The sequence below is a fragment of the Kitasatospora sp. GAS204B genome, from assembly GCF_029892155.1.
In the GTDB taxonomy this organism is placed as follows: domain Bacteria; phylum Actinomycetota; class Actinomycetes; order Streptomycetales; family Streptomycetaceae; genus Kitasatospora.
The window spans coordinates 57,672-162,047 of the sequence record NZ_JARZAG010000022.1 but is presented as its reverse complement, the minus strand read 5'-3'; the positions used below and the strand labels follow the sequence as shown (position 1 = coordinate 162,047).

Below are 104,376 nucleotides of genomic sequence, written 5' to 3'. Positions count from 1 at the left end.
GACGCGACAGCCGGGCCCTCGGCCTGCCCACCACTACCCGGACAAGTCGAAATGGCCCGTCGAACGCACCGACGGACCGTCACGAAAGATCGAGGCTAGTCGGCGCCTGAGCGTGATCCACCCGAGGCTTCGTTCGATCGTACACCGTCTTTTCGCGACGTGGAATCCGGGGATGTCGACCTTCCGGTGGACGACGTCGACGTCGACGTCGATGACGAGGCGGGCGCCGTGCTCGACGGCAGCGTTCTTGAATCCGGTGTCGACCCAGCTTTTGGTGATGGTCGAGTAGAGATTCTTGGCCTGGTCGAGGAGGCGTATTCCCAGGGCTCTCTCGGACAGACTCGCGGCGGTGACGGTCACGGCGAGGATCAGGCCGATCGTGTCGGTGAGGATGCCTCTCTTCCGGCCGACGATCTTCTTGGCGGCATCGGTTCCCTGGCTGGTCGGGGGCATGTTGGTGGAGGTCTTCACGCTCTGGGTGTCGATGACCGAGGCAGTTGGTTCGGGCTTGCGTCCTTCTTTCGCGCGGGCGAGTCCGGTGAGGTTGTAGTTGAGTTGGGCGAGGATTCCCTCGTCGCGCCAGGCGGCGTAGTAGGCGTAGACGGTTCCGTGGTTCGGGAAGTCGTGCGGAGGTACTTCCAGGGGATTCCGGTGCGGTTGACGTAGAGGATCGCGTTGAAGGTGTCGCGCAGGTCGACCTTCGCCGGCTGACCGGTTGGCCGGCGGTCGAGTCGGGCTCTTCGCCAGGCCGTCAGTTTCGGCTCGATCAGGGCCCATCGGGCGTCGGACAGGTCGCTTGGGTACGGCTTCCGCTGACTCATGACACAGCGTCAGCACCGGCGGGCCGGAAGGTCCAGTTCCGCTGCTGGTTGGGCGATTCCGTGACGTCTGCAACCCAGACGGACTTCAGAACTCAGAAGCGGACGAGACGGTCGGCTGTCCTTGCTGGCTGGTCGGTCAGAGTCCAGGCCTACCCGGCAAACATGGCGGAGTAGGGTAGGAACAAGGACCGCATATGGCACTAGGGCCACCAAAACACCCACTGAGTCACCGGACTAGCGGGCCCCGCCAGTCCTCTTGCTGGAGTGCCGGGGCCCGCTCGTGCGCGGCCGTTGCGGCGGTGTTCGCCGCCGGGTTCAGGTGAGTGCGGGCGTGCTCAGGGGCACGCTGTCCCCGTCCTCGTTGACCGCGCCGATCACCCGGTCCCGTTCGGGGGTGTTCTCCGGCTTCAGGAAGCCGATCAGGGTGTAGAGGACCAGCGAGGTGGCCACCGGGGCGGCTGTCTCGATGTCCGTACCCTGGCCGCTGATGCCGTAGTTGGTGAGCCAGAAGACGAAGAGGCCCGCTGCCCAGGAGACGAGCGCGGCGGTGGGGCCGCTGCGGCGGAAGAGCGGGATCATGCCGAGCAGCAGTGGGATGGTGATCGGGCCGATCAGGCCGGCCACCCACTTGATCACCACCGTGATGATGTCCTTGAAGGTGGCCGAGTTGACCTCGGTGGCCACTGCCATTGACAGCGCCAGGAAGGCCACCGTGCTGACCCGCGCCGCCAGCAGGCCCGCTCGACTGTCCCAGGCGCGGGCCCGCCGCGACATCACCGGGGCGATGCAGCGGGTGAAGACGGAGGCGACCGCGTTGGCGTCCGAGGAGCACATCGCCATGGTGTGCGAGAAGAAGCCGACCACGATCAGGCCAATCAGGCCGTGTGGGAGCAGGTGTTGGGTGAGCAGGGCGTAGGAGTCGCTGGCGTCCTTCTTCTTGGCGTGCACCAGCAGCGGCGCCGCCCACATCGGGAACATCAGCACCAGCGGCCAGACGAACCAGAGGATGGACGAGAGCCAGGCTGCCCGCCCGGCCTCCCGGGCGCTGGGCGCGGCCATGTAGCGCTGGGCCTGGTTCCACATGCCGCCGTTGTACTCGAAGGTCTTGATGAAGACGAAGGCGAGCAGGAAGGTCAGGGTGTAGGGGCCGGCGGTCGGGTGGGTATGGGTGGCGGGGAGCTTGTGCCAGACCGTCCAGATCGCGGAGACACCGCCCAGCTTGCCGAGCACCGCGGCGAACATCGCGATCCCGGCCAGGATCTGGATGACGAACTGGCCGAAGTCGGTGAGCGCGTCCGCCCAGAGGCCGCCCACCGTGCAGTAGATCGCGGTGATCGCGCCGGTGAGCAGGATGCCCTGGTCCAGGCTCAGGCCGGTGAAGACCGAGAGCAGGGTGGCGATCGCGGCCCACTTGGCGCCGACGTCCACGATCTTCAGCAGGCCGCCGCTCCAGGCGAGCGCCTGCTGGGTGGTGACGTTGTAGCGGTCGGCCAGGAACTCCAGCGGTGAGGAGACGCCGAGGCGGGAGCGGACCCGGTTGAGCCGGGGTGCGAACAGCCGGGCCCCGATGGCGATGCCCACCGCGATCGGGAAGGCCCAGGTGGCGTAGGAGGTGATGCCGTACTGGTAGGCGATGCCGGCGTAGCCGGTGAACATCACCGCGCTGTAGCCGGACATGTGGTGCGAGATGCCGGAGAGCCACCAGGGCATCCGGCCACCCGCGGTGAAGAAGTCGCTGACGTCGCCGACCCTCCGGTGGGACCAGAGGCCGATGGCGAGCATGACGAAGAAGTACGCGCTGAGCACGGCCCAGTCGAGCGCGGTCACGGGAGGCTCCTGCGGGTGGGCGTCAGGGGAGGAGGACGAGTGTCCGGGTGGATCTGGCGGAGCCGACGGTCAGGTCGAGCGTCACAGTTGCCTGACTGTCCGTCAGTGTCACCGAGACACCAGGCGAGTTGGTGCGGAAGGCGCGGTAGCGGCCGTCCAGCGTGACGGTCAGCCGGGTGGACGTCCCGGTCGGCTCCGACGCCGCCAAGGTGGTCCGCGCGCCGTCGCGGCGCACCAGCACCGCGGCCGGACCGTCGACCGTGATCGGCCCGGCCGAGCCGGCGGCGAAGAAGGTGCCGGCCGTCAGCTGCTCACGCTCGGCGTGGATCGCGTGCACAGTAGCGGAGTTGGCGAGCACAGCGGGCTGCTGCTCGCAGTGCGCGGCCTGCTCGGTCTGCGCGGCCGAGGCGCCGGGCAGCAGGACGTACGCGTAGTCGGCCGCGGTGGGATCGATGCCGTGGTCGAGCCAGAGGGTCAGGTAGCGGTTGGTGCAGGGCGTGGTGGTGCCGCCGGTGCTCGGGCCGTTGTCGATGTCGGCCCAGGCGCCGGTGCGGGCCTCGCGCAGCGCGCGCAGCGGGGCCCCGGCCGGGAACAGGTAGCCGCCGACGCCCTCCAGGTGGGCCCAGCGGGCACCGTCGAAGCTGGCGGTCCAGCCGAGCGTGCCGGGCTGCCGACAGCCGTCCACCGTCAGCGCGTTGGAGCCGGTCGCGTGCAGGTTGCGGTTCTCGACGATGGTCTCCACGGCGTGACCGCTGCTCCCGGTGATCCCGGCGCCGAGCGCGACCACGCCGCGATCCAGGCAGAACCAGGACTTCTTGGCGCGCATCGGCGAGCCGTACGGCACCAGGTCGAGCCCGACGGCGCCGTAGTGCGCGTCCAGCACCGCGCCGCCGGACCAAGTGGTGGGCGGCAGCGTGGAGTTGCCGGCGCTCGGCGCCAGCGGGAGCTGGTCGACGGTGGTGCCGGGCAGGCGAGTCGAGTCGACCGTGGGCCAGTAGGCGTCCGTGTAGTGGCCGTTGTCGTGGTCGTAGAGGTAGGTGGCGCCGTCGCCGGTGTGCCAGCCGCGCTGGTTCTCGCCGTTGAGCGCCTCCAGGCGGGCGATCCGGCTGCTGGACAGTGCGACGGTCCAGGCCCAGCCCGGGCGGCGGTGCACCGCCCGCTCGATCGACGGGATCTGCAGGTGGCCGACCGGGGGCGGCGCGGCCGGCAGCCGGTGGTCGTCCAGTACCGAGTTGACCAGGGCGATCCGCTCGGGGGTGGCGCCGGTGGTGATCGTGGCGTAACGCTCGCGCTGGATCCAGCCCTTGGCGAGCGCCCGCCAGCGGGCCTGCTGATCAGGCGAGCCGATCGGAGCCAGCCGCAGGATCGCCTCGGTGATGAAGTGGCCCGCGTCGTGGTCGGTTTCGCCCTGCCGGGAGAGGAAGCGGCCGCGCACCACGTCCATCACCAGGCCGTCGTGCATGAACGGCGCGTAGGTCAGGTCGACCGAGTCGAGGATCACCTTGAACCCGGGGTCGGTGATCGCCCACGCCGATCCGCCGAGCAGCGCGGCGAGTTGGCTGAGGTCGCCGAGCAACACGTACGCGTAGTGGCCGTTGTACGGGATGGTGCCGTGCTGGATGTACCCGCCGTCCGGGTAGTAGCCGTCGCTGGTGGTGACGTACGGGAAGATGTCGGAGAGCTTGTCGCGGCCGACTGAGATCTGCGTCGGGTCCTTGGCCAGGATGCCGCGCAGGATCGCTATCTGGCACTTGTCGGAGCGGTTGGCGCCGGTGGTCACCACAGTGCCCTGCTGCTGCGTGGTGGGATCGCCGCAGAAGTGCAGGGTGGTGTCGAGGTAGCCGGCCAGATCGGCGGCCGGCACGGTGGCGCCCAGCAGTGCGCAAGCGTTGAGCAGCGCCTGCGGGCTGGCGATCTCCCAGTGGTACCAGTTGCCGACCTGTGCGGCGCCGGAGTTGTAGAACTTGCCGCCGATCAGCGCCAGGGCCGCGACCAGGTCGGCGGCAGTGGCCGGGTCCTGGTGGTAGCGGGAGCCGGGGGTGGCCCAGGCCAGGGCGGTGTCGCGGATCCGGTAGTAGCTGAGGCTGGCGTGCTCCACCGGTCCGAACGGCAGATCGGTGTAGACCGAGGCGGGGTTGGGGGAGCGGTCGTAGGCGGCGATGTCGGCGGCGGCGGTGCTGTCGACCACGGCGATGGCGGCGGTGTAACGGGTGTCGCCCGGGGTGATCTTCGAGGCGGCGGTGAGCAGGTCGGACCAGGCCGCGCGCAGGGTCTCGAACTGGTCGGCGGGGGTTGTGGTGATGGTGCTCGCGGTGCCGGCGCCGGTGGCGATGGCGCCGGTGGCGGTGGCGGTCGTGGTGCCGAGCAGGCCGGTGCCGGTGATGGCCAGGCCGGCGCCGAGGAGCAGGCGCCGGGGAATCGTGCCGTCCATATGCGCTCCGGGGAAAGGAAGTTGACGGAGGAAAGGAGCTCGCAGGGTGAGGACATCTCAGGGCAGGTGGCTGTGCTAGTCAAGAGCTTGGACAAGATTCACGGTTATGAACTACGCGTTGGGTCGCTCGAGTTGGCCGTCGACCCGGCGCGGCACCCGGAGCGGGTTGGCGTCGTGCAGCTCGGGCGGCAGCAACTCCGGTGGGGCGTCCTGGTAGACCACGGGTCGCAGCCAGCGCTCGACGGCGGTGGCGCCCACCGAGGTCGAGTTGCTGGTGCTGGCCGGATACGGGCCGCCGTGGTGCATGGCGGGGAGCACCGCGACGCCGGTCGGCCAGCCGCCGACCAGGACGCGGCCGGCGATCGCCGCGAGGCTGGGCAGCCAGTGGGCCGCCTCGGGCTCGTGCGGGGCGGTGTGCAGGGTCGCCGTCAGGCTGCCCTCGACCCGCGCGAGGACGGCGGCGGCCTCGGCGGCGTCGCGGTAGCGGGCGAGGACCACGAGGGGGCCGAAGCACTCCTCCAGGAGGAGGGTGTGGTCTGCGTTGCCGGCCTCGGCCCCGGTCGCGGCCCCGGCCCCGGTCGCGGCCCCGGCCCCGGCGTCGGGTTCGGGTTCGGGTTCGATGAGGAGCGCGGCGGGCAGTTCCAGGCAGCACGGGCGCAGCCGCCGGCCGGGCGCCTCGGCGTCCGGTACGGCGGTGAGCGACGCGACTCCCGGGAGCGCGGCGCGCGCCTGGCAGCCGGCCAGGTAGGCCGCGCCGATCCGCCCGTCCAGCGGCACCCCGGCGGGCACCGCGGCCAGCGCGGCGGCCGTGGCCGCGGCCAGCCGGTCGCCGGCCGGCCCGGCCGGCACCAGGACCAGCCCGGGCTTGGTGCAGAACTGGCCCGCGCCGAGGGTCACCGACCCGGCCAGGCCGGTGCCGATCTCCGCCGCCCGCTCATCCGCCGCCCGCTCGGTCACCACCACGGGGTTGAGGCTGCCCAGTTCGCCGTGGAACGGGATCGGCCGGGGCCGGGCCGCCGCCAGATCGGACAACGCCCGCCCGCCGCGCAGCGACCCCGTGAAGCCGACGGCGCGCAGTGCCGGATGCCGGACCAGGTCGACCCCCGCCGCGAAGCCGTGCACCAGCCCGAGCACCGCCGCCGGCACCCCGACCTCGCGGGCCGCCGCGTGCAGCAGTCGGGCGGCCAGTTCGGCGGTGGCCGGATGGTCCGCGTGCGCCTTCACCACCACGGGGCAGCCGGCCGCCAGCGCGCTCGCGGTGTCGCCGCCGAGCACGCTGAAGGCCAGCGGGAAGTTGCTCGCCGCGAACACCCCGACCACGCCGATCGGCGTCAGCCAGCGCCGCAGCACCGGGCCGGCGCCCGGCGTGGCCGGGTGGTCGATCACCACGTCCAGCAGCGCGCCCTCTCGGGCCACCGTCGCGAATGCCCGCAACTGACCGGCGGTTCGCGCGAGTTCGCCGGTCAACCGGGCGCTGCCGAGCGCGGTCTCGGCGTCGGCGGTGTTCACCAGCTCATCGCCTGCCTTCGCCAGCGCGTCGGCGGCGGCCAGCAGCAGCCGGGCCCGGACCAGCCGGTCGGCCAGTGCGGGCAGCGCCTGGTGGGCCGCCGTCACCGCGCGGTCGACGGCGGCGGTGTCGGACTCGACGGCGACCTCGGCGCGGCGTTCGCCGGTTCGGGGGTCCAGGCTCCAGACCTTCGCCTGCGGTATCGGCTGTGGCATCGCTGACTCCCGGTGCACGTAGGGGACTTCGGTCGCGGATCGGTGGAACTGAAGTCGGTGGAACTGAAGTCGGTGGAACTGAAGTCGGTGGAGCTGAATCGGTGGAACTGAGAGGGGTTCTGCGGGCTGAAGGGCGGCCACTATCCTGAACAGGTCGCGCACCATCGTGAAGGGAGCAGGCCCTATGGCGCAGTCCAGCCCCGCAGAGTCCACCGGAGCTCCGGTCAAGTCGGCGGTCCGCACGGTCGAACTGCTGGAGTACTTCGCCGGCCACCCGGGGATGCACAGCCTCGCCGAGGTGCACGAGGCGCTGTGCTATCCGAAGAGCAGCCTGTACATGCTGCTGCGCACGCTGGTCGAACTCGGCTGGGTCGAGACGGACCTGACCGGCACCCGGTACGGCATCGGGGTGCGGGCGCTGCTGGTCGGCACCTCGTACATCGACGGGGACGAAGTGGTGTCCGCCGCCCGCCCGGTGCTCGACAAGCTGGCGGCGGACACCACGGAGACGATCCACCTGGCCCGGCTCGACGGTTCGGATGTCGTCTACCTGGCGACCCGTCAGTCCCAGCACTACCTGCGGCCGTTCACCCGGGTCGGGCGCCGGCTGCCGGCACACAGCACCTCGCACGGCAAGGCCCTGCTCGCCACCTACCCCGACGAGCAGGTGCGCGAGCTGCTCCCGGCCACGCTGGCCCAGCTCACCGAGCACACCATCACCGACCGCGAGCAGCTGATCGAGGAGCTCGGCCGGGTACGGGAGTCGGGGTACGCGGTGGACAACGAGGAGAACACGCTCGGCCTGCGCTGCTACGGCACCGCGATCCCGTACCGCAGGCCGGCCCGCGACGCGATCAGCGTCTCGACTCCGGTGGCCCGGCTGACCCCCGGCCGCGAAGAACTCATCCGCGAGGCGCTGCTGGCGGCGCGCGACCGGCTGATCACGGCGATGCGGCATCTTTGACCGCCGGGGGCGGCCCGCCGGTCGACCGGCGGAAGGCGGCCAACTGGTCGGCCACCGTGGCGAGATCGGTGTCGGAGGCGATCCCGGCGTGGTGCAGCCGCAGCTCGGTCGCACCCGCCGCCACCGCCTTGGCGCCCAACTCGGCCACCAGGTCCGGGCGCTGACCCAGGCCGGCGACGATCGGCAGGTTGGCTACCAGAACGCCTTGGCCGACCTGCTCGAGCTGTCCGAGCCGGCCGACCTGCTCGATGGCCGCGTGCGGCAGCACCAGCCCGTCCGCTCCGCCCGCCCCGAGCAGCCAGTCCGCCTCGACCCCCGGGTTCGGTCCGCTGCGGTGGCTGACCGGGTCGGCGTGCACCAGGATCCGGAAGCCGGCTCCGGCGGCCGCGCGGACAGCCGCGATGCACGCCGCCTGGAAGGCCCGGGTGGCCGCCGTCCGGTGCGCGAGGGTGAGCCGGGCCAGCTTCGGGCCGAGCAGGCGTTCCACCTGCTCCCATTCGGACCGCTCACGTCCACCGCGTGCCTCCCCGCTCCCGTCAAGTGCCCCGTTCGCCCGCCAGAGCGGTTCGAGCGCCGCCCGGACGGCGGCCGCGGTGCCGGGCGCGCCGGCCGCCGTGTAAGCGCTTTCACAACGCGAGCAGAAGCAGAGTGACATCAGGTACTGGCCCGCGCCGCCCAGCTCCACACCGCTGATCTTGTCGTGCGCGTGCAGATGGGCGAGCCCGTACCAGCCGCAGGACTCCAGCTCGGTACCGGCGGTGTCCGCCCGTACGGCGGCTTCCGCCGCGAGCGTGGCGCAGTACTCGACCGCCTCGGGGCGGGCGATGCAGGGCGCCCACGGGTAGCGGTCGCCGTACGCGTTGCGCACGACCGTCTGCGGATGTTCCAGCCCCATCCGCGAGTTGTGCGCCAGCACCACCCAGGAGTGCACCGCCAGCCCCGCCGCCGCCAGCTGCCGGGCGGCGACCCCGTACGGGTCGCGCTGCGGTACCCAGCTCTGCCGGTACGGGCGCAACGCCCGCCCGCGCCAACGCGCCTCGTCCGGCGGGTAGTACACCGCGGCGTGCTCGGCCGTGACGATCCGGTGCCGCGGGTGACGAGGCGTCAGAGCCCGTACGCTGTGGTAGGCGGCGGCCAGCGCGACCGACTGGATGCCGAGGTCCCGCAGCCGGTACGGCGCGTCCGGGTCCCCGGCGATGTCCCAGGGGTAGAGGAACGCGCCGACCCGGGGCGGCCGAGTCGCTCCGCTCACAGCAGGTCCCGTCCGCGCTGGATGAGTTCGGCCAGCTGCTTGAGGTGCTCCGGCGTCGGCTCGGAGAGCGGTGAGCGGACGGTGCCGACGTCGAGCCCCTGCTGCCGGACCGCGGCCTTCACCAGGGAGACCGCGTAGCCCCGTCCCTGCTGGCGCAGTTCGACCAGCGGCCGGTAGAAGCCGTCCAGCAGGCGGTGCATGGTCGCGTCGTCGCCGTTCCGGTAGGCCAGGTTGAAGGCCATCGCGATGTCCGGCGCGAAGCAGAACACGGCCGAGGAGTAGCGGGTCACGCCGAGGCCGCGGTAGGCGAGGGCGGTCAGCTCGGCGGTCGGCAGACCGTTGAAGTACAGGAACGGTCGATCCGGCTCGGCGGACCGGACGGCGCTGATGGTGCGTTGCAGCAGGTCGAGGTCGCCGAGGCCGTCCTTGAACCCGATCACCCTTGGCATGGTGGCCAGTTCGACCACGGCCTCGGGGGTGAGCACGGCGTTGTCGCGCTGGTAGACGATCAGGTCCAGCGGGGTCGCTTCGGTCAGCGCCGCGTAGTGCCGCAGCAGGCCCGCCTGGTCCGGCCGCACGAGATACGGCGGCAGCACCAGCAGCCCGTCGGCGCCCACCTGGTGGGCGCGCCGCGCGAAGTGCGCGGCCAGCGCCGTGCCGTGGCCGACCCCGGCGACGACCGGGACCCGCCCGGCGGCCTCGGCCACGGCCGCCTCGATGACGCGCTGGTACTCGTCGAGGTCCAGCGCGTGGTACTCCCCGGTCCCGCAGGCCGCGAAGACCGCCGCGGCGCCTTCGCCGATACCGCGGCCGACGTGGGTGCGGAAGGCCGCCAGGTCCAGCGAGCCGTCCGGGGCGAAGGGCGTCACGGGGAAGAACAGGAGCCCGTCGAGCCGCTCGAAGAGTGGAGTCACAGTGGTCACCCATCTGATGGCTGTCCATATATATGAATTGGTTTGACGGTAGGTCAGGCCGTCCTGATGGTCAATAGGCCGGTGGCTGGGCTACTTTCTATCCAGGCAATCGCTCACCCATCGCTCATCCATTCACATCCATGAATGCGAGTCCGTATGACTGAGGTCCTGGGCACTCCTCGTGCCGGTGCCCGTACCGTCCTGCTCACCGGCGCGGCCGGCGGGGTCGGCACCTTCCTGCGTGCGAGCCTGCCCGGCTACGGGTACGAGCTGCGGCTCTTCGACAAGGCCCCGATCCCGGACGAACCCGAGGCCGTGACGGCCGACCTCGCCGACGCCGAGGCGCTGGCCGCCGCCATGGCCGGTGTCGACGCGGTGGTCCACCTGGCCGGCATCTCGCTCGAGGCGCCGTTCCCGGACATCCTGACCGCCAACATCGAGGGCACCTACCGCCTGTACGAGGCCGCTCGGGCCGCCGGGGTCCGCCGCGTCGTCTACGCGAGCAGCAACCACGCGGTCGGCTACACCGAGCGTCCGGCGGACGGCGCCATCGTCGGGGTCGACGTCCCGCACCGGCCCGACACCTACTACGGCCTGGCCAAGTGCTTCGGCGAGGACCTGGCCGCGCTCTACGCCGACAAGCACGGCATCTCGACGGTCTCGCTGCGGATCGGCTCCTGCTTCGCCGAACCCCGCACGGTGCGGATGCTCTCCACCTGGCTCAGCCCCGCCGACTGCGGCCGCCTGGTCCACGCGTCGATCGGCGCCGAACTCTCCGGTCACCACGCGGTGTTCGGCATCTCCGCCAACACCCGTGGCTGGTGGGACCTGGAGCCGGGTCGTCGGCTGCTCGGCTACGAGCCGCTGGACGACGCCGAGGTGTATGCCGAGAAGCTGCTCGCCGAGCATGGCGAACTCGCCTCGGACGACCCGGAATCGCGCTACCTGGGCGGTGCGTTCACGACGTTCTGAGGGCTGGTGGTACACCTCGGGCTGCTTGGGCCGCCTGAGGTGCCCGGTCTGCTCGACCAGCTTTTCCCGCGCTCGACGGCTTCGAGGCGGTGATCACGTACGAGAGCGTCCCGCACGATGACACCCTCACTGGTGGACCAGGTCCAGTAGCCAGGTGACGACCGCTCGGGCAGTGCCGGAGACGAATCCACTCAGGACAGCACGGGTCAGGGCCGTGCGTTCGCGGCGGGCGAGACGCTTGCGGGGCATCGCTACTCCTGAAGTCGTGATCAGCGCGTTGTCGGCCGACCGTTCGCTGCCCAGGTTCGCCCCCGCGTGGAGGCTGACGCCCAGTTGCGACAGGACCGGGGTGCGCAGCGGCACCGGTGCGGGCCAGGACAGGGAGCGCAGCCGGGCGGAGGATAATGAAGCGATGAGTAGCGACGAGAGGGGCGGCTCGGTGAAGCGGCCGCGGTTGTTGCAGCGGGCGCAAGTACGGCCGGGGCCGTTACGGGACCTGAAGGACCTGTTGTACAAGGCGTATCTGGCAGCTGAGGCCCCGACTCTGGAGGAGATCGCCGCGGATACCGCTGACCGTCACGACTTGGCAGGGGCGCCGCGCCGCGACACCGTCCGGCGCTGTATCAGTTCACCGGAGCTACCGGCCAGCCAGCCTGACACGGTCGCCGTCGCCGTCGTGCTCGCCCGCCGTGCCGGCTGGGATGAGAGCGATCTGGCCGTGCGGATCAGGGAGTTGTGGGTCAAGGCCCTGATGACCGAGCCGATGGGCCTGCCGATCGGTACGTTCACCGATCCGTTCGCCCTGGAGGTACACCGGTCGATCGAGGTCGCGCCGATCCACGCCGGGTCCGAACTACCGGCGCTGCCGCGCTACGTCGCTCGCGCGCATGACGAGCAACTGCGAACCGTCATCAGGTGGGCTACCGAGGGCAGGAGCGCGATGGCCGTGTTGGTAGGTGGATCGTCCTCAGGCAAGACTCGGGCTTGCTGGGAACTGGTTCAGGCACTGCCCGCAGAGTGGCGGTTGTGGCACCCCTTCGATCCCGGCCGGTCCGAAGCCGCTCTGGAGGGAATGGACCAGGTCGGGCCGCGGACCGTTGTCTGGCTCAACGAAACCCAGCACTACCTGCTCACTCCTGCCACCGGACTCGGCGAACGGCTGGCCGCCAAGCTGCGCACCCTGCTACAGGACACCGACCGCGGACCGGTGTTGATCCTGGGAACCGTGTGGCCCGAGTACTGGGCGGCACTGACCTCCCCTCCCCACGACGGCGAGGCCGATCCGCACACGCAGGCCCGCGCCCTGCTCACCTCCGTCAGCACCGTCGTCGACGTACCGGACGTCTTCACCGGCCCGGACCTGGATGCCCTGAGCGCTGCGGCCGACCGTGATCCGCGCCTCGCGCAGGCGGTCGAGCGCGCGGAACAGGGGCAGATCACCCAGTACCTCGCCGGAGGCCCGGCCCTGATCGAGCGCTATCAGACCGGGGCCCCGGCCGCGAAGGCCCTGATCGAGGCAGCAATGGATGCCCTGCGCCTCGGACACGGCCCTTCTCTGCCCCACGACTTGCTCGCTTCGGCGGCCGAGGGCTACCTCACCGACACCCAGTGGGACCAGTTACCCGATAACTGGCTCGACCAAGCCATCGTCTACACCACTCAGAGCCTCCGCGGCGCCCGTGGTCCGCTTACCCGAATCCGCCCTCGCCGCAGCCAACCGCCCCGCTCCCAGCCGCACTACCGGCTCGCTGACTTCCTCGAACAACACGCCCGACAGACCCGGCGCACCACTCCTGTCCCCACCGCGTTGTGGAACGCCCTCATCGACCACGCCACCCCGACCTTCCGCACCAGCCTCGCCCAAGCAGCCGACAACCGCGGCCTCCTGCGCATCGCTGCTCGCCTCGACACCAGCGCAGCCGCCGCCGGTGACACCAGCGCCCTGGTGCGGGTGGCCAGGCGCCTGGATGAGGCAGGGCGATCTGACGAGGCGCGCAACTGGTACCTACGCGCGGTCGAGGCCGGCGACCCCGACGCCCTCCGGGAGGCCGCCGACCGGTTGGAAGGAACTGGGTGGACCGAGGAAACACTCGCCGGCCTGCGGCCCTTCGGGGACGCCGGTGATGCCAGAGCCGTGTGGAGGGCGGCTGAGCGGCTGGATCAGGCGGGTCGGAGGGAGGAGGCACTCATCTGCTACCAGCGCGCCGCCGACGCCGGCCACCCCGGCGGCGTAGTCCGGGTGGCCAGATTACTGGGGCGGTTGGGCCGGTTTGACGAAGCGGCCCTGTGGTACCAGCGCGCCGCCGAAGCCGGCGAACCCGGTGCCGTAGTCCGACTGGCCTGGGTCCTGGAGCAGGCGGGGCGTTTCGACGAAGCACTCCCCTGGTACCAACGCGCCGCGCAGGCTGGCGACCTGGGAGCCCTGGGGCAGGTGATTGGGCCAGATCAGGCCCGACATGCGCAGGAGGCACTCATCTGGATGCGGTCACGCGCCGACGCGGGCGACTCGGAGGCGCTGGCCGAGGCGGCCTGGCTACTCAAGCAGGCAGGGAGACTTGAGGAGGCGCTCGCCTGGTACCAGCGCGCCGCCGACGCCGGCCACCCTGGCGCCCTGCGCGAGGCCGCCGAGCTGCTGGAACAAGTGGGACGGGCTGACGAGGGGACGAGACTGAGGCAGTTCGGGTGGGAGCCGGACGGGCGGATCGCAGAGCGTTGGGAGGTTCTGCTGCCGCAGGCTGGATCAGTCGGTGGCAAGTACCCGTAACAGCCGCCGCAGCGGCAGTTACGTGGCCTTGCGCGATCGACCGAGGCGGTAGGTCCGCCGGGCCGTCCCGCCGAAGAGTTCGGCCTGCTCGTCCGCGCTGAGGCCGGCGGTCAGAGTGCGGGCGGTGGACAGTACCGTGCCGTAGGAGGCGGCGAGCAGGCAGACCGGCCAGTCGGAGCCGAACATCAGCCGCCGGGGTCCGAAGGCGTCGATCGCCGCCTGCGCGTACGGGCGCAGCGAGGCCATCGTCCAGTTGGCCCAGTGCGCCTCGGTGACCAGCCCGGAGAGCTTCGCCACCGTGTTCGACAGTGCGGCCAGCTCGCGGACCAGGTCGACCCAGGGCGCCAACTCGCCGGTTGAGATGGGTGGTTTGCCCAGGTGGTCGAGGACGAAGGTGAGTTGCGGCAGGAGTCGGGCGGCGGCGATCGCGGCCGGCAGTTGGTGCGGCAGCACCACCAGGTCGTAGGCCAGGTCGGCGTCCGCCAGCGCGGCCAGGCCGCGCAGTACCTCGGGGCGCAGCAGCCAGTTCGGGTCCGGCTCGCCCTGCACCTGATGCCGGATGCCCACCAGGGCTTCGCCGCCCGGCAGTTCGCGCAGCTCGGCCAGCACCTCGGCGATCGCGGGGGAGGTGAGGTCGGTCCAGCCCACCACCCCCGCCACCAGGGGGCTGCCGGCCGCGAGCGCGAGGAACTCCGGCGTCTCCGCCGCCACCGTGACGGTCTGCACCAGCACGCTGGCGCCGACCCCTGCGGCGGCGGCCTCGGGCGCCAGGTCGGACAGTGAGAAGTTCCGTCGCAGCGGGGCGAGTTCGGGGCCGACCAACCAGTCCTGGTCGCGCACCGACAGGTCCCACAGGTGGTGGTGCGCGTCGACGATCGGTGGTGTGCTCACAGCTGCCACACCACCGGCAGCCCCGCCCCGGCGCCCTCGGCCGAGTAGTCGTGCACCACGTCCAGCAGTTCGGCCATCCGGGCCTGCCAGGCGATGTTGACCGGCAGCTGCTCCAACTCCGCCAGCAGGCGCCCGTAGTCCTCGCAGTCCAGCAGGTGGAACAGCTCGGTGCCGCTGCGCCAGATCGTCCAGGAGTGCACCCCGGCCGCGCGGATGGCGGCCGTCAGCTCCTCGGGCACGGCCCGGTGGGCGTCCTCGTACTCGGCTATCCGGTCGGCCCGGACCCGGGTGTGCAGGGCTATCCGCATGGCTACTCCTCCTTGGACCGACCGGGCTCGGTGACGACGACCACGTCCAGCGTGCGCGGTCCGTGCACGCCCTCGACGCGGTCCAGTTCGATGTCGCTGGTGGCCGAGGGGCCGGAGATGAAGGTCAACGGGCGCCGCGGGTCCAGCCGTTCGAGCGCCTCGGGCAGGTCGCCGACCACCTGGTCGGCCCGCAGGACGCACAGGTGGTAGTCGGGCAGCAGCGTCAGCGCGCGGCGGCCCTGGCCCGGACCGCCGTCCAGGACCAGGGTGCCGGTCTCCGCGATGCCGAGCGCGGCGGTCGACAACACCGCGTCGGTCGCGTCGAGCTGACCGGTGGTCAGCTGCGGGTCGTCGGAGAGTACGGTGAACGGGCCGGCCGGCAGCCACTCGGCGCGGAAGCCCTCGGGCACCACCACCTGCCGTGCGCCCCGTTCGGTCAGCGCCGCGCCGAGCGCCGCCGCCAGCTCCGGCTCGGCGACCAGCCGCACGGTGGCCTGGTAGTCGGCCACCCGCTCGGCGAACCGGCCGACCACATCCGCCCCGGCGTGGCTGCGCCGGTAGTCGCGCGGCACCGGGACATCCTCGGGTCGTTCCTCGGCCGGCACGTCCGCGAGGGCGGCGCGGATCCGGCCCAACATGGTCTCGCGGCTGCTCACCGGCCGGTCTCCTCGGGGTGCGTCCGCTGCCACCAGGCGCGGAAGGACTCGGCCGGCGGCACCGGCAGGTCGCGGGTGTCGGACCAGGCGTGGAAGGGGCCGGGCAGCGGGCCGATCCGGCCGCCGCGCCCGACCAGCCGGCCGCCGAGCGCGCCGGCCTTCTGGGCCATGCTGAGGCGGCCCGGTGCGGCCAGCACCTGGGTGGCCGCCCGCATCACCAGCGACTCCATGGTGGGCACGGTCCGCCCGCGCTTGGCGTCGACCACCTTGGCCCGCAGGTGCACCAGCACCTCGGGAATGTTGATCTTCACGGGGCAGGCGTCGTAGCAGGCCCCGCAGAGCGTGGAGGCGAAGGGCAGCGAGTCCGCCCCGTCCTCGCTGCCACGACCCACCCCGGCGAGCTGCGGGGTCAGGATGGCGCCGATCGGTCCGGGGTAGACCGACCCGTACGCGTGGCCGCCGACCCGCTCGTAGACCGGGCAGACGTTCAGGCAGGCCGAACAGCGGATGCAGCCGAGCGCCTGACGGCCGACCTGGTCGGCCAGGGTGGCGGTGCGACCGTTGTCCAGCAGCACCAGATGGAAAGTTGACGGTCCGTCACCTTCGTGGACGCCCGTCCAGGCCGAGGTGTAGGGGTTCATCCGCTCGCCGGTCGCGGAGCGCGGCAGCAACTGGAGGAAGACCTCCAGGTCGGCGAAGCTCGGCACCACCTTCTCGACGCCCATCACGGTGATCAGGGTCTCCGGCAGGGTCAGGCACATCCGGCCGTTGCCCTCGGACTCCACCACCAGCACGGTGCCGGTCTCGGCCACCGCGAAGTTGGCGCCGGAGATGGCGACCTTGGCGCGCAGGAACTTCTCGCGCAGGTGCAGTCGGGCCGCCTCGGCCAGCGCGCGCGGCTCGTCGGTCAGTTCGGCGGGCACGTCGGCCATCCTGGTGCGGAAGATCTCGCGGATCTCGGCGCGGTTGCGGTGGATCGCGGGCACCAGGATGTGCGAGGGGCGGTCGTCGGCCAACTGGACGATCAGCTCGGCGAGATCGGTCTCGTAGGCGGCGATGCCCTCGGCGGCCAGCGCCTCGTTCAGCCCGATCTCCTGGGTGGCCATCGACTTGACCTTGACCACCTCACGCGTTCCCCCGTCCGGGCCACCGGTGGCCTTCACCAGCTCGACGACGATCCGGTTGGCCTCGGCCGCGTCGGCGGCCCAGTGCACGGTGCCGCCGGCGGCGGTGACCGAAGCCTCCAACTGCTCCAGGTACCGGTCGAGATGGCGCAGCGTGCGGAGCTTCAGCGCGGCGGCGCTGTCCCGCAGCTGCTCCCAGTCGTCCAGCTCGGCGGAGACCCGCAGCCGCTTGTCGCGGATCGTCCCGGTCGCCTTGCGCAGATTGCGGCGCAGTTGGGTGTCGGTGAGCGCTTTCCGGGCAGCCTGTGGGAAGGCCGGCGTGCCGAGCCAGACCAGACCGTCGCTCATCGCGCCCCTCCTTCGGTCGAAGCCGGTCCTTCGGTCGCGGCCAGGATCTCGGCCAGGTGCACGGTGCGCATGCCGGTGCGCAGGCGGCCGAGGCCGCCGCCGATGTGCATCAGGCAGGAGTTGTCGCCGGCGGTGAGCACCTCGGCCCGGGTGTCCAGCACCTGGCGCATCTTGTCGGCCAGCATGGCGGCCGAGACGTCCGGGTTCTTCACCGCGAACGTGCCGCCGAAGCCGCAGCACTCCTCGGCGCCCGGCAGTTCCACCAGCTCGATGCCCTTGACCGCGCGCAGCAGCCGCAGCGGCCGGTCGCCAACCCGCAGCATCCGCAGCGAGTGGCAGGTGGGGTGATAGGTGACCCGGTGCGGGTAGTAGGCGCCGACGTCGGTCACCCCGAGCACGTCCACCAGGAACTCGGACAGCTCGTACACCTTCGGCGCCACCTCCTCGACCGCCCGGCGCAGGCCGGGGTCGTCGGCGGCCAGCAGCGGGTGGTTCTCCCGCACCATCCCGGCGCAGGAGCCGGACGGGGTGACCACGGCGTCGTAGCCGGCGAAGGCCCCGGCGAAGCGGCGGACCAGCGGCAGCGCCTCGGGGCGGTAGCCGGTGTTGAACTGCGGCTGCCCGCAGCAGGTCTGCCCGAGGGGGAAGTCGACCTGGTGGCCCAGCCGTTCCAGCAGGCTGACCACCGCCCGGCCGGTCTCGGGAAAGAGCGTGTCGTTGAAGCAGGTGATGAACAGGGCTACCCGCATGGCCCCTCCGTTCTCATGAGCTCTCCGTCCCCGGGACCGGTACGTCTGCGGCCAGCAGACCGGTGGCGCGCAGATCCTCCCACAGTGCGTCAGGAACGGGCAGGCGTAGCATCGCCGCGGCGTCCTGCGCCTGAGCGGCGGAGCGCAGACCGACCAGCACGCCGGCCACCGCCGGGTGCCCGAACGGGAATTGCAGCGCCGCCGCCCGCAGCGGCACGCCGTGCCGCTCGGCAAGCGCTTTCAGCCGCAGCGCCCGGTCCAGCAGCGGCGCCGGCGCGGTCGCGTAGTCGAAGGTGGCCTGCGGCGTCGGGTCGGCCAGCAGGCCGGAGTTGAACACCCCGCCGATCACCACCGAGACCCCGCGCCGCCCGGCCTCGGGCAGCAGCTCGGCCAGGCCGTGCTGGTCCAGCAGCGTGTAGCGCCCGGCCAGCAGCACGGCGTCCAGGTCGGTCTCCCGGACGAACCGGGTGAGCAGCTCGGCCTGGTTCATGCCGGCGCCGATCGCGCCGACCACGCCTTCGTCGCGCAGCCGGGCCAGCGCCGGATAGGCCTCGGAAAGCGCTTGCTCGGCGTGGTCGTCCGGATCGTGCAGGTAGACCAGGTCGATCCGGTCCAGGCCGAGCCGGGTCAGGCTGGCCTCGATCGAGCGCCGCACGCCGTCCGCGCTGAAGTCCCAGCGGCGCCGGTGGGTGGCCGGCACCGCGAAACCGTTCGCCAGGTCGTCGCCGTCGGGCTCGGCGAGCGGATCGAGCAGCCGGCCCACCTTGGTGGAAAGCGCGTACTCCGCGCGCGGGTGCCCCCGCAGCACCTCGCCCAGCCGGCGCTCGGAAAGCCCGAGGCCGTAGTGCGGCGCGGTGTCGAAGTAGCGCATGCCGCTCGCCCAGGCCGCCTCGACGGCCGCCGCCGCGTCCTGCTCGCCGACCGGGCTGAACAGGTTGCCGATCGCCGCGGCACCGAAGGAGAGCGCGCTCACCGCGACGCCGCTGCGCCCGAGCCGCCGCGCGGTGCCCGGTTCCAGCACCGTCACGACTCGGCGGGCCGCAGGCGCAGCCCCTGCATCCCGCCGTCCACGGCCAGCGCCGTGCCGGTGACCGAGCCTGCCGCCGGGCTCGCCAGGTAGACGATCGCGGCGGCCACTTCCTCGGCGCTGACCAGCCGGCCCATCGGCTGCCGGGCGTTGAGCGCGGCCCGCTCCGCCGCCGGGTCCTCGGCGGCGTCCAGCAACCGCCCCACCCACGGGGTGTCGGCGGTGCCGGGGTTGACGCAGTTGACCCGGATGCCCTCGCGGACGTGGTCGGCGGCCATCGCCAGGGTCAGCGAGAGCACCGCGCCCTTGCTCGCCGAGTACAGCGCCCGCTGCGGCAGCCCGGCGGTCGCGGCGATCGAGCAGGTGTTGACGATCGCGGCGGTCCGCCCCGGGCGGGACAGGACGGAGTGCCGAAGGTGCGGCAACGCGGCGCGACTGGCCCGGACCAGGCCGAGCACGTTGACGTCCAGCACCCGGTGCCACTCGTCGTCCGGGTTGCCCTCCACCGTCCCGATCGCGCCGATCCCGGCGTTGTTGACCAGTACGTCGAGCCCGCCCAGCAGTTCGGCTGCCTGCCCCACCGCCGCCCGCACCGACGCGTCGTCGCGCAGGTCGGCGGCCAGGCCGTGCAGCGGCTTGTCCACGGTGTCGACCGCGAGGTCCAGTACCGCCACCTCGGCGCCGCGTTCGGCGAGCAGCAGCGCGGTGGCCCGGCCGATGCCGGAGGCGCCGCCGGTGACCAGGGCGCGCAGGCCGGTGAAGTCCGTCATCAATGAGTTCCTTCCGTACGGGCGAGGTCGGCGGCCCAGAAGCCGCCGTCCGGGTAGCTGAAGCGGGCGATCGACTCCGGCAGCATCTGCGCCGAGAAGCCGGGCTCGCGCGGCGCGCGGTAGTGGCCGCGCTCCATCGTCACCGGGGCCAGGAAGTGCTCGTGCAGGTGGTCGACGTACTCGATCACCCGGTCCTCGGTGCTCCCGGAGAGTGCCAGGTAGTCGAACATCGAGAGGTGCTGGACCAGTTCGCACAATCCCACACCGCCCGCGTGCGGGCAGACCGGCACGCCGAATCTGGCGGCCAGCAGCAGGATCGCGAGGTTCTCGTTGACCCCGCCGACCCGGGCCGCGTCCAGCTGCAGCACGTCGATCGATCCGGCCTGGAGCAACTGCTTGAAGACGATCCGGTTCTGCACGTGCTCACCGGTCGCGACCTTGATCGGGGCCACCCCGGTGCGGATCGCCGCGTGCCCGAGCACGTCGTCGGGGCTGGTCGGCTCCTCGATCCAGTACGGGTCGAACTCGGCCAGCGCCTTGGTCCAGGTGATCGCCTCGGCCACGTTCCAGCGCTGGTTGGCGTCGATCGCCAGCCGGATGTCCGGACCGACCGCGGTGCGGGCGGCCCGGCAGCGGCGGATGTCGTCCGCCAGGTCGGCGCCGACCTTGAGCTTGATCTGGGTGAAGCCGTCGGCCAGCGCCTGCTGGGCGAGCCGGGTGAGCTTCTCGTCGGAGTAGCCGAGCCAGCCGGGGGAGGTGGTGTAGCCGGGATAGCCCACCCGCAGCAGCCGGGCCTCGCGCTCGACCCGGCCCGACCGCCCCCGCTGGAGCAGTTCGAGTGCCTGATCAGGCGTCAGAGCATCGGTGAGATAACGGAAATCGACCTGCGAGACCAACCATTCGGGGGTGGCGTCGGCCAGCAGCCGCCAGAGCGGCTTGCCCTCGCGCTTGGCGGCCAGGTCCCAGACGGCGTTGACCACGGCGCCGATCGCCATGTGCATCACGCCCTTCTCGGGGCCGAGCCAGCGCAGTTGGCTGTCACCGACCAGCGTCCGGTTCAACGAGGCCGGGTCCGCGCAGAGTTCGGCCACCGGCAGGCCGATGACGTGCTGGCGCAGCGCGTTGATCGCCGCGACCTGGACGTCGTTGCCGCGCCCGATGGTGAAGCTGAAGCCGTGTCCCTCCAACCCGTCGCCCGCGTCGGTGCGCAGCACCAGATAGGCGGCCGAGTAGTCCGGGTCGGGGTTCATGGCGTCCGACCCGTCCAGCTCCCGCGAGGTGGGGAAGCGGATGTCGTAGGTGTCCACGGCGGTGATCCGGGCGACGGCGGCCACAGGGCGGTCCTCTCTCAGGCTTGGACGAAGGTCTGGCGCTGGCTGCCGAGGCCGTCGATCGCCAACTCGACACGCTGGCCGGGGCGGACGTACGGCTGATCGGGCAGGCCGAGCGCGACGCCGGCCGGGGTGCCGGTGTTGATGACATCACCGGGTTCCAGGACCAGGTACTGGCTCAAGTACCAGACCAGGTAGGGGACGTTGAAGATCATCTGCTTGGTGCTGCTGTGCTGGCGGGCGGTCCCGTCCACCGACAGGCGCAGTTCCAGTGCCTGCGGGTCGGGGATCTCGTCCGGCGTCACGAGGTAGGGGCCGAGCGGGTTGAACGTCTCGCAGGACTTGCCGAGGTCCCACTGTCCCGAGAACTCGAGCTGGAACTCGCGCTCCGAGACGTCGTTGCTGATCGTGTAGCCGGCGATGTGCTCGACCGAACTCGCGGGGGAGTCCAGGTAGCGGGCCCGCCGCCCGATCACCACGGCCAACTCGACCTCCCAGTCGGTCTTCCGGGAGTTCCGGGGGATCAGCACCTCGTCGTACGGGCCGACCACGGTGCCCGGGTCCTTCATGAAGACCACCGGGCGCTGCGGGATCGCCGCACCGGTCTCCTGCGCGTGGTCGCGGTAGTTGAGGCCGATGCAGACCACCTTGCCGGGGCGCGCCACCGGCGCGCCCACCCGCAGGCCGTCCAGGGCCAGCTCGGGCAGCAGGCCGGCCGCCAGGGCGGCGCGCAGCCGGGCGATGCCGTCGGCGGCCAGGAAGCGGCCGTCGAACTCGGCGGTGACGGACGAGGCGTCGTAGCCGCGGCCATCGGCGGTGAGTACCGCGGGCCGCTCGGCACCGATCGGTCCCAGACGCATCAACTTCATCGGGAGGGCTCCCATACATCGGATGATTGCTGTCGTGGAGCTGGACTCTACGAGTCGTCACCACGGAGGGCAAGGGATTCATCCGAGGTCTTTCGGCCCGTCAGTCCGAAGCCGGGCGAAAAGCTACCGTCAGGCCTCTTGCGGGGGCCGGATGCAGGGTCTAGCGTCCACGGAGCCGGGGATTCACCCGATGAATCACCGGCCCGGCCACCTCCGTGCAGGTGCGCCACGTCGCGTGCCTTCCAGGCCGTGTGACCCAGCTCCTGCCGAAGCCGACAAACCTCGGATGTTAGAAGGAGTCAGAACGTGCAGACCACCCTCTCCCGGAGTGCGGCCACCCTCGGTGCGGCAGTCCTGCTGATCGGGCTCGCCACCGGCTGCGGCCGTGGTGGCGGCAGCGGTTCCGCCTCCGCCAAGCCGGCCATCGGCATCGATCTGCCGCGCTCGGACTCCGACTTCTGGAACTCCTACGCGCAGTACCTCAAGGCCGACGTCAGCGGCGACGGCGCCCACACGCTGCCGATCAGCAGCTCGCAGAACGACGTGACCAAGCTGGTCGCCAACGTCCAGGCCTTCGAGAACACCGGGGCCAAGGCGGTCGTGATGGCGCCGCAGGACACCGGTGCGATCGCCTCCACGCTGGACCAACTGGCCGCGAAGAAGATCCCGGTGGTCAGCGTGGACACCAGACCCGACAAGGGCAACGTGTACATGGTGGTGCGCGCCGACAACCGCGCCTACGGCACCGAGGCCTGCCAGTTCCTCGGCAAGCAGCTGGGCGGCAAGGGCAAGGTCGCCGAGTTCGAAGGCGACCTCACCTCGATCAACGGACGCGACCGCTCGGAGGCGTTCGCCGACTGCATGAAGCAGAACTACCCCGGCATCCAGGTCTTCGCGCTGCCCACCAACTGGGACGGCTCGGTCGCCTCCAGCAAGCTGCAGACCACCCTCGCGCAGAATCCCGACCTGAACGGCATCTACATGCAGGCCGGCGGCGTCTTCCTGCAGCCGACCATCGCCCTGCTCCAGCAGAAGGGCCTGCTCAAGCCGGCCGGCCAGCCGGGCCACATCAGCATCATCTCCAACGACGGCATCCCGCAGGAGTTCGACGCGATCCGGCAGGGCCAGATCGACGCCACCATCTCGCAGCCCGCCGACCTCTACGCCAAGTACGCGCTGTACTACGCCGAGGCGGCCACCCAGGGCAAGACCTTCCAGCCCGGCCCGACCGACCACAACTCCACCATCATCAAGCTCCCCAACGGCCTGGAGGACCAACTGCCCGCGCCGCTGGTGACCAAGGACAACGTGGACGACAAGAGCCTGTGGGGCAACAACGTCTCGCACTGAGACACGCTGCTCCAAGGACGACGAGTTCCAGGCAGGCCGAGCTCCAAGCACGACGAGCTCCAAGCACGACGAGGAAAGGACAGGCTGCACGATGCCGGAGAGCACACCCGTCCCGGTGGTCGAGGCCAGCGGGATCTCCAAGCGGTTCGGCGCCACCGTCGCCCTGCGCGAGGCGCGAATCGCCGTGGCGCCGGGCGAGTCGCACGCACTGGTCGGCCGCAACGGCGCGGGAAAGTCCACGCTGGTCTCGATCCTGACCGGCCTGCAACGGCCGGACACCGGCACCCTGCGCTTCTCCGGCGCACCGGCGCCGGCCTTCGGTGACACCGACGGCTGGCGCGCCAAGGTCGCCTGCGTGTACCAGCGTTCCACCATCATCGGCGGCCTGAGCGTCGCCGAGAACCTCTTCCTGAACAGGCAGAGTCCGAACCGGCAGACCGCGTTCGGCCTGCGCCCGATCCGCTGGCGGCGACTGCGCGAGCAGGCCGCCGAACTGCTCACCGGCTACGGCGTCGAGGTCGACCCGGCGGCCCGGGCCGAGGACCTGACCGTGGAGCAGCGGCAGTTCGTCGAGATCGCCCGGGCGCTCTCGTTCGGCGCCCGGTTCATCATCCTGGACGAGCCGACCGCGAAGCTGGACGCCCGTGGCATCGAGCGGCTCTTCGGCAAGCTGCGGGAACTGCAGGAGCAGGGCGTCGCGTTCCTGTTCATCTCGCACCACCTTCAGGAGGTCTACGAGCTCTGCACCAGCGTCACGGTGTACCGGGACGCCCGGCACATCGTCACCGCCCCGGTGGCAGAGCTGGACCAGGCGGCGCTGGTCGAGGCGATGACGGGGGAGAGCGCTGCCAGCACCGCACCGGCGCCGGTGGCCCGCCCCGCGCTCGCCACCGAGACACTGCTGGCGGTGGACGGCCTGACCCTGGCCGGTGCCTACCGGAACGTGGATCTCACGGTGCGGGCCGGCGAGGTGGTCGGCCTGGCCGGCGCGACCGCGAGCGGCAACGTGCGGCTCGGCGAGACGCTGGCCGGCCTGCACCGTCCGAGCTCCGGGCGGATCAGTGTGGCCGGCAAGGCGGTGCGCACCGGTGACATCCCGTCGGCGCTGGCCGCCGGCGTCGGTCTGGTCCCCGAGGACCGTCACCGCCAGGGCCTGGTCGCCGGGCGCAGCGTGGCGGAGAACGCGACCCTGACGGTCAGTTCCCAGCTCGGCCCGTACGGCACCGTGCTGCCCGCCCGGATCGCCGCCTTCGCCGGCCGGATGATCGAGGACCTGGACATCAAGACCCCGGGCCCTGACGCGCCCGTCTCGGCGCTGTCCGGCGGCAACCAGCAGAAGGTGGTGATCGCCCGCGCGCTGGCCACCGACCCGCACGTGCTGGTCGCGATCCGCCCCACCAATGGCGTGGACGTCAAGTCCAAGGAGTTCCTGCTCGCCCGGATCCGCCAGGTGGCGCAGGCCGGTCGAGCCGCCCTGATCGTCTCGGACGAGCTGGACGACCTGCGCTCCTGCGACCGCGTCCTGGCGATGTTCCACGGCGAGATCGCCGGCGAGTTCGCGCCGGGTTGGAGCGACGAGCACCTGGTCGCCGCGATGGAGGGCATGGCGCACGACCGGGCCGCCGCCGTCCCCGCGTCCGACCACACCGGCCCCGCGCGCGGCCACGACACCATCGAAGAGGACCACCATGTCTCCCACGACTGAAAGCGCTGTCCCCCCGCTCGCCGTCGGCCCCCGGCGCAAGCTGAACCTCCAGCGCTACCGCGATCTGTCGCTGGTCCCGGTGCTGCTGGTGCTCGGGGTGATCGGCTTCATCGTCTCGCCCGCCTTCCTGACCTCGGCCAACCTGATCGGGGTTGCGCAGCAGTCCACCGAGCTGAGCCTGCTGGTGCTCGCCGAGGCGCTGATCCTGATCTCCGGGCGGATGGACCTGTCGCTGGAGTCGACCATCGGCGTGGCACCGGTCATCGCCATCTGGCTGGTCCTGCCCAGCCACGGCGGGCGGTTCAACGGCCTTGGCCTGTTCCCCGGTTGGACGGCGATCCCGCTCTGCCTGCTGGCCGGCGCGCTGATCGGGGCGGTCAACGGCTTCCTGATCCTCAAGCTGCGGCTGAACGGCTTCATCGTCACGCTCGGCGCCCTGACCATGCTGCGCGGTCTCCAAGTGGCCCTCTCCCAGGGCCAGTCGATCGTCGACCTGCCCAGCTCCTTCAGCTACCTCGGCAGCGCGGCCTGGTTCGGCGTGCCGGCCGCGGTGTGGATCTGCGCACTGCTCTTCGCGCTCGGCGGCTGCGCGCTGGCCTGGCTGCGGCACGGGCGGGCGCTGTACGCGATCGGCGGCAACCCCGAGGCGGCGCGCACCGCCGGCATCCGGGTCGAGCGGGTGACCTGGGTGGTGCTGATCCTCGGCGGGCTGCTCGCGGCCTTCGCGGGCATCCTCTACACCGGCCACTACGGCTCCATCTCGGCCGACCAGGGCAGCGGTTGGATCTTCCAGGTGTTCGCCGCCACGGTGATCGGCGGCGTGAGCCTGAACGGCGGCCGGGGCACCCTGTTCGGCGCGCTGACCGGTGTGCTGACGCTCCAACTCGTCGTCAACGTCATGACCCTGGCGGGCGTGCCGCCGCTGTGGAACCAGTTCCTGAACGGTCTGATCATCATCGTCGCCCTGATCATCTCCCGGTTCACCTCGGGCGAGACCCAGGAGTGAGGTCGCGTCCCCGCGCGACCATGGCCTGCCCCCTTTCGCCCGTCCCCCTCGCACTTCCCCCCTTCGAGGAGCGTCATGACCCTGCTCCGGCGCGCGGCCACCGTGGTGGGCGCGCTGCTGCTGGCCCCCGGCCTGGTTCCCACCCAGGCCGGGGCCGCCACCCCCACGGTGCTCTACGCCGCCCCCCACGGCTCGGGCACCAGCTGCACCCTGGCCGCGCCCTGCGCACTGCAGGGCGTCAAGCAGAAGGCGCGCGGCCTGGCCAGGACCCAGACCGCCGACACCCATGTCTACCTGCGCGGTGGCACCTACCGCCTGACCAGCCCGCTCAGTTACGGCCCCGCCGACTCGGGCCAGAACGGCGCCAAGGTGGTCTATGCCGCCTACCCGGGCGAGAAGCCCGTGTTCAGCGGCGCCAAGCAGATCACCGGGTTCTCGCTCTTCGACAGCGGCAAGAACGTCTACCGGGCCGCAGTCCCCGCCGGGTCCCAGAGCCGGCAGCTCTTCGTGAACGGCGAGCGCGCCCAGCGGGCCCGTGGCCCGCTCAACCCCGGCTTCACCTTGCAGGGTTCGAGCTTCATCAGCAGCGACCCCTCGTACGCCGCGTTCACCAACCAGTCCGGCGTCGAGATCGTCGACAACGCCGACTGGAAGCAGATGCGCTGCCCGCTGGCGAGCATCACGGCCACCAGCAGCGGCGGTTCGAGCCTGAACGTCGACCCGACCTGCTTCGCGAACAACTACAGCGCGGTGCCCGACCCCGGTTTCCCGTTCAACGGCGCCGGCCTGCCCGCGCTCTCCGGTGTCAGCTGGGTGGAGAACGCTTACCAACTGCTCACCCAGCCGGGCCAGTTCTACCTCGACAGCCAGGCCGGCTACCTCTACTACGCACCCCGACCCGGCGAGGACCTGAAGACCGCCGACGTCGAGCTGCCGGTGCTGGACACGCTGGTCGATCTCGCCGGCACCCCGGGACACCTGGCGCCGGTCGACGACACCGACCCCGGCGCGCAGTACAGCGGCACCAGTTGGAGCTACGACAGCGGCCGCCCGTACGGCGACCTCGGCAACGACGTGCACGCCGCCACCGCCAACGGCGACTCGGTGAGCTACACCTTCACCGGCACCGGGATCGACGTCCTCGGTGAGGTCAGCAGCGACGAGGGCAGCTTCGACGTCTACGTGGACGGCGTCAAGGTCCAGGGCGCCACCGGCTACGGCCCGACCCGGCTCGCCCAGCAACGGATCGCCTCCGTCAGCGGCCTGACCAAGCGTCAGCACACCGTGAAGCTGGTCAAGACCGGCGGCCAGTACCTGGTGATCGACGGCTTCACCGTGATCCCCGACGCGCCGGCGCCGGTGCACGACATCAGCTTCCAGGGCATCACCTTCGCCTACGCGAACTGGCAACTCCCGTCCACCGCCGGCTATGTCGACAACCAGGCGGGCGTACTGTGGGACGCCACCACGCACGCGCCGACCCGGATCCCGGCCGCCGTCCAGGTGCACCGGGGCAGCGACATCAGCTTCACCGGTGACGAGATCGCGCACACCGGCGGCACCGGCATCGACCTCGCCGACGGCACCCAGAACTCCACCGTCACCGGCGACTGGATCCACGACACCGCGGGCGGCGGCGTCTCGGTCGGCGAGGTGGACGACTACTACCTCACCGACCCGACCCGCATGACCAGCGGCGACACCGTCTCGCAGAACTGGATCGACCACGTCGGCCAGGACTTCAGCGACGCGGTCGGCGTCTGGGCCGGGTACACCCGGAATCTGACGATCAGTCACAACGACATCGGCCACACCCCGTACTCCGGCATCTCGCTCGGCTGGGGCTGGGGCTACGCCTCCGGCTGCTCGCTGCAGGCCGAGCAGGGCCTGGCCAACCCCTGCCGGCACGGCACCGTCTACGCCGGCGGCAACCAGATCCTGGACAACCACGTGCACGACGTGATGGGCGTGCTGAGCGACGGCGGCCCGATCTACACCAATGGCGGCCAGGGTGGCGACGGGGGCTCGCTGACCTCGGTCCTCGCGGGCAACCTGGTCGAGGGTGGCAACCACACCAACAACATGCTCTACCAGGACGAGGGCAGCTCGTACTGGAACAGCCACGACAACGTGGCGCGGTTCGGCGGGCAGAACTGGTTCGGCATGTGGACGCCCACCATCCACGACATCGACGTGCACGACAACTACGCCGACAACGCGACCTACAACAACAACGGCAGCAACATCACCTTCAACCAGGCCACCGTGGTCAGCGGCGGAGCCTGGCCCGCCGCGGCACAGACCATCATCGCCGCCGCCGGGCCGGGCCCGGCCTACCAGCCGCTCACCGGGCAGCTGAACGACGACAACCAGGCCGTCACCTATACCGGTTCCTGGGCGCAGTTCGGCTTCCGCGGCAACGGCGACCTGAACGACGACATCCACTACACCACCACCAACGGCGACACCGCCTCGGTCGGCTTCACCGGCACCGGGATCTCGGTGCTCGGTGAGAAGTACTCCGACCAGGGCCAGGACGAGATCTTCATCGACGGCGTCTCGCAGGGCCTGGTCGACACCAGCTCGCCGACCCGACTCGGCGAGCAGGTCATCTACAGCACGTCCGGCCTGCCGCTGGGCAGCCACACCCTGCACGTGGTCAAGCGCAGTGGAACCTACGCGACCCTGGACGGCTTCGAGGTGGCGGCGAGCTACAACGACACGGCGCCGGCGATCAGTTACGCCGGCAGCTCGTGGGGCTACGCCGGCGGCCGCGGCGACGGGGACTACGGCGACGACGTGCACTACGCCACGGCGGACGGCGACTCGGCGAGCGTCACCTTCGTCGGCACCGGCATCAGCTTCGTGACCGAGACCGCTCCCGACGAGGGCCAGATCACCGTCTCGCTGGACGGCGCCGCCCAGGGCAGCGTCAACGCGGTCACCACCACCCGGCAGGCGCAGCAGACGCTCTACAGTGTCGGCAACCTGGCGCCGGGCCGGCACACGCTGACGCTCACCAAGGCGGGCGGCAGCTACCTGGTGGTGGACCGCTTCGACGTCCACTGACCGCGCTGGTGGCGGCGGCCCGGACGCCGCCGCCACCAGCGCGCCACGGAGCTGCCACACCTGATTCACCTTGCTCTACCTTTGAACCGGCATACCACCGAACCCGAAACGAGGCACCCGCCATGGCGGTCACCGACGAGGCGATCGAGAAGATCAAAGCCATGATCGTCTCGGGCGAACTCCCGGAGGGCTCGCGGCTCCCCAGGGAGGAGACGCTGGCCGCGACGCTCGGCCTCTCCCGCAACTCGCTGCGCGAGGCCGTGCGGGCGCTGGTCGCGATGCGCATCCTGGTCACCCGGCAGGGCGACGGCACCTACGTCTCCAGCCTGGAACCGCACCTGCTGCTGGACGGCCTCACCTTCGCCTCCGACGTCTCCCAGGGCCCGGCCGCCGTCCAACTCCTCCAGGTGCGCAGGCTGTTGGAGCCGCAAGCCACCTCGCTGGCGGCGGCCAAGGTGACCGACGAGGACCTCGCCGTGCTGCGCGAGATCCTCGACCAGTGCGCCGAGGCCGAGACGGCCGAGCAGTTCATCGAGTTGGACATGGCCTTCCACCGGCACATCGTCGGCCTGGTCGGCAACCCGGTGCTGGCCACGCTGCTGGAGATCGTCTCGACTCGCACCCAGCGGGTCCGACTGATCCGGGGCATCGACACCGCCGCCGCCTTCAGCTCCGCCCACCGCGAACACGAGGCCATCCTGGCCGCCTTGACCACCCGGGACGCGCCGCTGGCCGCAGCCGCCGCGATGGCCCATGTCGCGGCCGTGGAGCAGTGGGCGGCCGGCGGCGGGGTCTCCCGCAGCACGGCGCCCGAGCGACTGGCCGGCGGGGAGGGCCCGTCGGCCTGACGGATCCGTGGCCCGGCACGACCGAGCCGGCGCTCCCGAGGCGTATTTCTGGCCCGATTCCTGCCCGATATTCGCAAGGCCAGCTGGTAGCACACCTCATGAACCGTCTTGACAGTGTCCGGATGAACCGGATAGGAAAAAGACGACGCAGGAAGCTCCAGCCTCCTGGATGCCCCGGCGCGTCGAGACTCCTTGACGGAGAACGTGAACCGCGCTGGTCTTGTCGAAAAGGGGAATGCGACATCATGACACAGGAAGTCGCTATCGGCTCGGCTCGGTCGTTCGAAGACCTCATGAAGGAGGCTGATTCCGTCAGCGTGGACGGCTGGGATTTCTCCTGGCTCGACGGGCGAGCAAGCGAGGAACGTCCTTCCTGGGGTTATCAGAAGCTGATGAGCGCGCGTTTGGCATCCGCATCGGCCGCCCTGGACATACAGACCGGGGGCGGAGAAGTGCTCGCCGGGGCGCGCCGGCTGGCGTACAGGTTACCGCCCTACGCTGCGGCAACGGAGGGCTGGCCGCCGAACCTTGCGCGGGCCGCCAAGTTACTGCAACCCCGCGGTGTGACCGTTGTGCCACACCCGGATCAGCCACCATTCCCATTCGGTGACGAGTCGTTCGACCTGGTCACCAGCCGCCTCCCTTCCCCCGTGTGGTGGGCGGAGATCGCCCGCGTGCTCCAGCCTGGTGGCGCTTACTTCGCGCAGCACCTTGGGCCGGACACCCTCGCTTCTCTGGCGGAGTTCTTCGGTGCTCCGTGCGATACGGAGCTACAGAACCGGCGGCACCCTTACGCCGAGGCCGAGGCGGCCAAATCGGCGGGCCTGGATGTCGTTGACATCAGGTTCGAGCGGCTGCGCGTCGAATTCTTCGACATCGGTGCCGTTGTGTACTTTCTGCGCAAGGTCGTGTGGGCCGTACCCGGTTTCACCGTCGAGCGCTATCGTGATCGTCTTCGATCTCTGCACCAGCAGATCGTGGCCGAAGGGCCGTTCGTGACCTACTCGACGCGGACCCTGATCGAGGCACGCAAGCCCAAGCACGCTGAGGGCATGTACGACTTCGCACGTTGACGCAGTGAGGTCTTCCCAGCGAAATGATCTCCGCGAAGTGCGATGATCCGCGCGCTCCGAGGCGGATCGGGCGCGCGTTGGCCGATGTGCTGTCGGATTGCAACGGAAGAGGTTCGGTAGGCCCGGGTGACCGGTTTATGCATTCAGCTGACCGGTCTATGCAGTGAATGGTGTGGGTGGAGCCGGCCCAACCAGCCGCGACGCTGGCCGGCGTGGGCGGTGGTGTTGTGGGGCTACTCGGGCGGGGCGTCGAGCAGGTGGGCTACGTACAGTTCACTGAGGGCGAGCCGGATGACGGCGGTGTCGACCGCCGCGTGAGTGCGGGTGACGGCCGTGGTGAGGTCGGCGAGGGCCCGGGTGCCGTCGGCGAGGTGGAAGACGGTGGCGCACAGCGGGCTGAGCAGGTGTCCCTGCTCGGCGTCTTCGTCGTAGACGGCCAGGCGGCCGTCGGTGATCTCCTTGACACGCAGCCCTTCGCGGCGGGCCCGGGGGATGTTCATCGGCCGGTGTTTCCTCTCAGTGCCCGCACAGCGGTCCGTGGTGCTGGAAATCGTTCACGGGGCGGACTGGTCGCGCAGGGCGGCCGGCATCGGGTGGACCTGCTCGGTCTGGGTGGCAACAGCCGGGACGGTGCGGTAGCGGTCGGGCCGGTCCAAGCGGATCAGGTACTGGTCGAGCGCGGTACGGCGCTGGATCCAGGCGGTCATGCCTTCGACGGTGTCGGGCAGTTCATCGAGCAGCTGGGTGAAGATGCTGCGGTGATATGCGATGGCGTGGGTGGTCGTGGCGTGGCTGGTCGTGGCGCCGGTGACGGCTTCGAGGTGGTGGCTCCCCTCGGCCTGCGGGAAGGCCGGTTCACTCTCTGCGCCGCCGAGGTAGAGCAGCGACCAGGGACGGTGGCCGAGTTCGGCCAGGGCGCCGCGCAGCACCTCGGCGGCGTCGGGGCGGAAGAGGGCGTCGTCCTCCACGACGAGCAGGGATTCCAGGGCGTCGGTGTGGGCCTGCTGAATGGCCTGGCGGTGGGAGAGCGCGCGGCCGATGCGGGGGCCGTCCGGTGTCGCGGTGGCCGGCTGGCGGTGGAGGCGTTCGGGGCGGATGCCCAGGCCGACCAGTCGCCTCTGTACGGCCTGCCAACGGTCGGGGCGCTCGTCGAGGTTGATGCAGGTGATGCCGCCGAAGGTGTTGAAGGGGTTCTGCTTCTCCGCCTGGTAGTCGGCCACGCCCTGGCGGACGGCCTTGTCGCCCAGTACGGCGGTGAAGTGGTCGATGGCCTCGTCGGGGCGCTGGCCGAGCTCGTCGAAGCCGATGAGGTAGTTGAACAGCCGCTGGTACCAGGTCGAGGCGGTCCGCCCGGCACGGGGAGTGTCGAAGCGGTGGGTCCAGCGCAGGGCCGGCAGGCACCAGGTGGCGCCGCCGGCGCGGCGGAACTTGTCGTGCAGGTGGCCCTCCTCCCCGCCGTGGCGGGCGAAGGCGGGGTTCAGGCCGGGCCACGCGCTGGTCCGGCAGGCGAACAGGCCCAGGCCCTGCATGCCGATCTCGAAGGGCGCGGCACCGGGGTCGGCGCCGCGCGGGTCGCTGCCCCAGACCCCGTACATCAGCCGTTCCCAGCGCGGTTCCCAGTGGGTGGAGACCCGCTGCCCGTCGGCGGAGACCAGCGGCCCTTGGAGCAGGTCGCCGCTGTCGGGGTGCCGGTCGATGTATTCCAGCAGGGCGGCCAAGGCCCCGGGGGCCAGTTGGACGTGGGAGTCCACGCACATGACCCAGTCCGAGACGGCTTCGCGGAAGATCCGGTCGCGGGCGGCGGTTCCCACCCGCCGGTCGTACGGGATGTAGCGCAGTTGCGGGAAGTCCTGCTCCAGTCGCTTCAGTGCCCAGGCGTGCGGGCCGGCGGGGTGGTTGTCGACCACCAGGAGGTTGACCTGGTCCATCGCCTCGGCGTGGTAGAGGAGCAGGCTCATGACGGTGAAGTACACGCCGTCGTAGTCGTCGTACGTGGCCATGCCCACCGTGAGGGTGCGCCGCTCCTGGGCCGGTCCGGGTTGCGGACGCGGGCGGAAGCGGTCGTCGGAGGCGGTCACCAGCTCCCGCAGAGCCGCCAGCCCCGCCTCGTCCGCCAGCCCCGCCTCGTCCGCCATCTCGGCTGAAGCGCCGGACACTTCCCCTGCTGTCATTTCTGCCTCATTCGATCAACACCGATTCGCTATTGAGGGGGCGTGGTGGAGCAGTCCGTGCCGATGGTGATCGCCCCGTGCGCCGAGGCCGCGGTGTGGACGCCGTCGCCGACCAGCACGGCGTCGTAGCCGTTCAGCAGCTCCTGGATCGTGCCGGGGCCGAAGTTCTCGGTGGTGGTGATGCCGGCGATGCCCCCGTAGTTGGTGTAGGCCGAGCCCAGCATCCGACCGTCGGAGGTGTAGAAGTGGACCAGCGCGCCCACCAGCGGCCGTCCGGTGCGGACGTCGGTGGCGGTGGCGGTGATGTTCTCCAGCTCCAACGACGTGATGTTCAGCGTGGCCTGGCTGGCGCTCAGGCTGGCGGGTGCCAGGTTGGAGCAGTCGGCCTCGCCGCAGATGGGCGCCTGCGCCACGGCGGGCGTGGCGGACGCGGTGATGGCGCCGAGCGACAGCGTACTCACCGCGACGGCCGCGAGTCCGGCGATCCTGTTTCCTGCGAGCCTCATAGGTACCCTTCCACGGGCGACTCGGTGACGGCATGTTCGGGGTGTCATCTCACCTGAGTGGCCTACCGCTCACATCCGACAATCAGGGCATATGCGGGCGTCGGTCGCGCATTTCGCCCCATCGGATGAACGCCACAAACGCCACCATCGTCGCGGCGTTCGACCCCCGGGCCCCTGTCCGAGCCACCTCCGCCAGGAGACGCTGAGCTGTGCCCTGTGCCCTGTGCCCTGTGCCCTGTGCCGGGGCGTGGTCCTGCGCGAAACCTTCCCCGCCACACGGCCACAGCGGCGGGGGGCAGGTACGCCCCCCGCTCACCTCTCCGGGGGCGGGCGCCTACACCCCGCCGCCGGACTCCGTGGTTCCTGGGGCATCGTCAAGCGCACGCCAACGGCCGTCCGCGAGCGCCTCTTCGAGTTCCCGAGACGACAAGCTGAGGGGTCGGAAGCCGGCAGCCTGCCTGACGTCAGCAGCCCTGGGTGGCCACCAGCGCGTGGTAGGCGTCCAGGTCGTACTGGTAGCCCTTGACGTTCGGGCCGTCTGTGGCGGGATCGCCGTGGTCGTCCACCAGGATGCTGGGCTGGTTGAGGGCGACCGAGATGTAGCCGTGGTGCAGCTTGTAGATCAGGTCGAGCGTGCCGACGTTGTAGCGCGCGGCGGCGGAGGCCGTCGAGCAGCTGAAGCTGCCGAGCGAGCTCATCGCCACCCGGTTGCCGGTCACGTTCATCCAGCCCTCGAAGGTGTAGAGGGCGGAGCTGCGCAGGCCGCTGGAGTCCGTGGAGTTGAACTCGTGGCCCATGCCGAGCTTGCCCTCCTCGGGACTCGTGGTGCCGTCCGCGATGTGGGCACCGCTGACGGTGCTCTGCGCGGTCTTGTCGAAGGTGTCGGCGGCGAGCTGGTTCCAGATGCCCATCAGGTTGGTGGCGCTCTGCCCCTCCCAGACGAAGGCCGGGTGGATCGCGGAGTTGGCGGCCGTGCCCACGGTGGCGTAGCAGCCGCCGGCGTTGGTCAAGCCCGCCGCGTTGAGCTGAGAAGCCATGGTGGCGTCGTCGAACTTCGCCAGCATGCTGTTCCAGGCGGCGCCGCCGCCGAAGAACTGGATCGCCGCTGCCTCCACATCGACGTAGCCGTCACGGTAGTTGGGGTTGTTGGTCTTGGAGAAGTTGCCGAAGCCGCAGATGCCGGAGGAGAAGCTGTTGGCGTCGTTGTAGGTGTAGTTGCCGGCGAAGCCGAGCGCCTCCTCCAGCAGCGTCACCTTGTTCTGCTCGGCGGCCGTCAGCTCGCTCCAGGCGGGGCCGTTCTTGAGCAGCAGCAGCGCCTGGGCGACCGGGGCGTGCGCCCAGCCCTCCAGACCGCCGTCGGCGTCCGGCTCGTTGCCGCCGGCGATCAGGTGGCGGACCTGGGCGAGCAGCGCGCTGTCCACCGTCGTCCCGCCACTGGCCTTGCTGCCCGGGGCCTGCCGGTCCACCAGGGCCAGGTAGTAGAGCACCTTGGCGGCACCGATGTTGAGCGGGTTGGTGCCGGGGCGGGGCACGGCGGAGGTCGGCGCGGCGAAGGCGATCAGCGGTGCCGCCACGGCCGAGTCGATCTCGGTCTGGCTGAACGCGCCGCCTCCGCCGGCCGCGCTGGTGGTCGCGGTGACCGGAGCGCTCGGGGCGGATTCGGTGCCGGCGGAGTCGACGGCGGTGACGGTGTAGGTGTGGCTGCTGGACGCGGCCAGGCCGGTGATCGTGGCGCTGATGGAGGTGCTGGTGCCCACCACGGTGTTGCCCTCGTAGACGTTGTACGAGGTGGCCGGGTCGCCGTTGCTGGTCTCGGTCCAGGAGAGCGCTATCGAGGAGCTGGTGACGCTGCCGGCGGTCAGACCCGTCGGGGTGGCCGGGCTGGTCGGGACTCCGGCGTTGGTGGTGGCCGTGACCGAGGAGCTCGGGGTGGATTCGCTGCCAGCGGAGTCGATGGCGGTGACGGTGTAGGTGTGAGTGCTGCTCGGCGCCAGGCCGGTGATCGTGGCGCTGGTCGAGGCGGTGCTTCCCACCACCGTGCCGCCCTCGTAGATCTTGTAGGAGGTGGCCGGGTCGCTGTTGTTGGTCTCGGTCCAGGAAAGCGCTATCGACGAGCTGGTGATGGCGCCGGCGGTCAGACCCGTCGGAGTGGCGGGGGCGCTGGTGCCACCGGCCGCGGTGGTGGCCGTGACCGGAGCGCTCGCGGCTGATTCGACTCCGGTGGAGTCGACGGCGGTGACGGTGTAGGTGTGAGTGCTGGACGGGGCCAGGCCGGTGATGGTGGCATTGGCCGCGCTGCTGGTGCCCACCACCGTGCCGCCCTCGTAGATCTTGTAGGAGGCGGCCGGGTCGCCGTTGTTGGTCTCGGTCCAGGAGAGCGCTATCGACGAGCTGGTCGTGGTGCCGGCAGCCAGGCCGGTCGGGACGGCGGGGCTGCTGGAGCCGTTGCCGGCGCCGGTGACCGTCACGCTGGTCGGCGCGATGTAGTGGCTGGAGTAGTCACCGCTGAACTGGAAGGTGACATGGGCGCCGGGGGCGATGGTCCCGTTGCCGCTGGTGTTGGTGAAGGTCTCGTGCTGGCCGCTGGAGCTCAGTGCGGCCGAGGCCTCGCTCTCGATGTTCATGGTCGGGTCGAGGTTCAGCTGGACGTTCCAACCCGTGGCGGTGCCAGTAGAGTTGTTGGTCACGGTCACCTCGTCGGTGTAGCCGGAACCCCAGTCCTTGATCTTGCTCACCGAGGCGGTCAGACCCACGCCGCCGCCGGGGATCTGCACGGTCACGGGTGTGCTGTGAGTGGACTCCACACCGGAGGCGTCCACCGCGGTGACGGTGTAGGTGTGCGTGCTGCCCGGTGCCAGGTTGCTGATCGTGGCGCCCGGCGCGGTGTTGCTGGTCACCACCGTGCCGCCCTCGTACACGTCGTAGGAGGTGGCCGGGTCGCTGTTGTCGGTCTCGGTCCAGGCCAGATCGGCCGAGGTGCCCGTGGTGTTGGTGACGGTCAGGCCGGTCGGGGTGGCCGGGCTGCCGGGGCCGTTGCCCGGGATGCTCGCCGTCACGGCGGCGCTGTGGCTGGACTCGACTCCTGCGGCGTCGACGGCCGTCACCGTGTAGGTGTGTGAACTGCCGGCCGTCAGGCCGGAGATGGTTGCGGTGGTCGAAGTACTGGTGCCCACCACGGTGTTGCCCTCGTAGACCTTGTACGAGGCCGCCGGGTCGCCGTTGTCGGCCTCGGACCAGGTCAGCGTCGCGCTGGAGCCGGTGGTGCCGGACACGGCGAGGGAACCCGGCGTGGCCGGCGAACTGCCGCCGCTCTGCTGGCCGGTGGCCAGGGTGAAGTCGGCGAACTCGTCGGTGGTGGTCTTGCTCGGGCTCCACGAGGTGTCGTGGCCGCCGTGGAAGGTGGAGAAGAAGACGCCGGAGGCGGGGGTGTTGCCGAGCGTCTGGGTGGTCTGGCAGACGGGGGTGGCGCCGCCGTCGGCCCAGATCGTGATCTGGCCGGTCGCGACGTTCACCTGCTGCTCGATCGCGTGCCACTTGCCGTCGGCGTTGAACTTCCAGTTGCCCAGGCAGAGATCGGCGCCGTAGCCGGAGCCCGAGGCGGTGTAGAAGTACAGCTCGCCGTCGGTCGAGTTGGCGCTGCCGCCGCGCCACATGTAGCGGGTCGACCAGCCGCCGTTGCAGTGCTGGCCGCCGCTCTCACAGCCGGGCACGCCGCCGTAGAGGCCGGGCATCTTGCCGGCCAGCTTGCGGCCGAAGTCGAAGCCCACTGGGAAGTTGTAGGAGTACTTCAGGTCGACGACGTTGCTCTGGGCGAGGGCCTGCTGCCCGTTCAGGTTGAGGTTCTGGTAGAACTGGCCGCCGTCGAGGCCGCAACCGCAGCTCGGCGGGCCGCTGTTGGCCGGGTAGGTGACCTTGAGGGCCTGGCCGCTGCCGGGCGCGGTCGGGTCGCTGATCGCCTGCATGTTCTGGTAGCCCCAGTTGCACGGCGCGGTGCTGGTCGCGCCCTGGCACTGCTGGGTGTCCGGGGTGATGCCCCAGTTCTGGTGCCAGGTGCTGTTGGGGAAGCCGTCGAAGTAGCCGGTCCAGGCCGCGCTCGCCCCTCGGGGGGAGTTGGTCGCGGCGCTGGTGGCGCCGCTGGTCGCGGTGGTGCCGAGCATGGCGGTCATGGCCACCAGGGCCACCGCCAGGAGTTGCCCGGTCAGCCGTCGCAGCCGGCCGGTTCGCTGCCGTCGAGTCCGATTCATCTGTGCCCACTCCCAGTTGACGTTGGGTCACGCTGCCTAAGACGGTCGCGATTGGACGGGTCACCGACAAGGCTTGCTACGGTAAAGCTTCAGTATTCTGATTCTCATTCACACTGATGAACGCTTCAGGCGTGCGGCCGGCCCCCGGGAGGCCCGCGCGCAGCTGCCGTCGGGAGCCACGGCTTCGTTCAGCCCGGCCTCGGTGAACGCCGGTGGTTCCGCGGCGCTGTCGATCATCACCAGCGCCGCCACGCCGGCCGGCAGTTACCCGATCACCATCACCGGCACCGGCGCCTCGGCCACCCACACGGCCACGTACACGCTGACCGTCACCGCCTCGGGCCCGAGCTGCACCCCGGCCCAACTCCTCGGCAACCCGGGCTTCGAGAACGGAACCAACACGACGCCGTGGAGCCAGAGTTCCACGACCGGCTCGGCGCCGATCAACAGTGACACGGTCGACGAGCCCGCGCACTCGGGCAGTTGGGACGCCTGGCTGGACGGCAACTCGACGTCTGGTACGGACACCGTTTCGCAGACCGTCACCATCCCGGCAGGCTGCACCGCGACCCTCTCCTACTGGCTGCACGTCGACACCACCGAGAGCACCGGCACCGCCAAGCCGGACAACCTCAACGTCCAGCTCCTGAACGGCAGCGGCGCCGTGCTCGGCACGGTGGCCACGTACTCCAACCTGGACGCCGGCACCGGCTACACCCAGCACACCGCCGACCTGTCGGCCTACGCGGGCCAGACCGTCACGCTGAGGTTCAGCGGCACCGAGACGGACGCCAACGGCGGCACCACCAGCTTCGTGATCGACGACACCGCGCTCAACGTCGCGGGCTGACGCCGAACGCACACACCAACGGAGCGGCTCCCGAAAGGGGGCCGCTCCCACCAGTGAGGCGCCCGGCCTCGGCGTGAGCGCGAGGGGGGCCAGAGAGCCCCGCCCTGCCCTCCTCCTGTCCTCCTTCCGGCGCGCCGCGCGCCGTTCCACAATGGAACCAAGACTCGGAGAGAGGTACCCCGAATGCCGCACGACCAGCAGCACCAGCAGCGCCAGCACGAGACCACTACCGTCCAGCTCAACCACACCGTCGTCCACGCCACCGACCGACAGCTGTCCGCCGGGTTCCTCGCCGAGGTCCTGGGCCTGGAGGTGAGTGCCCCGTTCGGGCCCTTCCTGCCGGTCGACCTCGGCAACGGCGTGACGCTGGACTACTACGAGACGCGTGGTGAGCCGATCCAGTCGCAGCACTACGCCTTTCTGGTGCCCGACGACCAGTTCGACGCCATGATCGCCCGGTTGGAGGCGATCCGGGTGACGTACTACGCGGACCCCAGCCACACCGACCCGGGCCGGATCAACCACCTGTTCGGTGGCCGGGGCGCGTACTTCGACGACCCGGACGGGCACAACATGGAGATCATGACCACGCCGTACGCTCGTTCCTGACGCTCAGTCCGTTCCGCCGCCGGATGCCGTGCCGACGACCGGATCAGCAGGCCACGGTCGTCAGTCGTCGGTGGCCTGGTAGAGCGTGGTCCAGAAGTCGTGGATGAGCCGTGCCGAGTCCGGGGTCGACATCCCTACCTGGGTGAGCAGGATTCCGGTGAGCTGGTTGTCCGGGTCGGCGTAGGCCGTGGTGCCGGTACCGCCGTCCCAGCCGAACTGGCCGATGGACGCGTGGTCGCCACGATGGGTGCGCACCGCCATCCCGAAGCCCCAGCCGCCCTGTTGCCCTTGGCCGACCGTGAGGTGGGCGATGTTCCTGTACATGGCGTGCCGGGCAGCTTGTTGCTCGGGCGACCGGCGTTACGGGTCGGCCGACCTGCTCCGGCTGGTCAAGATTCGGAACTTGGCCGGAGCCGGCGTGCCGCTGGCCGGGATGTCGAGCAGCCCCAGCGCCGTGGCGCTCGACCGCAAGGCAGCGCGCCGTCGATGGGGCGTCAGGGTGAGCAGGTCTGAATCTGTGCGGCGGGGACCGGCGGAGCGAGGAAGTGGCGCGGGCACCGGCCGCTCCTAGCCCGTTGGCCGGCACTCGCTGAATTGCATCAGCACGCCGGTGCTGCCGGTCGGAACGACCGGGGGCAGGAGCCGGCGGTAGCGGAGACGTTTCCCGTTCCCGTAGTCGGCGCGGCCCGGAACGTCTGGAGCGCCGCTGTGCGACCACACCAGCACCAGTCCAAGCCGTGCTCGTCGCGGGACGGCGAGGTGGCCGATCCTGGCAAGGGCACCGCCTGCCGGGACCAGGGAAACCTGCAGAGCGGGGCGGGTCGGCGTGCCTGGCCACTTCCGGTTCGAGTCCCCGGCGAAGCCGGCGTTCCAGGCGTAGCCCGCACTCTGCAGTGCGCGGGCTACCTCGGCCGTCACCTCGGTGACGTCCCCTGGCCGGAGCGCCGTTACTGTCTCCCAGCACGGGTCCCTGCCGAAGACGCCGGCGCCCGTCCTGCGTTCGACGACGTGTTCCTGGTAAGCGCCGCAGCGCTTCGCGAACCGGCGTAACTGCCGTGCCCCACGGAGGCGTTGCCGTGCCATGTCGGGCGGGGCCCCGAGTGTGAGGATGGACAGGATCGAGACGACGAGCAGCAGGGGAGCGAGCGGGGTCACCCTGGCGAGCTTGGCGAAGACACTCATGTGTACCTCCGCTCCCAGTGTCCGTTCGGATCGAGGCACCGCCAAGGTGCGGATGGCTCAGGTCGACCTGAGTCTTTCCACCCTTGACGAGGGCCCGTAGACCAGTCACGAGGTCGCGCGGAGAGCCGGAGTCAAGGAACCCCATCAGCTCTCGAATGGCCGGCCGGGGTGGGGTGAACCGCCAACGCATGAGCTCGCCAGGCCAGATCTTGCGGTGCAAGAATCAGCCATGATCGACGAACTCGACCTCGTCCTGGTCGACGCGCTCCGGCTGGACCCGCGGGCGACCTGGTCCAGGCTGGCCGCACCGCTCGGCGTCGACCCGGCCACCCTGTCGCGCCGTTGGGCCAGGCTCTCCGCCGACCGGGACGCCTGGGTGACCTGCTACCCCTCGGCCGAGCACTGGGGCATGGGGCTGATGGCCCTGGTGTCGGTCGAGTGCCGGTCGAACGAGGTCGGCGCCGTCGCCGCCACGCTGGCGGCCGATCCGCAGGCCGCGACGATCGAGGTGATCACCGGCTCGGCCGACCTGCTGGTGACGGTGGTCGGGGTCGAGCCGGCCCAGGTGACGACGTACGCGTTGGACCGGATCGGGCGCGCGCCGGGTGTGTTGCGCACGCGCACGGCCTTCGTCGAGCGCACGTTGCGTGAGGGCAGTCGGTGGCGGGAGGGCGCGCTGGACCCCGCGCAGCGTGAGGCGATCGGCGGCGCCGACCCGACGGCGGCGGAACTGCCCGCCAAGCGCGCCGCGTTGGTCGACTGGTGGTTGATCCGGGAGCTCGGCGCGGACGGCCGGATGCCGTTCGCCCAGCTCGCCGAGCGCACCGGGCTGCCATCCACCACGGTCCGGCGCCGGGTCGGCGAGCTGCGCGAGTCGGGCCGCCTGGTGCTTCGTTGCGACGCCTCCCAGCGGCTGGCCGGGCGCACGGTGCACACCGTGCTCTGGCTGGAGGTGCCCGCGCCGGACCTGGACGCGGCCACCGGGTGGCTCGCGGAGCAGACCGAGACCCGGATGTGCGGGGTGGTCGCGGGGGCGGCGGCGAACGTGGTGGCGTCGGTGGTGACGCATCAGATCGCCGACACGCGCCGGGTCGAGGCCCGGCTAGCCCGACGGTTCCCGCAGGCCCGGGTGGTGGATCGGCAGGTGACGCTGCGGATGGTGAAGCTGGTCGGCCACCTGCTCGACGGCGAGGGCCGGTCGGTGGGCTATGTCGGGATCGACCCTTGGGCGGGGGTGGACGACGACGTGACCCGCCCGCGGGGCCGGACTGGTGGGCGGGCCTGACACATCGGGTGACGGAGCGCCGGCCGGGCCGAACTGGAAAGCGCTTGCCGTGGCTGCCGTTGGTACCACTCCGGCCCGCCGTCAGAGCGCGGCGTTCAGCACGCCGAGCAGCCGCGCGACTTCGCCGGCCATCGCGGTGCGTCCGGCGCCCAGGTAGCGGCGGGTGTCGACGAGCTTCGGCTGGGCGGCGAGGGTCTCGCGGACGGCGGTGGTGAAGACCTGGTTCAGATGGGTGGCGATGTTGACCTTGGTCATCCCCGCCTCGACGGCGGTGGTCAGGTGCCTGTCCGCGACTCCGGAGGAGCCGTGCAGCACCAGCGGGACGGCAACGGTGGCCCGCAGCGCGGCTATCAGGTCGAAGTCCAGTACCGCGTCCCGGGTGAGCATGGCGTGCGAGGTGCCCACCGCGACGGCGAGCGCGTCCACCCCGGTGGCGGCGACGAAGGCGGCGGCTTCGGTGGGGTCGGTGCGGGCGCCGGGGGCGTGCACGCCGTCCTTGCCGCCGACCTCGCCGAGTTCGGCCTCGACCCAGACCCCGGCCCGGTGGCAGTGGGCGACGACCTCGGCGGTGGTCTGGACGTTCCGCGCGTAGTCCAGCGCCGAGGCGTCGAACATGACGGAGCTGAAGCCGAGTTCGACGGCCTGGTGAACCAGCTCGACGGAGGTGGCGTGGTCGAGGTGGACGGCGACCGGCACCCGGGCGGCGGCGGCGACCGCCAGTGTGGCGGCGCCGATGGGGGCGAGCGCGCCGTGGTAGCGGGCGGCGTTCTCGCTGATCTGCAGGATCACCGGGGCGCCGGCGGCCTCGGCGCCGGCCACGATGGCCTGGGCGTGTTCGAGCTGGATGACGTTGAACGCGCCGACGCCGCGAGCGGCGTTCGCGGCCTTGGCGACGATCTCGTCAGTGGCGGTCAGCGGCACGGGAGTTCTCCGGGGACGAAGGAGGCGAGCAGGCAGGCGAGCAGGGAGGCGAGAACGGAGGCGAGAACGGAGGCGACGGAGTGACGTCCAACTGGTCGAGCAGGCCGCGATAGACGGCGTGGTCGAAGTCCCCGGCCAGCGGTGCGGCGACGGCGGCGGCCGACAGGGCCACCGCCTGGGCGAGCCGGACCGGCCAGGGTGCCTGGGTGATCAGGCCGAGGGCGAGGGCGGCGACGGCCGCGTCACCGGCCCCGGTCGGGTTGCCGGCCAACCGGCGTGGCGGCCGCACCTGCCAACTACCCTGCGAGGTCACGGCGATGAGCCCGTCCGCACCCAACGAGGCGACCACCGCCCGCGCTCCGGCGGCGCGCAGCGCCCGGGCTGCCGCCCAGGGGTCCGACTCGCCGGTGGCGGCGGTGAGTTCGGCGGCATTCGGTTTGACCACGGCGGGCGCTTCGGCCAGGCCGGCCAGCAGCGGCGCGCCGTCGGCGTCGAGGACGGCGGGCACGCCGTGGGCGCGTGCCCTGCGCAGCAGGACGGCGTACGCGTCGGCGGGCACCCCGCCCGGCAGGCTGCCGGCGAGGACCAGGGCGGCGGCCCGGGGCAGTAGCCGGTCGAACCAGTCGAGGAAATGGGCCCATTCGGCGTCGGTGACCACCGGTCCCGGCTCCAGCAGGATCGTGGTGTCACCGGCCTGTTCGTCGACGACTGCGACGGTGCGGCGCGAACTGCCCGCGATCGGCACCAGCCGGTCGCGCAGCCCGGCCGTCGCCAGCTCCTCGCGCAGCGCCGCACCGGCCGCGCCGCCGGCCAACCCCGTGACGACGACCTCGTGTTCGACGGTGTCCCGTCGGACGGTGCCCGGTCGGACGCTGTCCTGTCCGGTGGTCTCGCGCGCGAGGGCATGCAGTACGCGGGCGACGTTGATGCCTTTGCCGCCGGCCCGTTCGGCCACCGACCGGACACGGTGACTGGTGTGCGGGCGCAGCCGGTCCACCCGGTACGTGACGTCGAGCGCGGCGTTGAGCGTGACCGTGAGGATCACGAGTCCCTCCCGCCTGCCGGGCCCTGCCCGGGCGGCTGTCGGAGGTCCTGGGCGAGCAGTGCGGCGCCCAGGCAGCCGGCCTGGTGGCCGAGGGCGGCGGGGCGGATCTCCGGCATCCGTTGGAAGGTCAGACGGGTGGCCAGGGCCGCTCGCAGCGGGCCGAAGTAGGGTTGCCCGGCGTCGGCGAGGCCGCCGCCGATGACGATCCGCTCCGGGTCCAGCAGGGTGATCGCGGCGGCCAGGCCGTCGGCGAGCGCCTCGATGGCCTCCCGCCAGATCCGCGCGGCGTGCTGGTCGCCGGCCGCCGCGCGGTGTTGGACGTCCTCGGCGGTGATGTCACACCGGCCGCTGATCTCCCTTTCTCCGGTGGCCTGTTGGTAGCGGCGGGCGATGGCGGCCGCGGAGGCGAGGGTCTCCAGGCAGCCCCGGCCGCCGCACGGGCAGGGCTCGCCGCCGGGCCGGACCACCAGGTGTCCCAGTTCGCCGGCGAAGCCGTGGCTGCCGGTCATTGCGCGTCCGTCCAGCATGACGGCGGCGGCGATGCCGGTGCCGACCGGGACGAAGAGGAAGGAGCGGCAGCCGTGGCCGGCGCCGAGTCTGGCCTCGGCCAGGGCGCCCGCCCGCACGTCGTGTCCGAAAGCGACCGGGATCCCCAACTCCTTTGCGAGCCACCGCTGGAGGTGGACCTGGCGCCAGCCGAGATTGGCGGCGAAGACGGCGACTCCTGACGCTTCGTCAACCAGTCCGGGGACGGCGAGGCCGGCCGCCCTCGGGGCGTACACGCGGGAGAGCTCGGCGGCGCAGCCGAGTACGGCTTCGAGGACGGCATCGGGGCCGAACTCGGCTCGGGTGGCGCGGTGTTCGGTGTGCAGCACGGTGCCGTCCGGGGCCATGACGCCGGCTTTGATCCGGGTGCCGCCGACGTCCAGGGCGATGACGGTCACTGCGGTGCCAGGATGATCGAGCGGGTGAGGTGGCGCGGCTGGTCGGGGTCCAGGTCCTTGGCCTGGGCCAGGGCCACGGCCAGGCGCTGGGCGAGGATCAGCTGGGCGAGCGGGTCCAGGCGGGAGGTGGCGACGGTGGCGCCGGTCCGGCGGACCTGCTCGACCAGGCCGGCCGGGGGTTCGCCGAGGAACCAGACCAGGCTGTTCTGGTCGGTGACGCTGATCGGGCCGTGCCGGTACTCCATCGCCGGGTAGGACTCGGTCCACGCGCCGGCGGCCTCGCGGAGTTTGAGCGCGGCTTCGTTGGCCAGGCCGATCGTCCAGCCGGTGCCGAGGAAGGTGAACTGGCTTGCCTGGCCGGCTCCCTGCGGCAGCTCGGTGGTCAGCGCGAGCTCGGCCTGCTCGGGCAGGTCGGGCGGGGTCAGGCCCAGGTGGCTGCGCAGCAGGACCAGGGCGGTGGTGGCGAACCGGGTCTGCACCACCGACTTCTCGTCGGCGAAGTGCAGGTCGATGAGGGTGTCGGCGGCGGTGCTGATCGGCGTGGCGAGGTCACCGGTGAGCGCGACGGTCGGCGCGGCGGTGCGGTTCAGCGCGGCCAGCACCTCGGTGGTGGTGCCGGATCGGCTGATCGCCACCACCCGGTCGTAGCGGCGGTCGGCGGGGAACTCCGAGGCGGCGAAGGCGTCGGTCTCGCCCTGGCCGCTGGACTCGCGCAGCGCGGCATAGGCCTGCGCGATGTAGAGCGAGGTGCCGCAGCCCACCACCGCCACCCGCTCGCCGGGCTCGGGCAGACCGGCCGGTGCCGGCTCCATGGCGCGCCGCCAGCACTGCGGCTGGCTGGCGATCTCGTCGGCGACATGGGACATGGGGATCCTCCAGAGGCGAGCACAGCGCTCGATGCGCGAATGTGATCCATGTATAGCGTTTCCGCGCATAAATGCGCAACGATGGATCGAGGTGATGCGCTTTTCCGCATGTTGCGCTCGCCGTCGGCACGACGGTCGAGGAGTGGTGATGAGCAGTGGTGATGGGGACGTACGAGCGCTGGACGCGACTGCTCGAGGTCCTGGGCGACCGGGGTCGGATCGAAGTCGGGGCAGCGGCTGAGCTGTTGGGCGTCCCCATGGCGACGGTCCGCCGCGACATGGAGGAACTCGCCCGGCAGCAACTGCTCACCCGCACCCGCGGTGGCGCGGTGCTGAGTGGCGTCGCCTACGACCTGCCGCTGCGCTACAAGGCGGTGCGCCAGGCGGACGAGAAGAACCGGCTCGCGAAGGCGGCCGCCGCCCTCGTGCCGCCCGGTGCGAGGGTGGGCTTGAACGGCGGGACGACCAGCTGATCGTGGTCGCCGACTCCACCAAGCTCGGCAAGCGTGCTTTCGCCTAGGGCCTCTCTTACGGATCTTGTCGGATCAGCGCCCGGCGTCGCGCGCCCGGCAAGATCCGTAAGAGAGGCCCTAGGTCTGCGCGGTGGGCGAGATCGCGGTGCTGGTCACTCTTCGTGCTTGATCCGGACCTGCCGGGCGGCCGGCCGCTCGGTGTCCAGCGGCACCGTCACCGTGAGCAGGCCCTTGGCGTAGCCGGCGGTGACCTCCTCCTCCTTGGCCTGGGCCGGGAGCGGGATGGTGCGGGTGAACGAGCCGTAGCGGAACTCGGAGCGGCGCTTGTCCCGCTGCTCCTCGGTGCGTTCGGCCTGGATGGTGAGCGAGCGGTCGCGGACCGTGATCTCCACGTCCTTCTCGGGGTCGATCCCGGGCAGTTCGGCCAGCACCACGAGGGCGCCGTCCCGCTCGAACTCCTCGATCCGGATCGAGTTCTGCTCGCCGGAGCGACCGAACGGGAAGTTCTCGAACCACTCGGAGAGATCCGGGTGCCAGGGGGAGAAGGGCTTCTTGGGCGCCGTGTCGCCGGGCATCGCTGCCTCCTTGCTCGATCGAATGCTGCGATTGCCTCCGCTTCCATTGTCGTCCCAGCCGTGACACCTGCCGAGCGGGCACATTGATCAGGCACCTCGCCCCACACCCTCGCCCCCACACCCTCGTCCGAGTCCGTCCGCCGCTGACGTGCCGTCAGGACCGCGCTGGACCAGCGGCCCCGCACCGACCGGTGACCGGACCGCGATATGGGGTCGACAGAACGCGTACGGATGGAGCAGGGTTTCCCGCATGCCTGATCTTTCGCCGCCGTGGTTGCCGGCCGGCTATCAGAGCCGGCCGGCGACCACGGCCGACGTCCGCGCGATCCACCGCCTCGTCACGGCCTGCGAGCTCGAACTGGACGGTCGTGCCGAGACCGATCTCGACACCATCGCCGCCGACCTCGCCCGTCCCGGTCTGGCACCGGAGCTGGACACGCTGCTGGTGTACGACCCGGTGGGGGAACTGGTCGCCAGGGCCTGGGTGAACCGGCGTTCCGAGGTCGACGTCCACCCGGGCCACCGTAGCCGGGGCCTGGGCAGCTCGCTGCTCGCCTGGGTCGAGGCACGGGCCCGACAGGTGGGCACCGAGCGGCTCGTCCAGACCGCCTCGGACGGTGATCGGAGGGCCGGCGCGCTGCTGCGCTCGCGCGGGTACCAGGCGCTCGCCGCCGCCTGGCTGTTGGAGATCGCGATGCCCGCCGAGCCGGCGGTGCCCGAGCCGCCGAGGGGCATCACCGTGCGGCGGTTCCTGCCCGGCGACGAGCGAGCGGCGCACCAGCTCACCGAGGACGCGTTCGACGAGTGGCAGCAGCGTCGAAAGTCCTACGAGGAGTGGGCCCGGCTCACCGTCGAGCGCGCCACGTTCGGACCGGCGGTCTCACCGGTGGCCTTCGCCGGTGACCAGCTGGTCGGCGCGGTGCTGTCGCTGGACGCCCCGGATTCCGACGAGGGGTACATCGAGCGGGTCGCGGTCCGACGCGACCACCGCGACCGGGGGATCGCCCGCGTGCTGCTCCGGCACGCCTTCCGTGACTTCTACCGGCAGGGGCGGCGGACCTGCACGCTGTGGACGCACTCGGAGACCGGCGCGCTGTCGCTGTACGAGCGGGTGGGCATGACGGTCCGGTGCAGCTCCACGGTCTACAGCAAGGCGCTCACTGCCCGGGAGCGGTAGCCACGTTCGGGCTGCCGCCCCCAGCCGGGCCGGACCGGCGGCTAGGGCGGGGGCGCAGCGCCCTCACTGGGCCGCCGTGTGCTCCAGCACGCGGGTGATCAGTGGCACGTCGGCCTTGGGAATGATGATCACGTGCTGCTCGCCGGCCGCGAGGAGGTCGAAGCGGGCCAGCTTGGGGTGGCCGGCCTTCTTGTCCGAGCGGGTCAGGCTGAACGGGCCGCACACCGTGGCGGTCTCCTTGGTGCGGCGGTTCTGCCAGCTGATCTGGTCGGCCGCCAGGTACAGGCTGCCGGGTGCCGTCTGCGGGATCGTGCGCCCCTTGCCGATCTTCAGCAGCCGGACCGTGCCCAGCGTGGAGCTGAGGCAGGTCACCTGGAGGGTGGTGCCCGCCGCCAGGTCGGCCAGGTCCTGCTCGGTGGTGAACCGCCGGATCCGCAGGGCTGCGAGGATGACGTCGGAGAAGGTCCTGGTGCCGCCGGCGCGGCGGATCTTGGTGGTCATGATCGCAGATCTTGACAGAGCGGCGCAGGTGCCCGGTCAGCGGGGTCCGCCTCGGTATTCTCAGCGGATCCACAGCTTCGCGACAGCCGGCTCTCAGCCGGGTGGCCGAGGGTCGGGGCCATGTCTGCGCATCGATCTCCCGCCCCCGCTGGGCGCCCCGAACTGTCCCGGGCCGACGGCTCGCCGGTCCGCGTGCTCGTGGTGGACGACGAGACGGCCATCGCCGAGCTGCTCTCCATGGCCCTGCGGTACGAGGGCTGGCAGGTGCGCACGGCGGGGGACGGGGCCGGCGCGTTGCGCGGCGCGCGGGAGTTCCGGCCGGACGCGGTGGTCCTGGACGTGATGCTGCCGGACTTCGACGGTCTGGAGGTGCTCCACCGGCTGCGGCGGGACGAGCCGGACGTCCCGGTGCTGTTCCTGACCGCCAAGGACGCGGTCGAGGACCGGATCGCCGGACTGACGGCGGGTGGCGACGACTACGTGACCAAGCCGTTCAGCCTGGAGGAGGTGGTGGCCCGGCTGCGCGGGCTGCTGCGTCGCTCGGGGGCGGCGGCCGCGCGCAGCGAGTCGGTGATCGTGGTCGGCGACCTGACGCTGGACGAGGACAGCCACGAGGTCAGCCGGGCCGGCCGGCCGATCGAACTGACCGCCACGGAGTTCGAGTTGCTGCGGTACCTGATGCGCAACCCGCGCCGGGTGCTGAGCAAGGCGCAGATCCTGGACCGGGTCTGGTCCTACGACTTCGGCGGTGCGACCAATGTGGTCGAGCTGTACATCTCCTACCTGCGCCGCAAGATCGACGCGGGCCGGCCGCCGATGATCCACACCCGCCGGGGCGCGGGCTACCAGCTCAAGCCGGCCGAGCCGCCGGACACCCCGGAGCCGCCGGACACCCTGGAGTCGCCGGACGTCCCGCAGTCGCCGTGCGCGGCCGAGCCGCGGTGAGGCGGCAGGCCGGCCCGCGCCGTCGCTGGTCGCTGCGGACCCGGCTGCTGGTCTCCTCGATGTCGCTGATCGCGGTGGTCTGCGCGGTGGTCGGCGTGGTCACGGCCGTGGTCCTGCACCAGGACCTGTACGGGCAGCTGGACCACGCGCTCGGCGGCGTGGCGACGCGCGCGGCGGGGCCCGGCGGGCCGCCGCCCGGGTTGGCGGGTGGCGGTGGCCGTGACGACGACCTGGGCTTCGTGCTTGGTCCCGGCCAGCCGCTGGCGACGCTCGGCGCGGTGCTGAGCGACGGGCAGGCGGTGGCGGGCGGCATCAGCGCGGGGGCCGCCAGCCCCGGCATGACACCGCTCAGTACCGCGCAGCTGGCGGTGCTGGACCGGCTCGCGGCCGATCCGGCCGGCCGGCCGCACTCGGTGGACCTGCCCGGACTCGGCAGCTACCGAGTGGTTCTGACGTATCGTCATCTCAGTGGTGACCAGGTGGTGGTGGGCTTGCCCACAGCCGACCTGCAAGCCACCATGGATCGCCTGGTGGTCACCGAACTCTGCCTGTCGGCAGGTGCGTTGCTGGCCGTCGCGCTGGCCGGGTTCGTCCTCACCAACTCCGCGCTGCGCCCGCTGCGCCGGGTGGCGGCGACCGCGGCCCGGGTCTCCGAACTCCAGCTGCACCGCGGCGAGGTGATCCTGCACGAGCGGGTGTCGGCGGCCGACACCGACCCGCGGACCGAGGCCGGGCAGGTCGGCGCGGCACTCAACCAGCTGCTGGGGCACGTCGGTTCGGCGCTGGAGGCGCGGCACGCCAGTGAGACCCAGGTGCGCCAGTTCGTCGCGGACGCCAGCCACGAGCTGCGCACCCCGTTGGCCTCGATCCGCGGGTACGCCGAACTGACCAGGCGCGGGCGCGAGGAGATCGGCCCGGACACCCGGCACGCGCTGGGACGGATCGAGTCGGAGGCGACCCGGATGACCGCGCTGGTCGAGGACCTGCTGCTGCTGGCCCGCCTCGACGCGGGGCGGCCGTTGTCGCTGGCCCCGCTCGACCTCTCGCCGCTGGTGGTGGACTGCGTCAGCGACGCCCGCGCGGCCGGCCCCGAGCACCGCTGGCGCCTCGAGCTGCCCGACGATCCGGTGCTCGTCCAGGGCGACCGGGCCAGGCTGCACCAGGTGCTGGTCAACCTGCTCGGCAACGCCCGCCACCACACCCCGCCGGGGACCACCGTCACCGCCCGGGCCCGCCGCCAAGGCGCCCGGGTGCTGGTGGAGGTGGTGGACGACGGCCCGGGCATCCCGCCCGAGGCGCGGCCGCACATCTTCGACCGGTTCGCCCGCGGTGACGCCTCGCGCTCCCGGCACGCGGGCAGTACGGGGCTGGGGCTGGCGATCGTGCGGGCGGTGGTCGCGGCGCACGACGGTGAGGTGGGGATGGCGAGCGAGCCGGGCCGGACAGCGGTCACCGTCCTGCTACCGGCGGCGGGCTGAGCTGGCTCAGCGGTCGGCGCGGCTCGACTCCCGTTCCCAGTCCTCACGGTCGCGCAGGTAGCGCGGGGCGGCGGCGACGATCGACCGGGTCTCGGCCGTGCCCGGTCGCAGGCGCCAGCGGACGGATCCGGTGACCCGGGCGGCGCAGGAGTCGATGAAGGACTGGCAGGCCGTGCGCAGGTCGCCGAACCAGCGGCCTTCGAGCGCCTCGCGCACCCAGAGCTGTTCCAGGTGCATCTTCTCCCGGATGGTCTCCGCGTCCAGCGTCGCCGTCTCCAGGTGGCGGTAGCCGCGCAGCAGCAGTTCGGCCGCCGGCATCTCGCGCAGTTCGAGCACCTTCTGGCCGCCGGGGAGGTGTTCGAGCCCGCTGTAGCGGCCGATGCCGTGCGCGCCGGCCCGGTGGTTGAGCGTGTCGATGAGGATCCGGAGCGGGAGCCGGGTCCCGTCGAGGGAGATCGGGACCCCGCCGGCGAAGCCGATCTCGACCTCCTCGTCCGCGACCGCCTCGTCCCGCACGCTCCAGCGGTACAGGTGCTCCGGGACGGTGTGCTGCTCGGGATCGTCCAGCACACCGGACTCGAACTCCCGGCACCACAGGTTGGCGTCGATGCTGGCCACCCGCTTGCCCATGTGGACCAGCCCGATCTCCGCCAACTCGCGGGCCTTGCGCTGCCGGTCCACCGGCTCGAGGTCGTACGGAGTGCCGTAGTGGCCCTGGTAGCCGAGCAGGTCGAGCGCGCCGTTGAGCCGGCGCAGGGTGTTCTGTGAGCGGTTGGCCGTGTGCAGCACGCCCCAGGCGTCCAGCTCGACGGCGAGGTCCATGGCCAGCTCGGCGATCAGCGGTCTGCTGAGCGAGGAGCTGATCGGATGGGTGCCGAGGTAGACGGCCTGGGCGGCGATCGCCGGGCGGACGTACTCCTCGGCGAACCGCTCGCGCCCGTCGATCACGTGCAGCCGCACCGAGAGCCGCTCGGCGACCAGCCGCAGCTCGTCCAGATCCTCGCCGGCGCCGAGGTCCACGCTGACGGCGTGGATGTGGCCGAAGCCGGCCTTCGCCAGCCGGTGCAGCAGGTAGCTGCTGTCCAGGCCGCCGCTGAACAGGGTGACCACGGGCCGTCCCGGGGCGAACCGCTCCGGTCGCAGATCGGCGAAGGAGCGGATCGGCTCGGGACGCCGGGGGCGGGAGGTGGGTCTGGCAGCGTTCACCGTGCGGACTCCTGATCCATGATGCGCCGCAGTTCGGCGACGAACTCGGCCACCGTCGGCTCGAACAGCAGGGCCGCCAGCGGGACGTCCACGCCGAGCAGCTCGCGCATCGTCTCGACGACGCGGAGCACCTTGAAGGAGTCGCCCCCGAGGTCGAAGAAGTCCTCGTCGTGGCCGACGGCGGCGACCTGGAGGACCTCGCACCACACCTCGGCGACGGTGGCGTCCAGACCCGCGGCGGCAGGGTGCCCGGCAGGCCGCGTGGTCGGCGCGTCGGTGGACCGCTTCGCCGCCCACTCCTCCAGCAGCAGGCGGTCCAGCTTGCCGTTCGGCGTCAACGGCAGCTCGTCGGCCACCTCGAGGGTGGACGGCACCATGGCGTGCGGCAGCCAGCCGCGCAGCGCCTCGCGGACCGAGGAGGCCAGCCGCGCCGGGTCCACCCCGCGCTCCGGCACCAGGTACCCGGCCAGCCGTCTCTCGACGCCCGAGCCGTGCGCGACCACCGCCGCCTGCCGCACACCCGCGCACCGGACGGCCGTGGCCTCGATCTCGCCGAGCTCGATCCGGATGCCGCGGATCTTCACCTGCCGGTCGACCCGGCCGAGGAATTCGAGCGCGCCGTCCGGCCGGGCCCGCACCAGGTCACCGGACCGGTAGAGACGGCTGCCCGGGCCCGCAGCCGGGGAGTTGACGAACCGTTCGGCGGTGAGTTCGGGCTGGTTCAGGTACCCGAGGGCGAGGCCGGCGCCGCCGATGTAGAGCTCGCCGGGTTCTCCCTCGGGGACCGCGGCGCCGTCCTCGTCGAGGATCCACAGCCCGGTCTCCCGGATGGCGGCGCCGATCAGCACGGTGTCGAGGTCGGGATCGCGCGGGCACACCCAGGCGGTGCAGTAGATGGTGCACTCGCTGGGCCCGTAGAGATTGGTCAGCGAGGCGGTGGACCGCGCGTGAAAGCGCTTCACCAGCTCGGGGCTGAGCGGTTCGCCGCCGGTGAGCACCTGCCGCAGGCCGTCGTAGCGCTCGGCCGGATCGCGGGCCAGCAGGAAGAGTTCGAGCAGCGAGACCACGCAGTAGAAGGTGGTGATCCGGTGCTCCCGGATCAGCGCCGCGAGGTGGTCCGCGTCCCGCTGGCGGCCCGGCGCGGCGATCACGACGGCGGCCCCGGCGAGCATCGGCCAGTACAGCTCGCAGAGGTACATGTCGAAGCTGCACGCCGTGTGATGGATCATCCGGTCGTGCTCGTCCATCCGGTGCGTGTCCTGCAGCGCCGACAGCCTGGACACCAGCGCCCGGTGGCTGATCAGTGCGGCCTTGGGGCGGCCGGTGGAGCCCGAGGTGTAGATCACCACGGCGGGGTCGTCGGCCGAGCCGGCGGGTGGGGTGGGTGGGGGAGCAGCCTGCTCCGCCGCGTACTGATCATCCGTCAGGACCAGGTAGCCGGCTGCGGCGGAGAAGCGGTCGCGCAGTGCGGAGCTGGTCAGCAGGACCCGGGGCGCGCAGTCCTCCAGCGTCCGCAGGGTGCGCCGCGGCGGCTCGTGCACATCGATGGCCGCGTGTGCGGCGCCCGCGAAGACCACGCCCAGCACGGCCACCACGAACTCGACGGACCGCTCGTGGTAGACCGCGACGCGGTCCCGGGGCCGGACGCCGTGCGCACGCAGCGCGGCGGCGGTCCGCAGCACCCGGTCCTTCAACTCGCCCATGGTGAGCACGGTTTCGCCGGAGATCAGCGCGGGGAGTTCGGGGTGGCGCTGCCACCGTTCGAGCAGCAGGACGTCGATCCGGTGTTCCCGGTCGACCGCGGGGGTGGTCATGGTACGAACCTCACATCGGGCGGGGCGCGAAGGCTAGGGGTGTTCCGGGGCGAACTGGTCGAGATTGCCGACGAGGGCGTCCACCACCATGGCGGGGCTCTCGGTCAGCAGCATGTGTCCGCCCGGGACCCAGACGGTGCGGGTCTGCTCGCTGAACAGGGACCAGTCATCGGTCCGCTCCTCGGGGCACAGCTCGTCCTCGTCGCCGAAGACGGTGAGCAGCGGGCAGGCCAGCCGCGGGTGCGGCGCCGACCAGTAGTCCTGCACGGCGCGCAGGTCCGCCACGATGGTCGGCAGCACCAGCGCGAGCATCTCCCGGTCGGCGGCGAGCGAGTCCGGGACACCGCCGAACTCGGCCAGGATCTCCAGGACCTGCCGGGGGTCGTCGGTATCGCGCAGCGAGCGGTGCGCGGGATCGGGCCGTTCGGTCACCGCCCACTGCGAGACGACCACCAGGCCGGCGACCACCGGACCGGCCACCTCACGTTGGAGCGTGCGCACGGCCTCCAGGCCGATCACCGCGCCGGAGCACACGCCGACCACGACCAGCGGGGCGGTGCCGGGCAGCGCCCGCACGGTGGCCACGATGTCGGCCACCAGGCCCGGCAGTTCGGGGATCTCCTCGCGGATGCGTGACTCACGCCCGGGCAGTCTGGCCGTCGCCACCAGCCAGTCGGCCGGCGTGTGCGCGGCGAAGGCGGCACCGCCGGCCGCCCCGGCGCCGGCGTGCGGGATGACCAGGACGCGCAGCGCCGCGTCCCGGGGGTCGGCACCCTTGAGGGTGAAGGTCTTTGCGGACACGTTCCGTCTTTCCGATGGCGTCAGCTGGTGGTGGCGAACTCGGTGAGGGCCTGGGCCAGGTAGCCGGGATCCTTGGCCCCGACCAGCTCGCGCGCGGAGTGCATGGACAGCCCCGGCACCCCGACGTCGACCGTCGTGACGCCCAACCGGGCGGCCGTGATCGGCCCGATCGAAGTGCCGCAGGGCATCGCGTTGTTGGAGACGAAGCGCTGCCACGGCACCTCGGCGCGCTCGCAGGCGGCCACGAAGGCGGCCAGTCCGGTGCCGTCGGTGGCGTAGCGCTGGTTGACGTTGACCTTCACCACGGGGCCGCCGTTGGGCAGCGGCTGGTTGTCCGGATCGTGCCGCTCGCTGTAGTTGGGGTGCACCGCGTGCGCCATGTCGGCCGACACGCAGAGCGCGCCCGCCAGGGCGCGCGCCCAGTCCTCGCCGTGGCCGCCCCGGGCGGCCACCGAGCGGCTCAACACCCGCTCCAGCAGCGGACTCTGGGCACCGGTCTCGGAGCCGCTGCCGACCTCCTCATGGTCGAAGGCGGCGAGCACCGGGATCAGCGGGGGGTGCACGGCGCCGGTGCCCGACGACCAGTGGTCGGCGGCCGCCGTCAGCGCGGCGACGCCCGCGTGCACGGAGACCAGGTTGTCCAGCCGCGAGGAGACCAGGAACTCGCGTTCCGCGCCGAGATGGCCGGGCGCCTGGATGTCGTGCAGCATCAGGTCCCAGCCGAGGATCTCCACGGGGTCGAGCTCGGCCTGGTGCGCGATCCGGCGCAGCAGCGCGCCCTGCTCCGGGGCGCCCAGCGACCAGATCGGCTGGGTCTGGCGCTGGCGGTCGAGCGTCATGCCGTCGTTCACCGAGCGGTCCAGGTGGATGGCCAACTGCGGTACCCGGAACAGCGGTTCGTCGATCTTGACCAGGGCCGAGGTGCCGTTGCGCAGGGTGAGCCGCCCGGAGATGCCCAGGTCCCGGTCGAGCCAGGTGTTGAGCGGCACGCCTCCGTAGACCTCGACGGCGACCTGGCGCCACCCGGCGGCGCCGGTGTCGGGCGTCGGCTTGACCCGCAGGTTGGGGGAGTCGGTGTGCGCGCCGAGGATCCGGAACGGGGTGTGGGCGGGGGCGCCCTCGGGGACGTACCAGGCGATCAGCGCGCCGCCGCGGGCGATGAAGCTGCCGCCGTGGTGGCCCGTCCACTCCTTGGTCCCGCTCAACTCGGTGAAGCCGGCCTTCTCCAGGCGGCGAGCGGCCTGCGCCACGGCGTGGTAGGGGGAGGAACTGTCCTTGAGGAAGGCGAGCAGGTCCTCGGTGTGGCTGGGGTCGGTGGCCAGGGTCATTCGGCGTCCGTCTCTCGGGCTGTGAAGTGAGGGTTGATCAACTCCGCGACCCGACGGGCGGGTTGCGCGCAGAAGTCTTCGAGCAGCGCGGCGTAGCCGGCCAGCAGGTCGTCGGCCGACTCCCGGTCCCACAGGTCCGCCGAGTACTCCAGGAAGGTCCGGTAGCCGAGTTGCGGATCGCGGCGCGGTGACAGGCCGAAGCACAGCTCCGCCCGGGCCACCGGCGGGGCCAGATCCGCCACTTGGACGTCGAGCCCGGGGATCTCGATCTCGGTGTCGGTGTAGTTCTGGAAGGCCAGCGTGTTCGGTACCCGGTCCGGGACCTCGGTGGCGCCGGCGTCGCGCATCGCCTGCAGGATCAGCGCGGTGGGCAGCACGTTCGCCAGCGCGGCCAGCGCGCCCGCGCCGGTACGGCTGACCAGATCGGCGACGCTCTCGGCCGGGTCGATCCGTACCCGGACCAGCACCGCCCTGGCGGTCACCGACACCAGCGTCTCGGTGTCCGCGCCCTCGCGGTTGACGTACGGGACGCTCAGCAGCACGTCATGCTCACCGGAGAGCCGGGCGAGGTGCACCCCGAGCGCCGCGACCGTGACCGCGAACGGGGTGACCCGCTGTGCCGTCGCGAACTCCTCGATGCGACTTCGGACTTCGCCGGAGAGCAGGCCGCGTACGGTGCCGCCGGCACCGCTCAGCCGGTCGGTCCTGGGGCGGTCGGTGGGGATGTCGAGCCGGCACGGCACGCCCGCCAGGTAGGCGGCGCAGTGCGCGGCCCGGCGTGCCTCGGCTTGCGGATCCCGGGTCGCCCGCTGCTGCCGGGCGTAGTCGGTGGCCTGGGCGGTGGGCGCGGCGAGGGCGGGCGGGAGGCCGGCCGCCGCCGCCCGGTAGAGCTCGGCCAGCTCGCCGAGCAGCACCGAATGGGCCCAGCCGTCCGCGCTGATGTGGTGCAGCACGAACATCAGCACCCATTCCTGCGGCGCGAGCCGCAGCAGCCGCAGCCGGGGCCGCGTCGACCGGGTGATGTCGATGGGGGCGGCGGCCAGCTCCTGGCACGTCCTGTCGGCACGGGCGGCCCGGCGCTCGGGTGCCAGGCGGCTGAGGTCGTCGATCCGCAGGCGCAGCGGCCCCGCGGCCAGCACCTCCTGCGACCAGATGCCGTCCTCGTCCTGGACGAAGCGGGTGCGCAACGCCTGGTGACGGTTGATCAGCTCGGTGAGCGCCGAGCGCAGCGCGTCGAGGTCCAGCGCGCCGCCGAATCGGATCGTGGTGGGCACGTTCCAGATCTGCGGCTGCGGCAGGGAGAAGTGACCGGCGAGCATCCGGTCCTGCTGGTCGCTCACCGGGGCCCGGTCGAGCACCTGCTCCTCGTCCGGGATGGCCGGCGGTGCAGACGGCGCAGACGCCGCAGACGGCGCAGGCGGCTCAACCGGCTCAGGTGGCGCAGGCGGCTCGGTGGCCTGGGTCGCTGCGGGGCCGCCCAGCTGCCGGGCCATCGCGCCCAGGGTCGGCTCGGCGAAGAAGTCCGCCAGCGGGACGTCGGCCCCCAGCTCCGCGCGCACCCGGTTGACCAGCCTGATCGCCGAGATCGAATCGCCGCCGACGTCGAAGAAGTCGGTGTCGGCGGCCAGGTCGTCGCGCCGCAGGACCGACCGCCAGACGGCGCGCAGCCCGGCCGGCACCTGGTGGCCGGTCGGCCCCGCGAGCCGCCGGGCGGGCGCGGCGGCGGTGTCCCGCACCAGCGCGGCGCCGTCGCCCGTCATCAGCCGCAGCACGCGGTCGAGGTCCCCGAGGTAGTCGCGCACCGTCGCGGAGTCGAAGAGGTCCGCGTCGTAGCGGATCCGCAGCCGCAAGCCGGTGCTGCTCCGGACGGCCATCAGGGCCATCTCGAGCGGCGCGGAGCAGGCGCCGCCCGCGACCTCCTCGGCGCGCAGTCCCGGCAGGCGCAGCCGGGTCAGCGGCGCGGTGTCGAGGTCCGCCGACACGGTGATCAGCGGTCGCGGGTTGCCGCGGTCGGGGTTGACCTCCGCCAACAGCGCGTCCAGGTCCACGTGTTGACGGCCGTCCGCGTCGATCAGCGCGTCCCGGGTGGCCCGCACCGCGGCGGTCAGCGAGGTCTGCGCGGTCAGCGACACGCGCAGTGGCAGCACGGCGGCCTGGAAGCCCACCGTGCCGGCGTCCTGCGGCGCCCGCCGTCCGAAGGTCGAGCCGACCACGAACTCGTCCTGGCCCGAGCGTTCGCGCAGCACCAGCTGCCAGGCGGTGAGCAGGGTGGCGAAGAGGGTGACGCCCTGCCGGCCGCTCCACTCCTGGAGCTCGAAGCCGCGGGCGCGGTCCAGGCGGAGCTCGACGGCGTCACCGTGCCCCGCCACCCGGCGGCCGCGCGGCCGGTCGGTGGGCAGCGCGAGGACCGGCGGCAGCGGCGTGAGAGACCGCCGCCACCAGGCCAGATCGGCCGGATCCCGGGCGGGTTCGACGGTGTCCAGGGTGCTGCCGGCGGGCGCCGCGAAGCGGGCGGGGCGGCCTTCGACGGCGGCCGTGTAGAGCTCTTCGAGATCGGCGGCCAGCAGGCGGGCCGAGTGCCCGTCGGTGACGAGGTGGTGCAGGCCCAGCAGCAGGACGTGGTCGTCCTCGGCGAGGATCAGCAGCCGGGGCGTGAAGAGCGGGCCCTCGGCCAGGTCGTAGGGTCGCGAGCTCTCCTCGCGCAGCGCGGCGGCGATGGCGGCCCCGGCGTCCTGCCCCCGGGCGTCGGTCGGCTGGAGCGCGGCGCGCGGCTGGGCCCGGACGAGCTGCTGGACCGTCTGGTCCGCGCCGCCCGCGCGGAATACGGTCCGCAGGCCGGCGTGCCGCTCCACCAGGCCCGCCACGGCGGCGGTCAGCGCCGTCCGGTCGAGGGCGCCGCGCAGCCGCACCGCCTGGATCTCGTTGTAGGCGGCGCGGTCGCCGATCAGCTGGCAGGCGAGCCAGAGCCGGCGCTGGGCGTCGGTGGCGGGTGCGCAGAGGTCGTCGAGCGGTGCGGGCGTGGGCAGTTCGTTCGGCGGCCCACCAGGTGCCGACAGCTCGGTGGTCGGGCGGGATGCGGCGCCGTGCTCGCCCCGGCGCAGCGCGTCCAGCCGCTCCAGCCCGGTGCGGATCAGCTCGGCGGGCAGGCCGAAGTCGACCAGCGCGGCGATCTCGTCGACGCCTGCCACCCGCAGTGCCTCCACCACCGGGGCGCAGGTGTCGGGCGTGCCGATCAGCGCCCGCTCGTCGCAGTACCGGTCGTAGGCCCGGCGGAAGAGGTACTCCAGGTCCTCCTCGCTCGCCTCGGCCACCGCCCGCGGGTCGCCGCCGAGCGCGCCCGCCGCGGCGCGCAGCAGCAGCGAGGAGCGCAGGTAGCGGATCATCGGCTCGCGCGCCTGCGCCCGGGCGCTCGCGTGGTCCTCGCCGAGATAGGTGTGCAGCAGCACGGTGACCCGGCCCGCGTCCGGGTCCAGGCCGTGCTGCTCGCGGGTCTTGCGGTAGTGGCTCAGGTGCTCCGCGAGTTCCGCGACCGTCTGGTTCATCAGGTTGGTGACGATGCCCAGATCGCGCCGGGCCGCCTCCTCGTACGACTCCCGCCGCCCCGAGGTGGCGAGGAACATCGGCGGCAGGTCCTGCACGGGCCGGGGGTGGACGCGGACCTCGGTCGGCCGGCCGGCGCCGGTCTGCCGCCGCAGGGTGCCGCCGCGCCAGAGCGTGCGGACGTCCTCCAGGTGGGCGAGGCCGATCTCGGTACGGCGTGCGAAGCGGTCCGGGTGCAGGGCGAAGTCCTGCGCGTGCCAGCCGGTGGCGCAGCCGAGGCCGACCCGCCCGCCGGACAGGTTGTCGACGACCGACCACTCCTCGGCGACCCGGAGCGGATCGTGCAGCGGGAGCACGACGGAACCGGCGTTGAGCCTGATCCGGCTGGTCTCCCGGGCCAGCGCGGCGGCCAGCACCGACGGGTTGGGGAAGAGGCCGCCGAAGGAGTGGAAGTGGCGCTCGGGTATCCAGAGCGAGCTGAAGCCGCGCTCGTCGGCGAACCGGGCCGTCTCGATGATCCGCTGGTAGGCGTCGGCCGGTGAGCCGGCGGGAGCTGACTCGCCGTCCCGGGCGCTGTCGGACCGGGCGCTGTCGGCCTGCGGCTGGTCGCCGAAGAAGTACACCCCGAACTCGGGGGTCGGACGCGGACGGTCGGGCTTCGGCGTCGAGCGCGTACGCACGCGGGTGGTGGGGAAGAAGCCGCCCTGGCGCAGGGCGCGCAGCGAGTCCTTCACCGCGTCCGAGACCCGTTCGAGGTCGCCGTCGGTGTGGGCGGTGGAGAGGTAGCAGCTGCGCCACTCCCACACGTAGACGCCGCGCAGCAGCAGGTGCTGGTGGAGCAACTCCAGGTCGGCCCGGTGGGTGAACCGGAACATCGACCCGAAGTGGCTGAACTCCAGCGGGAATTCCTCCTCGCGGAAGAACGCGTTCAGGTCGGCGGCCAGCGCGTCGGTACGGGAGTTGAGCCGCTCCTGCAGGACCGGGCCCTCGGCGACCAGCCGATCGAGCACCGCCTTGGCCGCCACCATCGAGAGCGGATGCTGCAGGTAGGTGCCGCCGAAGAAGGTGGTCTCGACCTCCGGACGGCTGTCGTCGCCGTACTGCCAGAAGCCGCCGTCCACGCCGTCCAGGATATCGGCGCGGCCGGCGATCGCGCCGATCGGGAACCCGCTGCCGAGCGCCTTGCCGTAGGTGGCCAGGTCGGGGACGACGCCGAAGTGGTGCTGCGCGCCGCGCGGATGGGAACGCAGGCCGGTGAGCATCTCGTCGAAGAGCAGCACGATGCCGCGGCGCCGGGTGAGTTCGCGCAGCGCCCGCAGGAACTCCACCGGGCGCAGCGCGGGATGGCGACACTGGACCGGCTCGACCAGCACCGCGGCGATGCTGTCGCCGAGCTCGTCGATCCGCTCCAGGGCTTCCTGACTGCCGTATTCGAGGACCAGCAGTTCGGCCACGGCGCTGTCCGGAATGCCGGGCGACACCGGCACGGCGGGCCCGCCGTTCGGACCCGGGCGGCCCAGCACGGAGTCCAGGTGGCCGTGGTACGAGCCGCGGAACATGACGATCCGGTCGCGTCCGGTGGCGGCCCGGGCGAGCCGGATGGCGGCGGCGTTGGCCTCGGTGCCGGAGGTGGCGAACGCGACCCGCTCCAGGCCGGTCAGCTCGGCGAGCTGCTGGGCGACCTCACCGGCTTCGACCGGCCGGGGGCCGAACCGCAGGCCCTGGGCGAGGTGGCGCTGGACGGCCTCGGTGACGAACTCCGGCTCGTGGCCGAAGAGGAGGGCGCCGAAGCCCATGGTGATGTCGGTGTAGTCGTTGCCGTCCAGGTCGGTCAGCCGCGCGCCCCGGGCCGAGCGGGCTGCCAGGGGGTACAAGGTCTCCTTGGTGGCGCGGCGGAAGCCGACCACGGCCCGGCTGTCGGCGAGCACGGCGCGCTGGCGCTGGGCCAACTCCTTGGACCCGCGAGTGCGCTCGGTCAGGCGGCGGGCGAGCTCGGCGGCGTGCGCGCGCTGGGTGGCGGTGGCGGTGTCACCGGCCATGCCGGAGCCGGGCGGCAGGGTCACTCGAGGGCCGTGCACGGCGGGGGCCGGTTCGTGGGCGGGAGCGGGGCTTGGGGGCGCGAGCTGCCGCTTGGCCGCCGCCAGTTGCGCCGTGACCTGTCGGGAGAGTGCCGCGGCCCGGTCCGCCGCGCTCGGGCTCATCGGCCGCGCTCGGCGGTGAGCAGTGCGACCGCGTCGGAGAGTTGGCTGAGCATGGCCGCCTGCGTCTCGGCGAGCAGCGTGATCTGACGGTTGAGCTCGGCGAGTTCGGCCCGGCTCGCGTACTCGGCGGCGGCCGGGGTCTCGCGCTCCTGAGCCGTCGCCGCGGCTGCGGGCGCGGCTGCGGGTATGGGTATGGGTACTGCTGCGGGTTCCGTGCTCACCTGCCCGGTCCGCTCGGCTATCAGATGGGCCGTCAGTTCCGGTGTGCCGGCCTCCTCCAGGATCTCCCGGACCGCGATCCTGGCCCCGAACTCGCCCTCCAACTGCCGTAGCATACCGATGAGTTGGAGCGAGTCGGCACCGAGGCCGACGAAGGTCCGCCCGGCGTCCAGTTCCTCGACGCGGTAACCGAGGTGGGCCGCGGTGAGCTCAAGTACCCGCTTGAGTATCGCCTGTTCGGTCATGCCGTCCTCCATGGTGCGTTGGTGTGCGGGTACGCGGTCCACTGCCGGGCCGGGGTGCGGCAGACCGGTGTGCGGCAGACCGGTGTGCGGCGGCAGACCCTGGTGCGGCGGCGGACCGATCCAGTACGACCGATGCTGGAACGGGTACCCGGGCAGCGGGATCCGCCGCCCGGCGGAGCCGTCCAGCACGGCCGCCCAGTCGATGTCCACGCCGGCGCAGTGCAGTTGGGCCACCGCCAACCAGAGACCGTCCAGGTCGCCGCCGTGGCCCTGGGTCGGCACGCAGCGGGTGCGATCGGGCAGCGCGTGGCGGGCCAGGCCGGTCAACGTCGCGCCGGGCCCCAGCTCGACCAGCGGACCGGCCGGTGCCAGCGTGCGCAGCACCGCATGGAACTCGACCGGCTGCCGAGCCTGCCGGACCAGGTGGTCGGCGTCCGGCAGCCAGCCCACCGGGTGCGCCGTACCGTCCAGTCCGCTGACGAACTCCAGCTCCACCGGCCGAAGCCGCACCTGCTCGGCGGCGGCGCGCAACTCGTCGAGGATCGGGTCGAGCAGGGCCGAGTGGAAGGCCCGATCGACCGGGAGTGGCTCGTCCGCTTCCCCGTGCTCGGCCAGCCAGGCCCGCGCCGCCGCCACCGCCACCGGGCGTCCCGCCACGACATGCTGCGCGGGCCCGTTGGAGACGGCGAGTTCGAGGCGCCGGTCCGCGCGGGCAGCCCCGGCCCCGGCCCCGGCTTCGGCGGCGCCGACGGCGGCGATGAGCTGCCCGACCCGCTCGCGCGAGGCGAACACGGCGAGCATCGCGCCGGGTTCGGTCCGCTGCATCAGCCGGCCCCGCCGGCAGGTCAACCGCATGCCGTCCGCCAACGAGAGCGCTCCCGCGACGCACAGGGCCGCGTACTCCCCGACACTGTGCCCGGCCACTGCGGCCGGTAACACGCCGAGCTGCCGCCAGAGTTCGGCCTGCGCGACCTGCAGCGCGAAGATCGCCGGCTGGGCGAAGGCGGTGTCCCACGGCGCACGGTCCGTGCCGGACACCAGCCGGTCGAGGAAGTACCGCCGGCCGGTCTCCTGTTGATGGATCCGGGCGCACTCCTCGAGGACCTCGGCCACCACCGGGAACCGGGCGGCGAGCGCGCCGGCCATCCCGGGTCGGCCGCCGCCCTGACCGCTGAAGACGAAAGCGGGCGTGACCGGGGCCGTCACCGTCCCGGTCCGGTACCCGGCGGCGGGCGGCCTGCGGTACCCGTACCCGGTGGCGGGCGGCTCGGCGCCGCGCGGATCCGCCAGGAACGCGTCGAGCGCGCCGGCCCACCCGTCGGCGGGCACGGTGAGGACCAGCCGGTGGCGCAGGTGGCGGCGCCCGAGTGCGGTCGTCGTCAGCAGATCGGCCGGGTGCGACGCCGGGTGCCGCAGCAGCTCCGCGCGGAGTGAACGGGCGCTCTGCTCCAGTGCGGTGGGGCTCTGCGCCGACAGTGGCAGCAGCGCCGGAACCGGCGCGCCCGGGGGCCGCGCGGGAACCGGCGGGGCCTGTTCCAGGATCACGTGCGCGTTGGTGCCGCCCAGGCCGATGGCGTGCACGCCCGCCCGTCGCGGGTGGGCGTCCACCGGCCATGGCATGGCGCGCCGGGGCAGCGTGAACGGGCTCCGCTCGAGGTCCAGTCGCGGGTTGGGACAGGTGAAGTTCGCCAGCGGCGGGACGATGCCGTGCCGCAGCACCAGGATGGCCTTGATCAGTCCCGCCAGGCCCGCCGCGCTGTCCAGATGCCCGATGGCGGGCTTGGTGGAGCCGAGCGCGCAGTGGCCGACGCGGTCGGTGTGCCGGCGGAACGCCTCGGTGAGCGCGGCGAATTCGATCGGATCGCCCTTGAGGGTGCCGGTGCCGTGCGCCTCCAGGTAGCTGAGCGTGTCGGCGCCGACCCCGGCGGCGGCCAGCGCGCCGAGCACCGCGTCCCGCTGGCCCGCGATGCCCGGAGCCGCGAAACCGGCCCGGCCCGCACCGTCGTTGGTGACCGCCGAGCCCAGCACGACCGCGTGTACGGTGTCGCCGTCGGCCAGCGCCTTCGCCAGCGGTTTGAGCAGCACGGCGGCCACCCCGTTGCCGCCGACCGTGCCGTCCGCCGCCGCGTCGAAGGCCCGGACCGCCCCGCTCGCGGAGAGGGTCGAGCCGGGCACCCGGCGGCCCCCGGTGACCTGCGGCAGGTGCAGCGCGGCCGAACCGACCAGCATCAGGTCCGCCTCGCCCGCGAGCAGTGCCTGGCAGGCGAGATGGACCGAGACGAGGCCGCTGGAGCAGGCGGTCGCGACGTTCACCGCCGGCCCGTCCAGCCCGAGCCGGAACGCCGCCCGGGTGGCGGTGAAGTCGGGATAGTTGCCGACCTGGATCTGCTTGGCGGCGGCCCAGTCCTCGGTGCGGCTCAACTCGCCGATGTTGTTGGCCAGGTAGCTGTGCAGCGAGTGGAGGCGGTAGCCGACGCTCGCGTACACCCCGATCCGCCCGGTCCAGCCGGCGTAACCGCCGTCCTCCAGCGCGTGGTGGCAGCACTCCAGGAAGAGCCGCTGCTGCGGATCGGTCAGTGTCGCCTCGCGCCCGCTCATCCCGAAGAACTCGGCGTCGAACCCGTCGATGCCGGGCAGCAACGCGCCGGCACCGGTGAACTCCGGGTCCCGGTACCGGTCTTCGGGCACGCCCGCCGCCGCGAACTCGGCGTCGGTGAATCGGCGGACGTGCGAGACGCCGGACCGGATGTCGTGCCAGTACTGCTCGGGTGTCTCAGCGCCCGGAAATCTCAGCGCCATCCCGATGACCGCCACGCGCCGGTCCTGCATCGTCTTCCCTCTCCTTCTGCCTGCTCGCCGCCTCCGCCACCGCCTCCGCTCCCGCACCGTGGTGCCGCACCACCTGGGCCAGGAAGACCAGAGCGAGGACGATGGCGACGCCGTGCGATACCCCCACCACCGACAGCGGGCTGAAAGCGTCGAGTGCGGCGGCGACCGCGATCATGCCGAGGCCGAAACCGAGGTTCTCCACTGTGGCGGAGAGCCCGAAGGCGTGGCCGCGCAGGGTGGTCGGCAGCGTCTGCAGGTGCGAGGTGTACGACACTTCGGTCAGCCCGTCGGCCGCGCCCGCCAGCAGCGCGATCGGGACGGTCGCGGCCCACGGGAACCCCGCGAAGGCCAGGATGAAGGTGGCCGACATCGCGATGGTGCCGAGTCCGAAGCCCAACGCGCCGACCGTGCGTTCGGTGCGCCTGGTGTACTGCCGCAGCGCCTGCTGGACCAGCACGTTGCCGAGCGCCCAGACGCACCAGAAGACGCTGACGAAAACCGCCGGGTCGTGGGCGTCGAGTCGGGTGGAGTAGACGGGCAGCGCCGCGTTGTGCGAGGAGGAGCCCAGCGCGTCGACGCCGCGTAACGCCACCATCAACCCGAGCACCGGAGCCGCCGCCAGGGCCGTGATCGCGGCGGAGAACCGCTGCTTGCCGGCCGCGGCACCGCTGTCGGCACCGCTGTCGGCAGCGCCATCGGCCGGGTCGTCCTGCGCGGCCTGTCCGGTGTCACGGCCGGTGGGCCCCAGGGTCAGCGGCAGCAGTGCCACCGTCAGGGCGCAGACCAGGAAGGTGGCCATGTCCACCAGGAACGCCGCGCTGTAGCCGAGCAGCGAGACCACCACGCCGGAGGAGGCGAACCCGGCCACCATGGCCATCGAACGCCCGCTGACCATCAGCGAGTTCGCCCAGGTGTGCCGGCCGTCGCCGACCATGTGCGGGATCGAGCTGCGCAGCGCGACCATGAACAGCGTGCCCGCCCCGCCGACCAGCGCGGAGACCGTGAACAGCGCGGCCGGGCGCAGCCCGTGCGGGGCGGCCACCAGCAGCACCAGCGCCGCCGCCTGGCCCAGGTTGGTCCAGAGCATGACCCCCTTCGCCGACCACCGGGCCAGCACCGGCCCCGCGACCAGCCCGGCGGCGAACCCGGCGGCGAACCGCACGGCCAGGAACGCCCCGACGGCCAACGCCCGGCCGGTCACCGCGTACACGTACAGGTTGAGCGCCACCAGGTTCAGGAAGGTGCCGTACGAGGAGATCGAGTAGCCGGTCACCAGGATCCGGTACCGGCGTTCCAGGAGCACCGCCGTCCCGGACGTCACGAACGGACCCTCCGCCGAGCCGGAGGCGCCTCGTACGGCGTCAGACATGGGTGGCTTCCTTACCAGCACGTGGAGCGAGCGTAAGAGTGGGCGCTGCCCGCTACCTTAGGCAGTCGTGGACTCGATGCGCATGCACACGACGAGATTTACCAGACTTCTCGAAGGATGTCCCAGCTTCGCGGCGGGGCAGGAAGGAGCAACACACTGATGACCGCCGAGGACTGGCAGACGGTTCGTCAACTCGTCACCTGGCTCGACCGCGCCAACGGCACCGGCCCGCACGAGACCGCGATGCGGCTGATGAAGCTCACCGAGGAGGCGGGGGAGGTGGTGGGGGCGTACATCGGTCTGCAGGGCCAGAACCCGCGCAAGGGCGTGACGCACACCGAGCAGCAGGTGGCGGACGAGCTGTGCGACGTGATCGTCAGCGCGATAGTCGCCCTGCACCGGTTCAGCCCGGACCCCGAGCAGCAGCTGTCCACGACGATCCGGCGCATCCACCAGCGGTCCCAGGCTCACGCCCAGACCCACGCCGAGGCCCCCGCCCCGGATCAGCCCTGAGCCGCACCTCGAGCCGTAGCGGCCGTTGCGCCGCCGTGAGCTACTCGGCGGTAGGGTCGGCGTGGTGGCGCCGGTGGGGATGTGGCAGGCTCGCGCTTCGCGACGATGCCGGGGAGAGGACAGTTGATGGGTGATCAGGATCACTCGCTGGGGCGGCGGAGGTTCCTGGGCTACGTGCTCGCGGCCTCCACGCTCACGGTGGCGGCGCAGCTCGGGGAGGTGGCGGCGCCCGAGCGGGCCGAGGCCGCGATCCCCTCGCTGCCCGAGCCGGCCGAGGTGTACGACCTGAACGACCTGCTCACGGACGCGGCGCTGCCCACCGCGAACCTGATCAGCATTCAGCTGAACACCGACGGCACGGCCTCCTTCGCGCTGCCGCGAGCCGAGGTCGGCCAGGGCGTGACCACCTCCAGCGCGATGCTGATCGCCGAGGAACTGGACCTGCCGCTGGACCGGGTGCGGGTGACGCTCGCGGACGCGCGCCCCGAACTGCTCTTCAACCAGCTGACCGGCGGCTCGAACACCACGATCTCCACCTACACCCCGATCCGGGTGGCCGCCGCGATCGCCCGGCAGCGGCTGCTGCAGGCGGCGGCGGCCCAGCTCGGCGTCGCGGTCTCGACGCTGACCACCAGTGCGGGCGTGGTGAGTTCGGCGAGCGGTGCGAGCATCGGCTACGGCGCGCTGGCGGTGGCGGCGGCCAGCCAGACCACCTTGCTGGTCTCGGTCGGACTCAAGCCGGCCGCGCAGTTCAGCGTCATCGGCACGCCGCAGAACCGGGTCGACGCCCTGGACGCGGTCACCGGGCGCAAGCAGTTCGCGATGGACCTGAGCGTGCCCGGTGCGCTGCCGACCATGGTCTGCCGCCCGCCGACGATCAACGGCACCGTCCGGTCGGTGCAGAACCTGGCGGCCGTGCAGGCGATGCCCGGCATCACCGACGTGGTGACCGTCGCCACCGGCGTCGCGGTGCGCGGGCAGACCTTCGGCCAGTGCATCGACGCCGTCCGCGCGCTGCAGGTGACCTGGGGCCCCGGCACTGCCGAGGGAGCCTCGGACGCCACCGTGCTCCAGGAGCTGCTGGCCGCCGAACTGCCGCTGGTGATACCCCCCTTGCCGCTGCTCACCCAGGAGGTCGACACCCGGTTCACCTTCCACTTCGCCAGCAACAGCGCGCTGGAGCCCAACTGCGCGATCGCCGACGTGCGGGCGGACCGGGCGGAGATCTGGGGCGCGCTGAAGTCGCCGATCGTCGCGCAGCAGACCATCGCGGCGGCGCTCGGCCTGCTGCCCACCGCCGTTACCGTGCACGTCACCCAGGGCGGTGGCTCGTTCGGCCGCAAGCTCTTCCACGACGCCGCGATCGAGGCCGCGCTGATCTCGCGGGCGATGGGCAAGCCGGTCAAGCTGATGTGGCACCGCACCGACGACTTCCGTCAGGGCCGCGCCCACCCGATGGCCACCTCCCGGGTGCGCGCCACCTATTCGCTGGGCAACGTGGTCAGCTTCGAGCAGCGGCACACCTCGGTCGGCACCGACTTCGGCCACGGCCTGGGCGAGATCATCACCTCGCTGGTCGCCAAGCTGCCGGTGGCCGACCTCGGCTTCTCCGAGACGATGTTCGAGCTCACCCAGCAGACCCCCTACGAGTTCGGTGTCACCACCCAGTTGCTGAACGAGGTCGACCACGGCTTCAACACCGGCAGCATGCGCGGCATCTACTCGCCCAACGTCCGCTGCGCACAGGAGTTGGTGGTCGACCAGCTCGCCGCGGCCATGGGCCAGGACGCCTACCGCTTCCGCCGCCAGTTCCTCAAGGACGACCGGGCCAAGGCCGTCCTCGACCAGGTCGCGCAGGCGGGTGACTGGGGCCGGACGATGCCGGCCGGCACCGCGCAGGGCATCGCCCTGCACCCCGAGTACCACGGCTTCGTGGCCGTGCTGGCCGAGATCGACTGCACCCCCGCCACGGTCGGGCGACAGGTGCCGGACGCCTGGACCGGGCCGCGCGTGACCAAGGTCGTCTGCGCCGTCGACGTCGGACTCGCGGTCAACCCGCGGGGGTTGGAGGCCCAGATGATGGGCGGCATCATGGACGGCATCGCGGTCGCCCTGACCTCCGGCCTGCACCTGGAGAACGGGATGTTCCAGGAAGGCAGTTGGGACGAGTACTTCTACACCAGGCAGTGGAACACGCCGCCCGAGCTGCAGATCATCGTGATGCCGCCGACCACCGGAGTCCCCGGCGGCGCGGGTGAGTTGGCGGTGGCCGGTGCGATGGCCGCAGTCGCCTGCGCGTACGGCCGGGCCACCGGCACGATGCCGACCAGCTTCCCGATCAACCACACCGCCCCGCTCGGCTTCGTCCCGCTGCCCACCGAGCCGCCGATTCCGCAGTCCCCCACCGACGGCCTCAGCCGCGCCTACTAGCGCCTACTAGCGCCAACCAGCGTCTACTACCGGCGTTTCGAAAGTCTAGGAGCCCATCCGTGCCCCAACACTCCTTCATCCTCAACGGCACGCAGGTCACCGCCGAGGTCGATGACGACGTGCGGCTGCTCTGGGTGCTGCGCGACGTGCTCGGCGTCACCGGCCCCAAGTACGGCTGTGGCCTCGGCGTCTGCCAGGCCTGCACCAGCCACATCAACGGCAAGGCCTTCAACCCCTGCTCGGTGCCGGTCAGCGCGGTGCAGGCCACCGACGAGATCACCACCATCGAGGGCCTGCCCGCCACCGTCGGCAAGGACCTGCACCCCATGCAGGAGGCCTGGTTGACGTACGACGTCGCCCAGTGCGGCTACTGCCAGCCCGGCCAGATCATGGCCGCCGTCGCCAAGGTGCGACAGGCCCGGGCGGCCGGCCACGAGATCGGTGACGCCGACTTCGACGAGATCCGCAACATCTGCCGCTGCGGCACCTACCACCGGATCCGGGAGGCGATCACGGCTGCGGCGAAGGAGTTCTGACGGTCGGTCACCCGCGCGCGCTGCGGTGCCGCCGAGCCTGGGACTACCGCCCGGTGCTGGTGGGGTAGTTGAAGACGCCTGCGGGCAGCGGGGCCGGGGCGGGCAGCCAGTGCGCCAGGACCCAGGCGGAGGGCCCGAACATCGGTTCGGGCAGCTCCGCCAGCTCGAACCGCTCCCAACCCCCGCAGCTCTCCGGCTCGGTGACGACGGCCGTCGCATCGCTCGGCGGCGCGAGCACGGCGGCGGTCAGCCGGGGGCGGCCGTCGAGATGGTCCAGGATCACGGCGAGCACCCGCATCCGCTCGGCGGGCAACTCGATCCCGGTCTCCTCGGCCAGCTCGCGGGCCGCCGCCTGCTCGAAGGACTCGCCCGGGTGGTCCACCTTGCCGCCGGGCAGGCTCCAGGTCGGCGGCTCGCCCGGGGTGGTGCGCCGGCCGAGCAGCAGGCCGCGCCCGTCGGTGCTGGGGACGATCACCCCGGCGCCGATCAGCGGGCGCGGTGCGGTGGGCGGTGTCACGACGCGGGTCACCAGGTCACCACGCGGCGGGCTCGAAGTCCTTCAGGAAGCAGCCGTACAGGTCCTCGCCGCCCTCGCCGCGGATGATCGGGTCGTAGACCCGGGCCGCGCCGTCCACCAGGTCGAGCGGGGCGTGGAAGCCCTCCTCGGCGAGCCGCATCTTGTCCGGGTGCGGCCGCTCGTCGGTGATCCAGCCGGTGTCCACGGCGGTCATCAGGATGCCGTCCGTCTCCAGCATCTCCTTGGCGCTGGTGCGGGTGAGCATGTTGAGCGCGGCCTTGGCCATGTTGGTGTGCGGGTGGCCCGCGCCCTTGTAACCGCGGCTGAACTGGCCCTCCATCGCGGAGACGTTCACCACGTACTTGCGGCGCGCCGGGGAGGCGGAGAGCGCTTTCCGCAGCCGGCTGACCAGGATGAACGGCGCGGTGGAGTTGCAGAGCTGCACCTCCAGCAGCTCGATCGGGTCGACCTCGTTGACGGTCTGCACCCAGCTGTTGGAGTCGGCCAGGTCCGGCACCAGGCCGCCCGCGTCGATCGCGGTGCCGGCCTCGATCCGAGCCGGCGAGGCCGAACCGGTGACCAGCGCGAGCGCGGTCACCTGCTGGGCGGTGAGCGCCTCGTGCTCGCCGCTCGCCTGCCCGGGGAGCGCGGGCCGGTCGACGCTGCCGCTGCCGAAGACGCCGATCACCTCGCTGGCGGGCAGCTGCCCGGCCGGCAGCGGCGCGGACTCGGCGGCGACCAGCTCGGCGTAGGCGGCGGGGGAGCGGCGCACGGTCTGCGCGGCGTTGTTGATCAGGATGTCCAGCGGGCCCTCGGCGGCCACCGAGTCGGCCAGCGCGACCACCTGGGCCGGGTCGCGCAGGTCGATGCCGACGATCTTCAGACGGTGCAGCCAGTCCGCGCTGTCCGGCATCTCCGTGAAGCGGCGGATCGCGTCCTTCGGGAACCGGGTGGTGATGGTGGTGTGCGCACCGTCACGCAGCAGGCGCAGCGCGATGTACATCCCGATCTTGGCGCGGCCGCCGGTGAGCAGGGCCCGACGGCCCGTCAGGTCGGTCGTCGCGTCCCGCCGGGCCCGGCTGGAGCGGGCGCAGGACGGGCAGAGCTGGTGGTAGAACGCGTCGACCTCGACGAAGCGGGTCTTGCAGATGTAGCAGGAGCGCGGGCGCTGCAGGATGCCGGCGATCTCGGTGGTGGTGGGGGTGCTCAGGCCGAAGACGCCGGCCGTCTCGTCGTCGATCCGGCCCGGTGCGCCGGTCGCGGTGCGGGCGGTCACGGCGCGGTCGTTGGCGCTCTTCGCGGCGCGGGTCTCCTGGCGGCGGCGCTGCTTCACGGTGCGGAAGATGCCCGCGACGGCCCGGCGCACGGTGATGGCGTCAGGGTGGTCGACCGGGAGGTCGTCCAGCTCGGCGAGCACGTCGAGGCAGAGGCGCAGGCGCTCGGGGTCGAGGCCGGGGCCGTACTCGGCGGACTGGTCAGCGGCGGGGGTGACCGTCTCCTGGTCGGTCGGCATCGGATCGCCGATCGACCCCTGTCGGTCGTGCCGCTGCTCCGCTGCCGTCGTCATGCTGTTGCCGCTTTCCTTGATCGCCGATGTTGGGATGTACCCCGTGAACTGTACGGAGTGGGCGGGGGACGGCCAAACGGCGCGGTCATCTCGATGCTCGAATCCCGATGACCGCTGACCGATAGCCGATGGCTAATAGCCGGTGACAGATGACAGATCTCAAAATCTGTCATCTGTCACCAGCTATCGAGGGCCGCAAACCGCCTATCGCCCATCGGCGCACCCCTCCCTGCCCCCGTCCTCACCCCCCGGAAGTCGGCCCCCGCCCAGCCGTCCCGCCAAGCGCGCCAGTCCATCGACCGGCGACCTCGATGAACGCGCGAGCGGCAGCGCTCTGGTACGCCGTGCCCCGGCGGAGCAGGGCGACGGTGCGGGCGGGCAGTGCCGGGTCGAGCGGGACGGGGCACAGGCGCGGGTCGTCACGCGTGAGGGCGTCCGGTAGCACGGTGGCGAGCGCGGTTCTGCCGACGATCTCGGTGAGCGCGGTAATGGTGTCCGCCTCCACGGCGATGCGCGCCCGGACGCCATGGTCCGCGAAGTGCCGGTCGATGTGGGCGCGGGTGGCGAAGTCGGGGCTGAGCAGGGCGAGCGGGTGCTGTGCCAGCTCGCCGATGGGCAGCGGTTCCCGGCGGCCGGCATGCGGGTGCGCGGCGCCGACCACGAGGCTGAGGGTCTCGCTGAACAGCGGCTGTGCGGCCACCCCGGGCCGGTGCTCGGCACTGAAGGCGAAGCCGAGGTCCAGCCGGTCGTCGAGGAGCGCCGCCTCGATCTGATCCTGCGTCAACTCACCGATCTCCAATGCGATCCCCGGATGCCGGGTCTGGAACTCGGCCGCCAGTGGGCCGATCAGGTACGCGGTGAGCGTCGGGGTCATCGCCAGGCGGAGGCCGCCGTGGGAGAGGTCCTGGATGTCCAGTACCGCGCGCTCGGCCGCCGCCAGGTCCTGCAGGGCGCGGCGGGCGTAGTGGGTGTAGGTCTGGCCGGCGTCGGTCAGCCGTACGGTGCGCCCGGTCCGATCGAGGAGCTGGACGCCGAGCTGCCGTTCGAGCTGCTTGATCTGCTGGGACAGCGTGGGCTGCGAGACGCGCAGCGCCTCGGCGGCGCGGGTGAAGTTGGCGTGCTCGGCGACGGCGAGCAGATAGCGCAGGTGACGGAGCTCCAGGGCCATACCCATAACTATAGATGTCAGCAATGGCAATGATGCTCAGCGCGTCTTGGACACTATAGGAACAGGTCATGCATGGTGGATGTCGTCAGCCCCACGGGGCCGGCGAACACCGAAGGGAGTGGACCATGCAAGACCTCACCGAGGGCGTCGCACGTTTCCAGCGGGACGTCTACCCGGCCAAGGCGGACCTCTTCGCCCACCTGGCCGCGACCCACCGGCCGACGACCCTGTTCATCAGCTGCTCGGACGCCCGCGTGGTGCCGGAGCTGATCACCCAGAGCGAGCCGGGCGAGCTGTTCGTCATCCGGACCGCCGGGAACCTGGTCCCCGCCTACACCCCGGGCCCCGATGGTGTGGCGGCCAGCATCGAGTACGCCGTCGCCGTCCTGAACGTCACCGACATCGTGGTCTGCGGCCACTCCGCCTGCGGCGCGATGACCGCCCTCGCCGAGCGCCACGACCTGAGCGGTGCGCCCGCCATCGCCGACTGGTTGCGCCACGCGGACGCCTCCCGGGCCCGCGCCACCGGCGAGGGCGGGGCACCGAAGGTGGACGCGCTGGTCCGAGAGAACGTGCGCGCCCAGCTGGCGAACCTCGCCACCCACCCCTCGGTGGCCCGCGCCCTGGCCGCCGACACGGTCACCCTGCACGGCTGGGTCTACGACATCCCCGCCGGTACGGTCGACGAGCTCGACGAGCTCGACGCCACCGGCCGACCGGCCGCCGTCGCGGCCTGATCGCCGACCCCTACGCCTGATCCCGGCCCCTACGCCTGATCCCCGGCCGCTCCGCCGCCCGGGACCACCCCCTCACTCCCCTCATCCCCCAAGAACCTGCCGTTCCCCTCATCCCCGGCGATCGGCACACCCGGAAGGAACCCCTCATGGTGCACGCCCAGTTCGACCCCGCGGCCCGTCAGGCCCTTGCCAACAAGGCCGTCGACGCCAAGATGCGCAAGGACCTGACCTGGCACCAGATCGCGGACGCCGCAGGCCTGTCGGTTGCCTTCGTCACCGCCGCCGTCCTCGGCCAGCACCCCCTGCCCGAGGCCTCGGCCAAGGCCGTCGCCGAACTGCTCGGCCTGGACGCCGACGACGCGATGGTGCTGCAGAGCATCCCGCTGCGTGGCAGCATCCCCGGCGGCATCCCCACCGACCCGACCATCTACCGCTTCTACGAGATGCTCCAGGTCTACGGCACCACCCTCAAGGCGCTGGTCCACGAGCAGCTCGGCGACGGCATCATCAGCGCGATCAACTTCAAGCTCGACGTGAAGAAGGTCGCCGACCCCGAGGGCGGCGAGCGCGCGGTCATCACCCTCGACGGCAAGTACCTGCCCACCAAGCCGTTCTGACCCGCGAGCAGGCCGGGAAGGGCCGCCCAGCCCTTCCCGGCCCGCCCGGCTGCCCGCCGGGATCGCACCCGCAGACGCACTCGATCCGAGCAGCACGAGGAGCAGCAGCATGGACTTCGCACAGCGCACCATCGACCTCGCCCTTCGCAACGTCGAGGAGGGCGGGCGCCCCTTCGCCACCGTCATCGTCAAGGACGGCCGGGTCCTGGCCGCCGCAGGGCACTTGCTGCGCCTGTAGGTGCCTCGCGAACCGGCCCTCGCTACGTCCGGTTCGGCTTCTCCGCCAGCAGGTGGGCCTGCCGCACCTTCTCGTGTCCGTAGGGTTCTCGCACCAGCTGCGCCGTCACGGCGAACCCGGCCTCGGCCAGCAACTCGGTGACGCGTTCCGGAGTCCAGCGCTGGAAGTCGAGCGAGACCGGCAGCGTGGGCCACTCCACGTGCCGGGGCTCGTCGCCCACCTGGAAGGCCACCAGCAGCTGACCGCCCGGCGCGAGCACCCGGTGGAACTCCGCGAGCACCAGCGGCAGCCGGTCCGCGGGCGTGTGGATGATCGAGTACCACGCGAGGACACCGCCGAGCGAGTCGTCCGCGAGGTCCAGCCCGGTCATCGAGCCCACCTCGAACCGCAGCCCGGGGTACGTCCGCCGACCCTGCGCGATCATCCCGGGCGAGAGGTCGATACCGAAGGCGTCCACCCCGCGCGCGGCCAGGTACGCCGTCACCCGCCCCTGGCCGCAACCGAGATCGGCGACCGGTCCGAACCCGGCGTTGCGCACCTGCTCGGCGAAGGAGTCGAGCAGCGCCCGGCCGAGCGGATTGGTGTCGAGTTCCAGGCCGAACCGCTCGTGGTACTCGGCGGCGACGGTGTCGTAGAAGGTCCGGGTGGCGCCCTGGTAGGACGGGTCGTCAGTCATGGGGGAGGAGATTAGCGTGCGCGCGAAGTCGGCCGCTGCCGCCGGCGTGCCGTCAGCCCGGCTGTCCACCCGCCCAGTTGCCCAGCCGCTCCGAAAGCGCTTGCCTGCCTCCGAGATGATCGCCGACAATCCCGAGATGATCACCGACGGTGCGGCGATGCGGCCGATCCCCGACTTCTCGACCAAGCCGGTACTCACCGGAGAGCGTGTGCTGCTGCGCCCCTTCACCGCCGCCGACGGGCTGCCGATGGCCGCGATCCTGGCCGACCCCGAGGTTCGCAGGTGTACCGGCGGGGCCCACCTCAGCTTCGACGAGCAGCGGCTGCGCACCATCTACGCCGCGCGTGCCGACGCCACGGACCGGCTCGACCTGGCGGTGGTCGACCGGGCCACCGGCGAACTGGTGGGCGAGGTGGTGCTGAACCAGTGGGACGCGCACAACCGCAGCTGCGTCTTCCGTACCCTGCTCGGCCCTGCCGGGCGCGGCCGAGGCCTGGGGACGGAGGCGACCCGCCTGATCGTCGGCCACGGCTTCGAGCAGCTGGGACTGCACCGCATCTCGCTCTTCGTCTACGCGTTCAACCCGCGAGCCCGGCGAGTGTACGAGAAGGTCGGTTTCGTCTCCGAGGGGGTTGAGCGGGAGACGCTGCTGCATGAGGGCGAGTGGGTCGACTCCGTCCGGATGTCCCTGTTGGACCGGGAGTGGGCCGCGCTCCCGGCGGCTGGGTAGATTCACCGACCATGACGCCCTTGACACCCACGCCGCCCACGCCGCCCAGGACACCGATGACGCCGGCGGCACCGATGAGCACTGAACCCGCCGGCCTGCCGTCCGACCCCGTGGTGCTACTGCCGTACCCGGCGGCGGAGATCCCGGGACTGCCGAGCGGGTTGGAGGTGCACACCTTCGACGGCGTCGCGTGTGACGGTCACCCGGGCCCGCCGCCGGGCGAGTTGCTGGCGCGGGTCGAGCTGCTGGTCGTCCCGTACCTGCGGACCAGGACGGTGCTGCCGCTACTGCCCGCGATGGAGCGGCTGCGGGTGGTGCAGACGCAGACCGCCGGAGTGGACGACATCGTCGCGCACGTGCCGGCCGGTGCCCTGCTCTGCAACGCCCGTGGGGTGCACGACGCGAGCACCGCCGAGCTGGCGGTGACGCTCACCCTGGCCGCGCTGCGCGACATCCCGGCTTTCGTCCGGGGCCAGGACGCCGAGGAGTGGCGCTCCGGCTTCTACCCGGCGCTCGCGGACAAGACGGTGTTGATCGTCGGCTACGGTTCGGTCGGCGAGGCGATCGAGGCCCGGCTGCGGCCCTTCGAGTGCGAGGTGCTGCGGGTGGCCCGCAGCGCGCGTACGACGCCGGCCGGGCCGGTGCGGGCGCTCGCCGAGTTGCCGGAACTGCTGCCCCAGGCGGACGTGGTGATCCTGGCCGTGCCGCTCTCACCCGCCACTCAAGGCCTGGTGGACAGCGCTTTCCTCGGCGCACTGCGGGACGGCGCGCTGCTGGTCAACGTCGCGCGCGGCCCCGTCGTGGTGACGGACGCGCTGCTCGCGGAGCTGACCGCCGGGCGGCTGCGGGCTGCGCTGGACGTGACCGACCCCGAACCGCTGCCCGCCGGCCACCCGCTCTGGCACGCGCCCGGCGTCCTGATCAGCCCGCACGTCGGGGGCAGTTCCTCCGCCTTCCTACCCCGTGCCCGCCGCCTGATCGCCGCTCAGCTGACCCGCTTCGCCAAGGGCGAGCCGCTGGCGAACGTGATGCCGCGGGACTGACCCCGTGCGGGCGCGGGCGGTGGCGGTGGGGAAAGCGCTTACCCCAGCCGGGAGACCTGGTAGTGGCTGATCAGCCAGCCGTCCGCCGTGCGCGTCAGCAGCACGCTCAGCCAGACGTCCAGAGCGGGCTGGTCAGTCATGCCGGTGGTGACGTCGGTGAAGGAGAACTCGACACTCAGATAGCCGAGGACGAGGCCGTCGGCCGGGCGCCTGGTTTCGAGGATCCGGTAGGTGACCGTCATGCCGAGGGGCTGGGCGGCGTAGTAGTCGGCGACGCCCTGCCGCCCGACGCCGTACGGGTGCAGGCCCTGGAAGATCGCGTCCTCGGTGAAGCAGCGGGCGACGCGCTGCGGTTCGTGCGCGTCGACGGCGGTCTTCCACCGGTCGAGGACGTCGCCGAGGATCGCTTCGTCCTCAGGTGTGGTGGGCATCAGCGTTCTCCCGCTCCGGCTGATCCGGCCTCGGGGTCGCTCGGGTGCGGGGAAAGCGCTGTCACCGTGTCGTGCCGCCACACCCGCAGCGGCATCGACGCCAGCAACTGCTCCAGCCGCTCCGCGTCGGGCGCGCTGAACAGGCCCCAGGTCCGCCACTCACCCGGGGCGAGCGGTGGGCGCCACAGCCGCAGCAGGCTGCCCTGGGCTGCCAGTTCCCGTGATCGCGCTGCCTCCCGGGCCCGGATCTCCGCCACAGCCTCCTCGGAGGTGCCCTCCGGAACGGTGGTCACCATGTCGACCAGGAACTCCATGGGCGGTTCTCCTCAGCACGTCATGTCCGAATATCCGACAACGAACGACAGGGCACTGACGACGGTAGCGGCGGCTTCGGCGTGTCGGTGGGATCATCCACCCGAACCGGGCGCGCCGTCAGACGGTGTCCGCCGACGCCCGGCAGCCGACCCGCCCTCAGGCCGACCCACCCTCAGGCCGACCCGCCCTCAGGCAGCCCGAGCGCGCGCCGCACCGCCGACCGAGGGCTGCTGAGCACTGGGATCGGCACCTCGCCCAGCAGGTCGAGCGCCGGTGCCATCGACGCCTGGGCCAGCACGATCACGTCCACAGAGCCGGCCGCCGCGCGGATCCGCTCGGCGACGGCGGCGTAGTAGCCGGGCAGGTCGCCCGCTTCGAACAGGTCCCAGGCCCCCGGACAGGTCACGGGCAGCACGCCGGCCGGGTCGGCTCCCGCCTCGATGAGCAGGGCGTGGGTCGGGGCGAGGGTGGATTCGACGGCGTGCAGCACGCCGATCCGGCCGTACCGGGCGGCCTGTTCGGCCATCGGGCGGTCGACCCGCAGCACGTTCGGCGCCAACTCCTCCGCCGTGCCGCCGATGGTGGAGCAGGTGCAGATGATCACCTCGGCGCCCGCCTCGGCCAGCTCGCCGAGCCGCGCCCGCAGCCGTTCCGTGTACGGGCGCCCGGCGCGGGCGTCGGCCAGCAGCGACTCGTCGACCAGGTGGTGGTCCGTCACCTGCGGCGCGAGTTCCACCACCAGGGCGCGGAAGGTGGCCGGGTGGACGTCGGAGGTGTGCAGGAAGCCGATGATGACCATGGTGCCGATGATGCCGTAGTCCAGGCGTGCGAGCTCCTCCTTTCCACCGACGATCGGGTACAAAGGTCGGTGTGGCAGACCGCATTCGGATAGCAGTCGCTCAGACCCCGGTCACCTGTGACCCGTCGGCCAACGGGGAGGCGGTTCGTGAACTGATGGGGCAGGCGCGGGACGCGGGTGCCCGACTCGTGCACTTCCCGGAGGGAGCGATCTCGGGCTATCCCTCGGGCGCCGAGGCCGAAGAGGCACTGGCGGGTTGGCGCATCGACTGGGAGTCGGTGCGGGACCAACTGGAGCTCACCGCCGAGCTGGCCGCCGACCTCGGGCTCTGGGTCGTGGTGGGCGCCGGCCACCGGTTGACCCCGCCCAATCGGCCCCACAACAGCTTGTACGTGATCTCCGACGAGGGCCGGTTGATCGGCCGCTACGACAAGCGCCGGTGCTCCCACACGGAGATCACCGGCTGGTACTCACCCGGGTTCGCGCCGTTGACCTTCGACATCGACGGCTTCCGGTTCGGTTGCACCCTGTGTATCGAGGTCAACTTCCCAGAGCTCTTCATCGAGTACCGCGAACTGGGCGTCGACTGCGTCCTGTTCTCCTCCTTTTCCGAAGACCCGGTGTTCGACGTGCTGGCACGCGGGCACGCGGCCTCCCAGACCTTCTGGATCAGCGCCTCCGTCCCGGCACAGTGCAGCGCCGCCATGGCCGCAGGCGTGATCGGCCCGCACGGCTCCTGGCTGGACCGCTGCCCAGCCGACGGCACGACGGCAATGGTCTGCGTGGACCTCGACCGGACCGACCCGAGCCTCGACGTCGCGTTGAACAAGGCAGGCCCTTGGCGCGAGTTGGCCCGCGCCGGCCAGATCTACGAAGCTCGTCGCGTCGCCGACCCGCGTAGCGCGGATCGCACCCGCTTCTGAACCTGTCGGCCCGGTATACGGCGTGACGTGCGGCATACGGTATGACGTGCGGCGCGGCGGCCGACGTGCGCTGCTCCTCGACTCGCACGGCTTGGGCGGCGTGGATCACCTGAGCGACCGGCGGCGGTCATGGAGAATGGGCGGGTCGTGGAGAGCGGCCCGGCGGTGGAGGTCTTCACCGCTCCGGCGGCGCCGTACACCCGCCGGCTGCTCGCCGCGCTCCCTGCGGGTGCACAGCCGGCCGTGTTGAAGGAGGCAACGGCTTGACCGGCACCTTGTTCGCGATCAGTGACCTGCACGTCGGCTACCGGGAGAACCGCGAGTTCGTCGAGCAGCTCCGGCCCACATCGGCACAGGACTGGCTGATCGTGGCCGGCGATGTCGGCGAGCGGTTCAGCGACATCGAGTGGGCCCTGCGGAGCCTGCGCGAGCGCTACGCCGCGGTGATCTGGGCGCCGGGCAACCACGAACTGTGGACCCCGCCCGACGACCCGGTCCAACTGCGCGGCGAGGCCCGGTACCTGGCGCTGGTCGAGCGCTGCCGGAGCCTGGACGTCCAGACGCCGGAGGACCCGTATCCGGTCTGGCGCGGCGCGGGCGGACCGGTCAGCGTGGTGCCGCTCTTCGTGCTGTACGACTACACCTTCCGGCCGCCGGGTACGCACACCAAGGAGGAGGGGCTGGCCTACGCCCACGAGACCGGGATCGTCTGCACCGACGAGAAACTGCTGCACCCCGACCCGTACGCGAGCCGGGAGGAGTGGTGCGACGCACGGATCGCGGTGACCGAGCGACGGCTGGCCGAACTCGACCCCGCGCTGCCTACGGTGTTGGTCAGCCACTTCCCGCTGCGCCGCGAGCCCACGCTGGTGCTGCGCTACCCGGAGTTCGCGCAGTGGTGCGGCACCGAGCGCACCGCCGACTGGCACCGCAAGTACCGCGCGGCGGTCGCGGTCTACGGGCACCTGCACATCCCCCGGACCCTGCGGATCGACGACATCCGCTTCGAGGAGGTCTCGGTGGGCTACCCGCGCGAGTGGCGGCCGCGCGGCGGGCCGCAGGGACCGCGCCGGGTCTTCCCGGACTCCGGTCCGGGAGAACGCTCCTGACGTTCCGTCAGATGAGTGCCGTAACGCCGTGCTTCACGTGCCTGCGCATGCAACGTCCTGACGGCCCGCAGGGCTGGATGCCGGCCGTCAGGACGGACGTTCGGTCAGCGCAGTGCCTCGGTCAGCACGTCCGGGGTCGCCTCCACCCAGATCAGACGGCGGAGGATCTGGTACCCGATCGACTCGTTCACCGCGATCATGTGGACGTTGTCCGCGTTGGTGCTCGTCACGACCCGCCGCACCTGCGGTCGCTCGACGATGAGTTGGCGCATCATCGCCGCCTTCATCGCCCGACCGAGGCCGTTCCCGCGGTGTGTCGCCACCACGGAGGTGTCGTTCACGAAGGAGCTCTCCGGACGGTAGGCGTAGGTGAGGATCCCGCTGACCCCGACGACCTCGCCGGTCGCCTGCTGGATCGCGACCACCACCCGCTCCTCGGCACCCTGCTCGGCCAACTCCCGCTCCTCCCTGCGGATCCGAGCCGGGTCCCAACGGGGGAGCCGGATACTGGACTCGCCCAGCGGCGCGTCCTGCACCGCCTGCCTGGCGACCGCGTACGACGCGATCAGCTCCTCCGGAATCGAACCGACCCAGCCGGTCAGGCGGTAGCCGTCGGGAACCGGCACGTCCCAGAGTTCCGGCTTCGTCTGATTGATGACAAGTTCCTGGATCACCGTGCGGTTCACCACCCGAAAGCCGAGGCGCTCCGCCCACGCGGCGCCGGAGGAACCAGCCTTCAGCGCGCTGCCGTTCACCGTCGGCCGCCCCGTCTCCCGCACCGCGAGCATGAGTGCCCGCAGCAGTTCGGTGCCTATCCCCTGACGCCGGAAGTCGGGATGTACCGTCACCTCGGTCTGCGCGATCCCGCTGTTCTCGGCGCCCGCCAACGAGAGCTTGCCCAGCCCGACCAGGACACCATCCACATAGCCGGCCCAGTACCGGCACTCCCCATCGCTCGGCCACGGCGTGCGCAGCCGACCGACCGCGGCCTCGTAGGTGACCGGTGGATCTTCGGGGAATTCGAGCTGCCAGGCTGCGGCCCGTGCGAGATGGTATTCGGAGAGTTCACGGTCGGAAGCCGTCTCCGTGTCGAACGGCCTGATCTGGAAGCTCACGAACGCCTCTCCAAGGTTTGTGTTGTGCGTCGATGGTCGCGGATCCCTGCCTGCGAGAGCCCCCGCCACTCGCGACTGGCTCTCTTCTGCATCATCCAGAGCCCCCCAGCTCCGATCTCCGATACGGCCCGCACAGCAGGGCCCGCAGGCCACTGTACGCAGGGCAGCACGGCACTCTCTATACGGTCGAGCGGGAATGAGGGCGTGTCAGGGAGGTCGTGCAGACGCGCCGGGGACCAAACCAGAGGCCTCAGCGAGACAAGTTCACCCTGCGGTCATGCGGCGGCGATCTGCTGTTCTTCCGCGCCGATCATGGTCGGTCCGACTGTGCACCTGCCGCCGAAGTGTGGCGCGAGCACCGCACCGGCGAGTTGCGGGTCACCGGGGTCGACTGCACCCATGATGACATGACGCTACCCTCCGCCCTGGGTGTGAGCACGACCGAGCACGACCACCCTTGACCGCTGTTCAGAAGCTCAGAAGTTCAGAAGTACAGAGAGGAAACGAAGACCATGGCGAACCCGTTCGAGGACGCTGACGGCAGCTACCTGGTGCTGGTGAACGAGGAGAACCAGCACTCGCTCTGGCCCGCCTTCGCCGAGGTGCCGGCCGGCTGGACCGCCGCGCACGGCCCGGACAGCCGCCAGGCCTGCCTCGACCACGTGGAGGCCAACTGGACGGACATGCGCCCGGCCAGCCTGATCCGCGCGATGGCCGAGTCGAACTAGGGCCTGTACGGCGGATCTTTCCGGGCCCGCGACGCCGGGCATCCCGGCTGGACGCACGCCCGAATCGCCCAAGTACGTCCAGTACGAGGACGACTCGGGCGCACGCCCAGCCGGGCGCCCAACGCCGCGGGCTCATCCGAAAAGATCCGCCGTACAGGCCCTAGTCGATCGAGGGCGGGCAAGCGCTTTCCGACGGGCGGGGCCCGGGCCGATCATCGGCCCGGGCCCTTTGCCTACGCACGCCGATACCTGAAAGGCTTCCGCCATGTCACTGCAGCCCATCTCCTCCTCCGCCGACGCGTGGATCCGCCCGCTGGCCCCGCGCCCGCAGGCCCGCCTCCGGCTGATCTGCTTCCACCCGGCCGGGGCCGGGGCGTACCTGTACCGCAGCTGGGCCAAGCTGCTGCCGGCGGACGTCGAACTGCTCGCCGTCCAGCTGCCGGGCCGCGAGGGGCGGCTGGGCGAGCCCTGCCTGACCGACTACCGGGAGGCCGTCGCGCAGACGCACGCGGTGTTGCGGCCCCGGCTGGACCGGCCGTACGCGTTCTTCGGCCACAGCATGGGCGCGATGCTCGCCTACGGCGTCACCCGGGCGGTGGCCGAGCACGGTGACCGCCTGCCGGGTCGCCTGCTGGTGAGCGGTTGCCCGGGGCCGGGCTCGAGCTCGCGCAAGCCGGGCCGGGAGGCCTGGTCGGACGACGAACTGGTCGAGGACCTGCGCGAGATGGGCGGCACCCCTGAGGAGGTGCTGACCCAGCCCGATCTGCTGGAACTCATCCTGCCGACGCTGCGCGCCGACTTCGCGATCTGCGCGGGCTACCACGCCGAGCCGCCGACCGGCCCGGCGCTGAACATACCGGTCTCGGTCCTGGCCGGGCTGGACGACACCGTCGCGGCCGCCGACCTGGACCGCTGGTCGGCCACCACCAGTGCGGGCAGTTCGGTGCGGATGTTCTCCGGCGGGCACTTCTTCCTCACCGGCGAGTCGCAGGACCAGGTGCTCGCCGCCGTCACCTCCGACCTCGCCGCGACCCCCGGCTGACCAGCGCCCGGCGCAGGACACCCGGCGGGTGGACGTGAGGTGTGCGCACGTGAGGTGTGCGGACGCGAGGCGGCCGCCCAGGGCCCGAGCCCCGGACGGCCGCCTCGTCCTCGTGCCGCGCTCGCTCAGTCGGGCAGCCGCTGCTCGTCCGGCGCGAGCATCCGGCGCACCTGCTCCAGCAGTGCGCTCGCATCCGGTCCGGACTGCGCCGGGTCCTTCTCGTCGCTGCCCCGCAGGGCGTCCGCGATCTCCTTGAACTGGGCGTCCCAGTCGTTCTGGTAGACCTGCTCGTGCTCCTCGGCCGCGCTCTGCTGGCGCAGGCCCACGGTGAGGTCCACGACCTTGCCGATCAGCGCGGTCATCCCGAGTGAGAAGAGCCCGAGCACCAGGACCGCCACCAGCTGCTTGCCCAGCAGGTCCCAACCGCCGCCGTAGAACACGCCCTTCTTGCCGGTCATCGCACCGGTGGCCGCGAGTCCCACCATCACCATGCCGAACAGGCCGCCCCAGCCGTGGATGCCGACCACGTCCAGGGTGTCGTCCACCCCGAAGCGGTACTTCCAGCTGATCGCGAAGGCGCAGGTCAGGCCGGCCAGGAAGCCGATCACGGTGGCCCAGGCCAGGCTGACGCCGCCGGCCAGCGGGGTCATCGCGACCATCCCGGTGACCGCGCCCATGCACATGTCGAGCAGTCCGACCTTGCGGGCCCGAAGCCAGACGGTCAGCGCCCAGCCGGCCATCGCGGCGCCGGCGGCCAGCTGGGTGTTCATCACTCCCATCGCGGCCGCGCCCGGAGTGCCCAGCGAGGAGCCGGTGTTGAAGCCGAACCAGCCGAACCAGAGCAGCGACAGCCCGACCACGACCAGCGGCAGGTTGTGCGGGCGGATCTTGGTCCGCTCGAAGTCCTGCCGCTTGCCGGCCACCAGGGCCAGCGCCAGGCCGGCCGCGCCCGAACTCAGCTCGACGACCGTGCCGCCGGAGAAGTCGACCGCGCCGACCTGCTTGGCGACCCAGCCGTCGGGCGAGAACACCCAGTGCGCCGTCGGGATGTAGACCAGCAGCGTCCAGGCGCAGACGAAGGCGATCCAGCCGCGCATCGTCGCCCGCCCGGCCACCGAGCCGCTGATCAGCGCGACGGTCACGATCGCGAAGGACATGTGGAAGACCGAGAAGCCCACGGTCGGCACGCCCGCGGTCGCGCTGTCCATCCCGACCCCGGACATGAACAGGTGGTTCACGCCGCCGATCAGGCCGAGCCCGCCGGCGTCCTTGTCGAAGGCGAGCGAGTAGCCGACGGTGAACCAGATGATGGTCACCAGGACCACGCAGACGAAGCACATCTTGAGCATGGCGATGACCTGACCGGTCTTCACCATGCCGCCGTAAAAGAAGGCCAGGCCAGGCGCCATCAACAGGACCATGGCGGCGGCCATCATCAACCAGGCGGAATTGCCCGAGTCGAGCATCACTTCTCCTGATCCCGCCGCACCAGCACCTCGCGGAGCTCGGCGAGCAACTGGTGGTCGGCAGCGGCGCCATCGACGTCGGCGCCCTGCGCGCCGACGGTCACCGGAACGCGGGCCTGGATCAGGCGCGAACGGATCTCGGAGACGGTCTCGTCGTCGTAGGCCTGCTCCTCCTCCTGGCCGGGGACGTGCTCGTACTCCTCGTTCGCGCGGAAGCCGACGGTCTTCTCGATCACCTTGGCGATCAGCCAGGTGGCCGCGAAGGAGAACGCCGCACAGGCGACGACCGCAACGGCCTGGCGCCAGAGCAGGTCGACGCCGCCGCCGTAGAACAGGCCCTTCTTGCCGCTCATCTGAACGGTGGCGAACAGGCCGATGGCCACGGTGCCGACGATGCCGCCGAAGCCGTGCACGCCGACCACGTCGAGGGTGTCGTCGTAGCCCATCTTGTACTTGAAGTTGATCGCGAACGCGCAGACCACACCGGCGATGAAGCCGACCGCCAGCGCGCCGATCGGGGAGATCTCACCGCAGGACGGGGTGATCGCCACCATGCCCGCGACGGCCGCGCCGGCCACCCCGAGCATCTCCACGTGGCCGAGCTTCCACTTCTCGATCAGCGGCCAGCCCACCATCGCGCCGGCGGCGGCGAGTTGGGTGTTGAGGAAGGCCATCGGGGCGGTGCCGCCGGTCTGCAGCGCGGAACCGGCGTTGAAGCCGAACCAGCCGAACCAGAGCAGCGCCAGGCCGATCACCACGAGCGGCAGGTTGTGCGGGCGGATGGTCTCCCGCTCGAAGTCCTTGCGCTTGCGCACCACGATCGCCACCGCGAGGCCGGCCGCACCGGAGTTGATCTCGACCGGCAGGCCGCCGGCGAAGTCCAGCGCGCCCAGGTGCGCGGGCACCCAGCCGTCCGGGGCGAACACCCAGTGCGCCAGCGGCACGTAGACCAGCAGGGTCCAGGCGATCGCGAACCAGACCCAGCCGCGCATGGTCGCCCGACCGGCGATCGAGCCGCTGATCAGCGCCACGGTGATGATTGCGAAGGCCATCTGGAAGCAGGAGAAGATCACGGTCGGGATGCCCGTGCTGCCCTGCACGCTGGTCATCCCGATGTCGTGCATCATCCAGTGCTCGGGGGTGCCGATCAGGCCCAGCCCGCCGACGTCCTTGCCGAAGGCGAGGCTGTAGCCGATCGCCAGCCAGAGCAGGGTGACGATGGCCAGGCAGACGAAGCTCATCTTCAGCATCACGAGCACGTGCTTGGTCTTGACCATGCCGCCGTAGAAGAAGGCGAGGCCGGGCGTCATCAGCAGCACCATCGCGGTACTCGCCATCAGCCAGGCGGTGTTGCCCGTATCGATTGAGGTAGGCATCCGGAGTCTCTCTGGGGGGACGGGGACAGGGGATTGGGACGGTGCCGGAAGCGGGGGCTTATGGGGGTCAGGACTTGCGGATCACCGGAGCCGGGACGCCGATCAACAGTTGGCGCACGGCGTGCCAGGTGCGCAGCACGGCCGCGGTGACGGCGGGGGAGTCGCCGCCCAGCACCCGCAGCCAGGCGCCGGTGTCCTCGGGCAGCACGCTCACGCCGTAGAGCAGGCCGCTGCCCGCCAGCGCGTCGTGCAGTGCGTCGGCGACCGCGGTGGCCGTGGCCAGCGGGGTCACCACGAAGAAGCTGGAGACCAGGTCGTAACGGCCCAGCACGGCCGGCCCGGTGACCCCGGCGGCGGGGCCGCCCGGCTCCAGCCGCACGGTGTCCAGCGCGAACAGCCGTCCGTCCGGCCGCCGCCACTCCAGGTCCGCGGCGAACACCTGGTAGGCGTTGCGCTCACCGCGGGCCAGTCGCCCGGCCAGCACGGTCTCGGCGGCCAGCACGGTGGCCGAGGGGTCGGCCGTGATCACCGTTCGCTGGTAGAACCGCGAGTCGCGGTAGGGGATGGTCGGCTCGGGCAGGTACTCGACGTAGGCGTCCGCCGCGGCGGTCAGGAAGACCTGCTGGGTCGCGTAGTCGGCGTCCATCCGGTGGACCTTGGTGGCCGCCTGGGTGGTCAGGTGCACCGCGGTGTCGGCGCCGCAGTCCAGGTCCAGGCGCAGCCGGTCGGCCTGCACGATGCCGCCGCCGGTGGACATCAGATAGGTGATCGCCAGGTCGGGGCGGGCCGGGTCGAAGTAGAGCGGCCGCATGATCTGCAGCGGCGACTTCTGGTAGTGGCTCACCAACTCCGTTCGGCCGCCGACTCGTTCGAAGCCGAGTTCGAGCAGGCCGACCTTGCCGGGCGCGCCGACGCCGAGCGCGTCCGGCCGGCCCGCGTACCGCCGCACCTGGGCGGGGACACGGGCCGGCTCGTAGTGGGCGGGCGCCAGCCGGACCGTCACGCGGGCACCTTGCGGTAGCCCTCCAGCAGGTCGGCGACCTGCTGGATGCCGTCACCGGTCAGGCTGTTGGTGAGCACCACCGGGCGGCCCTCGCGGACCCGGTCCGCGTCGGCGGACATCACGCCGACGTCGCAGCGGACGTACTGGGCGATGTCCACCTTGTTGATCACCAGCACGTCCGAGTCGGTGATGCCCGGGCCGCGCTTGCGGGGCATCTTCTCGCCCTCGGCGGTGTCCAGCACGAAGAAGAACATGTCGACCAGGGCCGGGCTGAAGGTCAGCGTCAGGTTGTCGCCGCCCGACTCGTAGAGCAGCGTGTCGATGTCCGGGAAGCGCTCCAGGAGTTCGGCCCCGGCCGCCAGGTTCATCGTCGGGTCGTCGCGGACGGCCGTGTGCGGGCAGGCGCCGGTCTCCACGCCCACCACCCGCTCGGGATCCAGCACTCCGGCCAGGTTGCGGCGCACGTGCTGGGCGTCCTCCTGGGTGTAGATGTCGTTGGTGACCACCGCCGGGCGTCGGCCCCGGGCGATCAGCACCGGCACCAGGGCCTCGATCAGCGCCGTCTTCCCGGAGCCCACCGGGCCGGCGATGCCCACCCGCAGCACGTCGTCCGTCATAGCCTGCCTTCTTCCTCTGATCTTGATCTGACGCTTCGTCAGGAGGCGAACATCCGACCGTCGGCCCGCTCGTGGCGAGCCGACATGGCGTCGGCGATCGGCACGCAGCCGCCCAGGTCGGCGAGTTCGCGGTGCAGTGCCGCCTCGGTGACCTCCTTGATCACCGGAGCGAGTCCGCGCAGCGTGGTCTGCGCCCGCCGGTGATCGGTCAGCCGCAGCCGCAGCGCGGCGGAGACGAAGCTGACCGCGAAGGCGAACAGGTCGCTCGCCACCGCCTGTTCGGTCGCCACCCCGCCGGCCGCGTACGCCACTCCTGCGGCCACCGCCTGGCAACCGGGCGAGCGCTTGGCGCTCACCAGCTCGGCATAGCGGTCCAAAGCCTCGCCGCCCAGCGCCAGTTGGGCGGTGTCCAGCATCTGCCGCCCGGTCCGGGTGGCCGCCAGCCGCAGCTCGCGGTTGAGCTTGCTCGCGAACAGCCGCTGGTCCACTTCGACCACGTCCGCCCAGTCCCCGGCCGTGGCCGCCCGGTTGGCCAGCGCGAGCGCGGTGGCGTCCGCCGGGCCGACCGAGTGGTGCAGCAGGTCGGCCAGCAGCTCCGGCATGGTCTCCTGGTCCACCTGCTTGGCCTGCAGAAAGCCTTCCAGGCCGTGCGAGAGGGTGTAGAGGCCGCTGGGGAAGGCGGAGTCGGTCAGCTGGAGGCTGACCAGCAGCGTGTCGAGCGCGGTGGCGGTCATGCGATGTAGAAGAGGTGGTTGAGCGGCAGCCTCTCGGCCGGCGCGATGGTGGCCGGCACGCCGTCCAGGGTGACCTTGTAGGTCTCCGGGTCCACCTCGATCCGCGGCGTGGCGTCGTTGCGCACCATGTGCTGCTTGCCCACCGTGCGGCAGTGCCGGACCGGCAACACCCGGCTGTCCAGGCCGAGTTCGGCGGGCGCTCCGCGGTCGACGGCCGCCTGCGACATGAAGGAGACCCGGGTGGCCTGCCGGGCCTTGCCCAGCGCGCCGTACATCGGGCGGTAGTAGATCGGCTGGGTGGTCGGCAGCGAGGCGTTCGGGTCGCCCATCAGCGCCCAGTTGACCATGCCGCCCTTGATCACCAACTTGGGCTTGGCAGCGAAGGAGTTGATCGGCCAGAGCACGATGTCGGCGAGCTTGCCGGGCTCCAGCGAGCCGATGTACTCGGCGGTGCCGGAGGCGATGGCCGGGTTGATGGTGAGCTTGGCCAGGTAGCGCAGCACCCGGAAGTTGTCGTTGCGCTCGCTGTCGCCGGCCAGCTTGCCGCGCTGCTCCTTGCAGTGGTGCGCGGTCTGGAAGGCACGGGTGAACGACTCGCCGATCCGGCCCATCGCCTGCGAGTCCGAGGAGAAGATGCTGATCACGCCCTCGTCGTGGAGCACCGTCTCGGCCGCCACCGTCTCGCACCGCACCCGGGAGTCGGCGAACGACACGTCCTCGGGGATGTGGTGGCTCAGGTGGTGGCAGACCATCACCATGTCGAGCAGCTCGTCGATCGAGTTGACGGTGTAGGGCAGGGTCGGATTCGTCGACGAGGGAAGGACGTTGGGCTCCCCGGCGATCCGCATGATGTCCGGCGCGTGGCCGCCGCCCGCGCCCTCGGTGTGGAAGGTGTGGATGGTGCGGCCGTCGATCGCCGACAGGGTGTCCTCGTAGAAGCCGGACTCGTTGAGCGTGTCGGTGTGGATCGCCACCTGGACGTCGTACTCGTCGGCCACCTTGAGCGCGGTGTCGATCGCGGCCGGCGTGGTGCCCCAGTCCTCGTGCACCTTCAGGCCGCAGACGCCCGCCTCCACCTGCTCGCGCAGCGCCTCGGGCAGCGAGGCGTTGCCCTTGCCGAGCAGGCCGACGTTGACCGGCAGTTCCTCCACCGCCTGGTACATCCGGCCGATGTTCCACGGACCGGGCGTACACGTGGTGCCGTTGGTGCCGTCGGTCGGGCCGGTGCCGCCGCCGATCAGCGTGGTGATGCCGTTGGTCAGGCCTTCCTGGACCTGCTGCGGGGCGATGAAGTGGATGTGGGTGTCGATGCCGCCGGCCGTGGCGATCAGGTGCTCGCCGGAGATCACCTCGGTGCCCGGGCCGATCACCAGCTTCGGGTGCACCCCGCTCTGCAGCCGCGGGTTGCCCGCCTTGCCGACGGCGGTGATGAACCCGTCCTTGACGCCGATGTCGCCCTTGACGATGCCGAGCACCGGGTCCATCACCACCACGTTGGTGATCACCAGGTCGAGCGCGCCTTGCAGGCTGGTGGCCGCCGGGTCCTGGGCCATCCCGTCGCGGATGCCCTTGCCGCCGCCGTAGACGGCCTCGTCGCCGTAGTGGCCCTGGTTGTGGTCCCGTTCGACCTCGACCACCAGGTTGGTGTCGGCGAGGTGGAAGCGGTCGCCGACCGTGGGGCCGAACAGGTCGGTGTACTGCCTGCGGGGGATGATCGCCATCAGAGTTCGCCCTTCTGGGCCGCGGCCTGAGCCTGGGCCGTGTCCTGCTGCTGGTCCTGCCGCTGGTCCTGTGCGGACTCCGCCCGGGCGCCGGTGAAGCCCAACTCCACCGCGCGCCGCAGCGCCCTGGCCCGGGTGTCGGCGGAGCCGAGCCCGCCGTCCACCAGCGAGCTGAAGCCGATCAGCCGGCGGTGGCCGGCGTAGGCGGCCAGCTCCACCTCCCGGGTGTCGCCGGGCTCGAACCGCACGCCGGTGCCGGCCGGCAGGTCCAGGTGCATGCCGAAGGCCTGGTTGCGGTCGAAGTCCAGGGCACGGTTCACCTCGAAGAAGTGGTAGTGCGACCCGACCTGGACCGCGCGATCGCCGGTGTTGCTGACCGTGAGCCTGACCTTGGCGCGGCCGGCGTTGATCTCGACCGGATCGTCTCCGTACAGGTACGCAGGCCTGCCTGACATGGCGTGATCTCTTTTCGGCGGTGAAGTGGGGGGAGGGGGAGCGGGGGAGCTGGTGGGGGTCAGTGGTGGTGGGCGGTGCCGGCGTGCGGGTGCGCGTGCCCGTCGGCCGGTCCGTGCGAGTGCGGGAAGCCGTGCCCGTGCTCGGCGTTCAGTCCGGCCGCGATGCCGTCCTCGCCGTGGCGCAGCCGGTCCAGCGCGACGGCGACCCGGGCTCGCAGCACGCCGGCCACCGCCCGCGCCGAGAGCAGCGGCCCGCCGTCCTCGGCGCCCGGCACCGTGGGAGCCGGGCCGAAGCCGGCGGGGAGCAGCACGATCCGCCGCGCGCCGAGCCGGCGGCAGCGCTCGACCCCCTCGGCGAGGTTCGGATCGCCGCCCTCGAAGGCGACCTCCACCCAGCGGTGGGTCCGGTACTGGCGCACCAGCCGGGCGATCCGGAACAGCTCGGCGTCCTCGAACGGCCCGGCGACGGGTGCGGTCACCAGCACGGCCGCGTCGTCGGTGCCGGTGGCTCCGATGGTTTCGGCGGGTCCGCTGCTTTCGGCGGCTTCGGTGCCGAGCGCGCGCCCGGCGGCGGCGCGCAGCCAGCCGACCAGGTGGGCGGGGGAGCCGAACGGATCGCAGAGCGCCAGCCGCCCTTGCCCGGCCGGCCCGGCCAGCCAGCGCAGCGTCCGGGCGGCGTCGGCGACCAGCCGGGGATCGCGTCCCAGCGTCATCGGCAGCACGCAGACCGGACGGTCCGAGCCGGCCAGTGCCTGGCTGACGGCGGCCGCCAGGTCCCGGCCCACGCCGACCGCGCTGACGGCGATCGCGTCCTCGACCAGCGGCCGCAGCCGGCTCGCCGCGCCGCTCTCGTGCCCGCCGACCAGCAGCACCGAGGCGGGCGGGACGGCTGCGGTCGACGTTCCGGTCGACGTTCCCGTCGAGGGCGGCATGACGGTTCGCTGCACGGCTCGCGTCACGGGATCCGGCACGGCGTCCGGCATGGCTCAGGCACCGACCGGATCGTGGCAGGAGACCAGCTTGGTGCCGTCCACGAAGGCGGCCTCGATCTGCAGCAGCGGCAGCATCTCCCGCACGCCGGGCATCACTTCGTCGGCGGTGACGATCTTCTTGCCGACCTCCATGCACTCGGCGACGGTCCGGCCGTCCCGGGCGGACTCCAGGATCGCCTCGCTGATCAGGGCGACGGCCTCGCTGTAGTTCAGCTTGACCCCGCGATCGCGGCGCCGGCGCGCGAGATCGGCCACCACGTAGACGTAGAGCTTGTCGATCTCCCGTGGGGCGAGATTCATGGAGCAGTCCTTCCGGATGCGGGGGCGAGCAGGTGCAGGGTCCGACGAACCGAGGCTTCGGGGTGGGGGTACCGGGTGCGTCGTCGTGCCGGGAATCCAAGCAGCTTGACGATTCCACTATGTGGAATATTTGTTACGAATGGGAGAAACGTAGAGCGACCTGCGGGGATCGTCAACATGTTGTTGAAAGGCTTGGCCTTCTTTTGAGAGGTTTGGCCATCTCTTTGCCACCGGACGCGCCGGGCGCGACAGAGCGCCGCACCCCGATCACAGGGTGTGCGGCGCTCCCGGTGGAACTCCCGGCGGAACTCCGGGTGTCGACCGGCGGCCCGGGGAGGGTGTGGTTCGTCGGCTCCGCCGTCAGTGTCCGGCTGTGGTGTGGACCAGTGCGACCACGAGGACCCCGGTGACCCAGGTCCACAGCCCGGAAAGCACGAGGTGCCCCGCCGTTCGCAACCGGTCGCCGCGCCAGAGCCTGGGTGAGAAGACGGCGAACTCGAAGAGCCGGCGGGTGCCCCATAAGACGGTCTGCCCGCTCAGTAGTGCGGTGCCCAGCGGCGTCCCGGCCAGCAGCTCACGGCTCGGCAGCGGCGGGAGCAGGCCCAGCAGCACGCAGGTCAAACCGATGAAGAACAGGTGTACATAAGCGACTTGACGAGTCGTCAGACTGTTGCCGGCCAGGTCGGCCGGCCAGCCGATGACCCTGGGCAACACCGCGTGCCAGAGCCCGACCGCCACCAACGCGACGCCCACCAAGCGCAGTTGGGTATCGATCGTGGTCAGTTGCTCGAGCAGCTGATTCATCGATGCCGCTTCCGCGGCGCGAAGGCGGTGGCGAACCCGCCGATCCGGCGCTCGCCCGCCTCGACCAACCCGGCGCCGTAGGCCAGCCGCAGCCACTCGGAGCGGGGCAGGAAGTGCCAGGCACCAGGCCCGTACACGGCCGTGTTCGCCGCGTCGCGCAGGTGTTCCACCAGGATCAGCGTGCCGCCTGGGCGCAGCACTCGGGCGCACTCGGCGAACAGCGCCTCGCGGTCGAGCGGTCGCGCAACTCGTGTGCGGCGAAGACGGCGAGGACCGTGTCCCGCACACCGGAGCCGCCCGGCAGGCGCTCTGGGCGGGCGGCGAGCGAACCAGCGGGCGCGGGCACCCGCGCACGTCCAGGGTGAACCCGGGTGGCAACAGCGGCGTGAGCACCCGCGGCGGCAGGGCGTAGGTGAGCACCAGGGAATGCGCGAACCGGGTGCGCATCGCGATGGGGTGACGCTGCAGCAGGTACCTCAAGATCCGATCCCTTCACTCGCCGACTCGCCCGCACGGGGCGGCCTGTCCCGATCCCGATCCCGTACGCCGTCCCGCCCCCGGTCTGCGACGCGGGTGACCCGCACCACGCCCCACAGCATCGACCGGTCCTCGGCCGCCAGCCCCGGCCCGGCGGGGCCCGGCTCCCGGATGCTGCGCAGCACGACGACACCGCCCGGCCGTACCGCGTGCCGGACCGCCGCGCGCAGCCGGCGGGCGAACTCCGGCCCTGGCCCGTCCAGCACGTTGGACAGGGTCACCGCGTCGTAGGCGCCGGCGGGGAGGCCGCCAGTTGTTCGACCACATCGCCCAGCAGCAGCCGCACCGGCCGACCACCGGTGCCCCCGGGCGCCAGGGGGCGGGAAGGCGGCCAGCTCGATGCCGACGTCTTCGTACATGCGCCCGAAGAGCAGCAGCGGCGTGATCGCGCCGGCCGGCAGCAACGGCAGGCCGGCGACGATGGCGCGCTGGTCCGCCCGCCCGGGCAGGACCTTGCACCAGAGCCCCTCGTAGAACCAGATCAGCGCGACGCGGCAGCGGGCAGGAGGGCCCGTCAGGATCTGATCATCGATCGACCTTTCGCTCGGCAGCAGCATGGCGGAAAAGTTGAACGTGTTCAACTCCTGCTTCGGGCCCCGCTCGGACCTCGCTCGCCGGCCTCCTCCGGGCGTCGTCCCGGGCCTGCGCCCGGCCGTGCGCCGTGCGATGGGCCCCTGTCGACCCCCGGTCGCTCTCCCTGGCCGGCTGCGCTCCCGGAGCATGGAAAGTCCATTTCCGATAGCCCGTTCAGGTGAATTTCAGTGGCGCTGGGCAGGGTGAGCTGAATCGATTCGCCTGGAATTCTTGCGGTAGCCGAGAGAGCATTGTTCGGGTGTCACGGTTAATGATCAAAACGGCCGTCTTGCTCCCCTTTGAAAGCCTCTGCGAAGCTCATTGCCAACCTCGATTGTCGAGTCGGCGATAACGCCGCTCGAACCCATGCGAGAAAGGGATCAAGGTGAAGTTTCTCAAGCCTCTGGGTGTGCTCCTGGCGGCAATGCTGCTCGCCATCGGCATGAGCGGCGGGCCGGCCGCGGCGGCCGTCGCCGCGGGCCAGGCGAACGCGACGGTCGCGGCGGCGGACGCCGACTACACGGTCACCGACCTCAGCAGCGGCGAGTCCACCAGCGGTACCGCCCAGAAGGCCTCCGGGCTCGACGCAGCGGTGCCCGCGACGGCGGACTCGCTCAGCTGCTGGGACGCCTACCTGTACGGCTCGACGTTCGCGGTCTCGTGCTCCGGCAACCACTTCTACGTCTTCGTCGACTGCGCGAACGGCTACCGGTACATCTACGGTCCGCTGGGTGGCAGCTACCGCGTCACCATGACCTGCCCCAACAACTACCGGGCGCTGCGCGGTGGTGCGTACGGGAGCTGATTCCTGCGGAGCGACGCCGCAGCGGCGAGCCGATTCGCCCTGCCGGATCTTCCGGCAGGGCGAATCGGGCTGCCCGGACGCGGCTGGACCGCCGCAAAAAGGATCGGCCCGCGGCGGTCCAGGAAAAGTCGGTCCAGGAAACATCGGTCCAGGAAAAGTCAGCCCACGGAAAGTCGGTTCGGGAACACTCGGCTCAGGAGAAGTCGGTTCGCGAATTCGGGCTCACGGATTGTCGGGGACGGTGAACCGGTAGCCGGCCTCGAGGAGCTTGGGCAGATAAGCGCGCAGCGCGTCGACGGTCTGCGAGCGGTCGGCGACCCCGCCCGGCGCGGTGATCAACGCGTCGGTGAGGCAGCCGTCGTGGTTGAGCACGATGGAGCCGGTCCTGGTGGCGCCGAGCACGCGGCTCGCGATGGCGCCGGAACCCGGGTTCGACCAGTCCTCCGGGTCCACGTTCCAGCAGATCGAGCGCAGCCCGAGGTCGGCGCAGACCGCGTAGGAGTTGCGGGTGAAGTGCCCGCCGGGAGCGCGGAACAGGACCGGCCGCACGCCGCAGACGTCGGCGATGGTCTGGCTGGTGCGCTCGATCTCCTTGCGGACGCCGGCCTTGGCGAGGGTGCCGAGGTCAGGATGGGACCAGGTGTGGTTGCCCACCAGGTGGCCGGCCTCGATCACCTGACGGGCCGTGTCCGGGTAGCGCGCGACGTTCTTGCCGATCATGAAGAAAGTCGCGGTGACGCCGTGCTCGCGCAGGAGGGCCAGCACGCGTGGGGTGTCGAGGGGGCTCGGGCCGTCGTCGAAGGTCAGCGCGACCACCTTGGGGCCCGCGTGCACGGCGTATGCCGCCCGCCCGGCGGCCGCCCCCGCCGTGCCGGGCGGCACGGTCGGTGCGGCGCTCGGTGCGGGTGGCGCCGACGGCGTTGCCGAGGGTGTTGCCGACGGCGTCGGTGTCGGCGCCGCCGCGCTGGGCGTCGGTGAGGTGCCCCGTGACGCGCCTGGTGACGCGCTCGCGGTACGGGGTGGTGCGGCCGCCGCGCCCTTGACGTGAGCCCGCCCGCAGGCGCACAGCAGGGCCGCGCTGCCTGCGCCGAACAGCAGGCGCCGAGTGGTATGGATCTGACTGAACATCATGTCGCGCTACCTCCGGTGACGCGTAGCCCCCTTGCCTGCCGGACACCCCTGCCCGACCGGGTCTCCGTCAGGGGGTGGCCCGTCCGTCGCACCAGACCGCCGGCTGGTCCCAGCCGCTCGCGCACCCGCTGTCCCGGACGGCGCGGCTGGCCCACACGGCGCTGCCGTCCGCAGCGGGCGCGGTGGCGGTGCCGCCGTTGGTGGGACGCTCGGCGCAGACCGGGCTGAGCGGGTTGCCGAGCGGGCCGAGGCAGTACGGTGAGCGCGGTTCCGGCGCGGGGTGCGGCCGGGGCCGGCTCCGGGGCTGGGGTCGGCTGAACAGGTGGGAGAACTCGCCCGGCTCCTGCGCCGTGCCGCTGCAACTGCCGGCGAGCGTGCCCTCGTCGGCGCAGGCCCGGTCCCGTCCCACCGCCCAGAAGGAGAGCAGGGTGATCCCCTTGGCATTGGCGAAGTCCGCCAGAGTGTGGGCGTCCTTGGTGGAGAAGACCTCGTTGGTGGCGTCGTTCACGCCGATCATGGGGGTGTTCCCCTGCATCGCCCACAGCTCCGCCGCGCTCTTCTCGGGCCAGATCTGGGCCATCTGATCGTGCAGGCCGTCGGCGGCCGTGGTCGCGATCCGGCCCATGTTCAGGTCGGGGCCGTAGTCCATGGTCATGATGTTGACCACGGAGACGTCCAGACCCCGGTCCTTGGCGTTCCGCAGCAGCCGCAGCGACTGCGTCGACAACCCATCCGGATTGGCGGGGAGCGTGTAGTGCACGCTCAGCGGACGGCCCGCGGCGGCGTACTCGTGCTGGAGATCGGCCAGCGCCCGGGCACGGCGGTCGTTGGCCGTGGTGTCGTCGAGGGCGAAGCCTTCGATGTCGAAGTCGAGCGCGGTCAGGTTGAGCCTGTCGATCACCCGCCGGTAGGCGGTCTTCAGCGCGTCCACCGAGTCGCAGACCTGCGCGAGTTCGGTGCCGGCGCCGCCGCCGAAGGAGGCGATGACGTCCCCGCCGTCGGACCGCAACTGGTTCAGGGCGACTTCCCACCCGGGGTCCGTCACCGGAACGGTGCCGTCGAAGGCGCCGTGGCAGCCGCCGTCGCTGATCACGAAGGCGAGGGTGAAGTACTCGAGCCCGGTGGCCCGGCGGGCCTCGGTCAGCGAGGCACCGGAGTGCCAGGTCTCGACGTACGGGGCGGTGTAGCGGGCCGGGAACCCGGGTCCGGGCAGTGCGGTGGCGTGCGCGGGCACGGGGGTGATCAGCAGGAGCCCCGCGCTGAGCGCGAGAGGTGCCAGGGCCGAAGCCAGGCGGGGAGGAGGGCGGCGCATCGGTGTCCTCGTGGTCGGGCCGGACGGCGCATCGGCAGCGCACTGGGACGGTGCGCCGCTGCTTGCGGGTGATGGCCCGTCAGCGGAGTCCTGCGGGGCGTGGGCTCCTGAAGGAGTGAAATCCCGCAGGGGGAAGTCCTGAAGCAGCATGGCCAGGTGGGGGGCGAGGCCATGCAGAGTGATCATGGGTTGATATGAGAAATGGCGAGCCATCCGCAGCACGGTAAGCCGCGCACCTGCCGCATCCGCTCCGCGAATCGCCCGCAGCGGTGCGGCTTCGCTCGTTCGGCGGACTGGTGGGACCGCCGCCGGTCACGCTGCGACCACTCCGGATCGCGGCGGGCGGCGGTGACGACCCGCACGCCGGCAGCCCGCTGCCGCACCCGCCGGATCGGTCGGGCGCAGCGGCCCGGCCGACCGATCCGGCGTGTCGGGACGGGGGCCGGTTCGTGGCAGCGGTGTAAGCGGAGATACCGTCACACGGTGCTCCGAATCCTCATGACCCGGCGTTGGGCGATCCTGACCCTCGTCTTCTTCGCGATCATCCCCGCCATGGTCTTGCTCGGGCAGTGGCAGTACCACCGCTACGAGCAGACCAATCGGCAGAACGGGAGCACCGCCGCGGCCATGGCCGCGCCGCCGGTGGCGATGGATGTTCTCTCCCAGCCCGGGGCAACCGTGCCGGCCTCGGAGACGTATCGCCCGGTCACCGCCACCGGTCACTACGACCCGGCGCACGAGTTCGTGGTCCGCCAGCGCACCGACGCCGCGGGTGACGCGGTCGGCTACTACGTGATCACCCCGCTGGTCACCGACGCGGGTGAGGTGGTCCTGGTCAACCGCGGCTGGGTCGCCTCGCCCGGAGACGCCACCACCTACCCGACGGTGCCGCCGGCCCCCGCCGGCGAGGTGACCGTGTCCGGCCGGCTGCGGCCGGACGAGACCTTCCGCCGCGAGCTCGACGGCCTGCCGGACCGGATGTTCATGCGGATCAACAGCAGTGACCAGGCCGCGCGCCTGAAGCAGCCGGTGGTCGCGGGCTACCTGGAACTGGTCTCCACCAGCCCCAACCCGCCGGCCGCCGACCAGGCCGAGCTGGTGCCCAGCCCCAACGTCACCAACACCGGCGACGACGCGGTGGTCGGCAAGGGCGTCCACCTGCCCTACGCGATCCAGTGGTGGCTCTTCGCCGCGCTGATCCCGGCCGGCTGGGTGGTCCTGCTGCGCCGCGACCTGCGCGACGCCCGCGAAGCGCGCGCGGCCGAGGCGGCCGCCACCGGCGCGGGGCCGGACGACGAGCCGAGTGCGGGGCCGGACGTCGAGGACGGCAGCGACGCCGAGGACGCCAACGATGCCGAGGGCGAGCCGGACGCCGCCGCCTCAGTGGGTGGCGAGGCGCAGCACGCCCCGCGGTAGCAGCAGGGGAGGCGCGTTCGCCTCCCCTTGCTACGCCGTCGGCGCCGTGGGCGCTGCCGGCGGCGGAGTGAGCCGGGACGAGGCGACGTGGGAGACCACGACCGCCACGATCACCAGCGGCATCAGCGTCACACCGTCCTGGCCCAGCAGCAGCGTGGCGAGCAGGACGGAGGTCATCGGAAGCCGGAGCATGGCGACCGACATCGCGCCGATGCCCATGGCCGCACCGGCGATGACGGGCAGCCCGGGCAGGTGCGAGAGCGCGATCCCGCCGGCCGCGCCCAGGAACATCGCCGGGAAGATCGGCCCGCCGCGGAAGGCCGCGAGCGACACGCCGTAGCCGAGCCACTTGCACGCGAACAGCAGGACCAGCGCCCCCACCGAGTAGCTCGCGTTGTCGACCAGCAGGTGGGGCAGCTCGGCCTGACCCGAGAACAGCACGTCGGACCAGGCCTTTCCGGTGCCCTCGGCGTAGGCGATGGCGAGTCCCGCGACTGCCAGGCCGGCCAGCGGGGTCAGCACCAGCCGCCTGCGGTTGACGTGCGGCTGGGCGAGGAGCGCGAGTCGTCGGACGGCCATGCCGGCGAGCGCCGCCGCCACGCCGATCGCCAGCGCCCAGCCGAACTGGGCGACGTTGGGGTGCTGTACCGAGGGCAGGCTGGGGATCGACAGGCTGCCGGCGCCGACCCCGGTCCAGGAACCGAGGCCGATGAAGATGAGCGCCCCGCTCCCGGATGCGAGCAGGCCGGGCAGCAGGACGACCCCCATCATCGGACCGCCGAGCCCGGACGCCTCCATCAGCAGGAAGGCCCCGAGCAGCGGCGAGCCCAGCAGCGCGCTGATCGCGGCGAAGCTGCCCGCCGCACCCACCACGGCCTGGGTCCTGGCGTCCATGCCGGGCCTGATCAGGCGGATGGCGTACACGGCCAGGCCGCCGCCGAGCGCGATCAGCGGTGCCTCGGGCCCGATCACCGCACCGAAGCCCAGCGAGGCCAGCGCCGCGAGCAGGATGCCGGGGAGTTCGGCCGCCGCCGCGGTACCGCTGGTATGGAGTCCTTCGGCCGGCTGGTGGCCGCCGTTGCCGGGCAGGTACTGGACGGTCAGCGCGACCAGCAACCCCGCCACCGCGAGCAGCGGCAGCGGCCACCAGGGGGGTGCCCCGTGGAACCCCAGGCCCCTGGGGAGGTCGGTGTAGAGCGCCTTCTGCAGCTGGTCCACGGCCTGGAGGAAGCCGTAGGCGCCGGCCGAGAGGATGACGCCGAGTACCGCCGCCAGCACCAGGAGCACCAGGTAGCCCTTGGTCCGCAGCGCGGCGAAGGGGTCCGGGGGGAGAGCCGCCGCAGGATCTCCCGCCGACTCGTCCGATGACATCAGGTCGCCTCCTCAGCGCCGCGTCCGGTGCCTGACTCTCGGTTGATGGTGCCAGCGGAATGCCCCGTTACCTCGCATTTCCGGTTTCGGACCTGGACGGACGCGGCGGCCCGCTCGCCGTGCCGCTCGTCCAGCACAGGCTTGAGACGTACGAAGGCATCGCCGCTACCGCGGCGGGAGCGGGCCCCGGTGTGTCGGCTGCCGGGCAGCCGTCCCGGCGATCGCCTCGAAGACCTCCGGCAGCGCCGCCAGGCTGTGCCCGCTCACGAAGGCGTCGCAGTGCGGCAGCGCTGCCGCGATCCCGCCGGCGAGCGGGGCGTAACCAGGGGCGGCCTTGCGGGGGTTGACCCAGATGATCCGGTGTGCGAGCCGGCTGAGCCGGGCCGTCTGCCGGCCCACCGCCGCCGGGTCCTCGCCCTCCCAGCCGTCGGAGAAGATCACCACGACCGCGCCGCGGGCCATGCCGCGGCGTCCGAAGCGGTCGGTGAACTCGCCGAGCGCGCGGCCGATCAGGGTGCCGCCGGACCAGTCGGGGGCGGCCCGGCCGGCCCGGCGCAGCGCGGTGTCCGGGGCGGTGTGCCGCAGCACGGGCGTCAGGCGGGTGAGCCGGGTGGCGAAGACGAAGATCTCGGCGGACACCGGGGTTCCGGGGCGGGAGCAGAGCCGGGAGAAGATCCGCAGGTAGGCGCGGGTGTACGGCTCCATGGAGCCCGAGATGTCGCACAGCAGCACCAGCCGACGATGGCGCAGGCGCCCGCGCGAGCGGGCCAGCCGGACGGTCTCGCCGCCGGTGCGCCGGCTGCTCCGCAGACTTCGGCGCAGGTCGATGTGGCGGCCGCCCCGATCGGCCTGCCGGCGCCGGCTGCGGCGCCTCGGCAGGCTGATCACCAGTTTGGCCAACACCCGGTCCAGTTCTGCCAGTTCACCAGGTCCGAAGGTGCCGAAGTCCTGCTGGGCGAGGACCTCCGCGGTGCTGCCGACCAGCCGCTGCTCGCCGGTGCCGGTCGGCTGCTCGGACGGTTCGTCGGCCGGATCGGGGTGCGGCGGGCCGCTCGGCAGCGGCCGGGCCGACCGCTGGGTGGCTGGCGGCCCTGCGGCCGGTGCCGGTCCGCCCGGCGCGGGTTCGAAGCCGGGCAGCGGCGGGTTGTCGGGGGAGCCCCGGGAGTCGGCCGGATCGCGCTGCCCGCCGAAGAGCACGGTGAAGACCTGGTTGAACGGGTCGATCTGCTCGTGCGCGGTGACGAAGGCCAGTCGGGCCGCCCAGTAGAGCGCCGCCCGGTCCACGGGGGGCAGCAGGCGCAGGGCGTCCAGGAAGCGGGCCGCGCGCTCGGGCGTGGTCGGCACGCCCGCGCGGTGCAGGGCCGCGCCGAACCGGGCGGCGAACGCGGGCCAGTCGACGGAGGGCGGGACGCCCGAGTGTTCAGTCATCGGAGGTGCCGGCCAGCCAGGCCAGGCCGCGCTCGCGGACCAGCTCGTGGTCCTCGCGGTACTTGACCAGGACCCCGAGGGTCTGGTCCGCCGCCTCGGCGTCGAGTTGCTCCACACCGAGCAGGGTGAGCGCGCTGACCCAGTCGATGCTCTCCGCGATGCCGGGGGGCTTCTGGATCTCCAGGGTGCGCAGCCGCCGCACGGCGCCGGCGACCTCGGCCGCGAGCGAGGCGGTGGTGCTGGGGACGCGGCGCCGGACGATCTCGACGACCCGGTCCGTGTCGGGGTAGTCGATCCAGTGGTAGAGGCAGCGCCGCTTCAGCGCGTCGTGCAGGTCGCGGGTCCGGTTGGAGGTGAGGACGACGACCGGAGCGACGGTGGCCCGCACCGTGCCGAGCTCCGGGATGGTGACGCTGGCCTCGGCCAGCACCTCCAGCAGGAAGGCCTCGAAGTCGTCGTCGGCCCGGTCGATCTCGTCGATCAGCAGCACGGCGGGGGTCGGACCCGGGTGCGTCAACGCGGCGAGCACGGGGCGGCGCAGCAGGAAGGCGTCGGAGAAGAGGTCGGCCTCCGAGAGCGTGATGCCGCGGCTCTCGGCGAGCCGGATGCTGAGCAACTGGCGCGGATAGTTCCACTCGTACAGCGCCTCGGCCGCGTCCAGCCCGTCGTAGCACTGGAGTCGGATCAGCGGGCTGTCGAGCACACCGGCCAGCGCCCGGGCGGCCTCGGTCTTGCCGACGCCCGGTTCGCCCTCCAGCAGCAGGGGTTGGGGCAGCCGCAGCGCGAGGTAGAGCGCGGTGGTCAGACCCGTGTCGGTGAGGTAGCCGAGGGAGTCCAGGGCGGCGCGCAGCGTCCGCGGGTCCGGTGCGGCGCGGAGCACGGCCGCCCGAGCCGCCTGCGCCTGCGGGTCCGTCCCGGTTGCAGCCCCGGCGCCGGCCTCGGTCATGGCTGCTCCGCAGGCTGAGAGCCTTCGGCGGTCCGGGCTTCGAAGCGGTCGCGGCAGCCGGTCGAGCAGAACCAGTGGCGGTGCCCCCGGACGTCCGAGACAGGCAGGGGTTGGCCACCAGCAGCGTGCCCTCGGTGCCCTCCGTGTCGTCCGGCGGCGCGGCCTCGGGCTGCGCCGGGGCGTCGGGGGAGATCCGCAACAGCAGCGACTCCCCGCTGCTCAGCAGCCGCAGCGCCTGGAGGCGGACGGTGGCCTCGGCGCAGACGCCGCCGACGAACCCTTCGATCCGGCCGTCCTCCAGCACCAGCGCGATGTCCCCCGGGTGCGCGCTGGTCGGGTGCAGCGCCCGGACCACGGTGGCCTTGACGAACGGGACCTGACGATCCGTCAGTTCGGCCATCCGCTGCTCCAGGACCGTGTCGGTACTCACTGCGGCGCCTCCACGCCTCCGTGCATCGCCAGCCAGACCCGCCCGGGAGTGAGCGGCATGTCGGCGTGCCGCACGCCGATCGCGTCCAGCACCGCGTTGACGATGGCGGGGGGTGAGCCGACGGTGGCCGACTCGCCGACCCCCTTGGCCCCGATCGGGTGGTGCGGAGAGGGCGTGACGGTGTGGTCCAGCTCCCAGGCGGGCACCTCCAGCGCGGTGGGCACCAGGTAGTCCATGAAGGACCCGGACAGGCAGTTGCCGTCCTCGTCGAAGCTGATGATCTCGGTCAGCGCCATGCCGACGCCGTCGGCGAGCCCGCCGTGCACCTGGCCTTCGATGATCATCGGGTTGATCCGGGTGCCGCAGTCGTCGACCGCGACGAAGCGGCGCACCGTCACCGCGCCGGTGCCCGGGTCGACGTCCACCACGCACAGGTAAGCGCCGTACGGGAAGGTGAGGTTGGGCGGGTTGTAGACCGTGGTGGCCTCCAGGTGGCCCTCCACGCCGTCGGGCAGCTCCAGCGAACCGTGCGCCGCGAGGGCGATCTCCTGGATCGTCCGGCTCGCGGTGGGGTCGCCCTTGACGAACCAGCGGCCCTTCTCCCACTCGAGGTCCTCGGTGGACACCTCCAGCATGGCACCGGCGATGATCCGCGCCTTGTCCCGGACCTTGCGGGCCACCATCGCCGCCGCCGCGCCGGAGACCGGGGTCGAGCGGCTGCCGTAGGTGCCGAGCCCGAACGGCGTCTGGTCGGTGTCGCCGTGCACCACGTCGATGTCCTCCGGCGGGATGCCCAACTCCTCGGCGACGATCTGGGCGAAGGTGGTCTCGTGGCCCTGGCCCTGGGTCTGCACGCTGAGCCGCACCACCGCCTTTCCGGTCGGGTGGACCCGCAGTTCGCAGCCGTCGGCCATGCCCAGGCCCAGGATGTCCATGTCCTTGCGCGGGCCGGCGCCCACCGTCTCGGTGAAGAACGACAGGCCGATGCCCATGAGTTCGCCGCGCGCGCGCCGTTCGGCCTGCTCGCGGCGGAGCGCGTCGTAGCCGGCCAGCTCCAGCGTCTTGCGCAGGGTGGCCGGGTAGTCGCCGGAGTCGTACTCCCAGCCGGTCTTGCTGGGATACGGGAACTGCTCGGGGCGCAGCAGGTTCTTCATCCGCAACTCGGCCGGGTCCGTGTGCAGTTCGTCCGCCAGGCAGTCGACCAGCCGCTCGATCAGGTACACCGCCTCGGTGACCCGGAACGAGCAGGCGTAGGCGACCCCGCCGGGTGCCTTGTTGGTGTAGACGCCGGTGACCGCGCAGTGCGCGGCCTCGATGTCGTAGGAGCCGGTGAAGACGTGGAAGAAGCCGGCCGGGTACTTGGTGGGCTGGGCGGTCGCGTTGAACGCGCCGTGGTCGGCGAGCACCTTGACCCGGACGGCGCGGATCCGGCCCTCGCGGGTCGCGGCGATCTCGCCGTGCATGTGGTAGTCGCGGGCGAAGGAGGTGCTCATCAGGTTCTCGGAGCGGTCCTCGACCCACTTCACCGGCTTGTGGGTGAGGATCGAGCCCACGATCGCGCAGACGTAGCCGGGGTAGATGCCGACCTTGTTGCCGAAGCCGCCGCCGAT

At 71.8% G+C, this 104,376-nt stretch carries 89 protein-coding genes and 4 pseudogenes (1 of these 93 cut by a window edge); 30 read left to right on the top strand and 63 right to left on the bottom strand.

Going from position 1 to position 104,376, the window contains the following annotated elements; genetic code table 11:
* Positions 1-93: 93 nt before the first annotated feature.
* From P3T41_RS26995 to P3T41_RS26980, 4 genes and pseudogenes are all read right to left on the bottom strand, one after another.
* A pseudogene (locus tag P3T41_RS26995) lies at positions 94-821 on the bottom strand (IS5 family transposase); the annotation flags it as partial.
* Between the two features lie 315 nt (positions 822-1,136).
* Positions 1,137-2,648, bottom strand: coding sequence for a Na+:solute symporter (locus P3T41_RS26990; protein WP_280693116.1), 1,512 nt, complete (start codon positions 2,646-2,648; stop codon positions 1,137-1,139).
* A gap of 22 nt (positions 2,649-2,670) precedes the next feature.
* Entirely contained in the window at positions 2,671-5,079 is a 2,409-nt protein-coding gene (locus tag P3T41_RS26985; protein WP_280693115.1) for a polysaccharide lyase 8 family protein, read from the bottom strand.
* A gap of 111 nt (positions 5,080-5,190) precedes the next feature.
* On the bottom strand, positions 5,191-6,801 hold the full coding sequence (locus P3T41_RS26980) for an aldehyde dehydrogenase family protein (protein ID WP_280693114.1): 1,611 nt from the start codon (positions 6,799-6,801) through the stop codon (positions 5,191-5,193).
* Between the two features lie 184 nt (positions 6,802-6,985).
* Between P3T41_RS26980 and P3T41_RS26975 the strand changes: the two genes are divergently transcribed.
* Complete coding sequence (locus P3T41_RS26975; RefSeq protein ID WP_280693113.1) at positions 6,986-7,765, top strand: IclR family transcriptional regulator; 780 nt, start codon at positions 6,986-6,988, stop codon at positions 7,763-7,765.
* On the opposite strand, the gene P3T41_RS26970 is transcribed toward P3T41_RS26975, so the two are convergent.
* Together P3T41_RS26970 and P3T41_RS26965 are read right to left on the bottom strand one after the other, a co-directional pair.
* Positions 7,743-9,017 carry a hypothetical protein gene (locus P3T41_RS26970; RefSeq protein ID WP_280693112.1) on the bottom strand — a complete coding sequence of 425 codons (1,275 nt, stop codon included), beginning with the start codon at positions 9,015-9,017 and terminating at the stop codon, positions 7,743-7,745. The two genes, P3T41_RS26975 and P3T41_RS26970, sit on opposite strands and share 23 nt — an antisense overlap.
* Complete coding sequence (locus P3T41_RS26965; RefSeq protein ID WP_280693111.1) at positions 9,014-9,940, bottom strand: 5-dehydro-4-deoxyglucarate dehydratase; 927 nt, start codon at positions 9,938-9,940, stop codon at positions 9,014-9,016. The genes P3T41_RS26970 and P3T41_RS26965 overlap by 4 nt, the downstream gene beginning before the upstream one ends.
* A gap of 147 nt (positions 9,941-10,087) precedes the next feature.
* On the opposite strand from P3T41_RS26965, the gene P3T41_RS26960 reads away from it, so the two are divergent.
* Positions 10,088-10,903 (top strand): NAD(P)-dependent oxidoreductase, encoded by an 816-nt coding sequence (locus tag P3T41_RS26960; RefSeq protein WP_280693110.1) that lies wholly within the window; start codon positions 10,088-10,090, stop codon positions 10,901-10,903.
* 126 nt (positions 10,904-11,029) lie between these two features.
* Here P3T41_RS26960 and P3T41_RS26955 read toward each other — a convergent pair whose 3' ends face one another.
* Entirely contained in the window at positions 11,030-11,152 is a 123-nt protein-coding gene (locus P3T41_RS26955; protein WP_280693109.1) for a hypothetical protein, read from the bottom strand.
* Between the two features lie 163 nt (positions 11,153-11,315).
* Here P3T41_RS26955 and P3T41_RS26950 point away from each other — a divergent pair, with 163 nt between their 5' ends.
* Entirely contained in the window at positions 11,316-13,667 is a 2,352-nt protein-coding gene (locus P3T41_RS26950) for a tetratricopeptide repeat protein (RefSeq protein ID WP_280693108.1), read from the top strand.
* Between the two features lie 18 nt (positions 13,668-13,685).
* Here P3T41_RS26950 and P3T41_RS26945 read toward each other — a convergent pair whose 3' ends face one another.
* Genes P3T41_RS26945 through P3T41_RS26905 form a run of 9 tightly spaced genes read right to left on the bottom strand, consistent with a single transcriptional unit; the run spans position 13,686 to position 21,740 of the window.
* Positions 13,686-14,558 carry an amidohydrolase family protein gene (locus tag P3T41_RS26945; protein ID WP_280693107.1) on the bottom strand — a complete coding sequence of 291 codons (873 nt, stop codon included), beginning with the start codon at positions 14,556-14,558 and terminating at the stop codon, positions 13,686-13,688.
* Positions 14,555-14,866 (bottom strand): L-rhamnose mutarotase, encoded by a 312-nt coding sequence (locus P3T41_RS26940; protein ID WP_280693106.1) that lies wholly within the window; start codon positions 14,864-14,866, stop codon positions 14,555-14,557. The genes P3T41_RS26945 and P3T41_RS26940 overlap by 4 nt, the downstream gene beginning before the upstream one ends.
* Before the next feature lie 2 nt (positions 14,867-14,868).
* The gene (locus P3T41_RS26935; protein ID WP_280693105.1) at positions 14,869-15,522 is read right to left on the bottom strand and encodes an LUD domain-containing protein; all 654 of its coding nucleotides are present in this window, start codon (positions 15,520-15,522) and stop codon (positions 14,869-14,871) included.
* Positions 15,519-16,994: a LutB/LldF family L-lactate oxidation iron-sulfur protein gene (locus P3T41_RS26930; protein WP_280693104.1), complete on the bottom strand. Its 1,476-nt coding sequence runs from the start codon at positions 16,992-16,994 to the stop codon at positions 15,519-15,521. Before P3T41_RS26930 ends, P3T41_RS26935 begins: the two co-directional genes overlap by 4 nt.
* Complete coding sequence (locus P3T41_RS26925; protein ID WP_280693103.1) at positions 16,991-17,743, bottom strand: (Fe-S)-binding protein; 753 nt, start codon at positions 17,741-17,743, stop codon at positions 16,991-16,993. Before P3T41_RS26925 ends, P3T41_RS26930 begins: the two co-directional genes overlap by 4 nt.
* A gap of 13 nt (positions 17,744-17,756) precedes the next feature.
* The gene (locus P3T41_RS26920; protein ID WP_280693121.1) at positions 17,757-18,764 is read right to left on the bottom strand and encodes an aldo/keto reductase; all 1,008 of its coding nucleotides are present in this window, start codon (positions 18,762-18,764) and stop codon (positions 17,757-17,759) included.
* A gap of 2 nt (positions 18,765-18,766) precedes the next feature.
* Complete coding sequence (locus P3T41_RS26915; protein WP_280693102.1) at positions 18,767-19,540, bottom strand: SDR family oxidoreductase; 774 nt, start codon at positions 19,538-19,540, stop codon at positions 18,767-18,769.
* Positions 19,540-20,874, bottom strand: a complete 1,335-nt coding sequence (locus tag P3T41_RS26910) for an L-fuconate dehydratase (RefSeq protein WP_280693101.1) — start codon at positions 20,872-20,874, stop codon at positions 19,540-19,542. Before P3T41_RS26910 ends, P3T41_RS26915 begins: the two co-directional genes overlap by 1 nt.
* Before the next feature lie 14 nt (positions 20,875-20,888).
* Positions 20,889-21,740, bottom strand: a complete 852-nt coding sequence (locus P3T41_RS26905; RefSeq protein WP_280693100.1) for a fumarylacetoacetate hydrolase family protein — start codon at positions 21,738-21,740, stop codon at positions 20,889-20,891.
* Between the two features lie 357 nt (positions 21,741-22,097).
* On the opposite strand from P3T41_RS26905, the gene P3T41_RS26900 reads away from it, so the two are divergent.
* The 6 genes from P3T41_RS26900 (at position 22,098) to P3T41_RS26875 (ending at position 30,791) form a co-directional block, all read left to right on the top strand.
* The gene (locus P3T41_RS26900) at positions 22,098-23,090 is read left to right on the top strand and encodes a sugar ABC transporter substrate-binding protein (protein WP_280693120.1); all 993 of its coding nucleotides are present in this window, start codon (positions 22,098-22,100) and stop codon (positions 23,088-23,090) included.
* A 91-nt stretch (positions 23,091-23,181) separates the two neighbouring features.
* Complete coding sequence (locus tag P3T41_RS26895; RefSeq protein WP_280693099.1) at positions 23,182-24,795, top strand: sugar ABC transporter ATP-binding protein; 1,614 nt, start codon at positions 23,182-23,184, stop codon at positions 24,793-24,795.
* The gene (locus P3T41_RS26890) at positions 24,779-25,801 is read left to right on the top strand and encodes an ABC transporter permease (RefSeq protein ID WP_280693098.1); all 1,023 of its coding nucleotides are present in this window, start codon (positions 24,779-24,781) and stop codon (positions 25,799-25,801) included. Before P3T41_RS26895 ends, P3T41_RS26890 begins: the two co-directional genes overlap by 17 nt.
* 75 nt (positions 25,802-25,876) lie before the next feature.
* Positions 25,877-28,870 carry a hypothetical protein gene (locus P3T41_RS26885; RefSeq protein ID WP_280693097.1) on the top strand — a complete coding sequence of 998 codons (2,994 nt, stop codon included), beginning with the start codon at positions 25,877-25,879 and terminating at the stop codon, positions 28,868-28,870.
* A 122-nt stretch (positions 28,871-28,992) separates the two neighbouring features.
* The gene (locus P3T41_RS26880; protein WP_280693096.1) at positions 28,993-29,718 is read left to right on the top strand and encodes a FadR/GntR family transcriptional regulator; all 726 of its coding nucleotides are present in this window, start codon (positions 28,993-28,995) and stop codon (positions 29,716-29,718) included.
* Positions 29,719-29,963: 245 nt separating this feature from the next.
* Positions 29,964-30,791: a methyltransferase domain-containing protein gene (locus tag P3T41_RS26875; RefSeq protein WP_280693095.1), complete on the top strand. Its 828-nt coding sequence runs from the start codon at positions 29,964-29,966 to the stop codon at positions 30,789-30,791.
* 233 nt (positions 30,792-31,024) lie between these two features.
* Here the strand turns inward: P3T41_RS26875 and P3T41_RS26870 are convergent, their stop codons facing one another.
* From P3T41_RS26870 to P3T41_RS26855, 4 genes are all read right to left on the bottom strand, one after another.
* Complete coding sequence (locus P3T41_RS26870) at positions 31,025-31,291, bottom strand: hypothetical protein (protein WP_280693094.1); 267 nt, start codon at positions 31,289-31,291, stop codon at positions 31,025-31,027.
* 54 nt (positions 31,292-31,345) lie between these two features.
* Positions 31,346-32,962 (bottom strand): glycosyltransferase, encoded by a 1,617-nt coding sequence (locus P3T41_RS26865; protein WP_280693093.1) that lies wholly within the window; start codon positions 32,960-32,962, stop codon positions 31,346-31,348.
* Positions 32,963-32,991: 29 nt separating this feature from the next.
* Positions 32,992-33,468 (bottom strand): hypothetical protein, encoded by a 477-nt coding sequence (locus tag P3T41_RS26860; protein ID WP_280693092.1) that lies wholly within the window; start codon positions 33,466-33,468, stop codon positions 32,992-32,994.
* Positions 33,469-33,932: 464 nt separating this feature from the next.
* Positions 33,933-37,712, bottom strand: a complete 3,780-nt coding sequence (locus P3T41_RS26855; protein ID WP_280693091.1) for a polysaccharide lyase — start codon at positions 37,710-37,712, stop codon at positions 33,933-33,935.
* 202 nt (positions 37,713-37,914) lie between these two features.
* Between P3T41_RS26855 and P3T41_RS26850 the strand changes: the two genes are divergently transcribed.
* Complete coding sequence (locus tag P3T41_RS26850; RefSeq protein WP_280693090.1) at positions 37,915-38,562, top strand: hypothetical protein; 648 nt, start codon at positions 37,915-37,917, stop codon at positions 38,560-38,562.
* 183 nt (positions 38,563-38,745) lie between these two features.
* Positions 38,746-39,171 carry a VOC family protein gene (locus P3T41_RS26845; protein WP_280693089.1) on the top strand — a complete coding sequence of 142 codons (426 nt, stop codon included), beginning with the start codon at positions 38,746-38,748 and terminating at the stop codon, positions 39,169-39,171.
* A gap of 60 nt (positions 39,172-39,231) precedes the next feature.
* On the opposite strand, the pseudogene P3T41_RS26840 reads toward P3T41_RS26845, so the two are convergent.
* A pseudogene (locus P3T41_RS26840) lies at positions 39,232-39,528 on the bottom strand (serine hydrolase); the annotation flags it as partial.
* A 210-nt stretch (positions 39,529-39,738) separates the two neighbouring features.
* Positions 39,739-40,353 carry a hypothetical protein gene (locus tag P3T41_RS26835; RefSeq protein ID WP_280693088.1) on the bottom strand — a complete coding sequence of 205 codons (615 nt, stop codon included), beginning with the start codon at positions 40,351-40,353 and terminating at the stop codon, positions 39,739-39,741.
* Between the two features lie 229 nt (positions 40,354-40,582).
* Here P3T41_RS26835 and P3T41_RS26830 point away from each other — a divergent pair, with 229 nt between their 5' ends.
* Positions 40,583-41,638 (top strand): AsnC family transcriptional regulator, encoded by a 1,056-nt coding sequence (locus tag P3T41_RS26830; RefSeq protein ID WP_280693087.1) that lies wholly within the window; start codon positions 40,583-40,585, stop codon positions 41,636-41,638.
* A gap of 81 nt (positions 41,639-41,719) precedes the next feature.
* Here P3T41_RS26830 and P3T41_RS26825 read toward each other — a convergent pair whose 3' ends face one another.
* Genes P3T41_RS26825 through P3T41_RS26810 form a run of 4 tightly spaced genes read right to left on the bottom strand, consistent with a single transcriptional unit; the run spans position 41,720 to position 45,414 of the window.
* Positions 41,720-42,559, bottom strand: a complete 840-nt coding sequence (locus tag P3T41_RS26825; protein ID WP_280693086.1) for a class II fructose-bisphosphate aldolase — start codon at positions 42,557-42,559, stop codon at positions 41,720-41,722.
* Positions 42,540-43,604, bottom strand: coding sequence for a PfkB family carbohydrate kinase (locus P3T41_RS26820; protein WP_280693085.1), 1,065 nt, complete (start codon positions 43,602-43,604; stop codon positions 42,540-42,542). The genes P3T41_RS26825 and P3T41_RS26820 overlap by 20 nt, the downstream gene beginning before the upstream one ends.
* Positions 43,601-44,548: an ROK family protein gene (locus tag P3T41_RS26815; RefSeq protein ID WP_280693084.1), complete on the bottom strand. Its 948-nt coding sequence runs from the start codon at positions 44,546-44,548 to the stop codon at positions 43,601-43,603. Before P3T41_RS26815 ends, P3T41_RS26820 begins: the two co-directional genes overlap by 4 nt.
* On the bottom strand, positions 44,545-45,414 hold the full coding sequence (locus tag P3T41_RS26810) for an SIS domain-containing protein (RefSeq protein ID WP_280693083.1): 870 nt from the start codon (positions 45,412-45,414) through the stop codon (positions 44,545-44,547). The genes P3T41_RS26815 and P3T41_RS26810 overlap by 4 nt, the downstream gene beginning before the upstream one ends.
* A gap of 161 nt (positions 45,415-45,575) precedes the next feature.
* Between P3T41_RS26810 and P3T41_RS26805 the strand changes: the two are divergent.
* Positions 45,576-45,884 (top strand): annotated as a pseudogene (locus tag P3T41_RS26805) (DeoR family transcriptional regulator); the annotation flags it as partial.
* Between the two features lie 155 nt (positions 45,885-46,039).
* Here P3T41_RS26805 and P3T41_RS26800 read toward each other — a convergent pair.
* Positions 46,040-46,462, bottom strand: coding sequence for an Hsp20/alpha crystallin family protein (locus P3T41_RS26800; protein ID WP_280693082.1), 423 nt, complete (start codon positions 46,460-46,462; stop codon positions 46,040-46,042).
* A 250-nt stretch (positions 46,463-46,712) separates the two neighbouring features.
* Between P3T41_RS26800 and P3T41_RS26795 the strand changes: the two genes are divergently transcribed.
* Positions 46,713-47,639 (top strand): GNAT family N-acetyltransferase, encoded by a 927-nt coding sequence (locus tag P3T41_RS26795; RefSeq protein ID WP_280693081.1) that lies wholly within the window; start codon positions 46,713-46,715, stop codon positions 47,637-47,639.
* Positions 47,640-47,702: 63 nt separating this feature from the next.
* Here the strand turns inward: P3T41_RS26795 and P3T41_RS26790 are convergent, their stop codons facing one another.
* Positions 47,703-48,140, bottom strand: a complete 438-nt coding sequence (locus P3T41_RS26790; RefSeq protein ID WP_280693080.1) for a hypothetical protein — start codon at positions 48,138-48,140, stop codon at positions 47,703-47,705.
* Positions 48,141-48,260: 120 nt separating this feature from the next.
* Here P3T41_RS26790 and P3T41_RS26785 point away from each other — a divergent pair, with 120 nt between their 5' ends.
* The gene (locus P3T41_RS26785) at positions 48,261-49,085 is read left to right on the top strand and encodes a response regulator transcription factor (protein ID WP_280693079.1); all 825 of its coding nucleotides are present in this window, start codon (positions 48,261-48,263) and stop codon (positions 49,083-49,085) included.
* A gap of 59 nt (positions 49,086-49,144) precedes the next feature.
* Positions 49,145-50,563, top strand: coding sequence for an ATP-binding protein (locus P3T41_RS26780; protein ID WP_280693119.1), 1,419 nt, complete (start codon positions 49,145-49,147; stop codon positions 50,561-50,563).
* A 6-nt stretch (positions 50,564-50,569) separates the two neighbouring features.
* On the opposite strand, the gene P3T41_RS26775 is transcribed toward P3T41_RS26780, so the two are convergent.
* Genes P3T41_RS26775 through P3T41_RS26745 form a run of 7 tightly spaced genes read right to left on the bottom strand, consistent with a single transcriptional unit; the run spans position 50,570 to position 66,115 of the window.
* Complete coding sequence (locus P3T41_RS26775; RefSeq protein ID WP_280693078.1) at positions 50,570-51,769, bottom strand: argininosuccinate synthase-related protein; 1,200 nt, start codon at positions 51,767-51,769, stop codon at positions 50,570-50,572.
* Positions 51,766-53,583 carry a non-ribosomal peptide synthetase gene (locus P3T41_RS26770; protein ID WP_280693077.1) on the bottom strand — a complete coding sequence of 606 codons (1,818 nt, stop codon included), beginning with the start codon at positions 53,581-53,583 and terminating at the stop codon, positions 51,766-51,768. Before P3T41_RS26770 ends, P3T41_RS26775 begins: the two co-directional genes overlap by 4 nt.
* 33 nt (positions 53,584-53,616) lie before the next feature.
* Positions 53,617-54,384 (bottom strand): thioesterase domain-containing protein, encoded by a 768-nt coding sequence (locus P3T41_RS26765; RefSeq protein ID WP_280693076.1) that lies wholly within the window; start codon positions 54,382-54,384, stop codon positions 53,617-53,619.
* Positions 54,385-54,404: 20 nt separating this feature from the next.
* The gene (locus P3T41_RS26760) at positions 54,405-55,712 is read right to left on the bottom strand and encodes a M18 family aminopeptidase (RefSeq protein WP_280693075.1); all 1,308 of its coding nucleotides are present in this window, start codon (positions 55,710-55,712) and stop codon (positions 54,405-54,407) included.
* The gene (locus P3T41_RS26755; RefSeq protein ID WP_280693074.1) at positions 55,709-61,453 is read right to left on the bottom strand and encodes a MupA/Atu3671 family FMN-dependent luciferase-like monooxygenase; all 5,745 of its coding nucleotides are present in this window, start codon (positions 61,451-61,453) and stop codon (positions 55,709-55,711) included. Before P3T41_RS26755 ends, P3T41_RS26760 begins: the two co-directional genes overlap by 4 nt.
* A complete protein-coding gene (locus tag P3T41_RS26750; protein WP_280693073.1) occupies positions 61,450-64,746 on the bottom strand; it encodes a beta-ketoacyl synthase N-terminal-like domain-containing protein in 3,297 nt (1,098 codons plus the stop codon). The genes P3T41_RS26755 and P3T41_RS26750 overlap by 4 nt, the downstream gene beginning before the upstream one ends.
* Positions 64,691-66,115, bottom strand: a complete 1,425-nt coding sequence (locus P3T41_RS26745) for an MFS transporter (RefSeq protein WP_280693072.1) — start codon at positions 66,113-66,115, stop codon at positions 64,691-64,693. Before P3T41_RS26745 ends, P3T41_RS26750 begins: the two co-directional genes overlap by 56 nt.
* Before the next feature lie 159 nt (positions 66,116-66,274).
* On the opposite strand from P3T41_RS26745, the gene P3T41_RS26740 reads away from it, so the two are divergent.
* From P3T41_RS26740 to P3T41_RS26730, 3 genes are all read left to right on the top strand, one after another.
* Positions 66,275-66,628 carry a MazG-like family protein gene (locus P3T41_RS26740; protein WP_280693071.1) on the top strand — a complete coding sequence of 118 codons (354 nt, stop codon included), beginning with the start codon at positions 66,275-66,277 and terminating at the stop codon, positions 66,626-66,628.
* 126 nt (positions 66,629-66,754) lie between these two features.
* The gene (locus P3T41_RS26735; RefSeq protein WP_280693070.1) at positions 66,755-69,058 is read left to right on the top strand and encodes a molybdopterin cofactor-binding domain-containing protein; all 2,304 of its coding nucleotides are present in this window, start codon (positions 66,755-66,757) and stop codon (positions 69,056-69,058) included.
* A gap of 59 nt (positions 69,059-69,117) precedes the next feature.
* Positions 69,118-69,594 carry a 2Fe-2S iron-sulfur cluster-binding protein gene (locus tag P3T41_RS26730; protein ID WP_280693069.1) on the top strand — a complete coding sequence of 159 codons (477 nt, stop codon included), beginning with the start codon at positions 69,118-69,120 and terminating at the stop codon, positions 69,592-69,594.
* 43 nt (positions 69,595-69,637) lie between these two features.
* On the opposite strand, the gene P3T41_RS26725 is transcribed toward P3T41_RS26730, so the two are convergent.
* The 3 genes from P3T41_RS26725 to cynR form a co-directional block, all read right to left on the bottom strand.
* Positions 69,638-70,123 (bottom strand): NUDIX domain-containing protein, encoded by a 486-nt coding sequence (locus tag P3T41_RS26725; protein WP_280693068.1) that lies wholly within the window; start codon positions 70,121-70,123, stop codon positions 69,638-69,640.
* A 4-nt stretch (positions 70,124-70,127) separates the two neighbouring features.
* The gene (locus tag P3T41_RS26720; protein ID WP_280693118.1) at positions 70,128-71,624 is read right to left on the bottom strand and encodes an SDR family NAD(P)-dependent oxidoreductase; all 1,497 of its coding nucleotides are present in this window, start codon (positions 71,622-71,624) and stop codon (positions 70,128-70,130) included.
* A 295-nt stretch (positions 71,625-71,919) separates the two neighbouring features.
* On the bottom strand, positions 71,920-72,846 hold the full coding sequence (gene cynR / locus P3T41_RS26715) for a transcriptional regulator CynR (protein WP_280693067.1): 927 nt from the start codon (positions 72,844-72,846) through the stop codon (positions 71,920-71,922).
* 125 nt (positions 72,847-72,971) lie between these two features.
* Here cynR and P3T41_RS26710 point away from each other — a divergent pair, with 125 nt between their 5' ends.
* The 3 genes from P3T41_RS26710 to P3T41_RS26700 all read left to right on the top strand — a co-directional run bounded on the left by P3T41_RS26710 (position 72,972) and on the right by P3T41_RS26700 (position 74,438).
* On the top strand, positions 72,972-73,583 hold the full coding sequence (locus P3T41_RS26710) for a carbonic anhydrase (RefSeq protein WP_280693066.1): 612 nt from the start codon (positions 72,972-72,974) through the stop codon (positions 73,581-73,583).
* A 146-nt stretch (positions 73,584-73,729) separates the two neighbouring features.
* On the top strand, positions 73,730-74,200 hold the full coding sequence (gene cynS / locus P3T41_RS26705) for a cyanase (RefSeq protein WP_280693065.1): 471 nt from the start codon (positions 73,730-73,732) through the stop codon (positions 74,198-74,200).
* A gap of 109 nt (positions 74,201-74,309) precedes the next feature.
* Positions 74,310-74,438, top strand: a complete 129-nt coding sequence (locus P3T41_RS26700; protein ID WP_280693064.1) for a hypothetical protein — start codon at positions 74,310-74,312, stop codon at positions 74,436-74,438.
* Positions 74,439-74,460: 22 nt separating this feature from the next.
* On the opposite strand, the gene P3T41_RS26695 is transcribed toward P3T41_RS26700, so the two are convergent.
* Positions 74,461-75,114: a class I SAM-dependent methyltransferase gene (locus P3T41_RS26695; protein WP_280693063.1), complete on the bottom strand. Its 654-nt coding sequence runs from the start codon at positions 75,112-75,114 to the stop codon at positions 74,461-74,463.
* A 157-nt stretch (positions 75,115-75,271) separates the two neighbouring features.
* Between P3T41_RS26695 and P3T41_RS26690 the strand changes: the two genes are divergently transcribed.
* Complete coding sequence (locus P3T41_RS26690; protein WP_280693117.1) at positions 75,272-75,844, top strand: GNAT family protein; 573 nt, start codon at positions 75,272-75,274, stop codon at positions 75,842-75,844.
* A 74-nt stretch (positions 75,845-75,918) separates the two neighbouring features.
* Positions 75,919-76,887, top strand: coding sequence for a 2-hydroxyacid dehydrogenase (locus P3T41_RS26685; RefSeq protein WP_280693062.1), 969 nt, complete (start codon positions 75,919-75,921; stop codon positions 76,885-76,887).
* Positions 76,888-76,925: 38 nt separating this feature from the next.
* On the opposite strand, the gene P3T41_RS26680 is transcribed toward P3T41_RS26685, so the two are convergent.
* The 3 genes from P3T41_RS26680 to P3T41_RS26670 all read right to left on the bottom strand — a co-directional run bounded on the left by P3T41_RS26680 (position 76,926) and on the right by P3T41_RS26670 (position 78,495).
* Positions 76,926-77,318 (bottom strand): nuclear transport factor 2 family protein, encoded by a 393-nt coding sequence (locus P3T41_RS26680; protein ID WP_280693061.1) that lies wholly within the window; start codon positions 77,316-77,318, stop codon positions 76,926-76,928.
* Positions 77,318-77,632, bottom strand: a complete 315-nt coding sequence (locus tag P3T41_RS26675) for a muconolactone Delta-isomerase family protein (RefSeq protein ID WP_280693060.1) — start codon at positions 77,630-77,632, stop codon at positions 77,318-77,320. Before P3T41_RS26675 ends, P3T41_RS26680 begins: the two co-directional genes overlap by 1 nt.
* Positions 77,633-77,805: 173 nt before the next feature.
* Positions 77,806-78,495: an arylsulfatase gene (locus tag P3T41_RS26670; RefSeq protein WP_280693059.1), complete on the bottom strand. Its 690-nt coding sequence runs from the start codon at positions 78,493-78,495 to the stop codon at positions 77,806-77,808.
* 8 nt (positions 78,496-78,503) lie between these two features.
* Between P3T41_RS26670 and P3T41_RS26665 the strand changes: the two genes are divergently transcribed.
* Together P3T41_RS26665 and P3T41_RS26660 are read left to right on the top strand one after the other, a co-directional pair.
* On the top strand, positions 78,504-79,355 hold the full coding sequence (locus tag P3T41_RS26665) for a carbon-nitrogen hydrolase family protein (protein WP_280693058.1): 852 nt from the start codon (positions 78,504-78,506) through the stop codon (positions 79,353-79,355).
* A 263-nt stretch (positions 79,356-79,618) separates the two neighbouring features.
* Positions 79,619-80,464, top strand: coding sequence for a metallophosphoesterase (locus P3T41_RS26660; RefSeq protein ID WP_280693057.1), 846 nt, complete (start codon positions 79,619-79,621; stop codon positions 80,462-80,464).
* Between the two features lie 104 nt (positions 80,465-80,568).
* On the opposite strand, the gene P3T41_RS26655 is transcribed toward P3T41_RS26660, so the two are convergent.
* Both P3T41_RS26655 and P3T41_RS26650 read right to left on the bottom strand, forming a co-directional pair.
* Positions 80,569-81,579 (bottom strand): GNAT family N-acetyltransferase, encoded by a 1,011-nt coding sequence (locus P3T41_RS26655; RefSeq protein WP_280693056.1) that lies wholly within the window; start codon positions 81,577-81,579, stop codon positions 80,569-80,571.
* Between the two features lie 275 nt (positions 81,580-81,854).
* Complete coding sequence (locus tag P3T41_RS26650) at positions 81,855-81,980, bottom strand: hypothetical protein (protein WP_280693055.1); 126 nt, start codon at positions 81,978-81,980, stop codon at positions 81,855-81,857.
* A gap of 111 nt (positions 81,981-82,091) precedes the next feature.
* Between P3T41_RS26650 and P3T41_RS26645 the strand changes: the two genes are divergently transcribed.
* On the top strand, positions 82,092-82,307 hold the full coding sequence (locus P3T41_RS26645) for an MbtH family protein (RefSeq protein WP_280693054.1): 216 nt from the start codon (positions 82,092-82,094) through the stop codon (positions 82,305-82,307).
* A gap of 265 nt (positions 82,308-82,572) precedes the next feature.
* Positions 82,573-83,349, top strand: coding sequence for an alpha/beta fold hydrolase (locus P3T41_RS26640; RefSeq protein WP_280693053.1), 777 nt, complete (start codon positions 82,573-82,575; stop codon positions 83,347-83,349).
* 125 nt (positions 83,350-83,474) lie between these two features.
* On the opposite strand, the gene P3T41_RS26635 is transcribed toward P3T41_RS26640, so the two are convergent.
* The 12 genes from P3T41_RS26635 to P3T41_RS26580 all read right to left on the bottom strand — a co-directional run bounded on the left by P3T41_RS26635 (position 83,475) and on the right by P3T41_RS26580 (position 93,911).
* The gene (locus P3T41_RS26635) at positions 83,475-84,815 is read right to left on the bottom strand and encodes an ammonium transporter (RefSeq protein WP_280693052.1); all 1,341 of its coding nucleotides are present in this window, start codon (positions 84,813-84,815) and stop codon (positions 83,475-83,477) included.
* Positions 84,815-86,191: an ammonium transporter gene (locus P3T41_RS26630; RefSeq protein WP_280693051.1), complete on the bottom strand. Its 1,377-nt coding sequence runs from the start codon at positions 86,189-86,191 to the stop codon at positions 84,815-84,817. The genes P3T41_RS26635 and P3T41_RS26630 overlap by 1 nt, the downstream gene beginning before the upstream one ends.
* A 67-nt stretch (positions 86,192-86,258) precedes the next feature.
* Positions 86,259-87,194, bottom strand: coding sequence for an urease accessory protein UreD (locus P3T41_RS26625; RefSeq protein WP_280693050.1), 936 nt, complete (start codon positions 87,192-87,194; stop codon positions 86,259-86,261).
* Positions 87,191-87,811, bottom strand: a complete 621-nt coding sequence (gene ureG, locus P3T41_RS26620) for an urease accessory protein UreG (RefSeq protein ID WP_280693049.1) — start codon at positions 87,809-87,811, stop codon at positions 87,191-87,193. Before ureG ends, P3T41_RS26625 begins: the two co-directional genes overlap by 4 nt.
* Before the next feature lie 38 nt (positions 87,812-87,849).
* Complete coding sequence (locus P3T41_RS26615) at positions 87,850-88,545, bottom strand: urease accessory UreF family protein (RefSeq protein WP_280693048.1); 696 nt, start codon at positions 88,543-88,545, stop codon at positions 87,850-87,852.
* On the bottom strand, positions 88,542-90,266 hold the full coding sequence (gene ureC, locus P3T41_RS26610) for an urease subunit alpha (RefSeq protein WP_280693047.1): 1,725 nt from the start codon (positions 90,264-90,266) through the stop codon (positions 88,542-88,544). Before ureC ends, P3T41_RS26615 begins: the two co-directional genes overlap by 4 nt.
* Positions 90,266-90,721, bottom strand: a complete 456-nt coding sequence (locus P3T41_RS26605) for an urease subunit beta (RefSeq protein WP_280693046.1) — start codon at positions 90,719-90,721, stop codon at positions 90,266-90,268. The genes ureC and P3T41_RS26605 overlap by 1 nt, the downstream gene beginning before the upstream one ends.
* 59 nt (positions 90,722-90,780) lie before the next feature.
* The gene (locus P3T41_RS26600) at positions 90,781-91,653 is read right to left on the bottom strand and encodes a CbiX/SirB N-terminal domain-containing protein (protein ID WP_280693045.1); all 873 of its coding nucleotides are present in this window, start codon (positions 91,651-91,653) and stop codon (positions 90,781-90,783) included.
* A 54-nt stretch (positions 91,654-91,707) separates the two neighbouring features.
* Positions 91,708-92,013 (bottom strand): urease subunit gamma, encoded by a 306-nt coding sequence (locus P3T41_RS26595; protein ID WP_280693044.1) that lies wholly within the window; start codon positions 92,011-92,013, stop codon positions 91,708-91,710.
* A 360-nt stretch (positions 92,014-92,373) separates the two neighbouring features.
* The gene (locus P3T41_RS26590; protein WP_280693043.1) at positions 92,374-92,817 is read right to left on the bottom strand and encodes a hypothetical protein; all 444 of its coding nucleotides are present in this window, start codon (positions 92,815-92,817) and stop codon (positions 92,374-92,376) included.
* On the bottom strand, positions 92,814-92,987 hold the full coding sequence (locus P3T41_RS26585; RefSeq protein ID WP_280693042.1) for a hypothetical protein: 174 nt from the start codon (positions 92,985-92,987) through the stop codon (positions 92,814-92,816). Before P3T41_RS26585 ends, P3T41_RS26590 begins: the two co-directional genes overlap by 4 nt.
* 306 nt (positions 92,988-93,293) lie before the next feature.
* Positions 93,294-93,911 carry a hypothetical protein gene (locus P3T41_RS26580; RefSeq protein ID WP_280693041.1) on the bottom strand — a complete coding sequence of 206 codons (618 nt, stop codon included), beginning with the start codon at positions 93,909-93,911 and terminating at the stop codon, positions 93,294-93,296.
* Positions 93,912-94,336: 425 nt separating this feature from the next.
* Between P3T41_RS26580 and P3T41_RS26575 the strand changes: the two genes are divergently transcribed.
* The gene (locus P3T41_RS26575) at positions 94,337-94,732 is read left to right on the top strand and encodes a hypothetical protein (protein ID WP_280693040.1); all 396 of its coding nucleotides are present in this window, start codon (positions 94,337-94,339) and stop codon (positions 94,730-94,732) included.
* Between the two features lie 222 nt (positions 94,733-94,954).
* Here the strand turns inward: P3T41_RS26575 and P3T41_RS26570 are convergent, their stop codons facing one another.
* Together P3T41_RS26570 and P3T41_RS26565 are read right to left on the bottom strand one after the other, a co-directional pair.
* Positions 94,955-95,863, bottom strand: coding sequence for a polysaccharide deacetylase family protein (locus P3T41_RS26570; RefSeq protein WP_280693039.1), 909 nt, complete (start codon positions 95,861-95,863; stop codon positions 94,955-94,957).
* A gap of 67 nt (positions 95,864-95,930) precedes the next feature.
* The gene (locus P3T41_RS26565; protein WP_280693038.1) at positions 95,931-97,175 is read right to left on the bottom strand and encodes a chitinase; all 1,245 of its coding nucleotides are present in this window, start codon (positions 97,173-97,175) and stop codon (positions 95,931-95,933) included.
* A 483-nt stretch (positions 97,176-97,658) separates the two neighbouring features.
* Between P3T41_RS26565 and P3T41_RS26560 the strand changes: the two genes are divergently transcribed.
* Positions 97,659-98,591 carry an SURF1 family protein gene (locus tag P3T41_RS26560; protein ID WP_280693037.1) on the top strand — a complete coding sequence of 311 codons (933 nt, stop codon included), beginning with the start codon at positions 97,659-97,661 and terminating at the stop codon, positions 98,589-98,591.
* Positions 98,592-98,621: 30 nt separating this feature from the next.
* On the opposite strand, the gene P3T41_RS26555 is transcribed toward P3T41_RS26560, so the two are convergent.
* The 5 genes and pseudogenes from P3T41_RS26555 to P3T41_RS26535 form a co-directional block, all read right to left on the bottom strand.
* On the bottom strand, positions 98,622-99,962 hold the full coding sequence (locus P3T41_RS26555) for a chloride channel protein (RefSeq protein ID WP_280693036.1): 1,341 nt from the start codon (positions 99,960-99,962) through the stop codon (positions 98,622-98,624).
* Between the two features lie 165 nt (positions 99,963-100,127).
* A complete protein-coding gene (locus P3T41_RS26550; RefSeq protein ID WP_280693035.1) occupies positions 100,128-101,390 on the bottom strand; it encodes a VWA domain-containing protein in 1,263 nt (420 codons plus the stop codon).
* Complete coding sequence (locus P3T41_RS26545) at positions 101,383-102,336, bottom strand: MoxR family ATPase (protein WP_280693033.1); 954 nt, start codon at positions 102,334-102,336, stop codon at positions 101,383-101,385. Before P3T41_RS26545 ends, P3T41_RS26550 begins: the two co-directional genes overlap by 8 nt.
* Before the next feature lie 250 nt (positions 102,337-102,586).
* Positions 102,587-102,736 (bottom strand): annotated as a pseudogene (locus P3T41_RS26540) (XdhC family protein); the annotation flags it as partial.
* 26 nt (positions 102,737-102,762) lie between these two features.
* Positions 102,763-104,376: the 3' portion of an aerobic carbon-monoxide dehydrogenase large subunit gene (locus tag P3T41_RS26535; protein WP_280693031.1), read on the bottom strand. It continues 753 nt past the right edge of the window; 1,614 of the gene's 2,367 nt are visible here — the last part of the coding sequence; its start codon lies off the right edge, out of view; the stop codon is at positions 102,763-102,765.

What these genes read in the sequence shown, in the direction of transcription:
- P3T41_RS26985 (WP_280693115.1), bottom strand. Translation starts at nt 5,079, where the DNA reads ATGGACGGCACGATTCCCCGGCGCCTGCTCCTCGGCGCCGGCCTGGCC.
- P3T41_RS26980 (WP_280693114.1), bottom strand. Translation starts at nt 6,801, where the DNA reads ATGCCACAGCCGATACCGCAGGCGAAGGTCTGGAGCCTGGACCCCCGA.
- P3T41_RS26975 (WP_280693113.1), top strand. Translation starts at nt 6,986, where the DNA reads ATGGCGCAGTCCAGCCCCGCAGAGTCCACCGGAGCTCCGGTCAAGTCG.
- P3T41_RS26960 (WP_280693110.1), top strand. Translation starts at nt 10,088, where the DNA reads ATGACTGAGGTCCTGGGCACTCCTCGTGCCGGTGCCCGTACCGTCCTG.
- P3T41_RS26955 (WP_280693109.1), bottom strand. Translation starts at nt 11,152, where the DNA reads ATGCCCCGCAAGCGTCTCGCCCGCCGCGAACGCACGGCCCTGACCCGT.
- P3T41_RS26950 (WP_280693108.1), top strand. Translation starts at nt 11,316, where the DNA reads ATGAGTAGCGACGAGAGGGGCGGCTCGGTGAAGCGGCCGCGGTTGTTG.
- P3T41_RS26940 (WP_280693106.1), bottom strand. Translation starts at nt 14,866, where the DNA reads ATGCGGATAGCCCTGCACACCCGGGTCCGGGCCGACCGGATAGCCGAG.
- P3T41_RS26930 (WP_280693104.1), bottom strand. Translation starts at nt 16,994, where the DNA reads ATGAGCGACGGTCTGGTCTGGCTCGGCACGCCGGCCTTCCCACAGGCT.
- P3T41_RS26925 (WP_280693103.1), bottom strand. Translation starts at nt 17,743, where the DNA reads ATGCGGGTAGCCCTGTTCATCACCTGCTTCAACGACACGCTCTTTCCC.
- P3T41_RS26915 (WP_280693102.1), bottom strand. Translation starts at nt 19,540, where the DNA reads ATGACGGACTTCACCGGCCTGCGCGCCCTGGTCACCGGCGGCGCCTCC.
- P3T41_RS26905 (WP_280693100.1), bottom strand. Translation starts at nt 21,740, where the DNA reads ATGAAGTTGATGCGTCTGGGACCGATCGGTGCCGAGCGGCCCGCGGTA.
- P3T41_RS26895 (WP_280693099.1), top strand. Translation starts at nt 23,182, where the DNA reads ATGCCGGAGAGCACACCCGTCCCGGTGGTCGAGGCCAGCGGGATCTCC.
- P3T41_RS26890 (WP_280693098.1), top strand. Translation starts at nt 24,779, where the DNA reads ATGTCTCCCACGACTGAAAGCGCTGTCCCCCCGCTCGCCGTCGGCCCC.
- P3T41_RS26885 (WP_280693097.1), top strand. Translation starts at nt 25,877, where the DNA reads ATGACCCTGCTCCGGCGCGCGGCCACCGTGGTGGGCGCGCTGCTGCTG.
- P3T41_RS26880 (WP_280693096.1), top strand. Translation starts at nt 28,993, where the DNA reads ATGGCGGTCACCGACGAGGCGATCGAGAAGATCAAAGCCATGATCGTC.
- P3T41_RS26875 (WP_280693095.1), top strand. Translation starts at nt 29,964, where the DNA reads ATGACACAGGAAGTCGCTATCGGCTCGGCTCGGTCGTTCGAAGACCTC.
- P3T41_RS26870 (WP_280693094.1), bottom strand. Translation starts at nt 31,291, where the DNA reads ATGAACATCCCCCGGGCCCGCCGCGAAGGGCTGCGTGTCAAGGAGATC.
- P3T41_RS26865 (WP_280693093.1), bottom strand. Translation starts at nt 32,962, where the DNA reads ATGACAGCAGGGGAAGTGTCCGGCGCTTCAGCCGAGATGGCGGACGAG.
- P3T41_RS26860 (WP_280693092.1), bottom strand. Translation starts at nt 33,468, where the DNA reads ATGAGGCTCGCAGGAAACAGGATCGCCGGACTCGCGGCCGTCGCGGTG.
- P3T41_RS26855 (WP_280693091.1), bottom strand. Translation starts at nt 37,712, where the DNA reads ATGAATCGGACTCGACGGCAGCGAACCGGCCGGCTGCGACGGCTGACC.
- P3T41_RS26845 (WP_280693089.1), top strand. Translation starts at nt 38,746, where the DNA reads ATGCCGCACGACCAGCAGCACCAGCAGCGCCAGCACGAGACCACTACC.
- P3T41_RS26835 (WP_280693088.1), bottom strand. Translation starts at nt 40,353, where the DNA reads ATGAGTGTCTTCGCCAAGCTCGCCAGGGTGACCCCGCTCGCTCCCCTG.
- P3T41_RS26830 (WP_280693087.1), top strand. Translation starts at nt 40,583, where the DNA reads ATGATCGACGAACTCGACCTCGTCCTGGTCGACGCGCTCCGGCTGGAC.
- P3T41_RS26810 (WP_280693083.1), bottom strand. Translation starts at nt 45,414, where the DNA reads ATGTCCCATGTCGCCGACGAGATCGCCAGCCAGCCGCAGTGCTGGCGG.
- P3T41_RS26800 (WP_280693082.1), bottom strand. Translation starts at nt 46,462, where the DNA reads ATGCCCGGCGACACGGCGCCCAAGAAGCCCTTCTCCCCCTGGCACCCG.
- P3T41_RS26795 (WP_280693081.1), top strand. Translation starts at nt 46,713, where the DNA reads ATGCCTGATCTTTCGCCGCCGTGGTTGCCGGCCGGCTATCAGAGCCGG.
- P3T41_RS26790 (WP_280693080.1), bottom strand. Translation starts at nt 48,140, where the DNA reads ATGACCACCAAGATCCGCCGCGCCGGCGGCACCAGGACCTTCTCCGAC.
- P3T41_RS26785 (WP_280693079.1), top strand. Translation starts at nt 48,261, where the DNA reads ATGTCTGCGCATCGATCTCCCGCCCCCGCTGGGCGCCCCGAACTGTCC.
- P3T41_RS26780 (WP_280693119.1), top strand. Translation starts at nt 49,145, where the DNA reads ATGTCGCTGATCGCGGTGGTCTGCGCGGTGGTCGGCGTGGTCACGGCC.
- P3T41_RS26770 (WP_280693077.1), bottom strand. Translation starts at nt 53,583, where the DNA reads ATGACCACCCCCGCGGTCGACCGGGAACACCGGATCGACGTCCTGCTG.
- P3T41_RS26760 (WP_280693075.1), bottom strand. Translation starts at nt 55,712, where the DNA reads ATGACCCTGGCCACCGACCCCAGCCACACCGAGGACCTGCTCGCCTTC.
- P3T41_RS26755 (WP_280693074.1), bottom strand. Translation starts at nt 61,453, where the DNA reads ATGAGCCCGAGCGCGGCGGACCGGGCCGCGGCACTCTCCCGACAGGTC.
- P3T41_RS26750 (WP_280693073.1), bottom strand. Translation starts at nt 64,746, where the DNA reads ATGCAGGACCGGCGCGTGGCGGTCATCGGGATGGCGCTGAGATTTCCG.
- P3T41_RS26745 (WP_280693072.1), bottom strand. Translation starts at nt 66,115, where the DNA reads ATGTCTGACGCCGTACGAGGCGCCTCCGGCTCGGCGGAGGGTCCGTTC.
- P3T41_RS26740 (WP_280693071.1), top strand. Translation starts at nt 66,275, where the DNA reads ATGACCGCCGAGGACTGGCAGACGGTTCGTCAACTCGTCACCTGGCTC.
- P3T41_RS26735 (WP_280693070.1), top strand. Translation starts at nt 66,755, where the DNA reads ATGGGTGATCAGGATCACTCGCTGGGGCGGCGGAGGTTCCTGGGCTAC.
- P3T41_RS26720 (WP_280693118.1), bottom strand. Translation starts at nt 71,624, where the DNA reads ATGCCGACCGACCAGGAGACGGTCACCCCCGCCGCTGACCAGTCCGCC.
- cynR (WP_280693067.1), bottom strand. Translation starts at nt 72,846, where the DNA reads ATGGCCCTGGAGCTCCGTCACCTGCGCTATCTGCTCGCCGTCGCCGAG.
- P3T41_RS26710 (WP_280693066.1), top strand. Translation starts at nt 72,972, where the DNA reads ATGCAAGACCTCACCGAGGGCGTCGCACGTTTCCAGCGGGACGTCTAC.
- cynS (WP_280693065.1), top strand. Translation starts at nt 73,730, where the DNA reads ATGGTGCACGCCCAGTTCGACCCCGCGGCCCGTCAGGCCCTTGCCAAC.
- P3T41_RS26700 (WP_280693064.1), top strand. Translation starts at nt 74,310, where the DNA reads ATGGACTTCGCACAGCGCACCATCGACCTCGCCCTTCGCAACGTCGAG.
- P3T41_RS26695 (WP_280693063.1), bottom strand. Translation starts at nt 75,114, where the DNA reads ATGACTGACGACCCGTCCTACCAGGGCGCCACCCGGACCTTCTACGAC.
- P3T41_RS26690 (WP_280693117.1), top strand. Translation starts at nt 75,272, where the DNA reads ATGCGGCCGATCCCCGACTTCTCGACCAAGCCGGTACTCACCGGAGAG.
- P3T41_RS26685 (WP_280693062.1), top strand. Translation starts at nt 75,919, where the DNA reads ATGAGCACTGAACCCGCCGGCCTGCCGTCCGACCCCGTGGTGCTACTG.
- P3T41_RS26680 (WP_280693061.1), bottom strand. Translation starts at nt 77,318, where the DNA reads ATGCCCACCACACCTGAGGACGAAGCGATCCTCGGCGACGTCCTCGAC.
- P3T41_RS26675 (WP_280693060.1), bottom strand. Translation starts at nt 77,632, where the DNA reads ATGGAGTTCCTGGTCGACATGGTGACCACCGTTCCGGAGGGCACCTCC.
- P3T41_RS26650 (WP_280693055.1), bottom strand. Translation starts at nt 81,980, where the DNA reads ATGGGTGCAGTCGACCCCGGTGACCCGCAACTCGCCGGTGCGGTGCTC.
- P3T41_RS26645 (WP_280693054.1), top strand. Translation starts at nt 82,092, where the DNA reads ATGGCGAACCCGTTCGAGGACGCTGACGGCAGCTACCTGGTGCTGGTG.
- P3T41_RS26640 (WP_280693053.1), top strand. Translation starts at nt 82,573, where the DNA reads ATGTCACTGCAGCCCATCTCCTCCTCCGCCGACGCGTGGATCCGCCCG.
- P3T41_RS26635 (WP_280693052.1), bottom strand. Translation starts at nt 84,815, where the DNA reads ATGCTCGACTCGGGCAATTCCGCCTGGTTGATGATGGCCGCCGCCATG.
- P3T41_RS26630 (WP_280693051.1), bottom strand. Translation starts at nt 86,191, where the DNA reads ATGCCTACCTCAATCGATACGGGCAACACCGCCTGGCTGATGGCGAGT.
- ureG (WP_280693049.1), bottom strand. Translation starts at nt 87,811, where the DNA reads ATGACGGACGACGTGCTGCGGGTGGGCATCGCCGGCCCGGTGGGCTCC.
- P3T41_RS26615 (WP_280693048.1), bottom strand. Translation starts at nt 88,545, where the DNA reads ATGACCGCCACCGCGCTCGACACGCTGCTGGTCAGCCTCCAGCTGACC.
- ureC (WP_280693047.1), bottom strand. Translation starts at nt 90,266, where the DNA reads ATGGCGATCATCCCCCGCAGGCAGTACACCGACCTGTTCGGCCCCACG.
- P3T41_RS26605 (WP_280693046.1), bottom strand. Translation starts at nt 90,721, where the DNA reads ATGTCAGGCAGGCCTGCGTACCTGTACGGAGACGATCCGGTCGAGATC.
- P3T41_RS26600 (WP_280693045.1), bottom strand. Translation starts at nt 91,653, where the DNA reads ATGCCGCCCTCGACGGGAACGTCGACCGGAACGTCGACCGCAGCCGTC.
- P3T41_RS26595 (WP_280693044.1), bottom strand. Translation starts at nt 92,013, where the DNA reads ATGAATCTCGCCCCACGGGAGATCGACAAGCTCTACGTCTACGTGGTG.
- P3T41_RS26590 (WP_280693043.1), bottom strand. Translation starts at nt 92,817, where the DNA reads ATGAATCAGCTGCTCGAGCAACTGACCACGATCGATACCCAACTGCGC.
- P3T41_RS26580 (WP_280693041.1), bottom strand. Translation starts at nt 93,911, where the DNA reads ATGCTGCTGCCGAGCGAAAGGTCGATCGATGATCAGATCCTGACGGGC.
- P3T41_RS26570 (WP_280693039.1), bottom strand. Translation starts at nt 95,863, where the DNA reads ATGATGTTCAGTCAGATCCATACCACTCGGCGCCTGCTGTTCGGCGCA.
- P3T41_RS26565 (WP_280693038.1), bottom strand. Translation starts at nt 97,175, where the DNA reads ATGCGCCGCCCTCCTCCCCGCCTGGCTTCGGCCCTGGCACCTCTCGCG.
- P3T41_RS26555 (WP_280693036.1), bottom strand. Translation starts at nt 99,962, where the DNA reads ATGTCATCGGACGAGTCGGCGGGAGATCCTGCGGCGGCTCTCCCCCCG.
- P3T41_RS26550 (WP_280693035.1), bottom strand. Translation starts at nt 101,390, where the DNA reads ATGACTGAACACTCGGGCGTCCCGCCCTCCGTCGACTGGCCCGCGTTC.
- P3T41_RS26545 (WP_280693033.1), bottom strand. Translation starts at nt 102,336, where the DNA reads ATGACCGAGGCCGGCGCCGGGGCTGCAACCGGGACGGACCCGCAGGCG.